Annotated in this window: 101 protein-coding genes, 1 other RNA gene and 1 pseudogene (1 of these 103 cut by a window edge); 47 read left to right on the plus strand and 56 right to left on the minus strand. The window is 72.2% G+C overall.

Annotation, left to right across the window (positions count from 1 at the left end; all coding sequences use genetic code 11):
- On the minus strand, window positions 1-725 hold the 5' portion of the coding sequence (locus tag BMW85_RS09850) for a helix-turn-helix transcriptional regulator (protein ID WP_091079646.1). Its footprint begins 247 nt before the window's first position; the window shows 725 of its 972 coding nt (coding positions 1-725); it begins with the start codon at window positions 723-725; the stop codon falls past the left edge of the window.
- A 154-nt stretch (window positions 726-879) separates the two neighbouring features.
- Here BMW85_RS09850 and BMW85_RS09855 point away from each other — a divergent pair, with 154 nt between their 5' ends.
- Both BMW85_RS09855 and BMW85_RS09860 read left to right on the plus strand, forming a co-directional pair.
- Window positions 880-1,788: a hypothetical protein gene (locus BMW85_RS09855; RefSeq protein ID WP_091079649.1), complete on the plus strand. Its 909-nt coding sequence runs from the start codon at window positions 880-882 to the stop codon at window positions 1,786-1,788.
- Window positions 1,789-1,830: 42 nt separating this feature from the next.
- The gene (locus tag BMW85_RS09860; protein ID WP_091079650.1) at window positions 1,831-2,799 is read left to right on the plus strand and encodes a threo-3-hydroxy-L-aspartate ammonia-lyase; all 969 of its coding nucleotides are present in this window, start codon (window positions 1,831-1,833) and stop codon (window positions 2,797-2,799) included.
- Here the strand turns inward: BMW85_RS09860 and BMW85_RS09865 are convergent.
- The 6 genes from BMW85_RS09865 to BMW85_RS09890 all read right to left on the minus strand — a co-directional run bounded on the left by BMW85_RS09865 (window position 2,796) and on the right by BMW85_RS09890 (window position 7,914).
- Window positions 2,796-3,551: a methyltransferase domain-containing protein gene (locus BMW85_RS09865; protein ID WP_091079653.1), complete on the minus strand. Its 756-nt coding sequence runs from the start codon at window positions 3,549-3,551 to the stop codon at window positions 2,796-2,798. The genes BMW85_RS09860 and BMW85_RS09865 overlap by 4 nt on opposite strands.
- A 34-nt stretch (window positions 3,552-3,585) precedes the next feature.
- A complete protein-coding gene (locus BMW85_RS52300) occupies window positions 3,586-4,938 on the minus strand; it encodes an FAD-binding oxidoreductase (protein ID WP_091079655.1) in 1,353 nt (450 codons plus the stop codon).
- A gap of 3 nt (window positions 4,939-4,941) precedes the next feature.
- Window positions 4,942-5,841, minus strand: a complete 900-nt coding sequence (locus BMW85_RS52305) for an LLM class flavin-dependent oxidoreductase (RefSeq protein WP_091079657.1) — start codon at window positions 5,839-5,841, stop codon at window positions 4,942-4,944.
- A 102-nt stretch (window positions 5,842-5,943) separates the two neighbouring features.
- On the minus strand, window positions 5,944-6,447 hold the full coding sequence (locus BMW85_RS09880; RefSeq protein WP_091079660.1) for a MarR family winged helix-turn-helix transcriptional regulator: 504 nt from the start codon (window positions 6,445-6,447) through the stop codon (window positions 5,944-5,946).
- A gap of 71 nt (window positions 6,448-6,518) precedes the next feature.
- Window positions 6,519-7,313 (minus strand): MerR family transcriptional regulator, encoded by a 795-nt coding sequence (locus BMW85_RS09885; protein ID WP_091079661.1) that lies wholly within the window; start codon window positions 7,311-7,313, stop codon window positions 6,519-6,521.
- A gap of 43 nt (window positions 7,314-7,356) precedes the next feature.
- Window positions 7,357-7,914, minus strand: a complete 558-nt coding sequence (locus tag BMW85_RS09890) for an NADPH-dependent FMN reductase (protein ID WP_091079663.1) — start codon at window positions 7,912-7,914, stop codon at window positions 7,357-7,359.
- Window positions 7,915-8,040: 126 nt separating this feature from the next.
- Between BMW85_RS09890 and BMW85_RS09895 the strand changes: the two genes are divergently transcribed.
- A complete protein-coding gene (locus BMW85_RS09895; RefSeq protein WP_091079665.1) occupies window positions 8,041-8,991 on the plus strand; it encodes an AraC family transcriptional regulator in 951 nt (316 codons plus the stop codon).
- A gap of 215 nt (window positions 8,992-9,206) precedes the next feature.
- Window positions 9,207-10,490, plus strand: coding sequence for a hypothetical protein (locus BMW85_RS48255; RefSeq protein ID WP_143082187.1), 1,284 nt, complete (start codon window positions 9,207-9,209; stop codon window positions 10,488-10,490).
- A 22-nt stretch (window positions 10,491-10,512) separates the two neighbouring features.
- On the opposite strand, the gene BMW85_RS51865 is transcribed toward BMW85_RS48255, so the two are convergent.
- Entirely contained in the window at window positions 10,513-13,278 is a 2,766-nt protein-coding gene (locus BMW85_RS51865; protein WP_091079669.1) for a LuxR family transcriptional regulator, read from the minus strand.
- 112 nt (window positions 13,279-13,390) lie between these two features.
- Here BMW85_RS51865 and BMW85_RS09910 point away from each other — a divergent pair, with 112 nt between their 5' ends.
- Together BMW85_RS09910 and BMW85_RS09915 are read left to right on the plus strand one after the other, a co-directional pair.
- On the plus strand, window positions 13,391-14,008 hold the full coding sequence (locus tag BMW85_RS09910; RefSeq protein ID WP_091079671.1) for a LysE family translocator: 618 nt from the start codon (window positions 13,391-13,393) through the stop codon (window positions 14,006-14,008).
- A gap of 5 nt (window positions 14,009-14,013) precedes the next feature.
- On the plus strand, window positions 14,014-14,553 hold the full coding sequence (locus BMW85_RS09915) for a TetR/AcrR family transcriptional regulator (protein WP_091079674.1): 540 nt from the start codon (window positions 14,014-14,016) through the stop codon (window positions 14,551-14,553).
- On the opposite strand, the gene BMW85_RS09920 is transcribed toward BMW85_RS09915, so the two are convergent.
- The 7 genes from BMW85_RS09920 to BMW85_RS09950 form a co-directional block, all read right to left on the minus strand.
- The gene (locus BMW85_RS09920) at window positions 14,550-15,533 is read right to left on the minus strand and encodes an MBL fold metallo-hydrolase (protein ID WP_091079676.1); all 984 of its coding nucleotides are present in this window, start codon (window positions 15,531-15,533) and stop codon (window positions 14,550-14,552) included. The two genes, BMW85_RS09915 and BMW85_RS09920, sit on opposite strands and share 4 nt — an antisense overlap.
- A gap of 191 nt (window positions 15,534-15,724) precedes the next feature.
- Window positions 15,725-16,921, minus strand: a complete 1,197-nt coding sequence (locus BMW85_RS09925; protein ID WP_091079679.1) for a hypothetical protein — start codon at window positions 16,919-16,921, stop codon at window positions 15,725-15,727.
- 9 nt (window positions 16,922-16,930) lie between these two features.
- The gene (locus tag BMW85_RS09930; RefSeq protein WP_091080659.1) at window positions 16,931-17,311 is read right to left on the minus strand and encodes a RidA family protein; all 381 of its coding nucleotides are present in this window, start codon (window positions 17,309-17,311) and stop codon (window positions 16,931-16,933) included.
- A gap of 14 nt (window positions 17,312-17,325) precedes the next feature.
- Window positions 17,326-18,393, minus strand: coding sequence for an alanine racemase (locus BMW85_RS09935; protein ID WP_245774708.1), 1,068 nt, complete (start codon window positions 18,391-18,393; stop codon window positions 17,326-17,328).
- A 99-nt stretch (window positions 18,394-18,492) separates the two neighbouring features.
- Window positions 18,493-20,049, minus strand: coding sequence for an N-acyl-D-amino-acid deacylase family protein (locus BMW85_RS09940; RefSeq protein ID WP_091079682.1), 1,557 nt, complete (start codon window positions 20,047-20,049; stop codon window positions 18,493-18,495).
- Window positions 20,050-20,057: 8 nt separating this feature from the next.
- Window positions 20,058-23,285 (minus strand): DUF4153 domain-containing protein, encoded by a 3,228-nt coding sequence (locus tag BMW85_RS09945; protein WP_091079684.1) that lies wholly within the window; start codon window positions 23,283-23,285, stop codon window positions 20,058-20,060.
- Entirely contained in the window at window positions 23,282-23,965 is a 684-nt protein-coding gene (locus tag BMW85_RS09950) for a response regulator transcription factor (RefSeq protein WP_281249565.1), read from the minus strand. Before BMW85_RS09950 ends, BMW85_RS09945 begins: the two co-directional genes overlap by 4 nt.
- 72 nt (window positions 23,966-24,037) lie before the next feature.
- On the opposite strand from BMW85_RS09950, the gene BMW85_RS09955 reads away from it, so the two are divergent.
- From BMW85_RS09955 to BMW85_RS09975, 5 genes are all read left to right on the plus strand, one after another.
- On the plus strand, window positions 24,038-24,922 hold the full coding sequence (locus BMW85_RS09955) for an arylamine N-acetyltransferase family protein (protein ID WP_091079686.1): 885 nt from the start codon (window positions 24,038-24,040) through the stop codon (window positions 24,920-24,922).
- Window positions 24,923-24,979: 57 nt separating this feature from the next.
- The gene (locus BMW85_RS09960; RefSeq protein ID WP_091079689.1) at window positions 24,980-26,104 is read left to right on the plus strand and encodes a protein kinase domain-containing protein; all 1,125 of its coding nucleotides are present in this window, start codon (window positions 24,980-24,982) and stop codon (window positions 26,102-26,104) included.
- Window positions 26,105-26,203: 99 nt separating this feature from the next.
- On the plus strand, window positions 26,204-26,740 hold the full coding sequence (locus tag BMW85_RS09965) for an RNA polymerase sigma factor (protein WP_091079692.1): 537 nt from the start codon (window positions 26,204-26,206) through the stop codon (window positions 26,738-26,740).
- On the plus strand, window positions 26,733-27,389 hold the full coding sequence (locus tag BMW85_RS09970; protein ID WP_091079694.1) for a hypothetical protein: 657 nt from the start codon (window positions 26,733-26,735) through the stop codon (window positions 27,387-27,389). The genes BMW85_RS09965 and BMW85_RS09970 overlap by 8 nt, the downstream gene beginning before the upstream one ends.
- Before the next feature lie 111 nt (window positions 27,390-27,500).
- Window positions 27,501-27,692 carry a tail-anchor membrane protein gene (locus BMW85_RS09975; RefSeq protein WP_091079697.1) on the plus strand — a complete coding sequence of 64 codons (192 nt, stop codon included), beginning with the start codon at window positions 27,501-27,503 and terminating at the stop codon, window positions 27,690-27,692.
- Between the two features lie 37 nt (window positions 27,693-27,729).
- Here BMW85_RS09975 and BMW85_RS09980 read toward each other — a convergent pair whose 3' ends face one another.
- Both BMW85_RS09980 and BMW85_RS09985 read right to left on the minus strand, forming a co-directional pair.
- A complete protein-coding gene (locus BMW85_RS09980; RefSeq protein WP_091079700.1) occupies window positions 27,730-28,044 on the minus strand; it encodes a DUF3817 domain-containing protein in 315 nt (104 codons plus the stop codon).
- A 3-nt stretch (window positions 28,045-28,047) separates the two neighbouring features.
- Window positions 28,048-28,830 (minus strand): SURF1 family protein, encoded by a 783-nt coding sequence (locus BMW85_RS09985; RefSeq protein ID WP_245774710.1) that lies wholly within the window; start codon window positions 28,828-28,830, stop codon window positions 28,048-28,050.
- A gap of 105 nt (window positions 28,831-28,935) precedes the next feature.
- On the opposite strand from BMW85_RS09985, the gene BMW85_RS49435 reads away from it, so the two are divergent.
- Together BMW85_RS49435 and BMW85_RS09990 are read left to right on the plus strand one after the other, a co-directional pair.
- Window positions 28,936-29,109 (plus strand): hypothetical protein, encoded by a 174-nt coding sequence (locus tag BMW85_RS49435; RefSeq protein WP_177240584.1) that lies wholly within the window; start codon window positions 28,936-28,938, stop codon window positions 29,107-29,109.
- A gap of 108 nt (window positions 29,110-29,217) precedes the next feature.
- On the plus strand, window positions 29,218-30,675 hold the full coding sequence (locus tag BMW85_RS09990) for a flavin-containing monooxygenase (protein ID WP_091079701.1): 1,458 nt from the start codon (window positions 29,218-29,220) through the stop codon (window positions 30,673-30,675).
- Here the strand turns inward: BMW85_RS09990 and BMW85_RS09995 are convergent.
- Window positions 30,665-32,401: a gamma-glutamyltransferase family protein gene (locus BMW85_RS09995; protein WP_177240585.1), complete on the minus strand. Its 1,737-nt coding sequence runs from the start codon at window positions 32,399-32,401 to the stop codon at window positions 30,665-30,667. The genes BMW85_RS09990 and BMW85_RS09995 overlap by 11 nt on opposite strands.
- A gap of 94 nt (window positions 32,402-32,495) precedes the next feature.
- Here BMW85_RS09995 and BMW85_RS10000 point away from each other — a divergent pair, with 94 nt between their 5' ends.
- From BMW85_RS10000 to BMW85_RS10020, 5 genes are all read left to right on the plus strand, one after another.
- Window positions 32,496-33,614 (plus strand): sensor histidine kinase, encoded by a 1,119-nt coding sequence (locus BMW85_RS10000; RefSeq protein ID WP_091079704.1) that lies wholly within the window; start codon window positions 32,496-32,498, stop codon window positions 33,612-33,614.
- A complete protein-coding gene (locus BMW85_RS10005) occupies window positions 33,611-34,258 on the plus strand; it encodes a response regulator (RefSeq protein WP_091079706.1) in 648 nt (215 codons plus the stop codon). The genes BMW85_RS10000 and BMW85_RS10005 overlap by 4 nt, the downstream gene beginning before the upstream one ends.
- 42 nt (window positions 34,259-34,300) lie before the next feature.
- Window positions 34,301-35,053 carry a class I SAM-dependent methyltransferase gene (locus BMW85_RS10010; RefSeq protein WP_091079708.1) on the plus strand — a complete coding sequence of 251 codons (753 nt, stop codon included), beginning with the start codon at window positions 34,301-34,303 and terminating at the stop codon, window positions 35,051-35,053.
- 125 nt (window positions 35,054-35,178) lie between these two features.
- The gene (locus BMW85_RS10015) at window positions 35,179-36,048 is read left to right on the plus strand and encodes an urease accessory protein UreH domain-containing protein (RefSeq protein ID WP_177240586.1); all 870 of its coding nucleotides are present in this window, start codon (window positions 35,179-35,181) and stop codon (window positions 36,046-36,048) included.
- A gap of 65 nt (window positions 36,049-36,113) precedes the next feature.
- A complete protein-coding gene (locus BMW85_RS10020; protein WP_143082188.1) occupies window positions 36,114-37,499 on the plus strand; it encodes a tetratricopeptide repeat protein in 1,386 nt (461 codons plus the stop codon).
- A gap of 20 nt (window positions 37,500-37,519) precedes the next feature.
- Here BMW85_RS10020 and ald read toward each other — a convergent pair whose 3' ends face one another.
- Window positions 37,520-38,629, minus strand: coding sequence for an alanine dehydrogenase (gene ald, locus BMW85_RS10025; protein ID WP_091079714.1), 1,110 nt, complete (start codon window positions 38,627-38,629; stop codon window positions 37,520-37,522).
- Window positions 38,630-38,685: 56 nt separating this feature from the next.
- Entirely contained in the window at window positions 38,686-40,068 is a 1,383-nt protein-coding gene (locus BMW85_RS10030) for an aspartate aminotransferase family protein (RefSeq protein WP_091079716.1), read from the minus strand.
- A 267-nt stretch (window positions 40,069-40,335) separates the two neighbouring features.
- Here BMW85_RS10030 and BMW85_RS10035 point away from each other — a divergent pair, with 267 nt between their 5' ends.
- Window positions 40,336-41,685, plus strand: coding sequence for a M20/M25/M40 family metallo-hydrolase (locus BMW85_RS10035; protein WP_091079718.1), 1,350 nt, complete (start codon window positions 40,336-40,338; stop codon window positions 41,683-41,685).
- A 7-nt stretch (window positions 41,686-41,692) separates the two neighbouring features.
- Here the strand turns inward: BMW85_RS10035 and BMW85_RS10040 are convergent, their stop codons facing one another.
- Window positions 41,693-42,157 (minus strand): NUDIX domain-containing protein, encoded by a 465-nt coding sequence (locus tag BMW85_RS10040; protein WP_091079719.1) that lies wholly within the window; start codon window positions 42,155-42,157, stop codon window positions 41,693-41,695.
- Window positions 42,158-42,212: 55 nt separating this feature from the next.
- Here BMW85_RS10040 and BMW85_RS10045 point away from each other — a divergent pair, with 55 nt between their 5' ends.
- Complete coding sequence (locus BMW85_RS10045; protein ID WP_091079722.1) at window positions 42,213-42,863, plus strand: class I SAM-dependent methyltransferase family protein; 651 nt, start codon at window positions 42,213-42,215, stop codon at window positions 42,861-42,863.
- Window positions 42,864-42,889: 26 nt separating this feature from the next.
- On the opposite strand, the gene BMW85_RS10050 is transcribed toward BMW85_RS10045, so the two are convergent.
- The 4 genes from BMW85_RS10050 to BMW85_RS10065 are packed head-to-tail and all read right to left on the minus strand — an operon-like array spanning window position 42,890 to window position 44,844.
- The gene (locus BMW85_RS10050; RefSeq protein ID WP_091079723.1) at window positions 42,890-43,075 is read right to left on the minus strand and encodes a hypothetical protein; all 186 of its coding nucleotides are present in this window, start codon (window positions 43,073-43,075) and stop codon (window positions 42,890-42,892) included.
- A gap of 21 nt (window positions 43,076-43,096) precedes the next feature.
- The gene (locus BMW85_RS10055) at window positions 43,097-43,696 is read right to left on the minus strand and encodes an ArsR/SmtB family transcription factor (protein ID WP_091079725.1); all 600 of its coding nucleotides are present in this window, start codon (window positions 43,694-43,696) and stop codon (window positions 43,097-43,099) included.
- Between the two features lie 56 nt (window positions 43,697-43,752).
- Window positions 43,753-44,253 carry a pyridoxamine 5'-phosphate oxidase family protein gene (locus BMW85_RS10060; RefSeq protein ID WP_218155720.1) on the minus strand — a complete coding sequence of 167 codons (501 nt, stop codon included), beginning with the start codon at window positions 44,251-44,253 and terminating at the stop codon, window positions 43,753-43,755.
- A 60-nt stretch (window positions 44,254-44,313) separates the two neighbouring features.
- Window positions 44,314-44,844: a cysteine dioxygenase family protein gene (locus BMW85_RS10065; RefSeq protein WP_091079729.1), complete on the minus strand. Its 531-nt coding sequence runs from the start codon at window positions 44,842-44,844 to the stop codon at window positions 44,314-44,316.
- 111 nt (window positions 44,845-44,955) lie between these two features.
- Here BMW85_RS10065 and BMW85_RS10070 point away from each other — a divergent pair, with 111 nt between their 5' ends.
- From BMW85_RS10070 to BMW85_RS10080, 3 genes are all read left to right on the plus strand, one after another.
- Window positions 44,956-45,819, plus strand: coding sequence for a LysR family transcriptional regulator (locus BMW85_RS10070; protein ID WP_091079731.1), 864 nt, complete (start codon window positions 44,956-44,958; stop codon window positions 45,817-45,819).
- Window positions 45,820-45,840: 21 nt separating this feature from the next.
- Window positions 45,841-46,470 carry a LysE family translocator gene (locus BMW85_RS10075; RefSeq protein ID WP_091079734.1) on the plus strand — a complete coding sequence of 210 codons (630 nt, stop codon included), beginning with the start codon at window positions 45,841-45,843 and terminating at the stop codon, window positions 46,468-46,470.
- A gap of 131 nt (window positions 46,471-46,601) precedes the next feature.
- The gene (locus BMW85_RS10080) at window positions 46,602-48,959 is read left to right on the plus strand and encodes a GDSL-type esterase/lipase family protein (protein WP_091079735.1); all 2,358 of its coding nucleotides are present in this window, start codon (window positions 46,602-46,604) and stop codon (window positions 48,957-48,959) included.
- Between the two features lie 22 nt (window positions 48,960-48,981).
- On the opposite strand, the gene BMW85_RS10085 is transcribed toward BMW85_RS10080, so the two are convergent.
- The 5 genes from BMW85_RS10085 to BMW85_RS10105 are packed head-to-tail and all read right to left on the minus strand — an operon-like array spanning window position 48,982 to window position 55,149.
- Window positions 48,982-50,568, minus strand: coding sequence for an acyl-CoA synthetase (locus BMW85_RS10085; RefSeq protein ID WP_091079738.1), 1,587 nt, complete (start codon window positions 50,566-50,568; stop codon window positions 48,982-48,984).
- Window positions 50,568-51,716 (minus strand): thiolase family protein, encoded by a 1,149-nt coding sequence (locus BMW85_RS10090; protein ID WP_091079740.1) that lies wholly within the window; start codon window positions 51,714-51,716, stop codon window positions 50,568-50,570. The genes BMW85_RS10085 and BMW85_RS10090 overlap by 1 nt, the downstream gene beginning before the upstream one ends.
- A gap of 1 nt (window position 51,717) precedes the next feature.
- Complete coding sequence (locus tag BMW85_RS10095) at window positions 51,718-52,713, minus strand: thiolase family protein (protein ID WP_091079743.1); 996 nt, start codon at window positions 52,711-52,713, stop codon at window positions 51,718-51,720.
- Window positions 52,710-53,609, minus strand: a complete 900-nt coding sequence (locus tag BMW85_RS10100) for a Zn-ribbon domain-containing OB-fold protein (protein WP_245774711.1) — start codon at window positions 53,607-53,609, stop codon at window positions 52,710-52,712. Before BMW85_RS10100 ends, BMW85_RS10095 begins: the two co-directional genes overlap by 4 nt.
- Entirely contained in the window at window positions 53,599-55,149 is a 1,551-nt protein-coding gene (locus BMW85_RS10105; RefSeq protein ID WP_091079745.1) for an acyl-CoA synthetase, read from the minus strand. The genes BMW85_RS10100 and BMW85_RS10105 overlap by 11 nt, the downstream gene beginning before the upstream one ends.
- A gap of 112 nt (window positions 55,150-55,261) precedes the next feature.
- Between BMW85_RS10105 and BMW85_RS10110 the strand changes: the two genes are divergently transcribed.
- Genes BMW85_RS10110 through BMW85_RS10120 form a run of 3 tightly spaced genes read left to right on the plus strand, consistent with a single transcriptional unit; the run spans window position 55,262 to window position 56,785 of the window.
- Window positions 55,262-56,071: a crotonase/enoyl-CoA hydratase family protein gene (locus BMW85_RS10110; RefSeq protein ID WP_091079747.1), complete on the plus strand. Its 810-nt coding sequence runs from the start codon at window positions 55,262-55,264 to the stop codon at window positions 56,069-56,071.
- Window positions 56,072-56,129: 58 nt separating this feature from the next.
- A complete protein-coding gene (locus tag BMW85_RS10115) occupies window positions 56,130-56,366 on the plus strand; it encodes a hypothetical protein (RefSeq protein WP_091079749.1) in 237 nt (78 codons plus the stop codon).
- Window positions 56,363-56,785, plus strand: a complete 423-nt coding sequence (locus BMW85_RS10120; RefSeq protein ID WP_091079751.1) for a type II toxin-antitoxin system VapC family toxin — start codon at window positions 56,363-56,365, stop codon at window positions 56,783-56,785. Before BMW85_RS10115 ends, BMW85_RS10120 begins: the two co-directional genes overlap by 4 nt.
- Window positions 56,786-56,853: 68 nt before the next feature.
- Here BMW85_RS10120 and BMW85_RS10125 read toward each other — a convergent pair whose 3' ends face one another.
- Together BMW85_RS10125 and pgfA are read right to left on the minus strand one after the other, a co-directional pair.
- Window positions 56,854-57,960 carry an NAD(P)H-dependent flavin oxidoreductase gene (locus BMW85_RS10125; protein WP_091079753.1) on the minus strand — a complete coding sequence of 369 codons (1,107 nt, stop codon included), beginning with the start codon at window positions 57,958-57,960 and terminating at the stop codon, window positions 56,854-56,856.
- Window positions 57,961-58,119: 159 nt separating this feature from the next.
- Entirely contained in the window at window positions 58,120-59,040 is a 921-nt protein-coding gene (gene pgfA, locus BMW85_RS10130; protein WP_091079755.1) for a cell envelope lipid trafficking protein PgfA, read from the minus strand.
- 168 nt (window positions 59,041-59,208) lie between these two features.
- Here pgfA and BMW85_RS10135 point away from each other — a divergent pair, with 168 nt between their 5' ends.
- Window positions 59,209-60,354, plus strand: coding sequence for an acyltransferase family protein (locus tag BMW85_RS10135; RefSeq protein ID WP_091079757.1), 1,146 nt, complete (start codon window positions 59,209-59,211; stop codon window positions 60,352-60,354).
- On the opposite strand, the gene BMW85_RS51870 is transcribed toward BMW85_RS10135, so the two are convergent.
- The 5 genes from BMW85_RS51870 to BMW85_RS10155 form a co-directional block, all read right to left on the minus strand.
- Window positions 60,275-64,402, minus strand: a complete 4,128-nt coding sequence (locus BMW85_RS51870) for an alpha-(1->3)-arabinofuranosyltransferase domain-containing protein (protein ID WP_091079759.1) — start codon at window positions 64,400-64,402, stop codon at window positions 60,275-60,277. The genes BMW85_RS10135 and BMW85_RS51870 overlap by 80 nt on opposite strands.
- A complete protein-coding gene (locus BMW85_RS10145) occupies window positions 64,399-65,526 on the minus strand; it encodes a glycosyltransferase family 4 protein (RefSeq protein ID WP_091079762.1) in 1,128 nt (375 codons plus the stop codon). Before BMW85_RS10145 ends, BMW85_RS51870 begins: the two co-directional genes overlap by 4 nt.
- Window positions 65,523-66,344, minus strand: coding sequence for a glycosyltransferase (locus BMW85_RS10150; protein ID WP_091079765.1), 822 nt, complete (start codon window positions 66,342-66,344; stop codon window positions 65,523-65,525). Before BMW85_RS10150 ends, BMW85_RS10145 begins: the two co-directional genes overlap by 4 nt.
- 12 nt (window positions 66,345-66,356) lie before the next feature.
- Window positions 66,357-66,491, minus strand: a complete 135-nt coding sequence (locus BMW85_RS51875) for a hypothetical protein (protein ID WP_020541447.1) — start codon at window positions 66,489-66,491, stop codon at window positions 66,357-66,359.
- A gap of 103 nt (window positions 66,492-66,594) precedes the next feature.
- Complete coding sequence (locus tag BMW85_RS10155; protein WP_091079766.1) at window positions 66,595-68,133, minus strand: MmpA family trehalose lipid delivery protein; 1,539 nt, start codon at window positions 68,131-68,133, stop codon at window positions 66,595-66,597.
- Window positions 68,134-68,205: 72 nt separating this feature from the next.
- Between BMW85_RS10155 and BMW85_RS10160 the strand changes: the two genes are divergently transcribed.
- Window positions 68,206-70,053: a hypothetical protein gene (locus tag BMW85_RS10160; RefSeq protein WP_091079769.1), complete on the plus strand. Its 1,848-nt coding sequence runs from the start codon at window positions 68,206-68,208 to the stop codon at window positions 70,051-70,053.
- A 28-nt stretch (window positions 70,054-70,081) separates the two neighbouring features.
- On the opposite strand, the gene BMW85_RS10165 is transcribed toward BMW85_RS10160, so the two are convergent.
- Both BMW85_RS10165 and BMW85_RS49440 read right to left on the minus strand, forming a co-directional pair.
- A complete protein-coding gene (locus BMW85_RS10165) occupies window positions 70,082-72,259 on the minus strand; it encodes an acyl-CoA dehydrogenase family protein (protein WP_091079772.1) in 2,178 nt (725 codons plus the stop codon).
- A gap of 78 nt (window positions 72,260-72,337) precedes the next feature.
- Window positions 72,338-73,549: a hypothetical protein gene (locus BMW85_RS49440; protein WP_177240587.1), complete on the minus strand. Its 1,212-nt coding sequence runs from the start codon at window positions 73,547-73,549 to the stop codon at window positions 72,338-72,340.
- A gap of 80 nt (window positions 73,550-73,629) precedes the next feature.
- Between BMW85_RS49440 and BMW85_RS10175 the strand changes: the two genes are divergently transcribed.
- Both BMW85_RS10175 and BMW85_RS10180 read left to right on the plus strand, forming a co-directional pair.
- Window positions 73,630-75,060, plus strand: coding sequence for an AMP-binding protein (locus tag BMW85_RS10175; protein WP_091079777.1), 1,431 nt, complete (start codon window positions 73,630-73,632; stop codon window positions 75,058-75,060).
- Window positions 75,061-75,105: 45 nt separating this feature from the next.
- A complete protein-coding gene (locus BMW85_RS10180; protein WP_245774712.1) occupies window positions 75,106-76,224 on the plus strand; it encodes a S1C family serine protease in 1,119 nt (372 codons plus the stop codon).
- 4 nt (window positions 76,225-76,228) lie between these two features.
- Here the strand turns inward: BMW85_RS10180 and BMW85_RS10185 are convergent, their stop codons facing one another.
- The 3 genes from BMW85_RS10185 to BMW85_RS10195 form a co-directional block, all read right to left on the minus strand.
- Window positions 76,229-76,786 carry an OmpA family protein gene (locus BMW85_RS10185; RefSeq protein ID WP_177240588.1) on the minus strand — a complete coding sequence of 186 codons (558 nt, stop codon included), beginning with the start codon at window positions 76,784-76,786 and terminating at the stop codon, window positions 76,229-76,231.
- A complete protein-coding gene (locus BMW85_RS10190) occupies window positions 76,770-77,372 on the minus strand; it encodes a hypothetical protein (protein WP_091080671.1) in 603 nt (200 codons plus the stop codon). Before BMW85_RS10190 ends, BMW85_RS10185 begins: the two co-directional genes overlap by 17 nt.
- 189 nt (window positions 77,373-77,561) lie before the next feature.
- Window positions 77,562-78,530, minus strand: coding sequence for a GlxA family transcriptional regulator (locus BMW85_RS10195; protein ID WP_177240589.1), 969 nt, complete (start codon window positions 78,528-78,530; stop codon window positions 77,562-77,564).
- Between the two features lie 100 nt (window positions 78,531-78,630).
- Between BMW85_RS10195 and BMW85_RS10200 the strand changes: the two genes are divergently transcribed.
- The 4 genes from BMW85_RS10200 to BMW85_RS10215 all read left to right on the plus strand — a co-directional run bounded on the left by BMW85_RS10200 (window position 78,631) and on the right by BMW85_RS10215 (window position 81,799).
- Complete coding sequence (locus BMW85_RS10200; protein ID WP_091079786.1) at window positions 78,631-79,062, plus strand: hypothetical protein; 432 nt, start codon at window positions 78,631-78,633, stop codon at window positions 79,060-79,062.
- Between the two features lie 90 nt (window positions 79,063-79,152).
- Entirely contained in the window at window positions 79,153-79,905 is a 753-nt protein-coding gene (locus BMW85_RS10205) for a trypsin-like serine protease (protein WP_177240590.1), read from the plus strand.
- Between the two features lie 286 nt (window positions 79,906-80,191).
- Entirely contained in the window at window positions 80,192-80,569 is a 378-nt protein-coding gene (locus BMW85_RS10210; protein ID WP_091079791.1) for a hypothetical protein, read from the plus strand.
- A 45-nt stretch (window positions 80,570-80,614) separates the two neighbouring features.
- Entirely contained in the window at window positions 80,615-81,799 is a 1,185-nt protein-coding gene (locus BMW85_RS10215; RefSeq protein ID WP_091079794.1) for a serine hydrolase domain-containing protein, read from the plus strand.
- A gap of 49 nt (window positions 81,800-81,848) precedes the next feature.
- Here the strand turns inward: BMW85_RS10215 and ssrA are convergent.
- The 5 genes from ssrA to ftsE form a co-directional block, all read right to left on the minus strand.
- Window positions 81,849-82,232, minus strand: a transfer-messenger RNA (tmRNA) gene (gene ssrA, locus BMW85_RS10220).
- Window positions 82,233-82,545: 313 nt separating this feature from the next.
- The gene (locus BMW85_RS10225; protein ID WP_091079796.1) at window positions 82,546-84,399 is read right to left on the minus strand and encodes a penicillin-binding transpeptidase domain-containing protein; all 1,854 of its coding nucleotides are present in this window, start codon (window positions 84,397-84,399) and stop codon (window positions 82,546-82,548) included.
- Between the two features lie 20 nt (window positions 84,400-84,419).
- Complete coding sequence (gene smpB, locus BMW85_RS10230; protein ID WP_091079798.1) at window positions 84,420-84,887, minus strand: SsrA-binding protein SmpB; 468 nt, start codon at window positions 84,885-84,887, stop codon at window positions 84,420-84,422.
- 23 nt (window positions 84,888-84,910) lie between these two features.
- Window positions 84,911-85,819, minus strand: coding sequence for a permease-like cell division protein FtsX (ftsX, locus tag BMW85_RS10235; protein WP_091079801.1), 909 nt, complete (start codon window positions 85,817-85,819; stop codon window positions 84,911-84,913).
- A gap of 20 nt (window positions 85,820-85,839) precedes the next feature.
- Window positions 85,840-86,529 carry a cell division ATP-binding protein FtsE gene (gene ftsE / locus BMW85_RS10240; protein ID WP_091079803.1) on the minus strand — a complete coding sequence of 230 codons (690 nt, stop codon included), beginning with the start codon at window positions 86,527-86,529 and terminating at the stop codon, window positions 85,840-85,842.
- Window positions 86,530-86,731: 202 nt separating this feature from the next.
- Here ftsE and BMW85_RS10245 point away from each other — a divergent pair, with 202 nt between their 5' ends.
- Window positions 86,732-86,923 carry a hypothetical protein gene (locus BMW85_RS10245; RefSeq protein ID WP_091079806.1) on the plus strand — a complete coding sequence of 64 codons (192 nt, stop codon included), beginning with the start codon at window positions 86,732-86,734 and terminating at the stop codon, window positions 86,921-86,923.
- Window positions 86,924-87,032: 109 nt separating this feature from the next.
- On the opposite strand, the gene prfB is transcribed toward BMW85_RS10245, so the two are convergent.
- A complete protein-coding gene (prfB, locus tag BMW85_RS10250) occupies window positions 87,033-88,151 on the minus strand; it encodes a peptide chain release factor 2 (RefSeq protein ID WP_091079808.1) in 1,119 nt (372 codons plus the stop codon).
- A 47-nt stretch (window positions 88,152-88,198) separates the two neighbouring features.
- On the opposite strand from prfB, the gene BMW85_RS10255 reads away from it, so the two are divergent.
- Window positions 88,199-89,218, plus strand: coding sequence for a DUF8094 domain-containing protein (locus BMW85_RS10255; RefSeq protein WP_091079811.1), 1,020 nt, complete (start codon window positions 88,199-88,201; stop codon window positions 89,216-89,218).
- 40 nt (window positions 89,219-89,258) lie between these two features.
- On the opposite strand, the gene BMW85_RS10260 is transcribed toward BMW85_RS10255, so the two are convergent.
- The 3 genes from BMW85_RS10260 to BMW85_RS10275 all read right to left on the minus strand — a co-directional run bounded on the left by BMW85_RS10260 (window position 89,259) and on the right by BMW85_RS10275 (window position 95,212).
- Entirely contained in the window at window positions 89,259-94,133 is a 4,875-nt protein-coding gene (locus BMW85_RS10260) for an NAD-glutamate dehydrogenase (protein ID WP_091079814.1), read from the minus strand.
- Between the two features lie 336 nt (window positions 94,134-94,469).
- Window positions 94,470-94,667, minus strand: coding sequence for a zf-HC2 domain-containing protein (locus tag BMW85_RS10270; protein ID WP_091079819.1), 198 nt, complete (start codon window positions 94,665-94,667; stop codon window positions 94,470-94,472).
- Complete coding sequence (locus BMW85_RS10275; RefSeq protein ID WP_020541421.1) at window positions 94,667-95,212, minus strand: sigma-70 family RNA polymerase sigma factor; 546 nt, start codon at window positions 95,210-95,212, stop codon at window positions 94,667-94,669. Before BMW85_RS10275 ends, BMW85_RS10270 begins: the two co-directional genes overlap by 1 nt.
- Before the next feature lie 117 nt (window positions 95,213-95,329).
- Here BMW85_RS10275 and BMW85_RS10280 point away from each other — a divergent pair, with 117 nt between their 5' ends.
- The 5 genes from BMW85_RS10280 to BMW85_RS10300 all read left to right on the plus strand — a co-directional run bounded on the left by BMW85_RS10280 (window position 95,330) and on the right by BMW85_RS10300 (window position 101,460).
- A complete protein-coding gene (locus BMW85_RS10280; protein ID WP_091079821.1) occupies window positions 95,330-95,971 on the plus strand; it encodes a DUF4142 domain-containing protein in 642 nt (213 codons plus the stop codon).
- Window positions 95,972-97,447 carry a DUF1996 domain-containing protein gene (locus BMW85_RS10285; protein ID WP_143082192.1) on the plus strand — a complete coding sequence of 492 codons (1,476 nt, stop codon included), beginning with the start codon at window positions 95,972-95,974 and terminating at the stop codon, window positions 97,445-97,447.
- Window positions 97,448-97,519: 72 nt separating this feature from the next.
- Window positions 97,520-98,353, plus strand: a complete 834-nt coding sequence (locus BMW85_RS10290) for a ferric reductase-like transmembrane domain-containing protein (protein WP_143082193.1) — start codon at window positions 97,520-97,522, stop codon at window positions 98,351-98,353.
- Between the two features lie 31 nt (window positions 98,354-98,384).
- Window positions 98,385-99,998, plus strand: coding sequence for an NADH-quinone oxidoreductase subunit NuoF family protein (locus BMW85_RS10295; RefSeq protein WP_342743389.1), 1,614 nt, complete (start codon window positions 98,385-98,387; stop codon window positions 99,996-99,998).
- A gap of 70 nt (window positions 99,999-100,068) precedes the next feature.
- Window positions 100,069-101,460 (plus strand): FAD-binding oxidoreductase, encoded by a 1,392-nt coding sequence (locus BMW85_RS10300; protein ID WP_143082194.1) that lies wholly within the window; start codon window positions 100,069-100,071, stop codon window positions 101,458-101,460.
- A 7-nt stretch (window positions 101,461-101,467) separates the two neighbouring features.
- On the opposite strand, the gene BMW85_RS10305 is transcribed toward BMW85_RS10300, so the two are convergent.
- Window positions 101,468-102,124, minus strand: coding sequence for a L,D-transpeptidase family protein (locus BMW85_RS10305; protein ID WP_177240591.1), 657 nt, complete (start codon window positions 102,122-102,124; stop codon window positions 101,468-101,470).
- Window positions 102,125-102,291: 167 nt separating this feature from the next.
- Here BMW85_RS10305 and BMW85_RS10310 point away from each other — a divergent pair, with 167 nt between their 5' ends.
- The 6 genes from BMW85_RS10310 to BMW85_RS10335 all read left to right on the plus strand — a co-directional run bounded on the left by BMW85_RS10310 (window position 102,292) and on the right by BMW85_RS10335 (window position 106,275).
- Window positions 102,292-102,930 carry a GNAT family N-acetyltransferase gene (locus BMW85_RS10310; protein ID WP_091079833.1) on the plus strand — a complete coding sequence of 213 codons (639 nt, stop codon included), beginning with the start codon at window positions 102,292-102,294 and terminating at the stop codon, window positions 102,928-102,930.
- 71 nt (window positions 102,931-103,001) lie between these two features.
- Window positions 103,002-103,655: an HAD family hydrolase gene (locus BMW85_RS10315; RefSeq protein ID WP_091079834.1), complete on the plus strand. Its 654-nt coding sequence runs from the start codon at window positions 103,002-103,004 to the stop codon at window positions 103,653-103,655.
- Window positions 103,656-103,710: 55 nt separating this feature from the next.
- Window positions 103,711-104,220, plus strand: coding sequence for a DUF6912 family protein (locus BMW85_RS10320; protein WP_091079837.1), 510 nt, complete (start codon window positions 103,711-103,713; stop codon window positions 104,218-104,220).
- Window positions 104,221-104,308: 88 nt separating this feature from the next.
- Window positions 104,309-104,758 carry a DUF2690 domain-containing protein gene (locus BMW85_RS10325; RefSeq protein ID WP_177240592.1) on the plus strand — a complete coding sequence of 150 codons (450 nt, stop codon included), beginning with the start codon at window positions 104,309-104,311 and terminating at the stop codon, window positions 104,756-104,758.
- Between the two features lie 85 nt (window positions 104,759-104,843).
- Window positions 104,844-105,470 (plus strand): HAD family hydrolase, encoded by a 627-nt coding sequence (locus tag BMW85_RS10330; RefSeq protein ID WP_091079843.1) that lies wholly within the window; start codon window positions 104,844-104,846, stop codon window positions 105,468-105,470.
- Between the two features lie 97 nt (window positions 105,471-105,567).
- A complete protein-coding gene (locus BMW85_RS10335; RefSeq protein ID WP_091079845.1) occupies window positions 105,568-106,275 on the plus strand; it encodes an HAD family hydrolase in 708 nt (235 codons plus the stop codon).
- Between the two features lie 2 nt (window positions 106,276-106,277).
- On the opposite strand, the gene BMW85_RS10340 is transcribed toward BMW85_RS10335, so the two are convergent.
- From BMW85_RS10340 to BMW85_RS50305, 4 genes and pseudogenes are all read right to left on the minus strand, one after another.
- Window positions 106,278-107,894, minus strand: a complete 1,617-nt coding sequence (locus BMW85_RS10340; protein ID WP_245774713.1) for a penicillin-binding transpeptidase domain-containing protein — start codon at window positions 107,892-107,894, stop codon at window positions 106,278-106,280.
- A gap of 99 nt (window positions 107,895-107,993) precedes the next feature.
- On the minus strand, window positions 107,994-109,217 hold the full coding sequence (locus BMW85_RS10345; RefSeq protein ID WP_091079850.1) for an MFS transporter: 1,224 nt from the start codon (window positions 109,215-109,217) through the stop codon (window positions 107,994-107,996).
- Between the two features lie 30 nt (window positions 109,218-109,247).
- Window positions 109,248-110,327: a 2-oxoacid:ferredoxin oxidoreductase subunit beta gene (locus BMW85_RS10350; protein ID WP_091079852.1), complete on the minus strand. Its 1,080-nt coding sequence runs from the start codon at window positions 110,325-110,327 to the stop codon at window positions 109,248-109,250.
- Window positions 110,320-110,884 (minus strand): annotated as a pseudogene (locus tag BMW85_RS50305) (2-oxoacid:acceptor oxidoreductase subunit alpha); the annotation flags it as partial. The pseudogene BMW85_RS50305 and the gene BMW85_RS10350, both read right to left, overlap by 8 nt.

The raw sequence follows: 110,884 nt of genomic DNA on the forward strand, positions 1-110,884 counted from the left end.
ACCTCGACCTCGTGGTCCCAGCCGACGGCCAGGTGCTCCTCCAGTACGGCGGCCGGGTCGAGCCCGGCGGGCGGCTCGAAGGGGACGTCGAGGACCCGCACGTCACCGACCCGGTCGACCCGGTAGGCGCGGCGGCCGGCGGAGGTGTGGGACCAGCACAGCAGATACCAGCGGCCGTGGCGGACGACGACCGCCCACGGGTCCACCTCGATCAGCCGCTCGTTGCCCGCCTCGGAACGGTAGCCGAGCCGCGCCCGGCGGCGGGCCGAGCACGCCTGGACGAGGGTGGCCGTGATGTCGGGGTCCGGCCGGGCCGCGGCGCGGTCGGGCACGGGCGCGGTGGTCCGCCGGACCGCCTCGGCCTGGGCGGCCACCTGCTCGGGCAGCGCCCGCATGATCTTGCCGAGCGCGCTGCCGACCGGGTCGGACGGATCGCCCGCGTCGTGGTGGCCGTCGAGCACGGCCATGACCAGGCCCAGGGCCTCGGCCGCGGTGAACGTCAGTGGCGGCAGCCGCAGCCCCCGCCCGAGCCGGTAGCCGCCGTACGGGCCGCGGACGGCCTCGACGGGGATGCCGGCCTCGCGCAGGATGCCGATGTAGCGGCGGGCGGCGCGCTCGGAGACACCGAGCCTGCCGGCCAGCCGGTCGGCCGTGATGCCGGGGTGGGCCTGAAGCAGGTCGAGCGTCATCAGGGCCCGGGCCGTGGGGCTCGCGCCGGGCTCCATGGGGCCTCCGCCGCTGATCCGGAAGTGGAACGTCCGGAAGGGAAATTAGCACGCCCTCTTCACATGGCTGAAAGTTCAATATTTCGGAACTTGTCGGCTGTAGCATCGGCGCGGCGTCACGGACGTCCGCACGATTCGCGAAAGGGACACCCCCATGCATTCCTCCTCCCCGAGCCTTCTCGACGCGCCCGCGGAGCAGCCTCCGCCCGACACCGCGCCGGAGCAGGAGGACGGCGGCGGTGTCCTCACCGTCCTGGAGCGCATCGGCGCCGTGGTGGTGCCGGTCGGCGTCGCGCTGTACGCCGTGCTCTACCTCGGCGTCGAGCAGGTCTACTGGGTCTTCGGCGTCAACCCGCAGCAGGCCGGCATCGACCAGTCCGTCCTGCTGGGCCGGCTCATGGGCACGCTCATCCTGCTCCTGCTGGCGCTCATCCCGGCCATCGGCGTCCTGGTCGGCCTCGGCTGGCTCATCGACAGGATCACGCGGGGCGCGGCCGGTCGGCTGCTCAGGCGGCTGCGCGAGCGCCCGTGGATCGTCGCCGCGCTGGCCGCGCTTTGGTCGGGGGCGACGTACTGGGGGCTGTTCAACCTGGTCGCCGACCTGACCCTGGGCATCATGGTCGCCGTCGCGGTGGGGCTCGGCGTGCTCGCCTTCCTGATCCCGTTCCGGCTGCTGCGCCGCAGGCGGGTGGGCCGCGCGGGCATGACGGTGCTGGTGGCCGCGCTGACCGGGCTCGGGCTGGGCTTCGTGCTGATCCTCAGCCTGGTCAAGGGCGCGGTCGAGGTGCAGGAGACCGGCCAGGCCAACGACCTGCTCGGCTACGTCGGCTTCCAGGACCAGTGGGCGGTGCTGCGTGACGCCGCCACCGACAAGCCGCTCTACGACGGCCGCTGGATGATGCTGCTCGGCGAGAAGGAGAACACCTACGTCTTCTACGACTGCGACAAGCAGGAGACCTTCCGCCGCTCCATGTCGACCACGAACCTCGGCAACCTGCAGCTCGACCCGGACCGCGAGCCAGGCTTCCGCTGCGGCACCCTCGCCGAGGACACCACCGGCTGACCTCCCGCTATCGTGGGATCCCCGCCTCGAGGAGCAGCAACCATGCCCGACGCACTCCCGGTCACCCTGGACGACGTCCACGACGCCGCGGCCCGCCTCAAAGGGGTCGCGCACCGCACGCCCGTGCTGCGCTCCCGCACGCTCGACGCGCTGGCCGGGGCCGAGGTCTTCGTCAAGTGCGAGAACCTGCAACGGGTGGGGGCGTTCAAGTTCCGCGGCGCCTACAACGCGATCTCGCGGCTGACGCCGGAGCAGCTCGCGCGGGGCATCGCCACCTACTCCTCGGGCAACCACGCCCAGGCCGTCGCCCTGGCCGCGCGCGAGCTGGGCAGCAGCGCGGTGATCGTCATGCCGGAGGACACCCCGCTGCTCAAGCGCGAGGCCACCGCCGGCTACGGCGCCGAGATCGTCACCTACGACCGCTACACCGGCGACCGGGTGGCGATCGGGGAGGCGCTGGCCGCCGAGCGCGGGCTGACGCTCATCCCCCCGTACGAGCACCCGCACGTCATCGCCGGTCAGGGCACCGCGACGCTGGAGCTGATCGAGGAGGCCGGCGAGCTGGACGCGCTGGTCGTCCCCATCGGCGGCGGCGGCCTGATCGCGGGCAGCGCGACGGCGGCCAAGGGGCTGCTGCCGGGGATCCGGGTGATCGGCGTGGAGCCCGAGGCGGGCGACGACACCAAGCGCTCGCTGGCCGCCGGCGAGCGCGTGTCGATCCCGATCCCGCGCACGATCGCCGACGGGATGGCGGCCGAGATCCCGGGCGAGCTGACGTTCTCGATCAACAGGCGCCTGGTGGACGAGGTCGTCCTGGTCTCCGACGACGAGATCCGGCAGGCGATGCGGACGGCGTTCGAGCGGATGAAGACGGTCGTCGAGCCGAGCGGCGCCACGCCGCTCGCCGCGCTGCTGGCCGGGCGGCTGGGTGAGCCGCCGCGGCGCGTCGGCGTGATCCTCTCCGGCGGCAACGTGGACGTCCGGCGCTTCGCGGAGCTGGTCTCCTACTAGCGGCTCACCCCCGAGGCGAGGAAGAACGGCAGGGCCAGGAACAGCCGGTCCGTCTCCGCGCGCCGGCGCTGCTCGGCCACCCACGCCGCCTCCTGATCGGCGTCGATCGCCCCGGCCGCGCGGGCCGCCGCGGCGAGCCCGGCCAGCACCGGCAGCATCGCCGCGTCCGTGAACACCTCCGTGCGCACCTCCGCGTGCACGTCCTCGAACCCGGCGTCGAGCAGCAGGTTGCGCTGCCGCCGGGCGGCCCGGGGCGCGGTCACCAGGTCGGCGCGGGCGTGCACGAGCCGCCGGGTGAGCGCCGGGTCGTCGGAGTCGATGACGAAGGTGTCCCAGTCCTGGCCGGCCAGCACGATCCGGCCGCCCGGCGCGAGCACCCGCCGCGCCTCCGCCAGCGCCCGCGCCGGCTCGGCCAGCTCGTGGAAGACCTTGTCGGCGCGGTAGCCCGCCACCGAGCCGTCCTCCAGCGGCAGCGCGCAGGCGTCGCCGAGCCGGAAGTCGCCCTCCGGCCACCGGTGGCGGGCCACCGCGAGCGTCTCCGCGCTGACGTCCACGCCGACCGGCCGCGCCCCGCGCCCGGCCAGCTCCGCCACCGCGCGCCCCGCTCCGCAGCCGACATCCACGACGCCCGCCCCGGCCGGCAGCTCCAGCAGCTCGTACGACCGGGCGCGCAGCGCGGCGGCCCCGGGCCGGCCGTCCACCGCGTCGAGGCGCCGGACGAGCGCCTCCACCTTTTCCTTCTTCTCCGACATGCCGACCAGCCTGCGACCTCAGGTCGACCTGAGGTCAAGGCGTGATCGCGAAGTTGTCGCGGAAAACGTTGCCTGGGTCGTAGCGGCGCTTGAGCTCCCGCAGGCGGCTCAGGGTGGGCTCGGGGAAGGCGTCGTGGAGGCGTTCCGGACGGGTGTCGGTCTCGAAGTTGAGATAGAGGCCGGAGAAGTGGGGGCGCATCGCGTCCCAGAGAGGGTCCAGGCCGGCCCGGCTGGAGCCGAAGGCGGCGAGGGAGAAGTTCGCCGAGCGGCCCGCGTACGCGGTGGCGTCCGCCGGCACGTCGGCGACCGCGCCGCCGGCCGCCCGGATGTGGAAGAAGTACGTCTCCCCGCTCGCGACCAGGCGGGCGGCGGCCTCGGCCAGCTCGGGGGTGAGGTGGTCGGCGAGCGCGGAGCGGCTGACCGGCTCGCCCTGGCCGTGGTGCGGCCCCGCCGGCACGTTCATGAGGGCCGCGTACGGGAGGATCTGGATGTTGTGGTCGAGCAGCGGCGCGACGGCGGCGAGCGGGCGCAGGCGGGCCAGCACCGTGTCCGCGTCGTCGGCGTCCACCACGGCCATGACCTGGGCGATCGACGGCCGTCCCGGCTGTGGGCGGCCGAGGATGAGCGAGCTGGTGAGGTCTCTCGGCGCGGCCTCGACCGCCGCTCCCCAGTCGCGCAGCAGCGCCGCCGGGTCCGCGGCGTCCAGGATTAACTGCGCGAAACCGACGTCGCCCACCTCGTCCACCTCGAACTCGAAGCTCGTCACGATGCCGAAGTTCGCCCCGGCACCGCGCACGCCCCAGAACAGCTCGGCGTTCTCGGTGTCGTCGGCCCTGACCAGGCTGCCGTCCGCGAGCACCAGCTCGACGGCCCGCAGGTGGTCGATGGTCAGGCCGTGCTCGCGGGCCAGCCAGCCGATGCCGCCCGCGGTCGCCAGGCCGCCGACGCCGACCCCGCCGTGGTCGCCGGAGGTGAGCCCCCAGCCGTACGGGGCCAGCGCCGCCGCCACGTCGCTCCACCGCGCGCCCGGGCCGAGGCGGACCCGGCGGGTGGCCTTGTCCAGCACCTCGATCGTGTTCAGGCGGGAGACGTCGAGCACGATGCCGCCGTGGTTGGTCGAGCGGCCGCTGATGCCGTGGCCGCCGCTGCGGACGGCCAGCTTCACCGGCTGCGTACGGGCGAAGGCCAGCGCGTCGGCGACCTCGGCGGGCGTGCCGGGGCGCAGGACCAGGCCGGGCGAGCCGCCGCGCAGGTAGGTGGAGCGGACGTGGGCGTATCCCGCGTCACCCGGCTCGACCCGTTCGAGGTGGGCGGGGACGGCGTCGTAGGCGATGCCGGGGTGGCGGCGGGACCGGGCGTCGGGGCGGGCGATCCTGGCGGAGTCCATCGCTCACCTGCCCGCGCGCTCGGCGGCCACGAGCCGGCGCGTCTCGGGCGCGACCTCCTGGCCGAACGTCCGCAACGTCACCGGGTCGTCGGCCATCACGATGTAGGTGCCGATCCCGTACCGCAGGGAGATGGCGGCGAGCTGCTCGGCCCACTGCCGTGGCGGCCCCGACAGCAGCCGGTCACCGGGCGGGCCGAACCGGCCGCCGATGTTGAGCAGGCGGCGCACCGCGCCGGGCTCCCGCCCGGCGGCCAGCGCCGCCTCGTCGATGATCGCGTTGCCCTCGTCGAGCTGGTCGAGGCTCTGCAGGTAGGACAGCGACGGCAGCCATCCGTCAGCCTTCGTCCCGACGAGGCGGAGCATGCGCGGTTTGTACGCCCCCAGCCAGATGCCGATGTCGTGCGCCGGAGCCGGCCCCCGCTTGGCCCCGTTGACCTGGTAATAAGTGCCGTCCACGCGGAACCGTCCGGTGTTGCCCGCGTCCCAGAAGCCGCGGATGACGTCGATCGCCTCGTCGAGCGCGTCCACGGCCTGGGCCGGGGTGAGCCGCCGCCCGCCCATGGCCTCGACCGCGTCCCAGAACGCCCCCGCGCCCAGCCCCAGCTCGAACCGGCCCCCGCTGAGCAGGTCGAGGCTCGCCGCCGCGCGGGCGAGCACGGCCGGCGGGCGCAGCGGCAGGTTCGTGACGTTGGCCGAGACGTGCACCCGCTGGGTGCGCGCGGCGACGTAGGTGAGCAGCGTCCAGGTGTCGAGGAAGCCCGGCTGGTAGGGGTGGTCCTGGAACGTCACGAGGTCCAGCCCCGCGTCCTCGGACTCCCGCGCCAGGTCGAGGACCTGCTCCGGCGCGGCGTTGGCGGGCGTGATGAACGACCCGAACGTCAGGTCGTGGCCGTAGTCAGGCATGTGATCCCCTCGGGAGATGTGCTGCTCCACAAACCGTATGTGGTGGAGATGTGTTGTCAAACCGCAGATCTCCGCGCAGTATTCCCCCGGGAAAGGGTCACGTCAGCGGCGGCGCTCGCCGCCCAGCAGCTCGTCCACGACGTCGCAGGGGTCGGTGCCCGCGTCCACGTCGGCCACGCCGCACGCCACCCGCCGCAACATCCCCCTGAACGACTCCCGCTCCTCCGGCGAGAGCGACCGCAGCACGTGGTCCTCGATGGCGCGCACCCGCCGCTCCAGGTCGCCCAGCACCGTGATGCCCCGCTCCGTGGGCACGATCTTGCGCTGCCGCCGGTCGGCGGGGTTGGGCCGCCGCTCCACGAGCCCCGCCTCGACCAGGTCGTCGATGAGGTACGTCATTACCGTCCTGTCGATGCCCAGGTGGGCGGCCAGGGCGAGCTGGCTCGGCTGGTCGCCGTGGACGACGGTGGACAGCGTCTGGTAGCCGCGCGGACCGTGCGGAAAGTCCTTCAGCACCCGGCCCATCGAGCCGTGCAGGGCGCGCAGCAGCACGCCGAGGGACCAGCCGAAGTCGCGCTCGTCTGCCTTCTCCTCCTCGACGGTCATACTTCGCAATATACCCACGACACGTGGCACGACCACCGATCCGCCCGGCCGACCATCTGCCGCACCACGCGTCACGCGTCCAGAGGGAGCATGAGGTGGGTGACGAGCCGGTCGGGCTCGGTGGTCGCCGGGTCGGAGACGTACACCTCGCGGACCGGCCCGCGCAGCGGATGCCCGCGCTCGGCGCACCACGCCAGCACGGCGTGCGTGGTGAGCATGATCTGGTCGTACGGCCCCACATGGGTCGCGCACGCGAACGTGCCCCCGGGCAGCGCCTCCAGGCCGACGCCCGCCCCCTCCCACGGCCGGGCGGGGTCGTCACGATCGACGACGAGCCCGGCCCGTACCTCGAAGGCGTCGTCCAGCTCGACCGGGAACAGCCCGACGAGCCGCGGCGGGCCGGTTCGGGGCAGCGCCCGCAGGAGGCGGGCGATCGCGGCCGAGGTGGCGCGGCCCACGTCGGCGGGCCCGGCCGCGCTCTCGCGCTCCACCGCCACCGTACGGTCCGGCTCGGTGACGACCCGCACCGGCGTGGCGGGCAGCCCGTCGGCCATCACCCGCTCCAGCGTCGCCAGCGTCCGCCGCCGCCGGGCCAGCTCGGCCTCCAGCGTCTCGCGCACGCCGCCCAGGGCGTCGGCCGCGCCCGCCAGCACCTCGGCGATGACCGGCAGCGGCACGTCCAGCGAACGCAGCAGCCCGATGGACAGCGCCTGCCTGGCCTGCGCCCGCCGGTAGTAGCGGTAGCCGGAGCCGGCGTCCACGTACGCCGGGGGCAGCAGCCCCAGCTCGTCGTAGTGCCGCAACTGCTTGACGCTCAACCGGCTGAGCCTGGCGAACTGCCCGATCGGCAGGAGATCTCCGTCCACGACTCAAGCATGGCCCCTCCCCCCGAGAGGGCCGGACGCGCGCTCAGGCGCGCAGCGGCAGGAGGGCGCCGCCCCAGGCGAGGACCTGGTCGAGGACCATGCCGAGGCGCTCCTCGTGCAGGGCGGCCGGGCTGAAGTCGACGCCGTTCTCGAAGTCGGTCCAGTACGACAACGTGACCTGCGCCGGCACGGTGGCGACGCCGAGCATGGCGAGGACGTGCCGCAGATGCTCCACCGCGCGCACCCCGCCGTCCACGCCGTAGCCGACGAAGCCGGCGGCCTTGTTGCCCCACTCGGCGTACAGGAAGTCCACGGCGGTCTTGAGCACGCCGGGGAAGGAGTGGTTGTACTCCGGCGTCACGAAGACGAACGCGTCGAAGGACGCGATCTTGTCCGCCCACCGCCGGGTGTGCTCGTGCCGGTAGTCGCCCGTGGCCGCCGCCTGCGGCTCGTCCAGGTGGGGCAGCTCGAAGTCGGCCAGGTCGACCACCTCGTACGCGGCGTCGCCGCGCTTGACGGCCAGATCGTGCACCCAGCGGGCCACCGCCTCGCCGTTGCGGCCGGGACGGGTGCTGCCGAGGATGATGCCTACCCTGATCATGACAAAGCGCCTTTCCTTCAGTGGTCATAGGGGGTGCGGAAACCACCGTAGGCGGGATCGCTGAGCGGATGAATGCTTGAAGAGCTCTACTTTTTGCGTCATCGTCTATGGGCTTAGACTTGGTGCATGGACATGCTGAGTGATGTCGTCGCACTCATGCGGATCGGGCGGCCGGTCTCGGCCCGCGTCACATGGCGGGCCCCGTGGGGAGTGGCGATCCCGCCACAGCCCGGATCCGCGGCGTTCCAGGTGGTTCTGCGCGGGTCGTGCTGGCTCCTCCCGCCGAGCGGCGAGCCGATGGCGCTGAGCGTCGGCGACGTGGTGTTCCTGCCGCACGGCCACGGCTACGGGCTCGCCGACAGCCTCGACACGCCGCTCACCGAGCCGGCCGGCGAGCCGTGCGAGGGCGGCGCGCTGTCCTCGCTGACGGCGTGCGGGGGCGCCGGCGCCGAGACCGTCACCGTCTACGGCTCCTACCGCACGATCCCGGCCCGCACCCACCCGATCTTCGGCGCGCTGCCCGAGGTGATCCACCTGCCGACGACGCTCGGCCGCCACCCCGAGCTCAGGGCGACCGTCGAGCTGCTCGGCAACGAGATCGCCATGCCCCGGCCGGGGGGCGACACCGTGGTCACGTCCCTGCTCGACATGCTCCAGCTCTACATCCTGCGCGCCTGGTTCGAGACGTCGCCCGGCGTGTGCGATCACAAGGGGTGGGCGCTGGCGCTGGCCGACCCGTCGATCAGCCGGGCGCTCGACGCCGTGCACAACGATCCCGCGCACCGCTGGACGGTCGCCGAGCTGGCCGCCCGCGCGGGGCTCTCGCGGGCCGGGTTCGCGCGGCGGTTCACGGAGCTGGTGGGGCAGCCGCCGCTGGCGTACCTGACGTGGTGGCGGCTGGGCGTGGCGGCCCAGCTGCTGCGGCAGGACCACGTGCCGGTGTCGGAGGTCGCGGCGCGGGTCGGCTACGGGTCGGAGTTCGCGTTCAACAACGCCTTCAAGCGGGAGTTCGGGATCGCGCCCGGCCGCTACCAGCGGCAGGCGTGCGCGGAGAACAAGGCAGCTTTGGAGTTGTAGCCGGGGCAAATGGTGATGAACTGCCCCACAATGGAGGGATGGCATACCCTCCTCAGCCTCCGCAGCCCCACCAGCAAGGACAGTGGGGCCCGCAGGCACAGGGACCTGGCCAACCGGGATACGGCCCGCCGTCTGGCCCGGGCCAAGAGCCGGAGCCCGGCCCCGCCCAGCCTCCCTACGGCGCCCAGCCGCCGGGGCCGGTCCAGCAGGGGTACGTGCCCACCGCCGAGGCGTACGGCCAGGAGTACGGCGGGCCGCCGGCCCCCCAGGCGTACGCCACCCCACCGGCCCAGCCCACGCCCTCCGGCCCGCCCTTCCCACCGCACCCGCAGAACGCCCCCGGCCACGGCTACCCACCCGGCCCCGCCTTCCCTCCAGCCCAGGGCCCTCCCACCCCCAATGCCGCTCCGACACCGGGCTACCCGCAGGCACAAGGAGCTCCGGCCCAAGGACCGGGACACGACCCGGCCCAGGCGCAGGGCTACCCGCCCGGACAGGGCTACCCGCTGGGCCAGGGAGGTCCCGTCCAAGGGCCGGGACCCGATGCGGCCCAGGGGCACGGCTACCCTCCCGCGCAGGGTTACCCGCAGGGACAGGGAGCTCCCGGCCCGGGTTTCCCTCCGGGGCAGGGCTACCCGCAGGGACAGGGTTTTCCGCAGGGGCAGGGCTACCCGCCCGGGCAGGGTTACGGCCCCGGACAGAGCTACGGCCCCGGGCAGGGTTACGGCCCCGGGCAGGGTTACGGTCCCGGGCAGCAGGGGCATCCCGGCCCGCCGCCCAAGCGGCGCAACAACGGCCTGATCATCACCCTCTGCATCGTCCTGGGCGTGCTGCTCCTCGGCGGCGGCACCGTCGGCGTGATCGCCTACCTCAACCGCTCGGACCCGGCCACCACGGCCGCCCTCACCACCACCGTCCCGACCCCGGCCCCTTCGGAGACCCAGCAGCCGGCGACCCCGTCGGACTCCCCCACGTCCGACCCGGACCCCAGCCCCACGGCCACGGCCGCCCCGCCCTCCTCGGCCGAGTCCCCGCTCCGCCACGACGAGTTCAAGGACTGGAACTTCCAGCTCGGCACCCTCAAGTTCGCCGCCCAGAAGGTCGCCGGCTGGACCTACGACAATTGCGACGCGGTGGACGGCGAGGGCGTGCTGGCCAAGTACAACTGCCAGAGCGCCGTCCAGCTCGCCTACACCGCGTACGGCGGCCACCTCAAGGCGGTGCAGCTCATCATGGCCTTCCCGTCCACGGCCGACGCCAAGAGCGCCTCCAACCGCCTGCAGAAGCTCACCTCCGACGCGGTGAAGTGGCGTACGGACAAGACCCACAAGAGCTACGCGTACGGCAAGATCCTGTCCGGCTCGGCCCTGAAGTACGTGCTGGTCACCATCGTCACCGCGGACAACTCGGCCAAGGCGAAGGCGTCGAAGTTCCAGGCGTACCTGCAGACCGACCACGCGAACTACTTCGTCCTGCGCGGCGAGGCCCTGACGAGCTGACGGCCCGGGAACGTCCGCCGGGCTACAGCAGCCCGGCCCGGCGGGCGGCTGCGGCGGCCTGGGTACGGGTGGCGACCTCCAGCTTGGCCAGGATGTTCGACACGTGCACGCTCACCGTCTTCTGCGCGATGAACAGCCGCTCGGCGACCTCCCGGTTGGTCAGCCCCTCGGCGACCAGGCGCAGCACCTCCAGCTCGCGCGCGGTGAGCGAGCCGGGACCACCCGGACCACCCGGACCACCTGGAGCCCCGCCGCCGAAGCGGGCCCGGCGGCCGAACTCGGTGAGCGCGTTCTCCAGGGGCGTCGCCCTCAGCTTGCCCGCCGTCTCCCTCGCCAGCTCCCACTCCGCCTGCGCCGCCTCGCGCTCGCCGTGGGCGAGCAGGGCCTCGGCCAGCCGCCAGCGGGAGCGGGCCACCTCGTACACGAAGCCGAAGTCGAAGGCCGCGACGACCCGGCGCCACAGCTCGACGTCGTGCCGCCCGTGGGCGCGCTGCCACTCGGCCTCGGCCCGCAGCCCCCAGGCCAGCCCTTCGGGCCCGAGATGCCCGGGCTGGCCCGCGGGGCCGTGCTCGACCGTGAAGCGGGCCCGTTCGAGCAGGTCGTCGGCCTCGGCCCGGTCGAAGTCGCCGAGCTCGGTCATGGCGGCGAGCCCGAGTGCGGACAGCCGCAGCGCCCCGGCCTCGCCGGGGGTGAGGGGCGCCATCGCCGCGCGTACGTGCTCCAGGGCCCCCGCGGGGTCGCCCTGCCAGAGGGCGTGCTCGGCGGCAAGCCCCCGGGACATGTAGGCGACCAGGTCATCGGACCAGAAGGGCCGCAGCCAGCTCAGCCGGCTCTCCACGCCGGGCAGCCCCCGCCCGACCTCGACGAAGAGCGAGAACGACGACAGCGTGGCCTCCGGCTGGGTGCCCACCCGTACGGGGAAGGTGGCCGCGACCGCCTCCGCCTGGTCCCACTCGCCGGCGACGTAGTGGATGAGGAAGCGCAGGAAGCGCAGGTCGGTGCCGTAGGTGCTCCACTTGAGCCCGGTGTCGAGCGCCATCTTGATGCCGTCGTCGGCGACCTCGGCGGCGTGGTCGAGCCGGCCCTGCTCGTAGTGGATGCGCGCGTGGTGGAAGCGGGCGCGCAGGTCCATGGCCAGGTCGCAGGTGGTGAGGGCGGAGGCGGTCTCGATCAGCTCGTGGGCGCGGGCGATGTCGCCGTGGTATTCGCGGTAGGTGGCCAGTGTGAGCAGCGCTCCGACCTCGGCGTCGGCGGCCCCGGCGGCGCGGGCGGTGTCGAGCGCGCGGCCGGCGAGGGTCTCGACCTCCTTGAGCCGGGGGCTCCAGAACAGGGTGCGGGCGTGGGTGGCGAGGGCGCGGGCGAGGTCGGCGTCGTTGTCGGCGCTCTCGACGGCGCGCTCGGCGGCGGCGACGGCCCCCGCCGGGTCGTCGGTCTCCCACAGGTAGTAGGCCAGGCGCTCGCTCACCTCGGACGTGGGCGGCAGCGCGCGGAGCTGGACCACGGCGCGGTGGTTGTCGCCGCTGTCGGCGGCCATGATCGCGCTGCGGAAGGCCAGCTCGGCGCGGCTCTCGCCGGTCAGCTCGGCGGCGTCCTCGACCCGGTCCCACAGGCTGAGCGCCTGGTCGTAGTGGCTGTGGGCCTCGGCGGGTGCGCCCAGCCGCTCGGCCAGCCGGCCCGCCTCGGCAGACGCCTTGAGCGCCCCGGCGAGGTCGTGGCCGGCGAGGTAGTGGTGGGCCAGCTCGGCGGGCGCGGTGAGCAGGCGGGCGAAGGCGGCGTGCAGCCGGGTGCGCTCGCCGGGCAGCAGGTCGGTGTAGACGGCCTCCTGCAGCAGCGCGTGGCGGAAGGTGTAGCCGAAGCCGTCGACCCGGAGCAGCCCGCGCGAGACGATCTCCCTGACCGCCTCCTCGAACTCGGCCAGCGGCAGCCCGGACACCTCGCGCAGCAGCTCGTCCTCCACCCGGCGGCCGGCCACGGCGGCGGCCCGCAGCACCTGCTGGCTCGCCTCGGACAGCACCTCGACGCGGGACATCAGCAGGCTGGCCAGCCCGTCGGGCAGGCTGTCGCCCTCGGCCAGCGCCGCGAACAGCTCCTCGGCGTAGAACGGGTTGCCGTCGGCCCGTGCGACGATCTCGCCCAGCTCCTGGGCGCCCACCCGGCCCATCGTGGCGACATAGTCCGACAGATCGCCCGTGCTGAGCGGGCCCAGCTCCACGCCCGTCACCGTGGGCAGCCGCTTGAGCTCGGCCAGCACCGACCGCAGCGGATGGCGGCGGTGCAGGTCGTCGGTGCGGTAGGTGCCCATGACGCAGACCTGCTCGCTCTGGAGCATGCGGCTGAGGAAGACCAGCAGGTCACGGGTGGAGCGGTCGGCCCAGTGCAGGTCCTCGATCACGAACAGCACCGGCTGCACGTCGGCCAGCAGCCCGAGCAGCGAGCCGAACAGCCGCTGCTGGGTGAGCCCGCTGGAGGGCGCGCTCTCGGTGCCGGGCAGGAGCTGGCCCAGCAGGGGGTGGGCGGCGGCGGACTCCCGCACCGCGGGCTCGGCGCCACGCAGCGCGTCGGCCAGCGGCAGGTAGGGCAGCGCGTCGCCCAGCTCGGCGCACTGGCCGACGAGGACGTGGAAGCCCCGCTCGCGGGCCCGCGACACCAGCTCGCCGACCAGCCGCGTCTTGCCGATGCCCGCGTCGCCGCCGATGAGCGCGACGCCGGCCGTGCCTTCCGTGGCGGACTCCAGCACCCGCACGAGTCTGTCCAGCTCAACCGAGCGCCCGACGAGAAGTCCGTTCACGCCACAACTATGCCACGCCGGGCCGACACCTTAATGATCCGGCATTGGTCCGGCAAAGCGGCGGTCAATTGGCCCAGACGCCCGGACCAAAGCCGACCTATGCTTCGGAGCCGTGATCTCCCCCACGACGTACGCCTTCTTCGTCACGGCCTCGCTCGCCCTCGTGCTGATCCCCGGCCCGAACCATCTCTACATCACCGCCCGCGGCCTGGCCCAGGGCCGGCCGGCGGCGCTGGCCAGCGCCTTCGGCGTGGAGACCGGCACGCTGGTGCACATCGCCGCCGCGGCGGCGGGGCTGTCGTACCTGATCTCGCGGTCGGCGGCGCTGTTCGCGGTCGTGAAGTGGGCGGGCGTGGCCTACCTCGGCTACCTGGCCTTCCGCGCGTTCACCGGCGGCGGGCAGGAGGAGGGCGCCGCGCCGCCCCCGCAGCCGCTGCGCCGGGTGTTCCTGGAAGGGATGCTGGTCAACGTGCTCAACCCCAAGGTGGCGCTGTTCTTCCTGGCGTTCCTGCCACAGTTCGTACGCCCCGAGGCGGGCTCGCCCGCGCTGCAGATAGTGCTGTTCGGCCTGACGCTGCTGCTGCTCGGCCTGCTGTCCGACCTCGTGTACGCCTGGACCGCCGGCGCGCTCGGCGGCCGGCTGCGCGGCCGGGAGAGGGTCATGCGTCGCCTCAGCGGCGTGGTCTACCTGGGCCTCGGCGTGGCCACGGCGTTCGCCGGGAGAAAATGAGGCGCATGGCCCCGAGGAAGCAGCAGGAGATCTTCGACGCGACGTTGCGGCTGGTCGCCGAGAAGGGCTACGACGGGCTGACCGTCGAGGGCGTCGCCGAACGGTCGGGCGTCAACAAGACGACGATCTACCGGTGGTGGCCGTCCAAGGCCGCGCTGCTCGGGGCGGCGCTGGTGGAGGCCGACGTGCTGGGGTTCGAGCCGCCCGACACGGGCAGCCTGCGCGGCGACCTCGTGGCGCTGGTGGAGAGCATGATCCGGCTGCTCACCGAGCCGCCGTCCGCGGACATCGCGGTGGCCGCGCTCGCCGCCGCCGCCCGCCATCCGGAGCTGGACACCCGCAATTTCTTCGCCGACCGCTTCGCGAAGGAGCGGGAGATCTTCGAGCGGGCCGCCCAGCGCGGCGAGCTGTCCGCCTCGGCCGATCCGATGCTGGTGCTCGACCTGCTCGCGGGGGCGGTGTGGTCGCGGGTGGTCCTGCGCGGGCTGCGGGCGCCGGACGGCTTCGCCGCCAAGGCCGTCTCGGCCCTGCTCGACGGCGTCTAGCTCCCACGCCGCGCCTGGCCGCTGCCCGCCTCCTGGTCCTGGGCGATGCGGCCGCGCAGCATGACCTCCATGACCTTCATGAAGCGCTGCGCCCTGGCACGACCGATGATGAACGGGTTCGCCGTCCTCGTGGGGTCGGCGCGCAGCTCCTCGATGCGCGCGAGGCCGTGGTCGGCGCCGCCGTGGTTGTTCAGCTCGACCTCCACCCCCGCCCGTCGCATCGTGGCGGCGAAGGCGAGGACGGAGGACAGGTTCGCGCGCTTGCCCTCGATCGCGGCGGGCGGATTGGTGCCGCCCCACAACATCGCGGTGTGCCGGCGCCCCTTCCAGCGCACCGGGAAGATCGGCGAGACGGTGCCCGGCGTGTGCCCGGGAGTGTGGTGGAACGTGACCGTGGTGTCCCCGAGGGTGATCTTCTGTCCGTCGGCGATCACCAGGTCCCGCTTGGGCGCGTTGGCGGGGCGTTCGGCGGCGACGAGGTCCCAGTCGGCCCGGCTCATCAGGACGCGGGCGCCGTACCGGTCCGCCAGGAGCTGCGCGCCGCCGAAATGATCGTGGTGGCCGTGGGCGACCACCACGTACTTGATCTGGGCGGGGTCCGCACCCACCGCGCGCAGCCCCGGAATGATGATGTTCTCGGCGTCGTCAGGCGAGCCCATCGCGTCGATGAGGATGACGCCCTGAGAGGTGAGCAGCGCCGTGGCCTGGACGAAGCTGGTGCCCAGCACCGCGACGTCGTCGAAGATCCGCATCGGCGCGAGGGGTTTCGCGGCCGGCATCGTCAGGTCCGGCCCGAGCGCTTTGACCAGGGCCCGCAGGACCGGGTCGTCACCGGCCAGCCTGGCCGCGCGGTCGTAGTAGCGCTGCGCGCTCTCCGGGGCGGCGGCGGCCGACGCCTCGGCCGGGCGGCCCGCCAGCGGCAGGAGGGCTCCCGCGGCCAGCAACGCGCGGCGGGACGGAACGGACTGTCCGAAGGACATGGGTGGGACACCTGCTTTCAGGGGCTGCGGATCTCGATGCGAGCGGCCCCGATGGACGTCGATGCCCGTCCAGCAGACCAGAGTTGATCAATGACGTCCAATAGTGGTATGGGAGGCCCAGCGATAAGGAAGCGAATATCGAAGCTGGTCAGGGCCGCACGGTCCGGTGCGTCAGGCCGGTTTCCCCCGGCCTAGAGGACTTCGGCGAGCGCGGCCGGGATGCGGTCGAGCACCGGGTGCGGGGCCAGCCCGTACGCGTAGAAGTCGACCGCGAGCGCCCCCGCCGCCTTGGCCGCCCGGACCTTGGCCACGAGCCGGTCGAGCGAGTCGCTGTCGGGATGGCCGGGCCGCAGCACCGCCCGCACCTCGCGGTCCTTGCCGACCGACCGCAGGTAGGCCCCCACGTCGTCGGCCACCCGCGCCGCGTCGCGGGCGTAGGCCAGCACGCCGAACGCCGGAACCAGATCGCCCAGCGCCACCAGGTCGACGCCGAGCTGCCAGGCGTCGTGCGCGGCCAGGCCGGGCGTGGGCAGGCCGTCGGCGTAGCCCTTGACGGCGCCCGTGGAGTCGATGAACACCAGCTTGGAGCCCTCCTCGGCGACCGCCGACGCCACCTCGGAGACCAGCGTCGTCACGGTCTCCGAACGGGCGCGGGCGTAGGCCACGACGTCGGGCCCCGCATACGCCGTGAGCGCCGCCCGGGTCACCTCGCCCTGCGCGGGCGGGTCGCCGTCGAGCACCCGTCCCACGATGCGCGCGCACTCCTCGCGCGCCATCTCGGCGTCCACGCCCAGGTCGGCGGCGCGGCGCAGGCAGTAGTCGCAGAAGCAGAGGCCGAACAGGTAGGCGTCCATCGGCCCGAGCGGCACGAACGACCGCTCGGCCGCGAGCGGCTGGAAGTGCAGCGCCTCGGCCGGCACGCTCTCGACGCCGAGCCGCGCGACGGCCCGGGCCAGCGCGACGGCGTACTCGCGCACGTCGGGGTGGGCGGGGCACAGGTCGGCAGGGGAGCCGCGGTCGCCGAAGCAGTCGCGTACGGTGACGTCGGGATGCTCGGCGCCGAGCGTCGCGTTGCGCAGGAAGACGGTCCAGCCGTGCAGCTTCATGGACCGCTTCGCGCACGCCTCGCGCAGGCCGTCGAGCACGGCGGCGTGACCGGGCACCGGCCACAGCCGCCGGCCGTCGAACAGCTCGGCCGGCGGGGTGAAGTGCGCCGCGTCATGGCGGACGGTCAGTCTGGACAGCCCGTGCGGGGTGACGTCGCGGGCGGCGTGGTGCGCGACGCCGACGGTGACGCCGGCGACGCCGTACCCGCTGATCCTGTCGAGCACCCGCTCGACGCCCTCACCGCGCAGATCCTCGGCGAAGACGTATACCGAACTGTCCACGAGCGAACTTTACGCGCTCTTGTGCGCGACGAAGTCGATCTCCACCAGGATGCCCAGGAGCTGGGACCCCACCGTGGTGCGAACGGGGTAGGGAGCGTTGAAGTACGACTTGTAGACCTCGTTGTAGGCGGCGAAGTCGCGCTCGACGTGCTGCAGGTGGACCGTGGACTTCACCACGTCGTCGAAGCCGAGCCCGTGCGCGGCGAGGATCGCGCCGAGGTTGCGCATGACCTGATGGGTCTGGGCGGCCACGTCGTCGCCGACGAGCTCACCGGTGTGCGGGTCGAGCGGCCCCATGCCCGAGGTGAAGACGAAGTCGCCCACCACGAGGCCCTGCGAGTAGGCGCCGATGGGGGCGGCGCCTTCGCTGGTGCGAAGCTCCTTTTTCACGAAACGCTCCAAAGTCAGTGGAAATCGGTACTGATCGTGCCTACGACACGGTAGTCCTCGTCCACCACGGGCAGCATCCGCCACTTGTCGAAGGCCGTGCAGGGGTGGGAGATGCCGAAGGACAGCAGGTCACCGGGCGCGAGCCCGTCGGCGCGCAGCAGCGTGTGCTGGTCCTGCATCCTCAGCACGGTCACGCCCTCGCGGCGTGGGACCGGCAGGCCCTCGTCGTATGGGGCGTCGCGCTTGCCCATGCCGACGATGGCGAGGCCGGGCTCCGGCACCGACAGCACGTACGCCCACACCTCCAGCGCCGACCGCAGCTCGCCGCCGATGCGGTTGAACGGGGTGCGCTCGCGGTAGTAGCCCTCGTCGTGGGTGACGTACGCGCCGCTGCGCAGCAGGATCCTGGCCTGGACGGCGGCCAGTTCGCGGCCGATCACGTCGAACCACTGGCTGCCGCCGACGGACAGGATCGGGTTGCGGACGCGCAGGTGCCCCAGGGCCTCGGTCAGTGTGTCCAGATATTTCCGTACGTGGTGGGCGTCCGGCAGGCCGCCTTCGTACCCGGCCACCCCGGCGACCTCGACCCCCGGCGTCTTCGCCGCGTGCGCCGCCACCCGCAGGAACTCCTCCAGCGTGCGGCACCCGGCCCGGCCACCCGCGTGCCCCATCTCCACCAGCACCCGGAACGGCCGCTCCCCGGCGTGCTCGGCGAGGATGTCGACGCCCTGCACGGAGTCGGCGAAGCTCAGGAACTCGAAGTCGGGATCCGCCGCCAGCTCCGCCGCCGCCCAGTCGAGCCCGGCCGGGCTCACCACCTGGTTGGCCACCACGATCCGCCGGGCGCCGAAGGCCCGGACCGCGCGGGCCTGCCGGGTGTCGGCCACGGTCAGCCCCCAGGCGCCCGCCGCGAGCTGCAGCTGCGCGATCTCCTTCGACAGGTGCGTCTTGGCGTGCGGCGCCAGCTCCATGCCGTGGTCGCGGGCGAAGGCCGCCATCGTCGCGATGTTGTGCTCCAGCGCGTCCCGGCGCACCACCATCAGCGGAAACTCGTAATCGCCCTCGAAGACCACTGCAGACACGGGACCCCCTCCATCCGTGTTCCGACCCTATTACAACGATCATGATGACCACGATCGACACCGGCGCCGGTCGGGGCGCGCGGGCCGGGACGGGGACGGTCAGGGACGCAGCGCGCGGCCGGTGAGCGCGCCGGTCAGCTCGCCGCCGGCCAGCACCGGGACGCCCGACACGAGCACGTCGGCGACGCCGGTCGCGAGCTCGCGCGGCTCGGCGTAGGTGGCCCGGTCGGCCACGGTGGCCGGATCGATCACCACCAGGTCGGCGGCGAACCCCGTGCGCACCAGCCCCCGGTCGCTCAGCCCGAAGCGGCGGGCGGGATGCCCGGCGAGGTGCACGGCGGCCTGCTCCCACGTCCAGTCGCCCAGCTCCCTGACATGCCGGCCGAGGAACCGGGCGAAGGCCCCGAACCCGCGCGGATGCGGATGACCGCCCACGTAGATGCCGTCGGAGCCGCCGGTCTGCGAGGGGTGGCGCAGCACGCGGCGTACGGACTGCTCCCCCTCGGGCCCCTCGTCCGGGCGGGCCGACACGACGCCCGCCTCCAGCCGCGTCTCGATGAGCAGGCGCCGGCACAGCTCGGCCGGGGACACCCCCACCCGCTCGGCCGCCGCCGCCACGGTCAGCCCCTCCGTCCACTCCATGCCGGGGGCGTGCGAGACGGTCAGCCGGGGCCAGCTCGCGTCGAGCCCGGGCCACCACTCGTCCAGGTCGGCGGCGGCGATCAGCTCCAGCGCCCGGCCGGTCTCGGCGGCGGGCACGGACGGCGGCAGCACGACCATCGCCAGGATCGTGTTGCCCCGCAGGTAGGGGTAGGTGTCGAAGGTCAGGTCGACGTCGCGGGCGAGCGCGTCGCCGACCAGCGGCAGCAGCACGTCGGCCGGGCCGTGCAGGTGGGAGACGTGCACGGCGGCGCCCGAGCGGGAGGCGATGTCCACGACCTCGGCCATGCCGACCCCGGCGCCGGGTCCGTAGGCGCGCATGTGGGTGACGTACGGGAGGCCGCCGAGCGGCCGGCACAGCGCGGCCAGTTCCTCGGCGTCGGCGTAGCGGCCCGGCAGGTATTCCAGGCCCGTGGACAGCCCGGCCGCGCCCTCCGCCAGGCCGCGCTCGACGCGCCTGAGCATCGCGGCCAGGTCGTCGGCGGAGGCAGGGGCGGACGAGGGGCCCATGACGTCGTAGCGGATCGTGCCGTGCGGCAGCAGGTAGGCCGTGTTGACCGCGACCGCACGGTCATAGGAGCCCAGCAGGTCAGCGACGCTCAGCGGCCCCTCGCGCGGCGGCCCCTCATGTGTCGGCCCCTCGCGCAGCGGGCCGTTGACGGCGGCGAAGTAGCGGGAGGCGTAGGCGACGGTCTCGGCCGAGCCCGGCGCGAACGACAGGCCGTCCTGGCCGAGCACGAACGTCGTCACCCCCTGCCGCAGCGCCGCTCGCTGCACCGCCGGGTCGAAGACCGCCGCGTCACCGTGGACATGGCAGTCGACGAACCCCGGCGCGACGAACCGGCCGCTCGCGTCGATCACCGTCGCCGCCTCGGCGTCCTCCAGACGGCCCACGGCCGCGACGCGGTCACCGCTCACCGCCACGTCCGCCCGGAACGGCGGGGCGCCCGTGCCGTCGAGCACCCTGCCACCCCGGATGATCAGGTCGAAGCTCACCCCAGGATTCAATCAGAGGAGCCCGACCGGCGCCGGTCGCAGTCCGCCGTCCTGTGGACAGGGTGCGCGGCCAGCAGGTCGCGGGCCTGCGCGCGGGCCAGGTTCCAGCCGTTCCAGGGGTCCGGCCGGTCCAGCTCGTTGGCCGCGATCACGTCGGCCAGCACACAGCTCCGCTGTGGCTCCGGCAGCCGGTCGAGCGCCGGCACCGCCTCCGCGCCGAGATCGCCCAGGTAGTCGGAGTCCAGGTTGGCGACGCCGCGCACCTCGACCTGCGTGGCCGCGACCCGCAGATCCGGGTTGACCAGCGCGAACGCGCCCAGCCCCAGCCCCGTCACCAGGACGATCGTCCGCGGCAGCCAGCCCGAGCCGCGCCCCGTCAGGCGGGCCGCCCCGGCCAGCAGCACCAGCGCGAACACCGCCCCCAGCCACCAGACCGTGGCCTGCACCGACAGCCGCAGCCGGGACAGGCCGTAGGCGTCGGTGTAGAGGCTCATCCGGTGCAGGGCAGAGGCAAGCACCACCATGGTCAGGCCGCAGAGCACGCCCAGCAGCCCGGCCAGCACCCAGCGCTCCCGCCGCCCGGTCCGCAGCAGCCCGGCCGCCACCGCCACGATGCCGAGCACGAACACGCTCACCACGACGAGCTGGAAGAAGCCCTGCCTGGCGTACTCGGCGTAGGTCAGCCCGGCCGTCCGCAGCACCAGCGTGTCGCCACCGAACAGCGCCGTGATCTGCACCGCCACGAACGCCGCGAACAGCAGGTTGACCGCCGTCAGCGGCACCAGCCACACGCTCCTGCTCACGGCGAACTTCCGCTCCGGGCCCACCGGGTCGTTCACCGGCCGCAACGCGACCAGCACCACGGCCGCCAGCAGCACGGCGAACAGCACGAACAGCACGATCCGCGCCGGTACGGACTCCGCCCACGCGGGGGCGGTCAGCAGGCGCTCGGCGTACGAGGCGAACACCGCGTCCGCCGAGGCGAACAGCAACCCGAACACCAGCAGCAGCACCACCGTGATCCCGAGCGCCGCCACCGTCGGCAGCACCCGCCGCCGGGCCGTGAGCTTCTTCAGCGGCCCGGCCAGGAACCACGGCACCGGGCCCAGCGCCAGCAGCACCGACAGGCCGCCCCTGAGCACGCCGAGCCAGGCGGCCCCGGCCCCCGACACCGCCAGCGCGCCCAGCCCGGCCCCCGCCACGAGCAGGATCGCAACCAGCCAGTCGGCGTCCCGGACCGCCGCCATCGAGATCAGCCCGTACGCGGTGAGCCCGAACGCCACCGTCCACGGCGTCATCCGCCTGACCACGGCCGGCAGCGCCGCCGCGCCGAGCACCATCGACACGAGCACGATCCCCAGCCCGACCTGCGCCTCCGGCAGCGCCACGGCCGCGAACACCCCGGCCCCGCCGGCCGCGGGCAGCAGCCAGCGCGGCGGGGTGGGCAACTCGGGCCGCGGGAACAGCGGCGGCGGCACGTACGTCGGCGGCCCATGACCCGCCGGTCCAGGACCCGCCGGCCCCCGCCCCTCAAGCACGCCCGGCGCCTGCCCCACGGCCACCCCACCCCACAACACCGGCGCCGGAGGGTGCCCGACGGGCGCCCCCACCGCCTGCCCACTGCCCTGTCCGACGGCCGGTCCCACGGGCATCGGAGGCATCGGGGGTGGCGCGGGCGTCGCGGCGGGGCCAGTTCCCGCCGTCTGCTCCGCAGGTCCAGTTTGCGCCGTCGGCCCCGTTGGTTGGCCTTCTGTGCTCATCGCAGCCCCGCTTTCTTGTCCTGTGGACGTGATCGGTCGTGGTGGGTGGGCGGTGAGCGGGCCCGGCCGCGCCACCTGCGCCATCTGGTACGCCACCGCCGCCGCGCGCCGCGCCGAGCCCGCGCCCAGGGCCACGCCGAACGCGCCCACCCCAGCCGTGCAGAGGACGAGCGTGACGAGTGCCAGCCCGTCCGAGACGACCACGCTGACGAACACGGCGGCGAACATCCCGAGCAGGAGACCGACCATGATCCCGACGACGCCCCCACCGATCATCCGTACGAGCCCCGAGCCCGCCGAAGGCACGGGCACCCCCGCCGCCGGCACCACCCCACCCGCCGCGACGCCGGCCCCCGCCGGAGTCGCCGCCGGAGCCCCCTCCGCTGCCGCACTGCCGGCCGCGGTCTCAGCCGCGGCCTCGGCTTCGGGCTCGGGAGGAAGGACGTCCACCCGTACGGGAGCGTCCTGACCCACCTCCACCGCCGGCATCGTCCGCCCTGGTAACTCGACGACCATCCGGCACCCCGCGCCCTCGCCGATCCGCACCGCTCCCCCGTGCAGCTCGACGATCTCCTTCACGATGGCCAGCCCGAGCCCGGCCCCGCCGGAGTCGGCGGCCCGCCCGGAGTCCAGGCGCGAGAACCGTTCGAACACCCGCCCCCGCTCCGCCTCCGGAATACCTGGCCCGTGGTCGGCGACGGCGACCCGCACGCCGGCCCCGTGCGCGGTCCCGCTGACGGTGACCACCCCGCCGGGCGGGCTGTGGCGTACGGCGTTGTCCAGGAGGTTCGCGAGGACCTGCGCGAGCAGGTCGGGGTCGGCCCGCACCACCAGCCCCGCCGGCACCTCGGCGCGGATCGCGACGTCCTCCCTGGCCAGCCCGGCCTCCCGTACGGCCTGGTCGACGAGCGGCGCCAGGGTGACGGCCTCGGCCTCGATGAGCCGCGCCCCGCTGTCCAGCCTGGACAGGTCGAGGAGCTGCGCGACGAGCCGGCCGAGCCGTTCGGTCTGGGCGAGCGCGGTGGCCATGGTGACGGGGTCGGGCGCGGAGACGCCGTCCACGACGTTCTCCAGCACGGCGCGCAGGCCGGTGATGGGCGTGCGCAGCTCGTGGCTGACGTTGGCGACCAGCTCGCGCCGCTGGCGGTCCACCTCGCCGAGGTCGGCCGCCATGGCGTTGAACGCCCTGGCCAGCTCGCCCACCTCGTCGCGTGAGGTGGCGCTGACCCGCAGCTTGTAGTGGCCCTTGGCGATGGTCTGGGCGGCGCGGGCCATCTGGCGCAGCGGCTTGGTCATCCCCATGGCGAGGAGCTGCACCATGATCAGCGCCAGCACGACGGCGACCGCGATGCGCACCTCGCGCGACAGCCCCGAGTTGATCCCGACCTCGTTGACGACGAAGGCGGTGCCGACGGCGAGCACGATGACGATGCCGAGTTTGACCTTGATCCGGCCCAGGAAGTCGAGCGGCCTCATCGCCGTACCAGGGCGTAGCCGACGCCGTGCACGGTCCGTACGACGTCGGGGCCGAGCTTGCGGCGCAGCGCCCGTACGTGGCTGTCGACCGTCCGGGTGGCGGCGGCCTCGGAGAAGCCCCACACGTCCGTCAGCAGCCGGTCGCGCTCGAAGACCTGTCCCGGCCGCTCGGCGAGCCGCCGCAGCAGGTCGAACTCGGTACGGGTGAGCTGCGCCTCGCTGCCGCGCACGAACACCCGGCGGGCGGCGGTGTCGATCTCGACCTCGCCCACCCTGATCACGGTGTCCTCGGCGGCAAGCTGGGCGGCCCGCTCCACCCGGCGCAGCAGCGCGTGGATGCGCGCGACGAGCTCGCGCATGCTGAACGGCTTGGCCAGGTAGTCGTCGGCCCCGACGCCCAGCCCGACCAGGACGTCGGTCTCGTCGCCGAGCGCGGTCAGCATGAGCACGGGCACCGGCCGGGCGGCCTGCATGCGCCGGCACACCTCCAGCCCGTCCAGGCCGGGCAGGAGCCGGTCGAGGATCACCAGGTCGGGCTCGGCCCTGGCGTACTGGACGAGGGCGTCCTGCCCGTCGCCCGCCACCCGGACGTCGAACCCCTCGGCGGCCAGGCGGTTCCGTACGGCCAGGGCGATCGTGCGGTCGTCCTCGACCACGAGGATGCGTCGCTGCTCTGCCACGTACGGAAGCGTAGAAGCGGGCTGTGCAGACCACACCTCCTTAAGCGTGCACATACAGTGCAGACTTGGCAGGTGACCATCGCCGCTTACCTCGGCCGCATCGGCCTGCCCCATCTGCTCGGCGCGCCCGCCACCGCCGACAACCTGCGCGTCCTGCACGCCGCGCACGTCGAGAAGGTCGCCTACGAGGCTCTGGAGATCTGGCTCGACCGTCCCACGTCCGTGGACCCCGCCGAGTCCGCCGCGCGGATCCTGCGCGGCCGGGGCGGCTACTGCTTCCATCTGAACGGCGCGTTCCACGCCCTCCTGACGGGGCTCGGCTACGACGTGACCCGGCACGTCGGCGGCGTGCAGTCGCGCGGCGACGAGCCGAACGTCGGCGCCAACCATCTGGTGCTCACGGCCCGCGGCCTGCCCTCGCCGGAGAACCCGGGCGGCGAGTGGCTGGTGGACGTGGGGCTCGGCGACGCCCTGCACGAGCCGCTGCCGCTGGTGGCGGGCGCCTACCGGCAGGGGCCGTTCACGTACGGGCTGCGCCCGTCGGAGGTCGCGCCCGGCGGCTGGCGGCTCGAACACGATCCGAGTGGTTCGTTCCTGGGCATGGATTTCGGTCCGGAGGCGGCGGAGATGTCCGCGTTCGACAAGCAGCACCACCATCTGACGACGTCGCCGGAGTCGGGGTTCGTCCGGGTGTGCTCGGTGGCGCGGCGCGACGGGTCGGGCGTGGACCAGTTGCGCGGGCTCACGCTGTCCAGGATCGGCGCGTCCAGGGCTGGCTCGTCCAGGACCGGCGCGGGCGCCGACGAGCTCACCCTCGACACCGCGCGCGACTACTTCGCGGCCCTCGCGGACGTCTTCTGCCTGCCGCTCGACGACGTCGGCCAGGAGGAGAAGGACCGGCTGTGGCGCAGGCTGCACAGCGCGCACGAGTCCTGGCTGGCCGGCCGGGCGACGTGACGGCGACGAGCGGAAGGGTGCGGGGCTGGATGGTTCCGGGCGGACGTGGAGGTTGTCGTGCACCTCGACATGGGAGGGCCCAGGAAGCTGGCCGGTCGTTACCGCCTGCTCGATCCCTCGGCGGCGGGCCCTGAGCGTCCTGCCTTCGACGAGTCCGACCGGCGCGAGGTGACGGTCAGGGAGCTGCGCCTGCCGGCCGAGCTGCGCGCGGCGGCGCTGCACCGGGCGCGCGCGGCGGCGGCGCTGCGGCATCCGTCGATCGTGCGGGTGCTCGACGTGGTGACGCAGGACGACGCGCCGTGGCTGGTCATGGAGCCGGTCGCCGGGACGACGCTGGAGTCTGCGGTGGGGTCGCGGCGGCCTCTTCCCGTGGTGCAGGCGGCCAGGGCGGGGGTGGGCGTGCTGGCGGCGCTGACGGCCGCGCACGCGGCGTCGTACGTACACGGCAACGTCGATCCCGGCCACGTGCTGCTGACGGCTGAGGGCCGGGCGATGCTGACCGGGTTCGGGCTGCCGAGCCGGAGCACCTGGCCGTCGGCCGACCTGTGGTCACTGGGGGCGACGCTGCACTTCGCGGTCGAGGGCCGGCCGCCCGGCGCGTCACCGGCGGCTGGCCCTGAGCCGTTCAGGTCGCTGGTCAGGGCGATGCTGAACCCGTCGGGCCCGCCGCCGGTGGAGGTGATCCGCGAGACGCTGGAGCGGCTGGCCGTGGACCGGCCGCTGGACCGGCTCATCGAGGCGCTCGGGCCGCTGCCGCCCGCCGAGGTGGCGGCGATCGGCCTGGCGGTGGCCGACCGGCTGCGCCAGGGGCAGGGGCCGCACGGCGGGGTGCACCCCGGGAACGTTCTAGTGGACGATCGGGGCCGGGCGACGCTGCTGCCGTCCGTGCGGTCGGGGACGCCGCCCGCGTACGCGGCGCCGGAGGGCGGGCTCGGCCCGGCGGCCGACCTGTGGTCGCTCGGGGCCACGTTGTACGCCGCCCTGGAGGGCCGCCCGCCCGCGCCGGGCGCGGCGATGACCAGGGCCGGCGTGCTGGGACCGCTGCTGTTCCGGCTGCTGTCGCCCGATCCGGCGGCGCGCCCGTCGCTGGAGGAGGTCGCCGCCGGGCTGAGCCCGACCGGCCGCCGCCGCGGCCCCGGCCAAGACAGCCCCGGTGAGGACGGCGCCGGGCGAGGCCGGTGAAAGCGATCCGGCACTTCGGGCAATCAGCGGTGACCGTCTTCGCGAACCGAACGGAGAGCCGCGCGTGACCCCAGCACGAACGCCGACGAGGCCGCCCGCATGAACGTCCCCACCCATCAAGCGCTGGACCTGGACCAGATCTTCGACACGTACTTCACGGAGATCCACCGCTACATCGCCCGGCGGCTCTCCAGGGACGACGCCGACGACCTGGCGGGCGAGGTCTTCCTGATCGCCGCCGAAGGCGGGTACGAGCCTTCGCGCGGCGACGTCAAACCGTGGTTGTACGGCATCGCCACCAAGCTCATCTCACGGCACCACCGCGGCGAGGTCCGCCGATGGAGGGCGCTCAGCCGGACGGCGGAGCGCGAGGCGCACAGCCACGAGGACACGACGCTCGCGCGGGTCACGGCCGGCGCGCTCACCGGCAGGCTCGCGGGGGCGCTTGCCGGGCTGAACAGGGGTGACCGGGACGTGGTGCTCCTGGTGGCGCTGGGCGGCTTCACCCACCAGGAGGTCGCGACCGCCCTGGAGATCCCCTACGGCACCGTCGCGTCCCGGCTCAGCCGGGCACGCAAGCGCCTCCGCCTGGCACTGGGCGACGTCAACCCGCTGAAGGAGGGCCACGATGGATGAGATCACCCTGCTCGCCCAGGCGATCCCTGACGAGCCGCCGCCTTCGGCCGAGACCGTGGCACGGGCCCGTGCGCGGCTGAGCGCCCGCCACCGCACGGCCCGTTCGGCGCGCCCGAGCCCCCGCCGGCGCTGGGGCTGGACGGTGGGCGCCGCCGCGGCCACCGCGGCGGTCGTCACGGCCGTCGCTGTGTCGGTGTCGAACCTGACCGGCGTCACCGGCCCCGCGCCCCTGGCCTCGCCCCCGCCCTCACCGGCCTTCGAGGAGCCGCCCCACGCCTACAAGGGGCTGAACCTCCTGTCGGCGACGACGGCGCCGCGCTCGGCGACGAAGAAGCGCCTCCGCTTCCACCCCACCAGCGAGGACGTCAAGCTCGTGATCTTCTGCCAGGAGCCAGGCTCGATCTTCTTCACCCATGAGGGAACGAGCGGCGCCACCGGCACCTGCGGCCCCGACGGCGGGCTCAGCATGCTCGCGGACAAGGCGTACGAGCCGGGCTGGCTCGGCCGCGACCACCAGGTCACGGTCTGGGTCTTCCCCCCTGACGCCCCGGTCGCGCGCGTGTCCGGCCCGAAGGCGGCCGACCGGCTGGCCGCCGAATTCGGTGAGCGGGCCGGGGCCTGGTCGGTCGCGGCGTACGACGCCGGCTGACGATTTCGCGATACATCGCGAAAGGGAACCTCCAGGGTGTCCCGATCGTTGGATCGGCGACGCAGAATATGGAAGAGGCGGGGCGTGCGCTCCCGCGTTCGGAGGAAGAGGATGTCGCCAATCCAGAAATACGCCATCGGCGCGGGCATAGCCGTCCTGATCTCGCTGATCTTCCTGCCGGGTTGGGTCACCCTGCTGGTGGTGCTGGGCGTGATCGGCGCTCCGGTGGTCGGCTACCTGATGCTCGACCCCTCGCAGCGCGAGCGGCTGAAGAGGGCGCGCCGGCGCGGGATCGGCCGCTGAGGCCGGCCGGCGGAGGCCGGTCCCGTACGTACGGGTCTCAGGCCTCCGCCGCGGCCGGCGCGGCCGACTGGACGCGCTCGGTCACCTTGCGTTCGATGAAGAACGACAGGAAGGGCACGGTGCCGCCGAGCATGACGCCCAGCATGTAGGGCCACGACCAGCGCGCCTTCATGCCGAGGTTCATGACCGCGACCAGATAGAGCATGTAGAGCCCGCCGTGGATCGGCGCGGTGATCTTCGACAGGGTGGGGTTGCCGAAGCCGTAGCGCAGCACCATGGCGGCGCACAGGATGAGCAGCATGCAGCCGACGACGTAGGCGAGCACCCGGAAGGGCTTCAGAGCCGATTCCACGTTTTAACCTTCCAGAGCCATCTCAGGGGATTTGCCACGATCTCGATCCGCCCGTACGGCATCCCGTACGAAGTGGAACCACATGAAAACGGCGAACCCTGCAAAGATCCACCAGTTAGCGGCATATGCCAGGTTACGCCAGGTAAACGCGCCCTCGGTCGCCGGCGGCGAGATCGCGACCTGCGTCAACGAGCCGGACGGCGGCTGCGCGACCACGAAGCCGGGCCGCACCTTCTGACCGACCCACAGGTTGACCAACTCGCCCGTGGAGACCGTCTGCACCTGCCCGGCGGGCAGGGCCGCGGCGCGCCGCTGCACGCTGTCGGTGCCCTGCTGCGGGCTCAGCCGGCCGGTCACCGTGACCCGGCCCTGCGGCACGTCGGCCACCGCCGGGTCGTCGCTCCTCGGCGCCCAGCCCCGCACCACCGGCATCAGCGTGCCGTCGTCGAGCCGGAGCGGCGTGAGCACCCAGTAGCCGTCGTCCTGCGAGACCTTGCCACCCGGCGCGTCCACGTCGGCGCGGCGGTCGGCCACGAGAAGCTGGCGGTCGGGGTCGTAGGAGCCCTCGGCGGTCACCCTGCGCCCGACGACGTCGCCGACGAGCTGGGCGGCCAGGGGGGCGAGCGTGGCGGCGGGCACCGGCGCGGGGTCGGCGGCGGCGCGCGGCCGGCCCGACTCCTCGAACACCCCGAGCTGCCAGCGCCCGAGGAAGATGAACGCGATCAGGACCCCGATCGTGAGCAGGTGCAACCCGACGATGCGGGGCGAGAAAAGGGTCCTGAGCATGCTTCCAAGCTATCCGCCGGGCGGGGCGGTCCCGTCATCAGCCCACCCCGAGGAATCGCGCAAAAAGCCGCAAACGTCACAGCCGTTGCCGCTAGGCTTGCGCCCATGTCTGACCAGCATATCGACCCCGCGGGCAACACCCAGGCTTTCCGCGCCTTCGCGAACGCGCGTGAGCAGGAGTCCGAGGCCACGCCCAAGAAGTCGCCCCTGCTGCCCATCATCGCGGTGGTCGCGGCGATCGTGATCATCGGCGTCGCCGCCTTCCTGCTTCTCCGGTAGGGCGACCTCCGGCAAGGCCGACCCGCCGCGACGCCGTGGCGGGTTTTCGCCGTTCCCTGAAGCTCCCATATGCCCTACATTGGACAATGCGTCCAATAGGAGGTTCGCGTGGGTGAGCAGCCAGGGATCGTCATCGTCGGCGCCGGCTTCGCCGGGATCTGCATGGCCGTGAAGCTGAAGGAAGCCGGTTACCACGACTTCGTCATCCTGGAGAAGGCCGGCGAACCGGGCGGGACCTGGCGCGACAACACCTATCCCGGCTGCGCCTGCGACGTCCCGTCCCACATGTACTCCTTCTCCTTCGAGCTCAATCCCGGCTGGTCCCGGATGTTCGCCCCGCAGGAGGAGATCCAGCGCTATCTGCGCGCATGCGCCGACAAGTACGGCGTCACCCCGCACATCCGCCACGGCCGGACCGTCACGGCCCTGGAGTACGACGACGAGCGCCGCTCCTGGTCGGTGACCACCGGCGACGGGCAGACGTTGCGGGCCAACGCCGTGGTGTCCGCGATCGGCGCCCTCCACATCCCGAAATATCCGGATATACCGGGGCGGGAGGCGTTCACCGGCCCCGCCTTCCACTCCGCCACCTGGGACCACTCCATCGACCTGACCGGCAAGCGCGTCGCCGTCATCGGCACCGGCGCCTCCGCCGTCCAGTTCGTCCCCCAGATCGCGCAGCGCGCCGCCCACCTGACGGTCTTCCAGCGCACTCCCCCGTGGCTGCAGCCCAAGCCCGACTTCGCCTTCTCCCCGCGCGCCCGGCGGCTGCTCCGCCTGCCCGGCGCGGCCAGGGCTCTCCGGTACGGCATCTACTGGGCGCTGGAGACCAGGGCGCTCGGCTTCGCCGTCCACCCGCGCCTCATGAAAGGCCACGAACGGATGGCACTGCGCCACCTGGAGAGGCAGGTCCCCGACCCGGAGCTGCGCCGCGCCCTCACCCCCGACTACACGATCGGCTGCAAGCGCGTCCTCGTCTCCAGCGACTACTATCCGGCCCTGACCAGGGACAACGTCTCCCTGGTCACCGACGCGGTCACCGAGATCCGCGAGCGCTCCCTGGTGGACGCCACCGGCCGCGAGCACCCGGCCGACGTCATCGTGCACGGCACCGGCTTCAAGGTCGTGGACTCCTTCACCGAGCAGCACATCCTCGGCCGCGGCGGCCTCGGCATCCAGGACGCCTGGAAGGACGGCGTCGAGGCGTACCACGGCATCGCCGCCTCCGGCTTCCCCAACCTGTTCTTCCTGCTCGGCCCCAACACCGGCCTCGGGCACAACTCGGTCGTCTTCATGATCGAGTCACAGGCGAAGTACGTCGTCGAGTGCCTGCGCCTGCTGTCGAGGACCCGCGCCAGGGCCCTCGACGTGCGCCAGGAGGCGCAGGCGGCCTTCAACCGCCGCCTGCGCGCCCGCCTCGACCCCCTGGTGTGGAACGCCGGCGGCTGCCGCTCCTGGTATCTCGACGAGCACGGCGTCAACCGGACGATCTGGCCGGGCTTCACCTTCGAGTACTGGGCGCGTACGAGAAGGGTGAAGCCCGAGGACTACGAGCTCATCTACTAGACCTGACCACCATCGCGCTGCCGCCGCCGCGCCGGGTCGGCTCGGCCACGGCCTGGACCTTGTCCCGCCCGAGGAACTCCAGCGCCGTAGCCGCGCCGATCTCCGCGATGGGCACGAGACGGTGCTTGCGGGCCTCCAGTTCGGGGCCGTAGGTGCCGATGAATCCCGGTTCGGCCTGCGTATCCGCGGTGTTGCGCTGGGTGGCGCGGGGCGCGGCGAGCGCCTCCTTCAGGTTCATGCCGAAGTCGTACCGGTTGAGCAGGATCTGCAGCACGGTCGTGATGATCGTCGAGCCGCCGGGCGAGCCGACCGCCAGCACCGGCTTGCCGCCCTTGAGCACCACCGTGGGCGCCATCGACGAGCGGGGCCGCTTGCCCGGGCCGGGCAGGTTGGGGTCGCCGGGGGCGGGGCCGAAGGTGAAGTCGGTCAGCTCGTTGTTGAGCAGCACGCCGCGGCCGGGCACGACGATGCCGTTGCCGCCGGTGGACTCGATGGTGAGGTTGTAGGCGACGACGTTGCCCCAGCGGTCGGCCACGACCAGGTGCGTGGTCTCGGGGCCTTCCTTCGCGGTCGGGGCGGCGGTGCCGGTGGGCTGGGCGCAGGGGCCGTACGAGCCGTCAGGGACGCCGGGCGCGACGGGGCTGGTGAGGGCCTGGTCGCCGATCAGGCAGGCGCGTTCCTTGGCGAAGCCGTCGGACAGCAGCTCCTTCAGCGGCACGCCGGGGATGTCGCCGACGTAGGCGTTGCGGTCGGCGAACGCCAGCCTGGACGCCTCCAGGTACTCGTGCACGCCCACGTGGGGCAGGGCCTGGAGGATGTTGAGCGCCTCGCCGACGGTGGAGCCGCCGGAGGACGGGGGCGCCATGCCGTACACGTCGAGGCCCTTGTAGGAGACCTTGGTGGGCTCGCGGAGCAGGGCCCGGTAGGCGGTCAGGTCCGACAGCTCCATCAGGCCGGGCCGGACGTTGCGGGTGCTGCCGGGGGTGACCGGCGGGCGCTTGACGGTGGCCACGATCTCGGCGCCGAACTTGCCGCCGTACAACCAGCCGGGGCCGCGCCGGCCCAGCTCACGGTAGGTCTCGGCGAGCTCGGGGTTGCGGAAGACCGAGCCGACGGGCGGCGGCGCGCCGTTCGGCAGGTAGAGCTTGGCGGTGGAGGTGAAGTCCTTGAAGCGGGCGGCGTTGGCGGCGGTCTGGTCGTAGAAGGTCTGGTCCACGACGAAGCCCTTGGACGCCACCTCGATCGCGGGCTGGAGCGCCTGCCGGAACGAGAGCGTGCCGAAGCGGCGCAGGGCCAGGTCCCAGGTGGCGACGGTGCCGGGCACGCCCGCCGACAGGCCGCTGGTGACGCCCTCCTCGAACGGGATGCCCTCGAACGTGCTCGCGGTCATCGCCCTGGGCGCCGTCTCCCGGCCGTCCACGGTGTGGACCTTGCGGCTGGCGGCGTCGTAGTAGACCAGGAAGCCGCCGCCGGTCGGCCCGGCCGAGTACGGCTCCGTGACGCCCAGGACCGCCCCGGCCGCCACGGCCGCGTCCACGGCGTTGCCGCCCCTCCGCAGCACGGAGATGGCGGCCTTGGTCGCGTCGAGGTCGACGGTGGCGACGGCGCCGCCGTACCCGACGGCTTCCGGGACCTTCTGCTGGGGCTCGGCGGGCGCGGCCACGGCGGGGGCGGCCGGTACGAACGCGATGAGTACTGCTGCTGCGGGAAGGAGCACTGAACGCATGTTCCCCACGTAACACCAGCTACGCCCGTCGCGGTAGGGCCCCCTGCGACTGGGGGGTGATGCGCAGGTCAGAGCGCTCGTCTAGCGTTGGGGCGTGCGCTCCAAGTCCGGTTTCGCCCCTTACCTCGCCCTCATCACGGCCGTCTTCCAGGTCGTGCTGTCGCAGGTGGCGGCCTACGGGCAGCAGCGCGCGTTCAGGGCCCCGCTCGACGAGTGGGCGTACGCGCTGCTGCTGGTCGGACCGCTGATGATCGCGTTGCACCGCAGATATCCGATCCCCACGGCCGTGGGCGCCTTCGTGGCGACCTTCCTCTACATCGGCGGCGGCTACCCCTACGGCGGGGTGTTCATCACGCCGATCGTCATGGTGTTCCAGCTCGTCGGGCGGGGGCGCCGACCGGCCGCGTGGATCCTCGCCGGGGTGTCGCTGGCGGCCTTCATCGCCTACGCGTGGACGACCAACCAGCCGCAGCGTGGCCTCTTCCACGACCTCGCGGTCTCCTCGTTCATCCTGCTCACGATGATCGCGGCCGAGCTGGTCAGGATCGCCCGCGAGCGCCGCGCCCAGCAGCAGCGGGCGGTCGAGGAGGAGAGCCGGCGCCAGGCCAGCGAGGAGCGGCTGGTCATGGCGCAGGAGCTGCACGACGTGCTGGCGCACAACATCTCGCTCATCCACGTGCAGGCCGCGACCGCGCTGCACCTCATCGACGACCATCCGGAGCAGGCGAGGACGGCGCTCGCCACCATCAAGGCCGCCTCCAAGGAGGTGCTGGGCGAGATGCGCTCGGTGCTCGACGTGCTGCGTGAGGGCGCGCCTCGCTCCCCCACGGCGGGGCTCGACCGGCTGGAGGAGCTGATCGAGCGCTGCGGGCTGGAGGTGGAGCTGGAGCGGGTCGGCTCGCGCCCGCTGCCGCCGGCGGTGGAACGGGCCGCGTACCGGATCGTGCAGGAGTCGCTGACGAACGCGGCCCGCCACGCCCCCGGCTCGGCGGTCACCGTGCGGCTGGAGTACGGCGGGCGCGAGCTGGCCATCCAGGTGAGCGACACCGGCGCGACCGGGCCGACCGTCCTGTCCGGCGAGGGCAGCGGCAACGGCATCCCCGGCATGCGCGAGCGGGCCGCCGCGCTCGGCGGCTCGCTCGTCGCCGCCCCCGCAGGGCCGGGTTTCCAGGTGGAGGCCCGGCTGCCCCTACCCGAGGAGACGACCGCATGATCAAGGTGTTGCTGGCCGACGACCAGGCGCTGGTCCGCGCGGGCTTCAAGGCGCTGCTGGACGCCCAGCCGGACATGACCGTGGTGGCCGAGGCCGGCGACGGGGCCGAGGCGGTGCGGCTGTCGGAGCGGCACGGCCCTGACGTGGTCCTCATGGACATCCGGATGCCCGGCACCGACGGCCTGACCGCCACCAGGCTGATGCCGGAGGGGCCGCGGATCATCATCCTGACCACGTTCGAGCTGGACGAGTACGTCTTCGAGGCCCTGCGCAGCGGCGCCAGCGGCTTCCTGGTGAAGGACACCGAGCCCGCCGAGCTGATCCAGGCCGTCCGGGTGGTCGCGGCCGGGGAGGCGCTGCTGTCGCCCAGCGTGACCCGCCGCCTGATCGCCGAGTACGCCAGCCGCGCCAAGGAGCCGGTCGCCGCGGGCGGCCTCGACCAGCTCACCGAGCGCGAGCGGGAGGTGCTGGCCCTGGTCGGCACCGGCATGACGAACGACGAGATCGCCGCCAAGCTCTTCATGTCGCCGGCCACGGCGAAGACCCACGTCAGCCGGACGATGATGAAGCTGCACGCCCGCGACCGGGCGCAGCTCGTCGTCATCGCCTACGAGTCGGGCCTGGTGCGGCCGGGCTGGCTCTAAATTCTGTTGATCCAAAAGCCCGCCCCGGGCCATCGTCGGAGGATGCGGCGCTCCTATGACGATCTCGTCCACGAGGCGAGCACGGTCTCCGTGGACGGCTGGGACTTCTCCTGGCTCGACGGCCGGGCCACCGAGGAACGGCCCTCCTGGGGCTACTCCCGGCTGCTCGCCGGGCGGATGGCGGCCGCGCGGGCCGCGCTCGACCTCCAGACCGGCGGCGGCGAGGTGCTGGCCGGGGTGCCCGCGCTGCCGCCGCTGGCCGTGGCCACCGAGTCGTGGCCGCCCAACCTGCGGCTGGCCGCCTCCCGGCTGCGCCCGCGCGGGGCCAGGGTGGTGGCCGCCGCCGACGACGGCCCGCGCCTGCCGTTCGCCGACGGCCGTTTCGACCTGGTGACCAGCCGGCATCCGGTGCACACGCAGTGGGCGGAGATCGCCCGGGTGCTGCGCCCCGGCGGGTCCTTCTTCTCGCAGCAGGTCGGGCCGCGCACCGCCGGGGAGCTGGCCGAGTGGTTCCTCGGCCCGTACGACGGCTGGACGCGCGAGCCGGCGCGGGCCAGGGAGGAGGCCGAGGCCGCCGGCCTGGAGGTCGTCGATCTGCGCAGCGAACGCCCGCGCATGGAGTTCGGCGACATCGGCGCGGTGGTCTACTTCCTGCGCAAGGTGATCTGGATCGTGCCGGGCTTCTCGCCCGAGAGGTACGCGGACAGGCTGCGCGCCCTGCACGACCGCATCGAGGCCGAAGGCCCGTTCGTCGCCCATTCCGCCCGGTTCCTCATCGAGGCGCGTAACCCTTAAACGTCACGAACCGTACGACATCTGTCACTGGCCGCGTCCGCCGGGCCGGATTACCGTACGGGTATGCCATCCGGCGCGGAGCGCGCCCTCTGAGCGCCCAGGCCGCCGCCCTGCTCGCCGGCGGGGTGGCCGCGGGCCTGGTGGCGGGCACCGCGACGTGCGCCGCCACCCAGGGTGGCCTGCTCGTGGGCCTGGTCGGCCGGGGCGGCGACCGGGCCGCGGTCGGGTGGTTCCTGGGCGGGCGGCTGGTCTCGTACACCGTGGCCGGGGCGCTGCTCGGGCTGCTCGGCTCGGCCGTCAGTCTGCCGCCGCCGGCGCGCGCGGCGCTGCTCGTCGCGGCCGGCGTCGTGGTGGTCGGGTTCGCGGTCCGGATGCTGCGGCGCGGGCACTGCGCCGCCCCGGGCGACGGCGGCGAGGTCCCCCGGCTCAAGGCGCCGCTGCTCGGCGCGGCCACGATCCTCGTGCCGTGCGGGATGACGCTCGGCGTGGAGATGATCGCCGTCTCCAGCGGCTCGCCGCTCGCCGGGGCGGCGGCCATGGCGGGGTTCGTGCTCGGCACCGCGCCCGCGTTCGCGCTGCTCGGCTACGTCCTGCGCCGCGTCTCCCGCACCCGCCTGTCCAGGGTCGCCGGGGTGATCGCGATCGCCGCCGGGGTGTGGACCGCCGGGACCGGGCTCAACCTGGCGGGCTGGCTGCCCGCCGCCGCGCCGGCGACCGGCCCCGCGGTCGGACCCGCCGTACCCGCCGCCGGCCCCGCGGTCGTGACCGTGTGGGCCACGCGCACCGGCTACCGCCCGTTCCTGGTGACGGTCCCCGCGGGCGTGCCGGTCGAGATCGACTTCAGGGTGGCCGAGCCGGGCTGCACCGGCACCGTCGTCATCGCCGGGCGCGACGTCGCGCTCCCCGCCACCGTCCGCCTGCCGCCGCAGCCGCCGGGCAGGCTCCGCTACGCCTGCGGCATGGGCATGTTCACCGGTTTTCTCGACTTCCGGTGACACCAGCCGCGCGTTGTCGGCGATTACGGTTCGCGATCGGGCGATCACATGCCACCCTGTGGCCTATGGCCTGGCAAGGAGAGGTGGCGGCGCCCGCCGTACCGGCGCCGCGGATGGGCGAGGAGCCCGAGCTGCTGACCGCCGCGTGCACGGGCGACCCGGAGGCCGCGCACCGGCTCGGCAAGCTCTACGCCCAGCACGGCGACCGCGTGTCCGCCAAGCACTGGTGGGAGCTGGCCGCCGCGGGCGGCAACGTCGACAGCGCCTTCAACCTCGGCGTCTGGCACGAGAAGCACGGCAGCCTGGTGGACGCCCTCACCTGGTACGAGTCCGCGGCTCTCGCCGGCGACGCCGAGGCCGCCGCCAACCTGGCGACGCTGCTGCTGGAGCAGCGCGGCGACGTCGAGACGGCCCGGCGCTGGTTCGAAAGCGCCGCCAGGGGCGGCTCCCGCGTGGCCGCCCGCCGGCTGGCGCTGGTCTGCGAGGACGCCGGCGAGCGGGCCGCGGCGCGCGAGTGGCACCGCAGGGCGGCGGCGGCCGGCGACACGGCCTCCGCCCACGACCTCGGCTTCCTGGCGTACGCGGCGGGCGAGGACGAGGAGACCGTGCACTGGTGGGAGTCGGCCGCGCGGGGCGGGCACGTCGAGTCGGCCTACTGCATGGGCCTCTACCTCGACGCGGGGCGTGATCCCGAGGGCGCCGAGGTCTACTACCGGCTGGCCGCGCGGAGCGAGCATCCGGGCGCGGCCTCCTGGCTCGGCGGCATCGCGCTGTCCCGTGGCGACCTGCGCACCGCGCGGGCCTGGTACGAACGGGCCGCCAACGCCGGCCGGGCCGAGGACCAGCGCATGGCCGGGTTCGTCTGCGTGGAGCTGGGCGACACCGCCTCGGCCGGCCACTGGTTCGGCCGGGCGGCGGCAGGTGGCGACGCCGAGGCGGCCTTCACCTACGGCCTGCTGCTCATCGCCGAGTTCGGCGACCTGGCCGGCGGCCGGCACTGGTTCAGGCAGGCGGCGCAGGCCGGCCACCGCGAGGCGGCGGTCGAGCTGGGCGGGCTGCTGACGGCCTCAGGCGAGCTGGGCGAGGCGCACCAGTGGCTGTCCGACCCGCCGCCGCCCGTCTGGGCCCGTCCCGCGGAGCCTGAGCTGGCCGCGAGGGCGGAGCTGGCCGCACTCGCGACCGGGCGGCGGGGCGGCGAGGCGCTCGACGCGGCCGAGCTGACCGAGATCCTCGCCACCTGGGACCTGATGACCCGGCCGCTGCACGACCATTCGGACGTGGTGAGCTGGCTGCTGCGGCGCACCGGGGCGCACCGCAGCGCGATCGAACACCTGGCGTCGGTGCGGGGCACGCTGCTGCGGCCGGGCGCCGCGCCGTGGCCGAGCCCCGCTGAGGTCCAGCACGTCCTCGCCACCGCCCGCGACCTGCGCGGGCGGCTCGGGCTGGAGTGACGGGGCGCGGTCGTGGCTGGCTAGAGCACCTCGGAGAGCGGCGTGTAGGGCAGGTCGAGCGCCTCGGCGACCGGCCGGTTGGTCAGCCGGCCGGCGTGCGTGTTGAGGCCGGCGGCGAGCGCCTGGTCGGCCGTCAGCGCCTCGCACCAGCCGAGGTTGGCCAGCTTGACGGCGTACGGAAGGGTCGCGTTGGTCAGGGCGTGGGTGGAGGTGTGGGCCACCGAGCCCGGCATGTTGGCCACGCAGTAGAAGACCGACCCGTGCACCTGGTAGGTCGGCTCGGCGTGCGTGGTCGGCCGCGAGTCCTCGAAGCAGCCGCCCTGGTCGATGGCGATGTCCACCAGCACAGAGCCCGGCTTCATGCGGCTGACCAGCTCGTTGGAGACCAGCGTCGGGGCCTTGGCGCCGGGGATCAGTACCGCGCCGATCACCAGGTCGGCCTGGAGGACCTCCTGCTCGATGGCGTACCGGGTGGAGATGAGGGTCTTCATCCGGCCCTGGTAGATCGCGTCGATCTGGCGGAGCCGGTCGATGTTGGTGTCGAGTACGGTGACCTCGGCGCCCATGCCGACCGCGATCTGGGCCGCGTTCAGCCCCGACACGCCGCCGCCGATGACGACGACCTTGGCCGGGGCCACGCCGGGCACGCCGCCGGGCAGGATGCCGCGCCCGCCGTTGAAGCGCATGAGGTTGTAGGCCCCCACCTGCGGGGCGAGCCGCCCGGCGACCTCCGACATCGGGGCGAGCAGCGGCAGGGCGTTGCCGACCTGGACGGTCTCGTACGCGATGCCGGTCGTCCCGGCCGACAGCAGGGCGTCGGTGCACGGCCGGGAGGCCGCGAGGTGCAGGTAGGTGAACAGCACCAGCCCTTCGCGGAGCCGGTGGTACTCCTCCGCGATCGGCTCCTTGACCTTGAGCACCATGTCCGCCTCGGCCCAGACGGCGTCGGCGCCGTCGAGGATCTTCGCGCCGGCGGACAGGTACTCCTCGTCGGTGATGTGTGAGCCGAGGCCAGCACCACTCTGGACCATGACGTCGTGGCCGTTGCGCACCAGCTCGTGGACGCCGGCGGGTGTGACGGCCACGCGGTACTCGTGGTTCTTGACCTCGGCAGGGACGCCGATTTTCATGGCGGTGCATCCTTTCGGGTACCGGCACGCCGTCGTGCCGGGGGCTGAGGGGTGTGTCAGAGGCGGGCCCACGCCTCGGTGAGGACGCCACGAAGGATGGAGCCGATCTCCTCGAACTCCTGCGGACCCGCGATCAGAGGGGGCGCGAGCTGGATGACGGGGTCGCCGCGGTCGTCGGCGCGGCAGTAGAGCCCGGCGTCGAACAGCGCCTTGGACAGGAAGCCGCGCAGCAGCCGCTCGGACTCGGCGGCGTCGAAGGTCTCCTTGGTGGCCTTGTCCTTGACGAGCTCGATGCCCCAGAAGTAGCCGGAGCCGCGCACGTCGCCGACGATGGGCAGCTCGCGCAGGTCGTCGAGGGTCTGCCGGAACAGCGGCTCGTTCCTGGTGACGTGGCCGAGCAGGTCCTCGCGCTCGAAGATGTCGAGGTTGGCGAGGGCGACGGCGGCCGAGACCGGGTGGCCGCCGAAGGTGTAGCCGTGGGCGAACATGGTGTCGCCGTCCTTGAACGGCTCGAACAGCCGCTCGTGCGCGATCATCGCGCCGATGGGCGAGTAGCCGCTGGTCAGGCCCTTGGCGCAGGTGATGATGTCGGGCACGTAGTCGAACTTCTGGCCGCCGAACATGGTGCCGAGGCGGCCGAAGGCGCAGATGACCTCGTCGGAGACGAGCAGGACGTCGTACTCGTCGCAGATCTCGCGCAGCCGCTGGAAGTAGCCGGGGGGCGGCGGGAAGCAGCCGCCGGCGTTCTGGACGGGCTCGGCGAAGACGGCGGCCACGGTGTCGGGGCCCTCCATCTCGATGGCGCGGGCCACGCGGTCGGCCGCCCAGATGCCGTACTCCTCGGGGGTCATGCCCGGGACGCCGGTGATCTCGTCGGCGCGGTAGTGGTTGGTGTTGGGCACGCGGACCGAGCCGGGCACCAGCGGCTCGAACATCTGCTTGAACGCGGGGATGCCGGTGATCGACAGGGCGCCCTGCGGGGTGCCGTGGTAGGCGATCTGGCGGCTGATGACCTTGTGCTTGAGCGGCTTGCCGACAAGCTTGTAGTACTGCTTGGCGAGCTTCCACGCGGTCTCGACGGCCTCGCCGCCGCCGGTGGTGAAGAAGACGCGGTTGAGCTCGCCGGGGGTCTGCGCGGCCAGGCGCTCGGCCAGCTCGGCGGCCTTGGGGTGGGCGTAGGACCACAGAGGGAAGAAGGCCAGCTCCTGGGCCTGCTTGGCGGCGGCGTCGGCCAGCTCCTGGCGGCCGTGGCCGACCTGGACGACGAAGAGCCCGGCCAGGCCGTCGAGGTAACGCTTGCCGTGGATGTCGTAGACGTAGGACCCCTCACCGCGCACGATGGTCGGGATCTCGGACTGTTCGTAGGCGCTGTGCCTGGTGAAGTGCAACCAAAGATGGTCTTGCGCGGCCTTCAGGACGTCGTGTTCCGGCTGCGTCATGGTTATCTTCCCTCGTCTCTCAGCTAGCCCAAGTTTGCCTGCTCACCGATCGTTTGCCAAGCGAATCGGTCGTAGCACTGTGCGGGGAAATCGAGATCCGCAGCAGCACCATGTAACGGCAACGAAATCCGCATGTAGATTAACGCGAGGAAGCATGTCCGTTTCGCCCCATTTACGAGGATGCGTCCCAGCTAGGCGGGCGGATGTGATCCAATGAGTGGCAAACTGTCCAGCTTCGACGAGAACCACCCCCGGGGGAGCGTCCCAGTGACTCCAGACCAGATAGAGAGCGCCGTAGCCGCCTCGATGCCCCAGACGGTCGAGGACCTCAAGCGGCTGGCCGCCATCCCCTCCGTCGCGTTCCCGGGGCACCCGGAGGAGCCCGTGCTCGCCGCCGCCGCGGTGACCGAGGACCTGCTCCGCTCGGCCGGCCTGCCGCGCGTGCAGCAGGTCGCCGTCGAGGGCAGCTACCCCGCGGTCTACGCCGAGGCCCCCGCCCCGCCCGGCGCCCCCACCGTGCTGCTGTACGCGCACTACGACGTGCAGCCCGCCGGCGACCCGGCCGCCTGGCGCACGCCCCCGTTCGAGCCGACCCTCATCGACGGCCGCCTCTACGGCCGCGGCACCGCCGACGACAAGTCCGGCGTGATGTCGCACGTCGCCGCCCTGCGCGCGTTCCGCGGCCGGTTCCCGGTGGGGATCAAGGTCATCGTCGAGGGCCAGGAGGAGTACGCGGGCGAGCGCCTGGAGGCGTTCGTCGAGCGCAACCCCGAGCTGCTGCGCGCCGACGCCATCGTGGTCGCCGACACCGGCAACCCGCGCGTCGGCGACCCGGCGGTCACGACCTCGCTGCGCGGCATGGCCGCCTTCACCGTCGAGGTCCGCACGCTGCGCGAGCCCGTGCACAGCGGCTCGGCCGGCGGCGCCGCCCCCGACGCGCTGGCCGCGCTCATGCGCATGCTGACCGCGCTGCACGACGACAACGGCGACATCCGCGTCCCCGGGCTGCCGCGCGGCTCGTTCTTCGGCCAGGGGCCGTCGGAGGAGGAGTTCAGGAAGACGGCCGGGGTGCTGGACGGGGTGTCACTGGTGGGCTCCGGCTCGCTCGCCGACCGCCTGTGGTCGTCGTACGCCATCACCGTCACCGGCCTCGACGTGCCGACGGTGGCGCAGGCGATCAACGCGGTGCAGCCCGTGGCGCGGGCCCGCGTGACGGTCCGCGTCCCGCCGGCCGGCGACCCGAAGACGACCGTGAACGCCGTCGTCGACTTCCTGCGCCAGGTGGCCCCGTGGGGGGTGCAGGTGGGCTTCGGCGACTTCACCGTGGGCTCCGGCTTCCAGGCCGACTCCGGCGGCGCCGCCCGCGCCGCGCTCAACCGGGCCATGGAGCGCGCCTTCGGCCGCCCGCCGCGCGACGTCGGCGCCGGCGGCTCCATCCCGCTGGTCAACACGCTGCTCAAGCAGTTCCCCGCGGCGGAGATCCTGCTGTTCGGCGCCGAGGACGAGGACGCCGGCTGCCACGCCCCCAACGAGCGGGTGGACCTGGAGGAGCTGCGCAAGGTCGCCACCGCCGAGGCCCTGTTCCTCCTGGAGCTCGGCTCCCCCGGCGCGGCCTGACCCTGCTTCAGCCGCCTGACCCGGAGGGGTTCTCCGCCAGCAGCTCCCTGTGGGCGGGCTGGAGGCCCTCCGGGAGGTCGCCGGGGTCGCACCAGCGGGCCTCCAGGATCTCCAGGGGGTCCAGCTTCAGGGTGCCGCCGGTCAGTACGGCCTCGTAGGCGACCTCGGCGCGCAGGGCGTAGCCGCTGCGGACCCTGAGCAGCCGGCCCACGCGCACGTCCAGGCCGGTCTCCTCGCGTACCTCACGGCGGACGGTCTCCTCGAACGTCTCCCCCCGCTTGGCGTAGCCCGTGGGGAAGCCCCACGGGCGGCGCTCCGGCCACAGCCGGTGGCACAGCACGAGCAGCCGGCCCTCGTCGTCGCGCACCAGGCCGGTGACGCCGATCATGAACGTGGCGTGCGTGAGCCACACCAGCCGCCACCGCAGCCGGCCGCCCAGCATCCTCCACACGCGGGCGAGAAGCCGTGTCACCGCGCTCCTTCTCTCTCTAGATCGTTCGTGGTCCCGTGGGACATAGTGTCGCGTGATGGACTGGAACGAGTGGCACGACGAGTACGACCGGCCGGGCTCACGGCTGGCGCGGCGGTTGGTGGCGGTCCAGGAGCGCGTCAGGGCGGCGCTGGACGCCGCGCCCGCCGGGCCGTTGCGGGTGATCAGCATGTGCGCGGGCCAGGGGCGGGACCTCATCCCCGTGCTGGCGGAGCACCCTCGGCGCGACGACGTACGGGCGCGGCTGGTGGAGCTGGACCCCGCCAACTGCGATCTCGCGCGCGCCGCCGCCGCGGCGGCCGGGCTCGGCCGGGTCGAGGTGGTCGAAGGGGACGCCTCCCTCGCCGGCGGGTACGCGGACCTGGCGCCGGCGGACCTCGTCCTCGCCTGCGGCATCTTCGGCAACATCAGCGACGACGACGTGCGGCGGACCGTCGGCTTCTTCCCTCAGCTGTGCGCGGAGGGCGGCACGGTCGTCTGGACCCGGCATCGCGAGGAGCCGGACCTGGTGCCGCGGATCCGCACGTGGTTCGAGGAGAACGGCTTCGCCCTGGAGTGGGTGTCGCCGCCGCAGGCCGGGTACGGGGTCGGCGCCCACCGCTTCACCGGGCGCCCGCGGCCGCTCGCGGCCGGGGAGAGCATGTTCAGCTTCCTCGGTTACGACCAGCCGCGCCCGGCCGGTTCCTAGGGTGGCCTGAGGTCAGTGCCCAGAGGTCAGTGCTCGGCCGCGTGGCGGGGCGGCGTGCCGGTGTGGACGAGGCGCAGGCCGGTCTCCACCAGGGCCCAGCCGAGCCGGGCGCGCCACCGGTGCGGGGCCGCTGTCGTCCGAGGGCGGGCGGCCTCGGCTCGCAGTTCGCGGGCCCGGACTCGCTCGACGTACAGGTAAAGATCGGGATCCATGGGGGTTCCTCCTGGTCGGTGTCATGGCCGCCACGAGCGGAACGGGAAACCGTACATGTGGACGGCGACGCTCTCGCGCCCCTCCGTGTCGCCCGCGTCGCGGGCCGCCCGGCCGCGTGCCCGCCACCGGTCGGACAGCTCGCGCAGCTCGTCGCCCAGGTCGCGCAGCTCGTCGGACGTGAGCCACATCAGGTATTCGGAGGAGAAGGCCGCGTCGCGCCAGGCGGGCTCCCAGCCCATCTGGGCGTCGAGGAAGCTTTCGTACATCTCGTGCTGCTGGCGGGTGTGGGCGCGGCTCACGGCGGCGTGGACGGCGACCTCCTCGGGGTTGTCACGGAAGTCCGCGTCCCTGGTGGAGATGCTCTCGGCGGCCGGGCGCCACCAGCGCTCGCGGGCGTCGCCGCCGCCGGCCCCCGGCGCCTCCTCGATGAGGCCGTGCGCGGCCAGCTTGCGCAGGTGGTAGCTGACCAGGCTCACGGCCTCGTCGACCTGGTCGGCGAGGTGCGAGGCGGTGGCCGAGCCCGCGACGTAGAGCGCGCGGTAGAGCTTCATGCGCAGCGGGTGCCCGAGCGCCTTGAGCGTGTCGAGGTCGCGGACCTGGCGCGTCTTCTCGGTGGCCATGACACCACGATAGATGGGAAAACTTATTTGCGCAAATAAAATTGCGCATCTGCCGCTCAGAAGCTCCAGCGGGTCTGCGCGTACGAGCCCTTGGCGAAGCCCAGCACCTTGCCGGGAACGAGCGCGAACACCAGCGCCTCCCCGCCCGCCTCGTGCGTGAAGACGCCGTCGCCGACACCGAAACGCCAGCCGGGGCCGTACTTCGCCTCCCACGCGGCGGCAAGGTCCTTGAGCCTGCCGGGGTCGGTGACCCGCTCGGCGCGGCCCTCGACCACCAGGTCCAGGCCCTCGTGCAGGGCGTTCGTGCCGGTGGTGAGCGCGCAGCGGCGCTCGTGCTCCAGGTTGCGCGCCTTCTGCTCCTCAGGGCCGGTGCAGAAGTGCAGCGCCGCGTCCCGCCAGACGGCCAGCAGCGGCGTGACGTGCGGGCGGCCGTCGGCCCTCACGGTGGTCAGCCAGTACGTCTCCGCCCGTTCGAGCAGCTCCCTGGCCTCGGACCAGGGCGTCGGCACGGCGCCGGGGTCGCTGTAGCGGATGTCGAGCGTGGTGGTCGGCTCCATGATCGGTCCTTCCCGGGTCGGGGCGTCCTTCATGGAGGAGACCGGCGGGGCGTCAGGAACTCATCGCACCGGGAGGTCGTAGGCGCGGCGCACGCTGCCGCCGAGCCGCCTCAGGTCGGCCCCGTACACGTGCACGGAGACCCCGACCTCGGCGCTGGTGTTGACCACCTTGTGGATGTCGCCGGGCGGCGCGAAGCCGCTGACCTCGCCAGGCCGGTTGTCGGTCCGGCCGAGCTCGCGCAGGTGGTCGCCCATGTCCCGGTAGAGGGTCTCGTGCTCGACGCCGCTCAGGATGCCGAACGCGCACCAGGAGACGTGGTCGTGGATCACGGTGACCTGGCCGGGCCGCCACACGACGCCGACGACCGAGAAGCCCTCCTCGGCGTGGAGCAGGTGGGAGGCGTACGTGTCGGGCCTGCCCGCCCGCTCCTCCGGCGTGAGCAGGCCGGGGCCGGGCAGGCGCTCGCGCAGCACGCCGGCGGCGGCGTACGCGGTGTGCTCGGGGTCCAGGCCCCGGGCCACGACGGCGGAGATGCCGCTGACGAGCGGCTCCAGGCCCGGCCTGGCGAGTGCGGTGACGGCGACTTCCATGGTTGCCCTTCGGGGAGAGCAGACGGTGGTCCTTGCCTCTCCACAGTGCTACCGCCGGTATCGATAGGTCCAACAGAAGTGTTCTGGCTCACCCATAGATATGGTTGATGGATGCTGGACGTCGTGCGCCTCCGGGTCCTCCTCGCGGTCGCCCGCAAGGGCTCGGTCACCGCCGCCGCCAAGGAGCTGCACTACTCGCAGCCGTCCGTGAGCCACCACCTGGCCCGGCTGGAGGCCGAGACCGGGGCCCGGCTGGTGCAGCGCGTGGGCCGGGGCATCCGGCTCACCGAGGCCGGGTGGCTGCTCGCCGAGCGCGCCGCCGAGATCATCGGCCGGCTCGACGACGCCGCCGAGGAGCTGGCCGCCCACGTGGGCCTGCGCACCGGCCGGGTGCGCCTGGCCGCCTTCCCCTCCTCGCTCGGGACGTTCGTCCCGCGGGCGGTCATGGCGCTCAAGGCCGGCCATCCCGGTCTCCGGCTCGACCTCACCGAGGCGGAGCCGCCACAGGCGCTGCGGCTGCTGCGCGCCGGCCGCGCCGACGTGGCCGTGATCTTCCGCTATGACGACACCGCCCCCGAGGAACGCGGCATCACCATGATCCCCCTCCTGGACGACCCCAGCTACCTGGTCGCCGACCGCCCGGTGGACGGCGACCTGGCGGCGCACGCCGACGCCTCCTGGATCGCCGGCTGCGAACGCTGCCGCAGCCACCTCCTGGACGTGTGCGCCAGGGCGGGCTTCGTCCCGCGCGTCTCGTTCACCAGCGACGACATCGTGGCCGTGCAGGCGCTGGTGGCGTCCGGTCTCGGCCTCACCATGCTGCCAGGACTCGCCCTGCGCGCCCACCGCCACCCGGGCGTCGAGGTCGCCGAGATCGCCGGCTCGACCCGGCACGTGTACGCCGCCGTCCACGGCGAGCCGCCCCACCCGCCGCCCACCGAGGCGCTGCTCCACGCGCTGAGGAAAAGCCTTTGACGCTCTTCTTACGATGCTCGTATGCCTGATGTCGCGACTCTCGCGCTGTTCTGCGCGTTCACGCTCGGCCTGCTCGTGGTGCCGGGACCCGCGGTCCTCTACATCGTCACCCGCAGCGTCGCCCAGGGCCGCGGCGCGGGGCTGGTCAGCGTGCTGGGCGTGCACGCCGGATCGGTCGTGCACGTGGCCGCGGCGGCGCTCGGCCTCAGCGCGCTGCTGGCTGCCTCCGCCACGGCCTACGCCGTGGTCAAGTGGGGCGGCATCGCCTACCTCGTCTGGCTCGGCGTACGCAACCTCGTCCGGCGCGGGGGCGGCGGCGAGGAGGCCGTGGAGCCGCCGGCGCAGTCGAAGCGGCGGCTGTTCTGGGAGGGGGCCGTGGTCAACGTGCTCAACCCGAAGACGGCGATCTTCTTCCTGGCGTTACTGCCGCAGTTCACCGTTCCGGCCGCGGGGCCCGTCGGGCCGCAGATCCTGCTGCTCGGGCTGCTGTGGATCGTGCTCGGCATGGCCTCCGACGGCACGTACGCGATGCTCGCCTCGGCCCTCGCCGGGCGGCTGCGGGCCTCCCGGCGGGCGCGGCGGCGGCTGGAGGTGGGCAGCGGGGTCGTCTACCTCGGGCTGGCGGCCTGGCTCACGGCCGAGAAGGCCTGACGGGCCAGGGGACACACAGGGTTCACCTCCCGGCCATCCGCCTCTTGATCGCCATCACATGACCGGCGATACCTTCTCCGAGCGGTCATCGTTCCCCTGGAGCAAGGTGGCAGATGTTACAAGCGCGCGCTTTGTCGGCATTCTCCCGTCAGTTCCTGATCCCCCTGCTGTCCGTCGTGATGGTGGTATGCCTCGCCCCCGCCCTGCCGGCGCGGGCGGCCGACCAGGACGTCACCATCACCCTCAACGCCTCCGACCTCGGCCTGAGCCCTGCCGTCCTGCGGGACGTCGTCCCTGAAGTGCAGGCGGAGATCAGGGAGCACGGCGGCCTGGGCGGCGCGCTCAAGCAGGCCGTCGCGGACGGCTCGGCCCCGGTGCACGAACGGGTCGACCCCTCGGTGTGGCCCAACTTCGCCGGCACGGTCAACCTGACTCCCAACGGCAGCGGGCTGGTCCTCACCATCCCGGCCGGCGAGATCACCACCTCCAGCTTCTGGCAGGACATCGCCGCCACGGCCATCGGCTGGATCATCGGATACGGCCTCAGGATGCTGTGCATCGGCTTCCTGACGTCCAGCGGCGTGGGCGCCGCGATCATCCCGCTGGTCTGCACCCCGCTCCAGACCACCGTGACCGGCATCATGACGGCGATCATGACGCACACGTTCGCCGGAACCCTGGGCACCATCGAGGCGACCAGGGACATCATCATCGCCGGGATCCTCGGGCTGGCGGGCGGCGTCCTGTGGGAGAAGTACCTCGCCCCCTGGGCGAAGGCCCAGCTCGCCACGTCCATCAAGAAGGCCGGCGGCTGGCTCAGGAACCAGGTGCCCTGGCTCGACCGCTGGTTCGGCGGCGTGGTCGCCCAGCGGGTGGAGAACCTCGGCGGGCGGTTCGAGGAGCTGGAGCGGCTCATCGCCGAGGAGACGGCGGCCTGGGCCGGGGTCGAGTCGAACCTCCAGCGGGAGCTGCGGATCATGCCGCTGGGCGACTCGATCACCTACGGCGCGGGCAGCTCCAACGGCGGCGGTTACCGGCCGGCGCTCCACAACCTGCTGAAGGACGACAGGGCCGCCGTCACGTTCGTCGGCTCACAACGCTCGGGCCCGGCGCCCGACGCCCACGAGGGGCACTCCGGCTGGACGATCTCCCAGCTCGCCGGCATCACCGACGCGGCGCTGGCGACGTACCGGCCCAACGTGGTGCTGCTGCACATCGGCACCAACGACCTGAACAACAACGACAACCCGGGCGGCGCGCCGGCCAGGCTCGGGGCCCTCATCGACCAGATCTTCCGGGCCGCCCCCGACGTGACCCTCCTGGTCTCGACGATCGTCCCGTCCGGCTGGGGGCCGACCCAGGAGCGGATCCTGCGCTTCAACGAGGCGATCCGGCTGGAGGCGGGGGCGCGGTGGGCCTCCGGCAAGCACGTCTACCTCGTCAACCTGACCACGGTGACGCTCACCGACCTGGCCGACGTCCTGCATCCGAACGACTCCGGCTACCTGAAGATGGCGGGAGCGTTCTACCAGGGCCTGGTGCAGGTGGGGCGGGCCGGCTGGATCGACGCGCCCGGCGGCGGGAACCCGGCGCCCGCCCCCGTCAGAGGCTGGGTCCCGCAGGGCACGATCGCGTCCGGGACCTACGGCGGAGACACCAGCAAGGTCATCTACGCCGACCTCGACGGCGACCGCAGAGCCGACTACCTCCAGGTCAACGGCAACAGCTCGGTCCAGGCCTGGATCAACGGCGGCCCCAACCCCAAGGAGCCCGTCGGCGGCGGCGACTGGCTCTGGTTCCCCCAGGGCACCATCGCGAGCGGCGTCGGGGCGCCCGGGGCGAACATCCGCTTCGCGGACCTCAACGGCGACGGCAGAGCCGACTACGTGAAGGTCAACGACGACAGCTCGGTCCAAGCGTGGATCAATGGCGGCCCCAACCCCAAGGAGCCCGTCGGCGGCGGTGACTGGCTCTGGTTTCCCCAAGGCACCATCGCGGGCGGCGTCGGCGCGCCGGGCAGCCACATCCGCCTCGCCGACCTCAACGGCGACGGCAGAGCCGACTACGTGAAGGTCAACGACGACAGCTCCGTCCAGGCCTGGCTCAACGGCGGGCCCAAGCCCGGAGGCGGCGACTACTACTGGTTCCCCCAGGGCACCATCGCGAGCGGCGTCGGCCAGCCCGGCCACCGGATCCGCTTCGCCCCGCTCCACGGGAGCCGGTCCGCCGACTACATCCTCATGGGCCGTTTCGACGACAACCACACCGGCACCCAGCCCTACGACAGCTCGGTGCAGGTCTGGCGGAACGGCGGGCCCAAGCCCGAAGGCGGCGACTGGTACTGGGTGCCGGGCGGCGAGGTCGCCAGCGGCGTCCTCGTCGAGGGCTCCAGGATCCAGTTCGCCGACCTCGACGCCGACGGCCGGGCCGACTACCTGGACGTCGCCCCGGGAACGGGCATGACCCGGGCCTGGATCAACTTCGGCTGACCGCGAGCCCGTCGGGGCCGGCTCAGGATTCGCCGGCCTCGACGGTCTCCCGCGCCCACCGGTAGTCCGCCTTCCCCGCCGGGGAGCGGACCATCTGGTCCACGAACGCGTACGAGCGCGGCACCTTGTAGCCCGACAGCAGCCTGCGGCAGTGCGCGTCCAGCTCCGCCGCCGTGAGCTCCGCCCCAGGCCGCGGCTCGACGACCGCCGCCACCCGGTTGCCCCAGCGCTCGTCCGGCACCCCGGTCACCACCGCGTCGAACACGCCGGGATGGCCCTTGAGCACCGCCTCGACCTCCTCGGGGAACACCTTCTCGCCGCCCGTGTTGATGCACTGCGAGCCGCGCCCGAACACGTTGACCGTGCCGTCCGGGTCGACGGTGGCGAGGTCGCCGGTGAGCAGCCAGCGGGTGCCCTGCTCGTCGGTGACGAACGTGCGGGCGGTCTTGCCGGGGTCGTTGTAGTAGCCGAACGCGACCCGTCCCGTCCTCGCGACGGTGCCGAGCGCGCCGGAGCCCGGCTCGACCGGCCGGCCCGCCTCGTCCAGCACGGCCAGCCGGACCACCGCGTTCGGCTGGTAGCGCAGGCCCTTCTCGGGCGAGGACCCGGCGACGGCGGAGGCCGTGTAGCCGGACTCGGTGGAGCCGAAGTTGTCGAGGATCATGACGTTCGGCAGGAGCTCCTGGAGGCGGTCGCGGACCGCGCCCGACAGGATGGCGCCCGTCGAGCTGACCACGAACAACGACGACACGTCGTAGGAGCCCGCGGCCAGCGCCTCGGCGAGCGGCCTGGCCATGGCGTCGCCGGTGATGTTGACGGTGAGCACGCGCTCGCGCTCGACGGTCCGCCACACCTCGTCGGGGTCGAACTTGCGGACGTAGACCATGGTCCCGCCCATGCACCAGGTGATGAACGTGGCCATCTGCGCCGCCCCGTGCATGAGCGGCGGCACCGCCATCATCGTCATCGGCCCGGCCTTCACCGCCTCGTCGATGACCTCCTGCGGGGTGGACCGCGGCTCGCCGCCCGGGTTGCCGCCGCCGAAGCCGAAGAACAGGTCCTCGACCCGCCACATGGCGCCCTTCGGCATGCCGGTGGTGCCGCCGGTGTAGATGATGTAGACGTCCTGGCCGGAGCGCGGCGAGAAGCCCCGTTCCGGCTTGCCGCTCTCCAGCGCGGCCTCGTACGTCACCGCCGAGCCGATCGACGGCGGCCCGCCGGCCGCGACCAGGTGTTCGAGCAGGGGCGCCTCGCCCACGACGGCGGCGACGCGCGGCTCGAACTCGACGTCGTAGATCAGCGCGCGGATGTCGGAGTCCCGGTAGAGGTAGAGGAGCTCGGACTCCACGTAGCGGTAGTTGACGTTGATCGGCACGGCACGGAGCTTCAGCGAGGCCAGCATCCCTGCGACGTACGGCAGCCCGTTGTAGAGCTGGAGCCCGACGTGGTCACCGGGGCCGACGCCCAGGCCGTCGAGGTAGTGGGCGAGCCGGTTGGCCTCGGCGTCCAGCTCGGCGTAGGTGCGGCGGTCGGCGCCGCAGATCACCGCGACGCGCTCGGGGATCGCGTCCGCCAGCCCTTCGAACAGGTCCGCGTGGTTGAACTCCATCAGAGCTTCTCCCGCCCGACGATCCACATGGCGAAGAACTGGGCGCCGCCGCCGTAGGCGTGGCCGAGCGCGGTGCGGGCGCCGTCCACCTGGTGCTCGCGGGCCTGGCCGCGCACCTGCTGGGCGGCCTCGGCGAACCTGATGAGCCCGGACGCGCCGATCGGGTTGCTGGACAGCACGCCGCCGGAGGCGTTCCAGGGGGTGTCGCCGTCGAGGGCGGTGGCGCCGGACTCGGTGAGCTTCCAGCCCTCGCCCTCGGCGCAGAAGCCGAGGTTCTCCAGCCACATGGGCTCGTACCAGGAGAAGGGCACGTAGACCTCGGCCACGTCGATCTGCCGGCGCGGGTCGGTGATGCCGGCCTGCCGGTAGACGTCGGCGGCGCAGTCCTTGCCCGCCTGCGGGCTGACCGTGTCGCGGTCGGCGCGGAAGATCGGCTCGGAGCGCATGGCGGTGCCGTGCACCCAGGCGGGCGTGCCGGTGACGGCCGACTCGGCGGCGAGCACCATGGCGCAGGCGCCGTCGCTGGACGGGCAGGTCTCCAGGTAGCGGATCGGCTCCCAGAGCATCGGCGTGGACTCGACCATCTTCTGGTCGATGCCGGGGATCTTGAGGTGCGCGTACGGGTTCTTCAGCGCGTTGAGCCGGTCCTTCACGGCGACGAGCGTGCCGATGTGGCCGGGCGCGCCGGTCCTGCGCATGTACTCGCGGATGTGCGGCGCGAAGTAGCCGCCCGCCCCGACCACGAGCGAGGCGCTGAACGGCAGGTGCGTGGACAGCGCCCAGGTGGCGTTCGACTCCGACTGCTTCTCGAAGGCCACGACCAGCACCCGCTCGTGCACCCCGCCCTGGATGAGCGAGGCGCCGACCAGCGCGGTGGAGCCGCCGACGCTGCCCGCGGTGTGGACCCGCATGACCGGCTTGCCGGCCGCGCCGAGCGCGTCGGCCAGGTACGCCTCCGGCATCATCACGCCCTCGAACAGGTCCGGCGCCTTGCCGATGACGACGGCGTCGATGTCCTTGAACGTCAGCCCGGCGTCCTCCAGGGCCCGCACCGCGGCCTCGCGCACCAGCCCGGCGATCGAGACGTCCTGGCGGCGGGTCGTGTAGTGCGTCTGCCCGACGCCGATGACCGCACAGCGGTTGCCCATCTCAGCCCTCCAGGACGGTGACGAGGTTGTGCTGCAGGCAGGGGCCGCCGGCGGCGTGCGCGACGGTCCGGTGGTTGCGGCCGTCGAGGATGCGCCGCGCGGCCTCGCCGACGCGGATGAGGCCCGTGGCCATGACGGGGTTGGCGGCGAGCGGGCCGCCTGACGGGTTGATGAGAGTGTCGCCGGTCAGCTCCAGCGCCTCGCGCAGGATGATCTCCTCGTGCGCGAACTGGGCGTGCAGCTCGGCCACCTCGACGGGCCCCTTGCCGACGCCCGCGGCGCGGGCGGCGTCGGCCGCGGAGGCCGACCGGGCGAGGTCGCGCATGCCCAGGTAGTGGGGTTCGATCCGGTGGGCGAGGCCCCTGATGTAGGCGGGGGTGGAGGTGAGGCGGGTGGCGAGGTCGCCGGCGGCCAGCACGACCGCCGCCGCGCCGTCGGTGATGGGCGGCGCCACGAGGCCGTCCCCTTCGGGGTCGGGCAGGTCCAGCGCGTACGGGTTCGCCCGCCCGTCCGCCCGGCTGCGGCGCACGATCTCGTCCAGCTCCGCGCGCTCCGCGCCGAGGGCGGCTGCCTGGAGCCCGGCGTAGGAGAGCTGGTCGAGGCCGAGCGGCGCCAGATAGTACGGATCGAGCTGCAACGTCATGATCGTGCGCAGGTCGCCGAGCGAGGTCTTGCCGAACCCGTACACGAGGGCCGAGTCGATGTCGCCGTGCTGGAGGCGTACCCATGCCTCGTACAGCGCCCAGGCGGCGTCCATCTCGACGTGGCTCTCGGAGATCGGCGGCCAGGCGGCCAGCGCGTCGAGCGCCGAGACGAACGAGAACGGCGCGCCCGCCAGGTAGTCGCAGCTCCCCGAGCAGGTGAAGCCGAACCTGGTGAGCCCGGTGCGCTCCTTGACCTCGTTGATGACGGGCAGGATCAGCTCGGGCTCGCTGAGCCCGGTGTCGTGGTCGGTGTGCCGCGTCTGCGCGAACGCGACGATCGCTACCTCTCTCATGACAGCTCCACGTCGGGCTCGCCGGTGGGGGCGAACCAGCGGATGTTCGCCATGGACGCCGTACGCTCGCTCTCGGGCACCCACACGGCCCGCACCCGCATGCCCTGCCGCACCTCGTGCGCGGGCACGCCCGCGACCAGTGCGATCATCGGGAGATCGGCGCCGTCGAGCAGGATGTACGCCGACACGAAGGGCACTTCGGGCGCTCGCGGGTCGGGCAGGTTGTTGATGGCGAACGTGGTGATCGTCCCGGTGTCGGGCAGTTCGAGGGTGTCCGGGATGGGGCCTCCGCACTCGGGGCAGAAGGTGCGGTAGGGGACGTACACCTTCGCGCACCGCTCGCAGCGCCCGCCGAGCAGCACCCCGCGCTCCACGCCCGCCAGGAACACCGCCAGCGAGCCGCCCGCCCGCAGCCGGTACTCCGCCCGCACCGGGGAGACGATCTTCGTGACCTCGGGGGCGAAGTGCCGGATGTCGGTGATGTGGCCCGTGGGCTGCTCGCGCCACACCGGCCGGACCCGCATCCCGGTCCGCATCGCCTTGGGGTGCTCGGGGACGACGGCGTGCACGAGCGCCGTGTCCGCGCCGTCGAGCGCGATCAGCGCCCAGGCGAAGGGGACGTCCACCGGGTGGGTGTCGAGGGGTTCCTCCACCCACGTCCAGGTGGTCACCGTGCCGGCCGGGCCGACCTCGACGTACTCGCCGGTCACGGGCTCGCCGGTGGCGGGGTCGTACTCCAGGGGCGGCACCAGCACGCCGCCCTCGCTCGTGCGTACGCCGACGATGCGGCGCTCGCGCAGCTCGGTGAGGAAGCGGCCGACCACCGGGCCGGTCGAGCGGGTGTAACCGCCGGGGAACTCCAGGACGTGCTGAGCGACCAGCGGATCAGATGGCACGGTCGTGTCCCTCCCAGTACGGGTCGCGGAGCTTGCGTTTGTGCAGCTTGCCGTTCGGTTCGCGGGGCATCTCGGCGATGAAGTCGATCGTTCGCGGCCACTTCATGCGGGCCAGCCGGCCCTCCAGGGAGGCCAGCAGCTCGGCGGCGAGCGCGGGGCCTGGCTCGGCGCCCGGGGCGGGCTCGACGACGGCCTTGATCTGCTCGCCCCACTCCTCGTCCGGGATGCCGAACACGGCGACGTCCGCGACCTTGGGGTGGATCATGAGCTCGTTCTCGATCTCGGCGGGGTAGATGTTCGCCCCGCCCGAGATGATCAGGTCGGCCTTGCGGTCGCACAGGTAGAGGAAGCCGTCCTCGTCGAGGTAGCCGATGTCGCCGACGGTGAAGTGGTCCTTGAGTCGGTTGGCGGCGGTCTTGTCCGGGTCGCCCTTGTACTCGAACGAGGCCCCGAGCATCTTCATGTAGATCGTGCCGGGGGTGCGGGTGGGGACGGGCTCGCCCTGCTCGTCCACGATGAGCAGCTCGCTGATGGGCCAGGCCGTGCCGACCGTGCCCGGGTGCGTCTTCCAGCCCTCGGGGGTGGCGAGGGTGCCGCCGCCCTCGGTGGCCGCGTAGTACTCGTACACGCAGTCGCCCCACCACTCCAACATCGCCCATTTCACCGGGACGGGACAGGGGGCGGCGGCGTGGATCATCCACCTGAGCGAGGAGAGGTCGTACGCGCGCCGGGTCTCCTCCGGCAGCGCGAGCAGCCGCTTGAAGTGCGTCGGCACCATGTGGGAGCTGGTGACGCGGTGCCGCTCGCACAGGCGCAGCAGTTCCTCGGCGTCGAAGCGGTCCATGTAGACGAGCGTGTGCCCCATGTGCAGCGCGGTGCCGCCGAACTGGGTGACGGCGGTGTGGTAGCTCGGCGAGGTGACCAGGTGCGCGTTGGGGCGTCCCGGGGTGACGCCGAACAACCCCAGCAGGAACGTCATCAGCTCGGCCGAGTCGTCCGGGTCCAGGCCGCTGAGCGGGCGGCGCACGCCCTTCGGCTTGCCGGTGGTGCCGGAGGTGTAGTGCATGGTCAGGCCGGCGGTCCGGTCGGGAGGCGCGGTGTCGGGACGACCGTCGGTCAGCTCCCGCATCGGCCGGAACCCGTCCGTCCCCTCCCCCATGAGGAAGCGGCGCTCGGGCGCGATGGCCTCGGCCGCCCGCGTGCCCTCCTCGATGAAGCGCGGGTGCACGAAGAACGCCTTGGCCTCGCTGTCGGAGACGATGTAGGCGATCTCCGGTCCGGTGAGATGCCAGTTGACGGGCGTGTAGTACCAGCCGGCCTGGAGCGCGGCCAGGTACAGCACCAGGCCGTCGGCGCCGTTCGGGACCAGGCCGCAGACGCCGTCGCCCGGCTGGAGCCCTAGGTCGTCGCGCAGGCCGTGGACGAGGCGGTTGGCCCGGGCCAGAAGGTCGCCCGCGCGGTGTTCGACCCCGTCGGGGTCCACGGCGGCGATCCAATCGGGATCCGCCTGCGCGAGCCTCCAGAAACCGAGCGTGCCCATGTGCGCTCCTCGCGGCCGACGAAAAAACAGGAACCTGTTCTCGTTTGCTGCTGGGAGCGTATCCTGGGGCGAAGTGCGTAGCAAGCGCTTGATACGAGACTTCGGAGGCATCGTGGAGCTCCTGCCGATCAGCACCCCCCACTGCCGGATCGAACGCGACGGACACGTCCTCGTCGTCACCATGAACCGGCCGGAGGCCCGCAACGCGCTCTCCTCGGAAATGCTGATCGGCCTCGCCTCGGCCTGGGCGTACGCGAGCGCCGAGCCGGACATCCGGGTCGCGATCCTGACCGGCGCCGAGGGCACCTTCTGCGCCGGCGCCGACCTCAAGGCCATGGGCCAGTCCTCCACCGACCCCGAGGTGCAGGCGCGCGCCGCCCGGATGCCGAACTTCCACTGGAAGGGCCTGCTGCGCGAGGACCTGCCCACCAAGCCGATCATCTGCGCCGTCGAGGGCTACGCGGTCGCCGGCGGCACCGAGCTGCTGGTGGGCACGGACCTGCGGGTGGTGGCCGAGTCGGCCACACTGGGGCTGTTCGAGGCCAAGCGGGCGCTCTTCCCCATGGGCGGCAGCGCGGTCCGGCTCCCCCGCCAGATCCCGTACTGCCACGCGATGGACCTCCTCCTGACCGGCCGCGCCGTCACGGCCGCCGAGGCCCTGTCGATGGGCCTGGTCAACCGCGTCGTCCCGGACGGGCAGGCCCTGGCCGTGGCCCGCGAGCTGGCCGACGACGTCGCCGCCTCCGGCCCGCTCGCCGTCCAGGCGATCCTCCGCACCTACCGCGACACCCTCGGCCTGCCCGAACCCGAGGCACTGAAGGTCTCCGACGACCTCGGCTGGCCGGTCATCGGCTCCGAGGACGCCAAGGAAGGCACCCGCGCCTTCCGCGAGAAGCGCCCCGCCCACTACCAGGGCCACTGAACAAGACGCCGGCTGACCGCCCTCTTGTTTCATGAGAACGCGCCGTAGAATCGACAGCATGACGGCACTGCAGGAAGAGTACGAAGATCTTCACCGCCTGGTCGACCAGCTCCGGCCCGACCAGGTGCGTGAAGGGCGTGCGCGACTCCTCCGGCTCGTCCACCCGGGCTCCGAGGAGCTCGAGCTCGGCCGCGACGGCATGCCCGCCCTCTTCGGCGCTTACGAAGCCGGCCGGAGCGACGCCTCAGAACAGGTGGAAGAGATCCTTGGGGAGGGCTACGGTCACGAAGCGTGATCGTAGTCGACACCGGCCCGATCGTGGCCGCGACCTTCCGGGACGACAAGAACCACGAGCGCTGCCTGCAGGAGTTCGGGCGCCTCCGCAACGCCGATCGGCCGTTGCTCGTCCCCAGCTTCGTCGCCGGCGAGAGCTGCTACATGATCGGCAGGCTTGGCGGCGCGAAGGCGGAGGCGGCGTTCCTGCGGTTGATCGAGTCCGGCTGGTTCCGGCTCGTCAACCTCACGGAGTCCGATCTTTCGAGAATCGCGGTCCTCGTCGAGCGGTACCACGACCTTCCCTTGGGCGCGGCCGATGCCTCAGTCGTGGCCGTGGCAGAGCGCATGCGGGTCACTGAAGTGATGACGATCGACGTCCGTGACTTCTCCGTCGTCCGTCCGGTCCACACCCCCGCCCTCACCCTGTTGCCCAGGTAGAGACCAGTTGCGAGATGCTCTCGCGGGCGGGGCGGCGACCCGGCGAGTGACCGCCGCCCGATCCGGGCTCAGTCCTCTGTGATGCGGTCCAGTCGTTCCAGGGCCTCGCCGTACTCCGTCATCAGGTTGAAGATCACGTCCTTGGTGGAGCGGACCTGGTTCATGAGGCCGATGATCTGGCCGGCCGGGAAGGTGGCCAGTTCCGAGGCGTCGGAGCGGCCGATGCGGCGCAGCGCGTCCGAGACCAGCATGAACTGCAGGGGCATGGGCAGCGTGCCCGGCGAGTCCGTGGACTCCCACGCCTCGGTCCACTCGTTCCTGAGCAGGCGGGCGGGCTTGCCGGTCCAGCTCCGGGAGCGGACGGTGTCACGGGAGGTGGCCTCCAGGATGCGGCGCTTGGCCATCTCCGGCGTGTCGGCCTCCTCGACCGTGAGCCACAGGGAGCCGGTCCACACGCCCTCCGCGCCGAGCGCCAGGCCGGCGGCCATCTGGCGGCCGTTGCCGATGCCGCCGGCGGCCAGCACCGGCACGTCCACGGCGTCCACCACCTGCGGGATGAGGACCATGGTGGAGATCTCGCCGGTGTGCCCGCCCGCCTCGGTGCCCTGGGCGACGACGACGTCCACGCCGACCTCGACCTGCTTGAGCGCGTGCCGGGGCGTGGAGGCGAGGGCCGCGACCTTGACGCCGTGGGAGTGGGCCAGCTCGACGACGTCGGCCGGGGGCGGGCCGAGGGCGTTGGCGAGCAGCGCGATGGGGTGGCGGAGGGCGACCTCGACCTGCGGGCGGGCCGTGGCGTCCGTCCAGCCGAGCAGCACGCGTCCCGCGTCGGCGTCCGCCGAGAGCGGGGGCACACCGTGCTCGGCCAGCAGGTTCTCCACGAACGAGCGATGCCCTTCGGGGATCATCGCCTGGAGGCGGCCGACCAGCTCGTCGGTGGCGAAGTCGGCCCCCTCGTACGAGGCCGGCATGACGACGTCCACGCCGTACGGCCGGCCGTCCACGTGGTCGTCGATCCACTTGAGCTCCGTCTCGAGCTCTTCCGGGGTGAAGTAGAGGGCTCCGAGCACGCCCATGCCGCCCGCGCGGCTGACGGCGGCGACGACGTCCCTGCAGTGGCTGAACGCGAAGATCGGGAGCTCGATTCCGAACATGTCCGTGACACGTGTCCGCATGGCCCGACAATACGTCCGGCGCAACGCGAACTGCAACGTGTTCTACACTAGAACCTTTCGTCGGTACCGGTGAGTAACCTCCGCCTATAACAGGTTCTAGCCGAAATCCCGAAAAAGAAAAAGGCCCGCCTTTCGGCGGGCCTCAAAAAACGCGTTGTTTCACGCGGTGGCCGGGCGGCGGCGGCCCAGCACCACGCCGGCGAGCACCAGCGCCACGCCCACGATGAGCACCACCAGCGGGATGATGTTCCGCAGCAGGTTGATCTGGCTCTTGCCCTCCTGCGCGTTCTTGACCAGGCCGGAGACGGTCTCGTCGGTCATCACGGCGGTGCCGATGAAGGCCGCCGAGCGCTCCACGCCGTCCTGGGTCTTCAGCACCTCGTGGCGCTGCACCTCCTGCTTGACCGGCGAGCCGGTGACGGGCTCGATCCAGAAGGTGGTCTTGCCGTCGTACCAGCGGTCCACCTGCACGTCACCGGTGGTGTCCGTCATGCCGAGCACGTTGGCGGGGGCGGTGCGGGTCTCGGTCTTGGTCGGCGGGACGGCCTGCTCGAAGACGTACACCGGCAGGCCGTTGACCTTGTCCTCACGGACGAAGGTGGCGTCGAAGGCCTTCTGCGCCTGCGCGTTGAACACCTTGTACGTCTTCTTCTCCACGTCGAACGGCCACTTGTAGATCTGGCCCTCCAGCTGCACCGGAGCCTTGTCCACGCTGGAGCCGCAGCAGTTGACGGCGACACCGGTGTAGCGGTTGAAGGCGCTGCGCCGCTCGGACAGGTCGATCTGCGGGCGGCTGTTGGTGACGTCGTTGACGACCGTGGCCTCGTCCCAGACGACCCGGTCGGAGTTGGCCTCCTTCACGTCGCCGCGCGTGGTGACGATGATGTCGAGGTCGCCGGTGAGGACCTTCAGGTCCTGGAGGGAGAAGTACTGCGCCTGCTTGGCCTCCAGGTGGGAGATCCCGAACTGGTTCGCCGGCGCGGAGATGATCTTCTCGGCCGCCCAGAATTTCACCAACGGGGCCAGTGCGATGAAGAAAGCTCCGAACCCGATGAGGACGAGCGTGGAGATACGACCCATCGAGGCCTCCGCATTTGTAGAACGTGTTGTCATCAGGTCTGATCGTCGAGCAACAAAGTATGACAGGGGGTGGTGCGCGTCACCGCCGCGCCTCCCTCCGTCACCAAATCGATAGAAACAAGTTCTATCGTGGTTTCCGCGCACCGATCCGCGGAGGTGAGGACAGGGATGAAGAACAGGGACGCGGCCCTCGACGGCGTCCGCGCCTGCGCCGCGCTCGGCGTCTGGCTGCTGCACGTCGGGAGCAACACCGGCGTGATGTACCGCGAGGGCATGTACGCCTGGCTGATGGCGCGGCTCGGCATCGCCGTCCCCATCTTCTTCCTGCTGTCCGGCCTGCTTCTCTACCGCCCGTGGGCGCGCGCGGCGATCGAGGGCACCGAACGCCCCCGGCCCGTCACGTACCTGTGGCGGCGGGTGCTGCGCGTCATGCCGGTCTACTGGCTGGTGACCGCGCTGACGCTCTGGGCGTGGGGCGGCCTCGACTGGGCCGGCTGGGTCAAGTGGCTGCTCCTGCTGCAGAACTACTTCCCCGGCGAACCCACCCCCGACGGCCTCTACCAGATGTGGACGCTGCCCATCGAGATGGCCTTCTACGTCGCGCTGCCGCTGCTCGCCTGGGCGCTCGACCGGTGGGCTCGGGGCGGTAACCGGCCGGTGCGGCTGCTGACCGGCATCGGCCTGCTGCCGCTGGTCTCGGTGGCCTCCATCGTCGTGGCCCGGCTGACCGACCGGCCGGAGTTCGGGCTCTGGCTGCCGTACCATCTGGTCTTCTTCGCCTGCGGCATGGCGATGGCGGTGCTGTCGGTGTGGCTCAAGGAGAGCCGGGCGATCGACGCGCTCGCGCCGCAGCTCCTCGTGCTGGCCTTCCTGCTGTACGCGGTGCTGAGCACCGGCCTCGCCGGCCCGCGCACGCTCACGCTGCCCACCCTCGGCGAGTCGCTGGTCAGGGTGAGCCTGGAGGCGGCGGTCGCGGTGCTGCTCGTGGCGCCGTTCGCGCTGGCGCCGCGCGCGGACTCGCTGCGCCACCGGGTGCTCGGCAACCCGGTCGTCGCCTACTTCGGCCGCATCTCCTACAGCTTCTTCCTCTGGCACGCACCGGTGATCACGTTGCAGCTCAAGCTCACCGGGGCGCAGCCGTTCCAGGGCGACTTCCCGACCGTGGCCGTGCTGTCGTTCATCGTGACGCTGCTGCTCAGCGTGGGGAGCTACCATCTCGTCGAGGTCACCGCCCTCAGGCTGAGCCGGCGCCGGCCAGCACCTGCTCCTCGGCCGGCTGCCCGGGAGGCGGCGCCGGCCGCGCCGGCCGGGTGACGTGCTGGCCGAACAGCGCCCCGACGGCCGCCGACGACAGCAGTTGAGGCACGTGGTCCATCAGCACCGCGAGGTCGATCCCCTGCTCGCGCAGCACCAGGTGGACCGCCAGCGACGCGGTCGCCACGCCGAACAGCCCGGCTGACAGCCAGTGCGCCGGCAGCTTCCTGGCCCGCAGCGCGAACGTCACCAGCATCGCCGCCAGCACCGCCAGCGCGCCCTGCCAGCTCGCCACCCAGCCGCCGAACGCCAGGCCCAGCACGACCGCGTACGGCGCCCGCAGCCGCGACATCCGCGCCCTCCCGGCCGGGGCGGTCTCGAGCACGTGCTCGGGACGCGGCCCACGCAGCACCAGCGCGCCCAGGGCGAGCAGCGCGATCCCCGCCATCCCGTACGCCAGCGCGAGCCCGTAGGCGCGGTCCGGCACGTACTCCAGCCGCACGGTCCCCGACGTCCCGGCGGGCAGCTCCCACGCCTGCTTCCAACCGTCGACACGCACCGGCCGCAGCGTCTGCCCGTCCACCCGGGCCCGCCAGCCGGCGTTGAAGTTCTCGTTGACGACGAGGAAGGCGTCCTTGGGGGCGCTCACCTTGACCTCGCGCTCGGAGGCCGTCCAGATCCCGCGCACCGCCGCGCCCTCGACGCCGCGCGGCTCGTCCGGCAGCCGGCCGACCACGAGGTCGTCGATCGCGAAGGAGTCCCATCCGGCCACCCGCACCCGGTTGTCCCCGGCCTTCAGCTCGGCCCGCGCACAGCCCTGGATCCGTACGGGCCGCTTCTCCAGCAGGTCGGCGTGGGTGCCCGCGACCTTGGTCGCGATGGACGTGCCGTTCACCTCGACGGTCGGGCCGAAGCCGCAGGGCAGCCGCAGCGGGATGTCGGCGGGCCTGGTCACCGGGTCGAGGCCCGGCACGACCAGCTCGGTGAGCTGCAGCCGCTTGGAGTAGGGCGTGAAGCGCAGCTTGAGCTCGGTCGTGCGCAGCGGCCGGAAGGTGAGGTTCCCCTCCTGGTCCACGCGGCCGGCGCGGGCGATGCCGTTGTCGCCGGTGACGACCACGTCGAGCGGCTGCATGCGGTCGCCGGCCGGGCGGCCCAGCTTGATCCGCGAGATCGTCTTCTCGCCCTTCCAGGTGAGCGTGAGCGTCGGCTGGGTGTCCTCGGCGGCCGGCATCCAGGTGGTGCTCGCGTCGCCGTCGAACGCCGAGCGCGGCGAGACCACCGGATCGTCGGTGAGCTGGGACGAGCCGGTCACCTGCGTGAGCCCGGTGCTGACGCGGGTGAAGCGGTCGGCCAGCGCGGAGTCCTTGAGCACGGCCGTGCCGCGCACGTTCACGGTGTCGGCGGCCGGGGCCGTGAACGTGCGGTCGAAGCCGGTCTCCTCGCTCCGCTTGGTCAGCACCGCGTCGTTGCACACCCACCGCACCTGGTTGCGCATGCAGGCGGAGCGGGCGTCGAGCCCCTGGTCCATGACGTACGCGTCGCCGCCCGTGCCGGGCAGCCTGATCGTGCGCTCGGCCACGACGCCGGGGATCGACAGCTCGATGACGCCGACCCGCTGGCCGTAGCTCCACCGCTCCGAGCCGGTCGCCACGATCTTGATCCGCAGCCAGGTCGCCGGGCCCTCCGGCACCCGCAGCCACTGCGGGTCGGTGGTGTCGCGGACGTCCTGCGTCAGGCTGCCCGAGTCGGTCTCGACGGCCACCCGCGTGACGGACTGCCCGAGCAGGAAACCGGAGCCGAACATGACCTGGACCTGCTCGATCCGCCGCTGCGCCGGCAGGTCCACGCGCAGCCACTGCCCCTCGGGGCGGCTGGTGCCGCTGGTCTCCCAGCCGGTGGCGACGTTGCCGTCCATGGCCGCCCACGGGCCCCGGCTCGGGTCGCCGCTGCCCGCGACCGCGTCGGGGTCGGCGATCGAGGAGGAGGCCGTGACGCCGGAGATCCCGTGGTACTCGGCGGTCGCGGTGTCGTCCAGCCAGCCGTTCTCCAGCAGGTCCAGCGCGCGTACGCCGGCGAAGTCGGCCTTGTGGTCGGCGGTGAGCGTGGGCGACTGGTTGGAGCGCAGCTCGCCGAACGAGCGCTCGCGCAGCCGCAGCGCGTCGCTGACGACGGTGGGCAGCTCGCGCTTGCCCGCGTCGCCGCCGACCAGCACCGGGGCGTCGCCGAGCAGCCCGAGATCGCCCATCGCGAGCAGCGAGTCCGGCCCGCCGCGCACGGCCAGCGCGTCGGCCGCCGACTGCACGGACACCAGGTCGGCCGCGTCGGACACCTCGTACAGGTCGAGCGCGGGGAAGGCCGGGTCGAGCGAGTGCTGGGCGTCGTCGCTCTCCCGGTCGCCGACGGGCTCGCCGAAGGAGCGTACGAGCTTGACGCCGGGCGTCTCGCGCAGCGCCTCGTAGATCCGCGACGGCCAGGCGCCCTGGAGGTTCTGCCGCATGAGATCGTTGCGTACCAGCAGGTAGCGCACGCCGAGGCGGCGCAGCACCGCCGTCACGCCGGCCGAGCCGTGCCCGGCGGCCAGGCGCTGGTCGACGACGTCGAGCAGCCGGGTCAGGCCGACCGAGCCCGGCGGCTCGATCCGCCTGGTGGTCCAGCGGGCCGTGGTCAGCGCCTGCAGGGGCTCGTCCATGGGGCGGCCCCAGACGTACTCGGCGAACTTGGCGCCCGGCACGAGCAGCACGCCGTCGTCGCCGGCGTTCTCGTCCAGCCAGGACGCAGCCTCCCGCCAGTACGGCGGCACGTCCTCGAAGTCGCCGGGCGCGGCGAGTCCCTGGTTGAAGACGGGCAGCACGAGCGCGGCCGAGGCCACGACGGCCAGCGTGCGGAGCGGCAGCCGGGCCCGCGCCAGCAGGTGCGCCAGGCCGAAGGCGAGCGCCAGCCGGACCAGCGGGTCGAACTTGCGCAGGTTGCGCAGCGGCGCGAGCGGCCCGTCCAGCAGCCAGCGGACCGGCTCGGCGGTGATCGGCTCCAGCGCGCTGATGTGCCCGGCCACCAGCGCGGCCACGCCCACCACGAACAGCGCCAGCACGAACCCCTTCGCGGGCAGGTCGCGGCGGGCCAGCCCGGCCAGGCCGAGCGCGGCCAGCACGCCGGTGACCACGACCATCGTGGCCGAGGTGGCGATCGCGAAGCCGGGCGGCTGCTCGAAGACGCCGTTCACGGGAAGGTAACGCACCCAGTCGGAGGCGCCGCGCAGGACGTTCGTGAGCGAGGTGACCTGGGTGGTGGTGCCCGCGGTCTCGGTGTACGGCAGGAACGAGAAGGCGTACCTGCCGACCAGCAGCAGCGGCAGCCACCAGAAGAGGGTGGCGACCGCGACGGCGGCGCTCCACCAGCCGAGCAGCCGCCAGCGCGGCACCGGGCGCGGCCGGGTCAGGATGTAGAGGATGGGGGCCACGAGCACGGCCAGCACCGCCACCGCGTTCACGCCGCCGCACAGCGCCACCGCGAGCGCCGACCTTATCGCGCCGCGCGCCCGCTGGCCCGTCTCGGAGGCCGTGAGCAGCGGGATGAGGATCCACGGCAGCATCGCGGCGGGCAGCCACTCGATGCTGATCTCGCCGAGGATGGACAGCGTGCGCGGGGCCAGCGCGTACGCCAGCGCCCCGGCGATCCTGGTGCCCGGCGTGCCGAGGCCGAGCTGCCGGGACAGCCGCTCCACGCCGAGGAAGGCCACGCACATGAGCAGCGTGAGCCAGAGCCGCTGCGTCACCCACGGGGCCAGCCCGGCGAGGTCGCCGAGGGCGAAGAACGGGCCCATGGGGAAGATGTAGCCCGCCACCTGGTTCTGGAGCTGGCCGAAGTGCTGCAGGTCCCACAGGTGGGCGGCGCGCTCCAGCCAGCCGATCGGGTTGAGCGCGAGGTCCATCTTGGTGTCGGAGATCAGGTGGCCGGGCTTGGTGGTGAACGCCAGCAGGCCGAAGCCGAGGCAGCAGATCACCAGCCACCACCGCCGCCACGCCGGCTCGCCGAGGGCACGCGTACTCGTCCTGCGGCCGGTGCCGGGGCGGCCCCAGACCAGCTTGTCGGTGGCCGGCGGCCGGCTCATCGTTCCTCCCCGGCCCACTCACCGAGGTCGGAGGAACGCTCGCCCGGGGCGCGGCCCTCCAGGACGGCGAGGAGCCGTTCGGCGCTGCGGTCCCAGGAGAATCGGTCAGCCCATTCCCGACATTTCACGGAATAAGTGTCGTCCACCTCGTCGAGTGCTCCGGCAATGCCCTTGGCCAGCCCGGTGCCCTCGGCCCCCTCGGGCAGCAGCCATCCGGTCTCGCCGGGCCGTACCGCGTCGCGGAGCCCGTCCACGTCGAAGGCCACGGTCGGCACCCCGAGCGCCGCCGCCTCCAGCACGCTGAGCCCCCACCCCTCGCCCTGGGAGGCGCTGACGTGCAGCCAGGCCCGTGCGACCAGCCGGCTCTTGTCCCGCTCGGACAGGTAGCCGTGCAGGGTGACGCCCTCGGGCAGCCGCGCCCGCAGCCGCTCCTCCTCGGGCCCCCGGCCGATGACGTCCACCTGGAGGTCCGGCCGGTGCCGCCGCAGCTCGGCGACGGCGTCGAGGAGCAGGTGCACCCGCTTGTGCGCGACCAGCCGCCCCAGGCAGACCAGCCGGGGCTCGGCGCTCCGCGCGACCTCGCCGGGGTCGGCGACGCTGACGCCGTTCGGGACGATGTGAATGGGCCCCTTCCAGGCCAGCCGCTCGCGCATGGCGAGCTCCGTGGACGGCGACACGGCCACGCTCGGGTGCCGCCGGTAGCTCCACCGCGACACCGGCCCCTCCAGGAACCGCCCGACGGCGGCCAGCCATCCCGGCAGGTGCACGCCGAACTGCCGGTCGTGCACGTGGTGCACCACGCAGACCACCTTCGTCCGCCGCCGCACCACCCACGGGGTGAAGAACGGGATGCCGTTCTGGCAGTCCAGCACCGCGTCGAAGCGCCCGCGCCGGACCAGCAGCCAGGCCAGCACCAGCGGGTAGACGGTGAACGTCGCGCCCATGCGGGCGAAGCGCACGCCCTCGACGGTCTCCTTCCCGCGCTGGCCGGGCGCCCGCGCGGTGACGAACCACACCTGGTGGCCCGCGCCCGCGAGGCGGCGGGCCAGCTCCCAGGCGAACGTCTCGGCGCCGCCCGCCTGGGGATGCCAGGGGTCACGCCAGTTGACGAAGGCGATCTTCACGGAGATCCGACGGGGTCAGGCGCGGCCGGCGGCTCCCAGGCCGGGTGGACGGCGGGGCGCGGCCTGGCTCGCGGCCTCGGGCGCAGCCGCAGCCAGATGCGTCCCATCTCCAGTACGATGCCGAAGGTGTGCCGGGCCGGCGAGAACCGCGACCCCGGCACGTCCAGCCAGCGCACGGGGATCTCGTGCACCTCCGAGCCGTCCGCCGCGCACCGCGCGAGCAATTCGACGTCGAAGGCGAAGCCGGGCGTGCGGAGCAGCGCGGCGACCTCGCGGGCGAGCACGCCGTCGAAGAACTTGAAGCCGCACTGGGTGTCGCTCACCCCCGGCACGAGCACGCCGGCCAGCGCCCGGAACCAGGCGGCGCCCAGCTCGCGGACCCTGCTGTGGCGGTTCTCCACGACGGAGCCCTCGTGGGCACGGGAGCCGACGACCACGCGCTCACCGGACAGCAGCAGGCCGAGCGCCGCGTCGATGGCGTCCAGGTCGGTCGCCATGTCGGCATCGCAGAAGCCGACGAACGGGGCGCCGGTCTCCAGCAGCCCGGCCCGCACGGCGGCGCCCTTGCCCGGGACGGGGCAAGGGATGAGCCGGACCGGTACGGGCCCGGCCGGCCAGTTCTCGACGATCTCCGCGGTGCGATCCGTGCTGTTGTTGTCGACGACTATGACGGCAGCCGGGAACGGCATGCGGGCAAGCTTCGCGCACAGCTGCAGGAGCCCCCCGGGAAGTCGCCGTTCCTCGTTGTACGCCGGAACGACGATCTCAAGCAGTGGTGGTCGGCTCTGCCCGCCGTCCCCTTGCGGAGAGGGCGGCATGCTGATCCGGCCTTACCGGTCGCCGTAGTTGTAGAGAGGTTGGTTGACCGGCGTGGCCGTGGAGCCTGTGAAGGAGACCGTGGTGACCGTCGCCACGAGGGCCGCCACGGCGACGCCGATGATCGCTGCTAAGAGGGCCTTGATCACGGGACTTCCTCCTCGGCGGGCAGTTAGGAGCGGCAGGCACCCAACTTAGAACCAATTCTTGCTACTCGGAAGTAGCTAGACGAAATCTTAACAAAATACCTGCTCAGTGGCTTACCGGGCCCTCTACCCGGTACAACCGCAGGTCACGGTCGTGGACCAGAACGTGTGCTCTGCGTAGCCATACGTCAAAGCGCGCCCGCTCTTCAACTGTCCCCGCGTTGACTATCACATAGCGGATCCCGGCTCCCGGCAGGTCGGGCGAAGGCCCTCCTAGTACGTGTTCTAGTTCACGGGCGCGCGGGTCCTCGCTCCCCACGACGAGATCGCCGACCCGTACGGCGTCGTTCGTCACCACCCGCCGGCCCCCCACCGCGAAGAAGCGCTGCGCCGGGTCGAGCACCGGGCGGTCGCCGTTCCAGGGGAAGCGCCGGTAGGACTCGAAGGGCAGCACCAGCACGTCGCCTGGCTCAGGGTCACGCTCGATGACCGCACGGGCGGCGCTCCAGCTCGACGGGTACGCCACCGCGCCCAGCGTCCCCAGCGCGCCCCAGGCCAGTGTGGGCAGGACGGCCACCGGCACGAGGGCCATCGCCCCCACCCACGCCCTGCGCCCCGCCACGCGCTCCGTGAGCGCCCCGAGGCCGAGGGCCGCCACCAGCGTCAGCGGCGCGATGAACTGCTGCGCGTCCCTGAACACCGCGAACCCGCCCCACCAGCCCACCACCTGCTCGTACGCCACCCGCCCGGGCTCGCTCACCCCGACGGACGCCACGGCGAGCCCCACGAGCGCCGCCCCGGCGAGCCCGCGACGGAACGGCAGCTCGGAGCGCAGGAACGCCACCACCCCGGCGACCACCAGCAGCAGCCGGGCCACCGCGCCCACCCAGGTCTCGTAGCCGGGCGGCACGGCGCGGGCGTTCCAGATCCCGCCGAGCGACAGCAGGCTCCCCACCGCCCCGAACGGGGTGTCGGCCCGCGCCGCGAACGCCTCGATCCCCACCGGGTCCGCCGCCAGCCCCTCGGGCCGCAGCGCGGTCGCCGCCAGCCACGGCAGGCTGAACGCGACCAGCACCCCGGCGGTCACGATCACCTCCCGCCACCCGCGGCGGGCAAGGGCGAGCGGGAGGGCCGTGAGCGCGGTGACCGTCATCGCGGCGAAGCCGCCCACGGCGGCCGGGAGGACCGCGACCGCGCGCCGCCGCCCCGACCACACGGCCCGGACCACCCACGGCAGCCCCGCGTACCCGAGCAGCAGCGCCCACTGCCCGATGAGCAGCCGCTCGGCCACGTACGGGTTCCACACGTAGAACGCGCCGGCCACCAGCCGCGGCCCGAGCGAGGCCGACGGCGACAGCAGCGCCGCCCCCGTGCACCCCAGGACGAAGATCCCGAGCAGGATCAGCTTCTGCACCAGCTCGGCGGGCAGCACCTGGGCCAGCGCGGTCACCACGGCGTCGCTCGGCACCACCCGCGCCGCGCCTCCCGCCAGCCCGAACGTCCAGGCGGAGAACTCCGGGTCCGGCACGAACACCATGTCGTGCAGCAGCACGAACCCCCATCCCAGCCCGGGGCCGAGGGCCAGGCAGCCGAGCGCCAGCCCGAGGAGGGCGGCGGCGAGCCCGGCTCGGGTCGTCTGCGACATGCGGCTATGACATCACAGCACTTCCACCACTATGTCCCTCCATGGTTGAGTTGCGCCCGAGAGGACGGGGTGATGGAGAGCGTGGCGACCGCCGGGGGGCGCCCGTGGCTGCGCGGTGGCGACGCCGTGCTCGCCGCCGGGCTGGTCATGGTGGCCGTGCAACTGGTGTGGAAGGCCGGACTGGTCAACCGGACGTACTTCCGCCAGGACGACTTCATGTTCCTCGCGCGGGGCCTGGAGAACGGGTTCACCTGGGACTACCTCATGCGGGTGGACTACGGCCACCTGATGCCGGGCGCGTTCGCGATCCACTGGGCGCTCGGGCGGCTCGGCGGCCACAACGACGTGCTCGCGCACGTGCTCACGCTCGGCCTCCAGGCGGCGGCCGGGCTGGCGCTGCTGCGGCTGCTCCGGGTGCTGTTCGGGCCGCGTCCGGCGATCCTGGTGCCGCTCGGGTTCGCCCTCGTCACCCCGATGACGATCTCCGGGCTGTCGTGGTGGGCGGTGGTGGCCGAGACGCTGCCGTTCCAGATCGCGCTGCCGATGGCGCTCGCCTCGCACGTGCTCTGCGTGCGCACCGGGCGCCTGCGGCACGCGGTCGCGGCGGCGGCCTGGACGGCGTCAGGGATGGTGTTCTTCGTCAAGGCGCCGTTCATCCCGATCCTCGCCTTCGTGCTGACCGTCGGCTGGCTCGGCGGATGGCACGGCGCGCGGCGGCTGCTCCGGGTGTGGGCGCTCTACCTGGCCGTGCTGGTGCCGTACGCGGTGCTCTTCCTGCACCAGCTCCTCACGACCGTGCAGCTCACCCGGCAGACCTCGCCCATCTCGCTGCCGAGCGCCGAGGTGGCCGCGAAGTCGGTCTGGACGCTGCTGACCGGCTCGCTCATCCCCACCTCGCTCGGCGGGCCCTGGCGCTGGCAGCCGATCGGCGAGGACTACGCGCTGGCCGCCACCCCCGCCCCACTGATGTGGGCGAGCCTCGCCGTGGCCGTCGCCGCCGTGGCCGTGTCGGTGCGCCTGCGGCGGCGGGCCTGGCTGGCGTGGGCGAGCCTGCTCGGCTACTTCCTGCTGGCGGACGTCGCGCCGATCATGCTCGGCCGGATCGAGCTGCTCGGTCCCGACCTGAGCGGGTACGAGCTGCGCTACCTCTCCTCGACCGCCGTGGTCGTGGCGATCGTCATCGGGCTGGCGTTCATCCCCGTGGCGGGCGAGCAACGGCCGTGGCTGCGGCCGGCAGGCCCGCTGCGCCTGGCCTGGGCGCCGCTCGCCGCCGTGGTGGCGGTGAGCTCGGTCTGGTCCGTCGCCGCCTACGCCGACCGGCCGCTCGGCCGCAACGTCAAGAGCTACGTGGAGACCGCCGAGGCGGCGCTGGCGCTGGTGCCCGCGGGCACGGTCGTGCTGGACACGTACGTGCCGGAGAAGGTGGCGTTCCCGCTGTTCTTCTACGACTACGCCCGCCACTCGAAGGTCGTCGACCCGGCCGCCCGCCACCACGTCACGTGGACGCGCCGGCTCGCCGGGCCGACGACCGTCCCCCGGATGTTCGACGCCCGGGGACGACTGCGCCCGCTGCGCCTCACGGGCACGACGATCCCCGCAGGAGCCGCGTGCCGGCCGGTCGGCGCGACGGAGGTGCGCTTCCCGATCCCTGACCCGCCGGCGGGCGGCGAGCAGGTCGTCCAGATCTCCTACCTGAACGGCGAGGCCACCACCCTGGAGGTGCGGATGGGCCTCGCCAGGACCTCGGTGCCCGCCGGCGCGAACCTGGGCATCACGTACGCCACGCTCGACGGCGGCGCCCCCGAGCTCGCCCTCCGCACGGTCGGCGGCGGCACCACGTGCGTGGGCGAGATCAGGGTCGGCGTGCCGGCCGCGGACGAGACGGCCGCCGCCGTCCCGCCGCAGCCGGTCGAGCGCTAGCCGCGCCCGGCCATCACTTGCCGGGCCGTCACTTGCCCGGCTCGGGGTCCCTGGGCAGGCCGAGCATGCGCTCACCGATGATGTTGAGCTGCACCTCGGTGGTGCCGCCGTAGATCGTCATGGCGCGGGTGGCGAGGACGGCCCGGTTCCAGTAGCCCGCGTCGCCCAGCTTCATGTCCGCCGCGGCGGTCGCGGCGGCGCCGAGCAGCTCGACGGCGGTCTCCGAGACGTGCTGGGCGTGCGAGGTGGACAGCAGCTTGCGCACGGAGGCGTCCGCGCCCGGCTCGTTGCCGGCGAGCTGCTTGAGCGTGACCCGCAGCGACAGCGCGTTGATCGAGTGGCCCTCGCAGACGACCTCGGCCACCCGCTGCGCCTCGACCGGCGTCAGCTCGCGACCGAGCCGGCCGGCCAGGCCGAGCAGGTCGGGCACCGACGAGCCGGTGCCGCCCGAGCCGGACGACAGCGACACCCGCTCGTTGGACAGCGTGTTGCGCGCCACCTTCCAGCCCTCGCCGACCTCGCCCACGACCAGGTCGTCCGGGACGAACACGTCGTCGAGGAAGACCTCGTTGAACAGGTTCTCGCCGGTCATCTCGGTCAGCGGGCGCACGGTGACGCCGGGGCCCTTCATGTCGACCAGGAAGTACGTGATGCCCTCGTGCTTGGAGCCCTCGCTGGAGTTGCGGGCGATGCAGATGCCCCATTCGGCGACGTGGGCGACCGACGTCCAGATCTTCTGGCCGTTGAGCTTCCAGCCGCCCTCGACCTTCTCGGCCTTCATCTGCAGCGAGGCGAGGTCGGAGCCGGCGCCGGGCTCGGAGAAGAGCTGGCACCAGATCATCTCGCCGCTGAGCGTCTTCGGCAGGAAACGCTCCTGCTGCTCCTGGGTGCCGTACACGGCGATGGACGGCACGACCCAGGCGCCGATGATGAGGGCGGGCAGGCGTACCTTGGCGGCCTTGAGCTCCTGCGCGATGAGCACCTGCTCCAGCGGCTTGGCGTCGCGGCCCCAGGGGCGGGGCAGGTGGGGCATGACGAAGCCGCGCTCGGCGAGCGCCCGCTTCTGCTCCTTGCCCTCGAGCCGGGCGATCTCCGCGATCTCGGCGCGGATCGACTCGCGCAGCGCCTCGGCGTCCTCGGGCAGGTCGAGCTCCATCTCGCGGCTGACACCCTGGAGCGCCAGCGCGGTGACCTCGGCGGCCCAGTCGGCGGACGAGCCGAGCAGGGCGCGCAGGGTGAGCGCGCGGCGGTAGTAGAGGTGCGCGTCGTGCTCGAAGGTGTAGCCGATGCCGCCGAAGGTCTGGATGGCGTCCTTCGCGCACTGCACGGCGGCGTCGGGGGCCATGACGCCGGCCACGGCGGCGGCGTAGGCGAGCTCCTTGCCGTCGGCGCGGGTGGCGTCCCAGACGGTGGCGCGGGCCTGCTCCAGCGCGACCAGCATGCGCGACAGCTTGTGCTTGATGCCCTGGAACTGGCCGATCGGGCGGCCGAACTGCACGCGGACCTTGGCGTAGTCGGCGGCGGCGGTGACGCACCAGGAGGCGAGGCCGGCGGCCTCCGCGCCGAGCAGGATGGCCGCGAGGTGGCGTACCTCGGCGCTCTCGACGCCCTCCAGCACCCGGTCGGCGGGCACGACGGTCTCGGCCACCTCGACCTTGGCCACCGCGCGGGTCAGGTCGAGCGACTTCTGCTCGGTGACGGTCGCGGCGGCGGCGTCCAGCGCGATCCACCGCTCGCCGTCGGGCGTGGACACCGGCAGCACGAGCACGTCGGCGAGCGCGCCGGCGAGCACCGGCTCGACCGCGCCGGAGACGGTCAGCGAGCCGTCCTCGGCGCTGCTGCCGGTGAGCGCGCCGGTCAGGGCGACGGCGCCGGTGAGGGTGCCGTCGGCGAGCCGCTCCAGCAGCTCGTGGCGCTTGCTCGCGTGGATGACCGCGCTCGCCAGCACGGTCGGCACGTACGGTCCCGGCGCCATGCGCTCGGCCAGCGCCTCGACGGCCACGGCGGCCTCCAGCAGGCCGTAGCCGGAGCCGCCGCTCTCCTCGGGCAGGTGGAGGCCGAGCAGGCCCTGCTCGGCCAGGCCGGACCAGAACGGCGGGCGTCCCTCGGCGCCGGCGCGCAGGAGGTCGCTGGTGATGTTCCGCTTGGCCCAGCCGCTCACCGACTCGTGGAGCGCCTCGTGCTCCTCGCTCAATCCGATCGCCATCGCTCATCCTCCAGCAGGTCCAGGTGGTGCCGGTGCAATACCGGAACCATATTCTAGAGGATGCTTCTGACCAACGCCTTACAGCGGACGAACCTGCCGGGCGATCGTGCTCAGGTCCGGCCAGCGGGCCTTGTTCGTCTCAGGGATCGAGGCCAGGAGCATGGCCGGCTTCGTCTTGCCCACCTCGACCACCGTCACCAGGGCCTGGGCGACCTGCTGCTCGCCACCCTCGGTGTAGGTGACCTTGTAGCCGAGCGTCCAGCCCTTGCCCACCGGGACCTTCTGGGAGGCGGTCCACTCGACCGCCGCGCCCTTCGGGTACTGGCTGCGCATCGCCCAGCGGACGGCGTCGGTGGCGATCTCCCGGTAGTCGGCGTCCGAGCTGGGCTTCTTCGCCGGGGACTCGCCCGGGTACATCGCCGAGGCGATCAGGGTGTACGGCATCTCCACCTTGCCGATGCGCTGCGCGATCGAGTATGGCGGATAGGACCTGGCCTGCCACGGCGCGGCGAGCCGCGGATAGGAGATGCCGACCGTCTTGTCGGAGATCGTACCGATGACCACCGCCGGGGTGCCGGGGAACGCCTTCAACGCCCTGTTCGCCGGGACCGGGGGCAGCACGACCGCGCTCGCCGACGGGGTCGCCGAGGCGGAGGCCGACGCGCTGGGCGTGGCGGAGGCGGACGGCAGCGGGGCGACGCGGACGACGTCCTCGTCCCCGGAGGGCTGCTGGTTGGCCGGGACGTCGCCGGAGAAGACCACGAAGACCAGCAGGACGGCGGCGACCGTGGCGACGATCGCGCCGATCAGGTAGACGACCTTGATCGGGATGTCGCCGAGGCCGCGCCGGGGCGGCACCGGGGGCACGGGCGGCAGCGTCGGCGCCGTCGGCCCGCCTCCCACCCGCAGCTCCTCAGGCCGGCCGCCCGGGAACGGCGGCACCCCCTGCTGCCGCATCGCCTGCCCGGGCGCCGCCTGCGCCGGCTGCGGAGATTTGGTCTGCGGCGGCGTCGTCTGTGGCGGCGTCGTCTGCGGGGGCATGGGCTGCCGCGGCATCGACTGCGGCGGCATGGGCTGCGCGGCCCGCTGCTGCGGGCCGGACTGCGGCTGGGGCCGGGCCTGCGGGCCGGATGGCGGTTGGGGCTGGGGGCCGGAGGGCGGCTGGGGGCGGGGTGGGGCGGCCGGGGGTCGCTGGACCTGCGCCGTCTCCTCGGCCGGCGGCAGGACGACCTTGCGGAACGGAGTGGTGGGTGAGTTCGAGGAGGGTATCTGGTCTCCGACGTCCGCCATGGCCATGAGGTTACGTCACCGCAGAGCGGGTTATTTCCTCTATAGCCCCAGCAGAATCTAATTCTGTAAGGTCTGGCTACATGAGGGGTTTCTACGAGATCGCCGCGGAAGACCCGGATCGCCCCGCCCTCCTCGGCGACGAGGGCCTCACCTACGGAGCCTTACTGTCCCGGGTGAACCAGACGTCGAACGGCCTCGCCTCGCGCGGAGTCCGCCGGGGCGACTGCGTGGTGACCGTGCTGAAGAACGGCCAGGACGCGCTCACCATGATGCTGGCGACGTACCAGATCGGCGCCTACCTGGTGCCCGTCAACTGGCACTTCACCGCCGAGGAGATCGACTACGTCATCGCCGACTGCGGCGCCAAGGTGGTGGTCTCCCCCGACGCGCTCTCGGTCGCCGAGCTGGCCGCGGGGCAGCCCGACACCGCCCCCGCCGAGCGCTGGGCCGGCTCCATGATGCTCTACACCTCGGGCACCACCGGCCGCCCCAAGGGCGTACGGCGGCGGCTGCTAGAGCTGACACCCGAGGAGCTGCACCCGATCCTCATGCGCAAGAGCTGGCGGCACTTCGGGCTGCCGACGGGCGGGGTGCACCTGGTGTGCTCGCAGCTCTACCACTCGGCGCCGTACGGGCAGGCGATGATGGCGCTGCAGTTCGGGCACGCGATCGTGGCGCCCGAGCGGTTCGACGCGGCCGAGACGCTGCGGCTCGTCGAGCGGCACCGGGTGACGAACGCGTTCATGGTGCCCACGATGTTCCACCGGCTGCTGGCCGTGCCGGACCGGGAGTCGTACGACCTGTCGTCCCTCACCCACCTCTACCACGGGGCCGCCTTCTGCCCGCCCGCCATCAAGCAGGCGATGATCGACTGGCTCGGCCCGGTGCTGTGGGAGTACTACGGCTCCACCGAGGCGGCCGTGGCCACGATGGTGTCGTCCCAGGAGTGGCTGGAGCGGCCGGGCACGGTCGGCAGGGCGCTGGACGGCATGCGCTTCACGATCGTCGGCGAGGACGGCGAGGAGCAGCCGCCCGGCCGGCCCGGCCTGGTCTACATCGGCGGCATCAACCGCTTCGAGTACCACGGCGACCCGGACAAGACGGCCGCCGCCATGCGCGGGCGCGACTACACCCCCGGCGACATCGGCTACCTGGACGAGGACGGCTACCTGTTCCTGCTCGACCGCCGTACCGATCTGATCATCTCGGGCGGCGTGAACATCTATCCCGCCGAGATCGAGGCGGCGCTGCTGGAGCATCCGGCGGTCGCGGACGTGGCCGTGATCGGCGTCCCCGACCCGGAGTGGGGCCACAAGGTCGTGGCGCTGGTCCAGCCGGCGCCCGGGGTGACGGGCGGCGAGGAGCTGACCGCCGAGCTGCTGCGGCACTGCGCGCCCCGGCTGGCCCGGCTGAAGCATCCGCGGGTGATCGAGTACCGCGAGTCGCTGCCGCGTACCCCCACTGGCAAGCTCAGCAGGCGAAATGTCCGGGAGGAGTATCTTTCGCACTGATTCGGGCACACATCTGCCATGAGGCAGCCCACGAGGGAAACGCCCATGAGGAGGACCGCGGCGGCGTTCGCCGCCGCCGCCGTGCTGCTCGCGGGCTGCGGAACGCTTCCCGCCACCGGCACGCGGCCCCCGGCCGCCGCGCCCACCGCGACGTCACCGGGCGCGACCTCACCGGGGGCCACGTCACCGCAGGAGGGCGCGGGCACCCCGGGCCCGGCGGGCGGCGGACCCGCCCAGGGCCTGGAGGCCGCCTACGAGCAGGTCATCGCGAACGTCCTGCCGTCCATCGTGCAGATCAACACCAAGGTCGGCCTCGGCTCCGGCATCGTCTTCGACCACGCCGGCCACATCATCACCAACGCGCACGTGGTCGGCGAGGCCACCGAGATGAGCGTCGCCTTCGCCACGGGCGGCCCGGACCGGAAGGCGCGGCTGGTGCGCTCCTTCGCCACCGGCGACCTGGCCGTGATCAAGGTGGACAACCCCGACGGGCTGCGGCCGGCCACGTTCGCGGACTCCTCGAAGGTCCGGGTCGGGCAGATCGTGCTCGCCATGGGCAACCCGCTCGGCCTGTCGGGCAGCGTCACCGACGGCATCGTCTCGGCGGTCGGGCGTACCATCTCCGAGCCGCAGGAGGCCGGCTCCCCCGGCGCCACGATCGCCAACTCCATCCAGACCTCGGCCGCCATCAACCCCGGCAACAGCGGCGGCGCGCTGGTCAACCTGTCCGGCCAGGTGATCGGCATCCCGACGCTCGCGGCCACCAACCCCGAGCTCGGCGGCGGAGCGGCCCCCGGCATCGGCTTCGCCATCCCCGGCAACACCGCCGTCGACATCGCCAACCAGATCATCAAGCACGGCAAGGTCACCAACAGCCGCCGGGCCGCGCTCGGCATCCGCGGCGGCACGGTGCTCGGCGCGAACGGCCAGCCCGCCGGCGTCGGCGTGGCCCGCGTGGAGCCGGGCGGCGGCGCGGCCAAGGCCGGCATCGAGGCCGGCGACGTGATCGTCTCGGTCAACGACCAGGAGACGCCCACCATCGCCACCCTGACCGAGACCATCGCCACCCTGCAGCCGGGCACCGAGGTCAAGGTGGGACTCATCCGCGAGGACGGCTCCCGGGCGACCGTGACGGTGACCCTGGGGCAGCTTCCCGGGGACTGACCCGCTACCGCTTCGAGGTGAAGACGATCTCGACCCGCCGGTTCTTCGCCCGGTTGCCCGCGATCGGCTTGCCCTCCACGATGTTGGGCAGTTTGGGGCGGCTCTCGCCGTACCCGGTGGCCTGGAGGGTGACGCCCTGGACGGTGATCAGGCCCCGTACGGCCTGCTGGACGGCCTGCGCGCGGCGGCGCGACAGCGCCAGGTTGTAGGCGTCCGTGCCCTGGTCGTCGGTGTGACCCTCGATCCTGACGACGCCGCCCGCGCTCTCCTCATTGACCTTGGCGGCCACCCGCTCCAGCCGCTGCCTAGCCTTGGCGGTGAGCCGCCACTTGTCCAGCGCGAACAGCACGTCGCTGGTCACCGCGAGGGTCACCTGGCGTCCCTGCTTGGTCTCGCTCTCGGTGCCGTCCATGGACTCGACCTCGCCGATGATGTCCTCGACCGGCAGCACCAGGTCCTCGACGACGCCGGCGGCGTCGGCCGGCACCTCGGGCACCGGGGTGGGGGCCGGCGTCGGGGACGACAGGGCGAGGACCAGGGCCGCGCTAAGAGATCGGAACATCGGTGAACACCCCGATCCCCGGCATCTCGACATTGATCGTGCTCACGTCGGCCGGCGGGGCGGCGAAGACCGCGTACAGCGTGGACGCCTCGTCCTTCTCCAGGAACTGGCCCTGGGTGCGGGAGCACACGCAGGCGGCGTCCGCGCCGGTGCCGTTGCGGGCGACGCGGTAACGCTTGGCGTTGACCGGGTCGATGAGGGCGACGCCCGAGACCGTGTAGTCCAGCGTGCCGGTGCTGAGGCCGTTGTGCACGTTGACCTTGCCGTCCAGCGCGGTGATGACCCAGGTCAGGGTGGCGGTCCTGCCCTGCCGCTTGAGGCCGGTGAGATCGACGCGGGCCTCGCCGTGCATGTCGCCGGTGCCGACCTTGGTCTCCTTGGTTGCGATCACCGCGCTCTGCTGCGGAGGAGCGCTCTCCTGCGCGGGCTCCTGGGTGGGGTCCGGGGCGGACGCGGTCGTGCTCTCCGAGACGGGCCGCGACTGCCGCTCCTCGCCGCCGCTGCCGCTGCCCTGCGGGACGCCCGGCAGCACGCCGCAGCCCGCGAGCGCGACCGCCGCCATGGCCAGCACGATCGTCTTTCGCATCGTCGTGATCACCTTCATCGTTCGGGGATGTGGCCCTGACCCTGGGGACGCGGCGTTCCGGCGAGCCGCGCGGCCTCGGCCGCACCCGTACGGGCCTCCCGGCCGCTCTCGCCAAGACCGTCAAACTCTCCCATAGCGCGCACAACCGCTCAACCGCATCACCAGCACCACCCGCGAGAGGCAGCCGGTTCAGCCGAGGGCCGAGCGCTGCGTCAGGCGGTAGCGGGAGGGCGAGATCCCGTACCGGTCGAGGAACGCCTGCCGCAGCGTCTCGGCCGTCCCGAACCCGCAGCGCGCCGCGATCGAGGACATCGGCAGCGACGTGGAGGTCAGCAGGTGGGCGGCGGCCTCGGCGCGGGCCTGGCGGACGTACCGGCCGGGCGTCCTGCCCAGGTGGCGCAGGAACAGCCGGGTGAGGTGCCGCTCGCTGACCCCGGCGGCGCCGGCGAGCGCGGCGGTGGACAGGTCGTCGGCGAGGTGGCCGCCGATGTGCTCGACGGTCCGCTTGACCAGGGTGTCCGCGGGCGAGGGCGCGGCGACGAACATGCTCATCTGCGCCTGGTTGCCGGGCCGCTGCAGGTAGGTGACGAGGTGGCGGGCCACGGTGCGGGACAGTTCGGGGCCGTTGTCCTCCTCGACGAGGGCGAGGGTGAGGTCGAGGGCGGCCGTGACGCCCGCGGAGGTGGCCACGTCGCCGTCCCGCAGGAAGATCGGGCCGGGGTCGACGGCGACCTCGGGGTGGCGGGCGGCCAGCTCGCCGGCGAGCCGCCAGTGCGTGGTGGCCCGCCGCCCGTCGAGCAGCCCGGCCGCGGCCAGCACGAACGCCCCCGTGCACACGGACGCGACCCGCCGGCTCTCCCTGGACAGCCGGCGTACGTGGCCCACGACGGCCGGGCTCGCCGCCGCGTCCTCGAAGCCGATGCCGCCGCACACGACAAGGGTGTCGAGCGGCCCGGTGACGCGCTCCAGCGGGAGCTGGGCCTGGACGGTGAGCCCGGTGCCGCAGGTGACCGAGCTGCCGCCCGGCGCGGCGACGCGTACCTCGTAGCAGGGCGCCGCGCCGTGCCAGTTGGCCTCCTCCAGCGTGGAGGTGACGCAGGCGAGGTCGAGCAGGGAGGCCGCCTCGTACGCCACCACGACCACCCGCCGGACGTCCATGCCCACGACTCTAGGGTTAAAGGACCAGGACCCCAAGTTTCCGGACTTGTCCGGCCGCCCGCCTTGGCCCGCGCCCGCCCGCCCGGGGACAGTCGGACCCATGACCACGACGAACACGAACGCAGGCACGGGCACAGGTGGCGCGACCGGCCGCCGTTGGGGCAGATTCTTCCTCCACTACCTTGAGATGATCATCGCGATGTTCGCCGGGATGTTCGCCCTCGGCGCGCTGCTCGACGTGCTCGGCCTCGGCGTCTCCCACGACGCGCAGCCGGAGCTGGGCTACCTGGTGATGGCGCTGAACATGTCGATCGGCATGGCCGCGTGGATGCGCTTCCGCCGGCACGGCTGGGCCTCGACGCTGGAGATGTGCGCGGCGATGTTCGTCCCGGTCGTGCCGCTCTTCCCGATGATGTGGCTCGGCTGGATCGACGCGGGCACGATGATGACGCTCGCGCACGTGGCCATGTTCCCGCTCATGCTGGCCGCGATGCTGCGCCGCCTCGACGAGTACGCGGGCTGCGCGCACTGACAAGCCCGCCGCGGCGGCCGGTGATGACGCCGTTACCACTTTGGGCACCTTGTCGCCTACCCTTTGTGGATGCGTTATGTCCCTTTTGTCATGATTGCTGCCACTTTGCTGACAGGGGCCACTGCCCTGCCGGCGGCCGCCATCACGAACGGCTCGGCCGACGGTGACGCCCACCCCGAGGTCGGCGCCATGGTCGCCGACCGGCCGCACGCCGACGGCACCTGGACGTACTGCACCGGCACCCTCGTCTCCCCGACGGTCTTCCTCACCGCCGCCCACTGCGGCGAGAAGGGACAGAAGACCGCCAAGGTGACGTTCTCCTCCCAGTACAAGCCCGGCAGCGCACTCCACAGCGGCCGGTTCATCCCGGACCCTCGGTTCAATGACAAATCGGACCTGCATGACATGGCGGTGGTCGTCTTCGACCAGCCCGTCACCGGCATCCGCCCGGCCCAGCTCCCCGCCCCCGGCCTGCTCGACCGCCTCAAGGCCGAGGGCAAGCTGACCCAGTTCACCCCGGTCGGGTACGGCTCCCTCGCGCCGGCCAAGAAGGCGCGCGAGGAGGTCTACCACTACACCGACACCCGCAACCAGGCGACCATCTCCTACAAGGGGATGTCGAAGCGCTGGCTGAACCTGTCGATGTCCGTCAAGAGCGACGGCAGCACCTGCTTCGGCGACTCCGGCGGCCCCAACTTCCTCGGCGGCCCCGACTCGCACCTGCTGGTGGCCACCTCCATCAGCGGCGCCGACGACGCCTGCAAGGGCACCAACTACGACTACCGCCTCGACAGCCAGTCGGCCCGCACCTTCCTCGGCAAGTACGTCACCCTCCCCCGCTGACCCCGGGGCGGCCGAGGACCCGACCCGCGACGGCGCCTGGGGCTTCCTGGACGGCCACATCAGGGCCCGCGTGCACCACTTCCACTTCGCCGACCACATGCGCCCGCCTTCGTCGAGGCGTCCACCGGCGTCGCCTTCGGGCCCGGGCATCATCTCCGGCATGCCTTGAAAACATCGTCTCGATAGGAGACCATGTTTTCGGCGCCCGGCCGTCGGAGGCGGGGCACCGGTAGTGGTACTACTGGAGATCCACGAAGGAGGCCCGGACCGACAAGCAGGTGCACCCATGCCCATCCCCTACCTGGGCGTCGTCGGCATCGCCGAGGCACTGGGGGTGACCAGGCACGCGGTGCACAAGTGGCGCACCCGCTACCCGTCCGGGTCCGACCATCCCTTCCCCGAGCCGGACGTGGAGGTCGACGGCGCCCCGGGCTGGCGTCCCGAGCGGGTCGCCGACATCGTGCGCTGGCGCGACGGGCTGCCCGGCCGAGGCTCCGGCGGGGGCCGGCCGACGCTGGCCCGCCAGGAATACCTCAAGGAGGCGGCGGCCCGCGGTCTCACCCGTGACGAGGCGGTCCGCGCGCTCGCCACGTTCGCCGCGGAGTTTCCCGAGATGACCGAGCAGGAGCTGTGCGCCTGGCTGGTCGGGAAGTGGCGCCGCTAGCGCCTCCTTCGTCCCATCACGTGAAGCGACGGAAGGCGATGACGCATGCCCGAGATCAGCGGAGACACCGCGCCGGGGTTCGAGCCCGTACGTGAGGCGTTCGCCGCCAACCTGGCCGGCGGCCACGAGGCGGGGGCGGCGGTCGCCGTCTACCTGCACGGCCGCCCGGTCGTCGACCTGTGGGGCGGCCTCGCCGACCCGGCGACCGGCCGGCCCTGGGAACGCGACACCCTCCAGGTCGTCTTCTCCACGACCAAGGCGGTGACGGCGGCCTGCGCCCTCCTGCTGGCCCAGCGCGGCGAGCTGGACCTGGACGCGCCCGTGGCCCGCTACTGGCCCGAGTTCGCCGCGCACGGCAAGGACCGCGTCCCGGTGCGGTGGCTGCTCACCCACCAGGCGGGGCTGCCCGCCGTGGACCGCCCGCTCACCAGGGCCGACGCGATCGCCGGCACGCCCGTGGTGGAGGCGCTTGCCGCGCAGCGGCCGTACTGGGAGCCGGGCACCGCCCACGGCTACCACGCGCACACCTACGGCTGGCTGGTCGGCGAGGTCGTCCGCCGGGTGAGCGGGCGCAGCCTCGGCACGTTCCTGGCCGAGGAGATCGCCGCGCCGCTCGGCCTGGACCTGTGGATCGGCCTGCCGAGGTCGCAGGCGCACCGGGTGAGCCGGCTCGTCACCACGCCGATCGACTTCGACGCCCTGGCCGCCGTCGACCTCGACGCGATCCCGGAGCCGATGCGCGAGGTCATGGCCGCCTTCGCCGACCCCACCTCGCTGACCACGCGCGCCGTGACCCTCTTCTCGCCCCCGCTGAACCACGACGACCCGGAGGAGCTGCACGCCGAGATGCCCGCCACGAACGACGTCTGCACCGCCCGCGCCCTCGCCCGCCTCTACGCGGCCCTCATCGGCAAGGTCGACGGCCACCGCGTCCTGACCCCCGCCACGCTGACGGCCGCCACGAAGGAGCAGGCCGGCGGCGTGGACCGGATCCTGCGCGTCCCGGTGCGGATCGCCACCGGCTTCGGCCTGCCGACGCCGGACGCCTTCTGGCACTCCCCCACCGCGTTCGGCTTCTCCGGCCACGGCGGCTCGATCGGCTACGCCGACCCGGCGAGCGGCCTCGCCTTCGCCTACGTCATGAACCGCATCCAGGACAGCCCGCCGGACCCGCGAGCGGCGAGCCTGGTGGCCGCCGTACGCGCGTCCCTCGCGGAGATCCGGCCGTGAAACGCGAAAACGGCGGTGCCCATGGGACACCGCCGTCGCGGATACAGATGAGTGGAGGTGGCGGGAATCGAACCCGCGTCCTTCAACCCCAAGTCAGGGCTTCTCCGGGCGCAGCCTGCTGTGTTTTTCTCAGCCCCGGCGATCACGCAGGCGAGTCGCCGACGGGCTCAGCCACTGTTAGATTTCCCGATCGCCCCCGTGGCCGGGTTGATCGGTTGAGCCTTCTGACGATGCCAGATCCCGGGCCGAAGGCACTCCCGGGCTGACAGTGGTTTCGCTACTTAGGCAGCGAGGGCCAGGGAGTCCTGGCCGACCACAGTGCGCTTAGAGTTGGCACTTGTTGTTTGCGGTCACAGGATTAACGAGGTTATGTCCGCAGTCCTCGGCCCGCTTCACCTGGCTTGCAAAGTCGAAGTCGAAGCCAGTCACCCCCTGTGCAGTTGTCAACACGCCCCGCGCGAGCGAGGTGAGCAACTTGAATCTACACGGGAGAACGCCCCCGGCGCCAACTTAATTCCCCGTGGCGCGACCACCCCGGAGATGCCGAAACCCCCGGGAGCGCGGCGCACAAGCACGCGCTCCCGGGGGCCGACCGGCAGGGTCGAGCCGGTCCGGACGGCAGGGCTTCCCCCGAGATGAAGCCCTGATCTCATCACGGCGACTGGGACCGCAACCCCCCGAGCGGGCCCAGTCACTAAGGAAGACGCCCGGAAGGCATCCGATGGTTGCTCGCCGTCACGACCTTTTCACGGAGAGGTGCGGAGGGCCGAGAAGAAGCTCCCCGCGACGGCCGAGGCGTTGTAGTTCTTCGACAGCACCGCGATCGCCAGATCGCCCTGCCAGCCGACGAACCAGGTCAGCTGGTTGCCCGCCGTGGCCGTCACGCCGTAGACCTTGGCCTGCTGCGCCAGCGCCGGCGTGCTGAGCGCGCCGGCCCGCATCATCGTGGTCAGCGCCGTGCGTACCTTCGCGTCAAGCTGCACGGGGTCGGGCTGGACGAGCGGCGCCTTCTCGGTGGAGGGGTCGGGCGAGCCGGGCTCGGTGACGAGCACGGGCGGGTGCCAGGTGCCGGACGCCACCGCGGCCCCGACCAGCGCCATGCCGAGCGGGCTGACCTGGACGCTCTGGCCCGCGATCGCCTTGGCCTTGTCGGCGTCGCCGGCCAGCGAAGGGAACGAGCCGTTGAACGACCTCAGCGGCAGCCGCCACGGCTGCCCCACCCCGAACGCCTCCGCGCTCTTGCGCAGGTCGTCGGCCTTGACCCGGCGGGCCAGCGAGGCGAGCGCGGTGACGCAGCCCTTCGCGAAGTTCTCCTGGAAGGTGCCCGACGTGTTGGCGCCGAGCTGCCCGGCGTGCACGAACCTGGCCCCGCCGACCGTGCGCTCGGCCGGGCAGCTCAGCCGCTGCTTGGGGCTCACCCCGGCCTTGAGCAGCGCGTCGGCCGCCACGATCGAGAACGCCGTGCCGGCGGGGAACTTGCCGGCCAGCGCGTCCTTCTCCTGGTGCATGCCCTTGGTGGCGACCGCGCGGATCTCGCCGGAGTTCTTGTCCACCACGACGAGGGAGCTGGTGGCGGAGTCGGCCACGGCCTGCTCGGCGGCGGCCTGCACGCTCCGGTCGAGGGTGGTCTTGACCGAGACGTTCTGCCGGCCCAGCCACTCCTTGAGCTTGGCGACCTCCTTGCCGGTCTTGAGGTCGAGCGTGATGACCTTGGTCTCGGTGGAGCCGGTCAGGTAGTCCTGGTATGCCTGCTGCAGGCCGCTCTTGCCGACGGAGTCGCCGGCCCGCTGCGGGCCGCCGAGCTTCTGCTCGGTCTCCGGGGTCAGCGCGCTGACGCTGCCGACGATCTGCCGGGGCGCGTCGGGGTTGACCGGCTGGTCCTGCGGATCGATCTTGATGCCGGGGATGGCGTTGAGCTTGCTCTGCAGCGCCTGGTAGCGCGCGCGGCCGAAGGTCACCAGGGGCACGAACTTGTCAGGCGGGGACGACCTGATGCGGCTCAGCAGCCGGTCCTGGGCGTAGTTGGTGATCTCCGACAGCTTGACGACGACATCCTCGGCCCGGTCGCCGAGCTGGGCGGGGTAGACGCCGGCGACGTAGAGCACGGTGTCGGTCTGCAGGGGGTCGCCGGTGCGGTCGACGACCGGCTGGCGCGGGTTGGGCCCGATGTCGACCGCGAAGCGCTGGCCCTCCTTGAGCTGGGGGTGCAGCACGGACGGCGACCAGCGCACCTTCCACGAGCCGTCCACCAGGTGCAGCGGCAGCACGCCGTCGTACTCCCAGAGCGGGTTGTTCTCGCCCAGGTCGACCTCGGCGCGGAAGTCGGCCTTGGACTCCTCGCCGTCCACGGTGACGCTCTTGATCTTGAATCGGAACGAGGCCGCGTCGAGCTCCAGCTTGGCGTCCGACAGGGCCTTGCGTACCGTCGCCTGGTCGCCGTCCGTGCGGCCGGCGGCCAGGTCGTAGTCCTCGCTCTGCCAGCCCACGAGGAAGTCGCGCACCGCGTCGTGCGGTGACGGCTCCTCGAAGCAGCCGGTCAGCGTGGTGCAGGCGATCGCCAGGGTGACGGTCGCGGAAAGGGTGCGGCGGGCGCGTCTCATCGCTGGCGGTGTCGCGCCTCTCATCGGTGGCGGTAGCGCAGGGCGCGGGCCATCTCCCGCTTGGCCTGCTGCTCCGCCAGCGTCTGCCGCTTGTCCCAGTCCTTCTTGCCGCGGGCCAGGCCGATCTCGACCTTGGCCCGGCCGTCCTTGAAGTACAGCGACAGCGGAATGATCGTCAGCCCGCCCTCCTTGGTCTTGACGGCGAGCTTGTCGATCTCCTTGCGGTGCAGCAGCAGCTTGCGCTTGCGGCGGGCGGCGTGGTTGGTCCACGTCCCCTGCGCGTATTCGGGGATGTGCACGTTGAGCAGCCACGCTTCGTCACCGTCGATGCTGGCGTAGCCGTCGACGAGCGAGGCGCGGCCCTCGCGGAGCGACTTGACCTCGGTGCCCTGCAGCACGAGCCCCGCCTCGAAGGTGTCCTCGATGTGGTAATCGTGCCGAGCGCGTTTGTTCTGGGCGATGACCTTCCGCCCGGTCTCACGTGGCATGTTTCGACTTTACCGGCGTTCCGTCACACTCTGAGGTATCGGCGGAGGGTGACGAACGACGCGAGCACACAGATCACCACGCCGATGATCATGGTGAAGGTGATCGTCTGCGCCACCGTGTCCCAGCCGAGCTGCGCCTGCGGGCCGCCGACGAAGGCGCCGAGCCCCTCGAACAGCAGGACCTTCGTGACGATCAGCATGACCGCCGCGAAGACGCCGCCGATGAGGCCCGCGATCACGCCCTCCATGATGAAGGGGAGCTGGATGTAGAGGTTGGAGGCGCCGACCAGCCGCATGATGCCGGTCTCCCGCCGCCGGTTGAACGCCGACAGCCGGACGGTGTTGCCGATGAGCAGCGCCGCCGCCAGCACCAGGATGATCGCGACCGCCAGCGCGTAGTAGGCGAGCTTGTCGAGCATCTGGAAGAACGGCCCGACGAGCTGCTTCTGGTCGGTCACCTGGGAGACGCCGGGCTGGCCCTGGATCGCCTGGATGACCGACTGGTAGTTGCTGGGGTCGGCCACCTTGATCCGGAACGAGGTCGGCATGTCCTCGACCTTGGTGGCGCTCAGCAGGGGCTTGTTGGAGGCGAAGGCCTGCTTGAAGTTCTCGTAGGCGGCCGCCTGGTCCTCGTAGAAGACCTCCTTGACGCCAGGGGTGCCCTTGAGGTGCTCCTGGAGCTTGGTGGTCTGGGCCTGCGTGATCGCCTTGCCGTTGCAGGCCTGGACCGCCGAGCCCTTGGTGCACAGGAAGACCGAGACCTCGACTTTGTCGTCCCAATAACCGCGGATCAGACCGACCTGGGCGTTGATCATCAGGCCGACGCCCAGCATCGCCATTCCGACCGCCACGGTGATGACCACCGCGATCGTCATGGTCAGGTTGCGGCGGAGGCCGATCCAGACCTCGGAGAAGATGAAGTTCGCCCGCATGTTCTGTCTACAGCTCCCTGTCAGTACGCCTGGCCGTAAACGCCACGCGACTGGTCACGGACGATCTTGCCGTCCTCCAGCTCCACGACACGCTTGCGCATGGAGTCGACGATGGCCGCGTCGTGCGTGGCCATGACGACCGTGGTGCCAGTCCTGTTGATGCGGTCGAGCACCTTCATGATGCCGATGCTCGTCGCGGGGTCGATGTTGCCCGTGGGCTCGTCGGCCAGCAGGATCATCGGCCTGTTGACGAACGCGCGGGCCATGGCGACGCGCTGCTGCTCGCCGCCGGACAGCTCGTCGGGCATGCGGTGGGCCTTGCCCTCCAGGCCGACCAGCTCGATGACCTCGGGCACGACCTTGCGGATGAACCGCCGGGGCTTGCCGATGACCTCGAGCGCGAACGCCACGTTCTCGTAGACGTTCTTGTTCGGCAGCAGCCGGAAGTCCTGGAAGACGCAGCCGATGCGGCGGCGCAGGTGCGGCACCTTGAAGTTGGAGAGGCGGGCCAGATCCTTGCCGGCGACGTGGATCGCCCCGGAGTTGGGCCGCTCCTCCTTGAGGATCAGACGCAGGAACGTGGACTTGCCTGACCCCGAAGGGCCGACGAGGAACACGAACTCGCCCTTGTCCACGTCTACGGACACGTGGTCGAGGGCGGGCCGGTTCTGGTTGGCGTAGACCTTGGTGACATTATCGAAATGGATCACGAGAGCATCACGGCATGCCAGTCTAGGGGTCAGGACGGAAGCGAGGGTGGCACATGCCCACTTCCCGCCACCGGCCACTCGGCGGCCGTCGCTTTACCAATGATCGACGTTCCGATTGGCCAGACGACAGTCTAGGGGGAAGACTGGCATGGAACGTCCATAACGGAAACAAAACGATTGTGCGGCTAGACTTGGGGCTGACATGAGTTGCGAACACCTCGTATGCGCGCAGTGCGCCCACCCCGTCATCGAGGGCCGCTGCCCGCTCTGCCGCGCCAATCGCGAGCGGCTGCACCAGCACGGCTTCGCCGGGCTCTCGCCCGCCCTGATCGCCCTGCTGCTGGTCGTCCTGCTCTTCGCGACGCTCGCGGCCGAGCACCTGGCCTTCCGGTAAGCGAACCGCTCACAACGGGCCGCTCAGGACCGGCGCTCAGGACGGGCCGCCCCAGGACGGCGCTGACGACGGGCGCTAAGCCCGCCCGCTCATCCCGGGCGGCCGGGCGTCACCCCGCCGCGCCCGTCTCCTGCCGCCGCATCCACCGGATCTCCGACTCGATGAACTCGTCGAGGTCGCCGTCGAGCACCGCCGTCGGGTTGCCCGCCTCGGTGCCCGTGCGCAGGTCCTTGACGATCTGGTAGGGGTGCAGCACGTAGTTGCGGATCTGCGTGCCCCACGACGTGGTCGTGGCCCCGCGCAGCTCCGACATCTTCTCGGCCTCCTCCTGCCGCTTGCGCTCCAGCAGCTTGGCCTGCAGGACCGCCATGGCGGTCGCGCGGTTTTGCAGCTGCGAGCGCTCGTTCTGGCAGGAGACGACGATGTTGGTCGGCAGGTGGGTGATGCGCACCGCGGAGTCGGTGGTGTTGACGCCCTGGCCGCCGGGGCCGCTGGAGCGGTAGACGTCGACGCGGATCTCGTCCTCGTTGATGTCGATGTGGTCGGTCTGCTCCACGACGGGGACGATGTCGACCCCGGCGAACGAGGTCTGCCGCCGCCCCTGGTTGTCGAACGGGCTGATGCGGACCAGGCGGTGGGTGCCATGCTCGCCGCGCAGCGTGCCGTAGGCGTAGGGGGCCTTGATCGTGAAGGTGGCCGACTTGATGCCGGCCTCCTCGGCGTAGGAGGTGTCGTAGACCTCGGTGGAGTAGCCCTTGCGCTCGGCCCACCGGAGGTACATGCGCAGCAGCATCTCGGCCCAGTCGGCCGCGTCGACGCCGCCGGCCTGCGCGTTGATGCTGACCAGGGCCTCGCGGGCGTCATATTCGCCCGACAGCAGGGTGCGGACCTCCAGCGCCCCGATGTCGGACCTCAGGGACTCCAGCTCCTTGTCGGCCTCGGCGCGCGTGTCGGCGTCGCCCTCCTCGGCCGCGAGCTCGTAGAGGACGCCCAGGTCGTCGAGCCGGCGGGACACGCCCTCGACACGGTTGAGCTCGCCCTGGAGATGGGAGAGCCGGCTCGTGACCTTTTGGGCCTGCTCGGGGTCGTCCCAGAGGTCGGGCGCGGCGACCTGCTGCTCCAGCTCCTCGATCTGCTTGCGCATCGCGTCGAGGTCGAGCACGTCCTGGATGCTGCGGAGCGTGCCCGCGAGCTCGTTGATCTCTTCTGCCGGATCGATGCCTGCCACGTCTCCCAAGGGTACGCGACCGTCGCGGGCCCGAATAACATGGCGAGGTGCGTGCATACGGGCGGCGGTGGCTCCTGGCGCTCGCCGCCGGCGTCCTGGCCGGGGCGACCGCCTGCTCGGGTGATGCCGCGCCGCCCCCTCCCACCAGGTCCGCCGCGGCCGTGCCGGCCACGCCCACGCCCTCGCCGAGCCTGGTCGCGATCACCAAGGCCGAGGCGGCCGAGGTGTTCACCGAGATCACCGCCACCGACGACACGCTGCGCGTCAAGAGCGACCTCGACGGCCGGCTGCGCATGGCGGTGGACCTCACGACCGGCGGGCAGACCCCGCTGAGCCTCGCCGCCTACCTGTCCACCGACTACGCGCCGCCCCGCTACCGATGGGGCACGCCCGCGCTCTTCGTGCCGAAGTTCGGCCCCGCCGAGCAGGCGCCCTGGTTCACCGCCCTCGCGACCCGCGACGGCCGGCCGACGCTGCTGACCTTCGCGAGGTCCGACCGGTGGCGGCTGAGCTCGGTGGCCGAGCTCCTGCCGGGCCAGAAACTGCCGGAGATCGCCGAGGACGCCGAGGGCTACGCGACGGCGCTGCCGCCCGACGACAAGAGCGTCACCATCAGCCCTCAGTACATGCAGCCGGTGCACGCCAGCGTGGCCGAGACCGGCTCGTCGGGCGTGACGGCGGGGCTCGTGGCGGCCGGCCCCTACACCACCGAGGTGGCCGAGCAGATCGCCTCGCTGCGGGAGAAGGCGAAGGCCGACGGCTTCAGCTACGACTCCATCTTCAGCGCCGACAGCTTCCCCGTCTACGCGCTGCGCACGGCCGACGGCGGGGCGCTGATCCAATACTCGCTGTCGCGCACGACGACCACGACCACCAAGACGGCCGAGGACGACTACATCCCGGTGCCCGACGCGGCCCGCTGGGCGATCAACTCGACGGTGCTGCGGCGTACGCTGCGGCTGGTCGAGACGCACCAGTTCGCCACCGCCGTCCCGCCCATCACCAAGGCGGGGGCGGCGGCCGTGATCGCCCACGACGGGGGCCTCACGCGCGCCACCGGCACGTGAGCCCCCGGGCGCGGCGCCGCCGCGCCCGGGGCGCCGGTGACTACGCCTCCGTGTAGGGGAGGTTGCTGGCGGCCACCAGGGTGCGGACGGCCCGCAGCGCGACCGACAGCGTGGCCAGGTCGAAGTTGTCGCTCTCCCAGATCTCCGACAGCGTCTGCCTGGCCCGGGAGACGGCCGCCGAGTTGGCCTCCGACCAGCGGGCCAGCCGCTCCTCGGGCGCCAGGCCCGGCTCGCTGTGGGCCAGCACGTCCTGGGTGAGCGAGGCGTGCGCGGCGTACAGGTCGTCGCGCAGCGCCGAGCGGGCGATGGAGTTCCAGCGGTTGTCCCTGGGCAGCGCGATCACGCGCTCCCGCAGGCGGGCGAGCTGGAGCCGGTCGGCCAGGTCGAAGTAGACCTCGGCCACCTCGCTGACCGGCCGCTCGCTGCGCGAGGCGATCTCCACCAGGTCGAGCGTGGAGTACGCGGGCACCATCGCGGCCACCCGCTCGGCCAGCTCCTGGGGCACGCCGCGGGCGAGGAAGGCGTCCCTGCGGTCCTCGTAGGCGGCCTGGTCGGGCCCGGTGAGCAGCTTGGGGATGTGGGCGAGCAGCCCGTTGACGCCCTTGATGAAGAAGCCGGCCGACCCGGCGAGGTCGAGCGGCGGCCGGCGGTTGACCAGCAGCCAGCGGGTGCCCCGCTCGATCAGCTTGCGCGCCTCCAGCAGCATGGCGATCTGGGTGGCGGTGTCCACCTGGTTGTCGAGGGCCTCGACCGCCCGGTAGAAGCTCGGCAGGTCGAACAGCTCGCGGGCGACCAGCCAGGCCCGCACGATGTCGGGCGCGGAGGCGCCGGTCTCCTCCCCGAAGCGGTGCATGAACGTGGTGCCCATGGAGTTGACCAGCTCGTTCACCACGCAGGTGGTGATGATCTCGCGGCGCAGCGGGTGCGCGTCCATGTAAGGACGGAACCGCTCCCGCAGGGCCGACGGGAAGTACGAGACCAGCCACGGCTCCAGGTAGGGCTCGTCGGGCAGGTCGGAGCCCAGCACCTCGGCGTCCAGCACCAGCTTGGTGTAGGCGAGCAGCACGGAGAACTCGGGCGAGGTCAGCCCGAGCCGCGCCTGGCGGCGCTCGGCCAGCGTCTTGTCCGAGGGCAGGAACTCCAGCTCCCGGTTGACCAGCCCGTCGCGCTCCAGCCGCCGCAGGTAGCGGGAGTGGATGTGCAGCATCTCGACGGCCTGGGCGCGGGCGGCGTCGAGGACCACGTTCTGGGCGTGGTTGTCGCGCAGCACGAGCTGGGCGACCTCGTCGGTCATCGAGGTGAAGACCTGGTTGCGCTGCTTGTCGGTCAGCTCGCCGTCGCGGACGACCTGGTCGAGCAGGATCTTGATGTTCACCTCGTGGTCGGAGGTGTCGACGCCGGCCGAGTTGTCGATGAAGTCGGTGTTGACCAGGCCGCCCCCGCGCGCGAACTCGATCCGGGCGAGCTGGGTCAGGCCCAGGTTGCCGCCCTCACCGATGACCTTGCAGCGCAGATCGGCGGCGTCGACGCGCACCGCGTCGTTGGCCTTGTCGCCGACGTCGGCGTGCGACTCGGACGACGCCTTGACGTAGGTGCCGATGCCGCCGTTCCACAGCAGGTCGACCGGGGCCTTGAGGATGGCGCTGATCAGGTCGCTGGGCGCCATCGAGGTGACGCCGGCCGGGATGCCGAGCGCCTCGCGCATCTGCGGCGTGATCTGGACGGACTTGGCGGTGCGGGAGAAGACGCCGCCGCCCGCCGAGATCAGCCCGGAGTCGTAGTCCTCCCAGGAGCTGCGCGGCAGCTCGAACAGGCGCCGCCGCTCGGCGTAGGAGCGGGAGGCGTCGGGGTCGGGGTCGACGAAGATGTGCCGGTGGTCGAAGGCGGCCACGAGGCGGATGTGCTCGGACAGCAGCATGCCGTTGCCGAACACGTCGCCCGACATGTCGCCGATGCCGGCCACGGTGAAGTCGGTGGTCTGGGTGTCCACGCCCGTGGTGCGGAAGTGGTACTTGACCGACTCCCAGGCGCCGCGGGCGGTGATGCCCATGGCCTTGTGGTCGTAGCCGATGGAGCCGCCGGAGGCGAAGGCGTCGCCGAGCCAGAAGCCGTACTCCTTGGCCACCGCGTTGGCGATGTCGGAGAAGGTGGCGGTGCCCTTGTCGGCCGCGACGACGAGGTAGGTGTCGTCGCCGTCGTGCCTGACCACGTCGCGCGGGGGCACGACCTTGCCGTCCACGAGGTTGTCGGTGACGTCCAGCAGCCCGGAGATGAAGGTGCGGTAGCAGGCGATGCCCTCGGCCATCAGCTCCTCGCGGGTGCCGCCGACCGGAGGACGCTTGACGACAAATCCACCTTTAGACCCAGTCGGGACAATAACGGTGTTTTTCACCATTTGCGCCTTGACCAGGCCCAGGATCTCCGTCCGGAAATCCTCCATCCGGTCCGACCACCGCAGACCACCGCGCGCCACCTTCCCGAACCGCAGGTGCACGCCTTCGACGCGCGGCGAGTAGACGAATATCTCGAACTTCGGCCGCGGCAACGGCAGCACGCTGATGGCCTGCGGGTCGAATTTGAGAGAAATGTACGTTTTGCGGTGTCCATCCACCGTCTGGAAGTAATTGGTGCGCAATGTCGCCTGGATCATCTCCAGGTACGCCCGCAGGATGCGGTCCTCGTCCAGCGAGGCCACCTCGTCCAGCGCGCCCAGGATCTCCTCGTTCAGCGCGTCCACCAGGTCGCACCGCACGTCCTCGTCGCGCCGCGGGTCGAGCCTGGCCTCGAACAGGTTGACCAGCAGCCGCGCCAGCCGCACGTTGCCGTTGAGCACCTTCTCCATGTAAGGCTGCGAGAACGTGCTGCCCGCCTGCCGCAGATATTTGGCGTACACCCGCAGGATCTCGACCTGCTCCCAGGTCAGCCCGGCCCGCAGGATCAGCGCGTTGAGGTCGTCGGCCTGCACCCGCCCCGTCCACAGGGCCCGCAGGCCGTCCTGGAACAGGCGCTTGAAGTCGTTCCTGTCCACCTCGGCCGACGGCGTGTAGCGCAGGCCGAAGTCGTAGATCCAGGCGTTCTTGGTGGCCGGGTCGTTGTCCCTGTCGACCTCGTAGGGCCGCTCGTCCACGACCTCGACGCCGAGCCGCTGGATGAGGGGCAGCGCGTGGGACAGCGAGATCGGCGAACCGATCTTGTAGATCTTGAGCCGCCGCTCCCCCTCGGTCGCGTCGTACGGCTCGTACAGGTTGATCCCGACCTCGCCGCCGTCACCGCCCGCGACCAGCTCCTCCAGGCGGCGCAGGTCCACCACGGCCACTTTGGGCGGGAAGTCGGCCTTGTAGCCCTCGGGGAAGGCGGCGGCGTAACGGCGGGTGAGCGCCGGCGCCTCCTCCTCGGAGGTCATCTCGGCCAGCGCCACGGCCAGGTCGTCCTCCCAGGAGCGGGTGATGGCGGCCAGGCGCGCCTCCAGCTCCTCCACGTCCACGCGCGGCGGCGGGAGCTGCTTGCCCCGCTCGCCCCGCACCACGACGTGCAGGCGGGCCAGCGACGACTCGCCGATCATCGCGCTGTAGTCGAGCGACCGGCCGCCCAGCGCCTTGAGCAGCACCTCCTGCATCTTCAGCCGGATCTTGGTGGTGTAGCGGTCGCGCGGCAGGTAGATGAGGCAGGAGATGTAGCGGCCGTAGTCGTCGCGGCGCAGGAACAGCTTGACCTGCTTGCGCTCGCGCAGCCGCAGCACGCCGAGCGCGATCGGCAGCAACTGCTCCACGGAGGTCTGGAACAGCTCGTCGCGCGGGAACGACTCCAGGATCTCGATGAGGTCCTTGCCGTCGTGGCTGTCGGGGGCGAGCCCGGCCCGCTCCAGCACGTCGGCCAGCTTGCGGCGCAGCACCGGGATACGGGAGATCGACTCGTTGTAGGCCACGTGGGTGAACAGGCCGAGGAAGCGGCGCTCGCCGATGACCTCGCCGTCCGGCGAGAACATCTTGACCCCGATGTAGTCGAGGTAGGCCGCGCGGTGGACGGTGGCCCGCGAGTTGGCCTTGGTGATGATCATGAGCTGCTTCTCGCGCGCCTTGGCCCGCACCTCGGGCGGCAGCACGGAGAAGCTCTCGGAGCCGATCCGGTCGTCGCGCAGGATGCCGAGCGCCGCGCCCGGCAGCGCCCGCAGCGCCTCGCCACGGTCGGTGTCCTCCAGGCGGTACTCCCGGTAGCCGAGGAAGGTGAAGTGCCCGTCGGCGAGCCAGCGCAGCAGGTCGATGCTGTCCTCGACCTCGGCCGGCTCCAGCGGCGGCGGGCTCATGCTGAGGTCCTCGGCGACCTGGACGGCGACCGCCCGCATCTTCCTGAAGTCCTCGACCGCGTGGCGCACGTCGGTGAGCACCCGCTGCAGGTCGTTCTCCAGCGCCTTCAGCGCCGCCGGGTCGGCCTGCCTGTCGATCTCGATGTGGATCCAGGACTCGACCAGCATCTGGCCGGTGACGTCCTCCTGGCCACGGCCCAGCATCCGGCCCGTCATGTCCCTGCGCACCCGCATCTGCGGGTGGACCAGCAGGTGGATGCCGAAGTCGTGCCGGTCCAGCTCCATCGTCACCGAGTCGACCAGGAACGGCATGTCGTCGGTGACCACCTCGACCACCGAGTGGCCGGGGTCCCACCCGTTCGCCTCGATGGTGGGGGTGAAGGCGCGGATCACGGCCCGGCCCTGGGGACGCTGCTCGGCGAGCCGGCGCTGTGACATCGCGGGGCCGTACACGTCGACGGCGTCGCGGTCCAGCAGGTCCTCGGGGGCCACGTGGCGGTAGTAGAGCCTCAGGAAGGACAGCGCCTCGTCGGTGATGTCGTGTTCGCTGCTCGCCACGCAGTGCTCGGCCGCTCGCTGGAGCAGCTCGTCCTTGGCCTCGTCGAGGGGCATGTCAGGTCTCACTCCTTTGTGAGGGTTGGCCGGGCCGGTCAGGGCCAGGCTCTTGTTCCCGGAACAGCGGGAAGTAGTGGTGCGGGCGCGTGCGAACGCGCGGCGGCCCCTGCCAGGAGAGGGCGGCCGGGAAAGCATCCCACAGCGCGGGCGCCGCGGCGGGGCTCGGGAACGACGCGAGAAGGCCCCGGGGCGTCATCGCCTCCAGGACCTCGGCCTGCTCGCCGCCGGGGGGCCGGAGATGCCGGGGTACGAGCGCATCACCATCGATGCTCACCGAACACCTCCCCCTGAACGCCTTGCCGTTACCGATACCACCCGAAAAGGGGATGGACGTCAACGCGACATAGACATAGGGGGATCGTCGTCGGAAGCGGAGGGGGTGTGCTTCAGCTCGTCGAGCTGCTCGGGCAACTCGACGAGCTCGACGAGCTCACGCCGGCACTGCTCGCACTCGTCGAGGTGGCGCTCGAACGCCTCGTGCTCCTCTTCATCGAGGACGCCGAGGACGTAGGCGGCCACCTCGTCATGCATCAGCCGGCTACCCCCTTGTCCCGCAGCAGCTCGCGGAGAGCCCGGATGCCGTAGTAGAGCCGGGACTTCACCGTGCCCGGCGGAATCCCCAGAATCTCCGCCGCCTCACTTATCGTACGGTCTCGGAGGTAGGTCTGCTCAATGACTTCGCGGTGTTCGTCGGACAGACTGCGGAGCGCGTCGGCGACGACGATCGCCGACAGGGCTCGCTCAGAGCCGTCCGGCACCGCCATCATGTCGACTTCGGGCGGCTCGACCTCGTGAGGCCGCACGCTCTTGCGTCGACGTCCGTCGATGACGATCCTGCGGGCTACCGTCAGTAGCCACGCCCATAAGAGGCTTGGTTCCCATTGCAGTCTTGCCGAGTTACGCCAGGCTCGGACGAGCGTCTCCTGCACGACGTCTTCGGCCCATTGGAGGTCGTTACCAGTACTTTTGCGCACGTGGCGCAGCAGAGGGCCGCCGAACTCCTGGTAAAGCACCGCGATGCGGTGCTCCGCCTCGGCATCAGCACTCTCGAACCTGCCGTCGAGGTGACCTAGCACGGGGCACATCTTTACACCTTTGTTATCGGTCCGGTAGCCACTCCGATAACTCCAGTCATTTCTAACTATTCCCGGCCATAGCTGAACCTGACCCGCTGCCGCCGCGTACCTCCGACCATGCACAGGCTTTTGCGAGGCGAGCTGTTCATGCTCGGTGGCTTCGTCCTGGCCGCCGCCGTGACGATCGTGCTGGTCATGCCCCCGTCGATCGATCCGGCGGCCGCCCAGTTCACGCAGACGTCCGCGGGACCGCTCACCGCCGCGGACCGCGACCTGCTGGTCAAGGTCCGGCAGGCCGGTCTCTGGGAGATGCCCGCGGGCGACATGGCCCAGACCCGAGCCGAGTCGCAGCGGGTCAAGGAGGTGGGCCGGCTGATCATGGAAGATCACAAGAAGCTGGACGCCCTGACCGTCCAGGCCGCCAAGAAGCTCGGCGTGGTCATCCCCGACGAGCCCAACGCCGACCAGCAACGCTGGCTCGCCCAGCTCGCGGCGGAGAGCGGCCCCGCCTTCGACAAGGACTACGCGAACCTGTTGCGTGCCGCGCACGGCAAGGTCTTCACCGTCGTGGCGGGCGTACGGTCCGGCACCCGCAACACCGAGATCAGGAAGTTCGCCGCAGAAGGCATCAACTTCGTGATGCGCCACATGGCTCTTCTGGAGTCCACGGGCCTGGTCGACTTCCAGCAGCTCCCGGAGCCCCCGACGCCCTCACCTGCACCACCCGTCGCTCTGGCGGTCGACACGAGGAGACACTAAATGACGAGTTCCAGACGCATGGCCGCGGCCATGTCCGCCTTGGCCGTGGTGGCTAGCGGGCTGGTGTCCGCGGCCGTCATCGGCGTCACCCCCGCACGGGCCGATCACTGCGACCCGGCCGAGCAGGCATCCCAGGGTCAGCAGCAGAACAACAACCGGCAGCGGCGCAACGGCGACCAACAGGGCCAGGACGACCAGCAGGACCAGAACCAGAACCAGGGTCAGGACCAAGGCCAGAACCAGGACCAAGGCCAGAACCAGGACCAGGGTCAGGGCCAGAACGACCAGCAGAACGGCGACCAGCAGCAGAACGACCAGCAGCAGGGAGGCGACCAGCAGCAGGGAGGCGACCAGCAGCAGGGCCAGGACCAGCAGCAGAACGGCGACCAGCAGGCCCCACAGGGCGGCGCCAAGCTGCTCGACCCGGCCGCGTCCCCCGAGGCCGCTCCCGAGGATGAGCAGACCGCCTCGACGTTCTCCCGCCGCCGCAACAACCCCACCAGGACCGCCACGCCGGTCCCCACCAGGAACAACCCCGGCGGCGGCAACGCCTCGCCGACCGCCTCGCCCAGCGGCTCGGCCACGAACGACCCCGACGAGGCCGCCTGCGCCGACCTGGGCCCGTTCCCCGAGGACTTCGTCGACATCCGCCAGGTCGCCCCGCAGCGGGTGAACGCACGCTTCAACCGCAACGGCTCCCGCGGCACCTTCGTCTCCCAGTGCGGCAGGAACGAGAACAAGCACAACAACCCGGACAACTTCATCGTGGCCCCCGGCGTGAGCAACGGGGCGCACCACCTGCACGACTACGTGGGCAACCTGTCGACGGACGCCTTCTCCACCGACGAGAGCCTGGCCGGGGCGGGCACCACCTGCCGGCTCGGCGACAAGTCCACCTACTTCTGGCCGGTGCTGCGCAACCGCAAGGTCGACGCGAACGACAACGACCCGGACGGCAACGTCGGCCAGCAGCTGACCGCCCGCGCGGTGCAGCTCCAGTTCCGCGGCAACGCCAGCTCCCGGGTGGTCGCCATGCCGAGGTTCCTGCGGATCATCACCGGTGACGCCAAGGCCGCGACCAACGGCCCGGCCAACGCCAAGGCCGCCTGGTCCTGCACGGGATTCCAAAATCGCATAACTACCGACAAATATCCGCTTTGCCCGCGCGGCAGCCTCGTCCTTCGTATTCTGGACTTCCCGAGCTGCTGGGACGGACAGAACACCGACAGCGCCAACCATCGCACGCACGTGGTCTTCCCCGACCAGAACGGTGCCTGTCCGCAGGGCACGCGAGCCGTCCCGCAGCTCCGCATGACGCTCGCCTACTCGGTGCCGCAGGGTCCCTCGTACGCGCTGGACGCCTTCCCCGAGCAGAAGCACAACCCGGTGACGGACCACGCAGACTTCGCCAACGTCATGCCTGACCGGCTGATGCAGACCGTCGTCTCCTGCATCAACCGGGGCCGCCGTTGCTGACCTGAGAACCGCGCCCGCGAAGGGTCATCCGCCTTCCGAGTCGCACCCTCACCCGACCTTGGAGGGAAATAGATGCTCCACAGACGACACCCCCGGCACCACGCGACCCAGCTGGACACCCGAAGCGTCCGGCTGGGGGCCAGCGCCATGGTCATGGCGGTCCTGCTGTCGGCGTTCGCGCTGACCAGGACCGAGCGTGGCATCGAACTGCTCGGCCGCGGGGTCGGCTTCCTCGAGTTCTACGCGGGCGTGTTCGCCCTGGTGCTGCTGACCGCGACGGTCGCGCTCGGCATCATCACCACCGAACGCGTCTTCCTGTCGCCGCCGAACCGGGTCCGGGCGCAGCTCGCGCACCGGGCCACCGCCCTCATCGGGCTGGCCTACCTGATCACGCACGTCTCCCTCATGATCAGTCTCGGCCACATCCCGCTGGGGGCGGCGTTCGTGCCGGTGGCCGGGATCTACGTGGCCCTCGGGACGGTGGCACTCGACCTGATGGTCCTGGCCGTGGTCACGGGGATGATCCGGGGACGCTTCGCGACGCGGAACAGGCCGTGGATGTGGCGGGTCATGCACTCCGCCGCGTACCTGGCCTGGCCCGTCGCGATCATGCACGGACTCACGGCCGGCCGCCCGCCGGCCGGCTGGGTGGCCTGGTCGTACGTGGCCAGCCTGGCGGCGGTCGGCGGGGCGCTGATCGTACGCGTGCTGGCCTCGCTCCGCAGGCCGCCCGTGGTGGCCGAAAGGGTCGAAGGACCCGCGGTGACCGCTCCGGCGGCCGTGGGCGTGCCCGCCGAGCGGCCGCAGCGGATCGCCGCAAGCAACACGGCCGCCGCCACGGCGGCGGCGAGGAACGCGCCGGTGAGCCTCGCGGAGGCTCGCCGCAGATACCGGGAGGCCGGTTGAGTAACTCGATTGCCATCGCGAAGGAGCGACCGTGATCCCGGCCAGAGTGCCCAGGGTGCTGCGTATGGGTCCGGCCCGGCTGACCGCCGGGCTGGACCACTGCCGTCGGCTGGACCTGCCCGCCCACCGCACGCTCCACGGCCTCGTGGAGCCGCGCGAGCTGGGCGAGCTCATCTCGTACGCCAACGAGGTGGACATGCGCGGGCGCGGCGGCGCGGCCTTCCCGTTCGCGCGCAAACTGCGGGCCGTGGCCGACGCGGCCGGCTCGAACGGCGAGAGCGTCGTGCTGGTCAACGGCGCCGAGGGCGAGCCGGCCAGCTCGAAGGACGCCATGCTGCTGACCCGCAACCCGCATCTCGTCCTCGACGGCGCGGTGCTGGCCGCCGAGGCCCTGGGAGCCAGGGAGGTGGTGGTCGCGACGGCCGGGGGCGAGGTGGCCGAGGCGTCCGTCGCCGCCGCGGTGGCCGAGCGCCGGGCGGCCAACGTCTCCGGCGGGGCCGAGAGCCGGGTGCCGATCCGGGTGGTCGGCATCAAGGAGCGCTTCATCTCCGGCGAGGGCGGCGCGCTGGTCAAGGCGGTCAACGGCGAGGAGGGCATCCCGCCCGGCCGCAAGAAGCGGGCCGCGACGAGCGGCGTGGACGGGCTGCCGACGCTGCTGTCCAATACCGAGACGTACGCGCAGCTCGCGCTGCTGGCCGAGTACGGCCCCCAGAAGTACGCCGCCGTCGGCACCGCCAAGGAGCCCGGCACCATCCTGCTCACCGTGAGCGGCGGCGCCGCCGACGGCGCCGTCATCGAGACCCCGACCGGCACCCTGCTGGCCGACGTGCTCGCCATGTGCGAGGCCGACATCGGCGACGGGGTGCTGATCGGCGGCTACCACGGCGCGTGGCTGTCGGCCGACGCCGTCGAGACGGCCGTGATCTCCCGCGAGGGCATGAAGGCCGCCGGCGCCACCCTCGGGGCCGGCATCATCGTGCCGCTGGGCGAGGCCACGTGCGCGCTCGGCGAGGCCGCCCGGGTCGCCTCCTACCTGGCGGGCGAGTCGGCCGGCCAGTGCGGCCCCTGCCGGCTCGGCCTGCCGGACATCGCCAAGCTGATGAACGCGCTGGTCGAGGGGACCGGCTCGGTGGACGCCGTACGCCGGGCCGTCCGGCTGGTCGAGCGGCGGGGCGCGTGCTTCCACCCCGACGGCACCGCCAAGTTCGTGCTGTCGGCGCTGGACGCCTTCGAGGCGGAGATCGCGCTCCACCTGGAGCACGGCTCGTGCGGGCGGCCGGTGCGCGGCGTCATGCCGATGCCCGAGCGCGCGGCCGAGCTGGAGTACCGCCTGGAGGTGGACTGGTCGCGCTGCCAGGGCCACGGGCTGTGCGCGCACCTGCTGCCGGAGTTCGTGGAGCTGGACGACTACGGCTTCCCGTCGTTCCGCAACGTGCCCGCGTGGATGGCCAAGGAGGCGCGGCGGGCCGTGGACATGTGCCCGGCGCTGGCCCTGCGGCTGGCCGGCACGGGCGGGGACGGGCACGGGCCCGGCCCGTCGAAGCCGACCGGCTCGCCGCTCCGGCTGGTCAAGGACGGCGTGATGAAGGCGGCGAGCGTGCCCAGGCTGGCCCGGGCCGGCGCCGGAGGAGGAGCGGCCGGGTGACGGACTCGTGACGAACCCGGTGCTCCATGCCGGCGTCTCACCGTTGGGCACCACGACGGAGAGGACCCTCATGGATCGCCGGGATCTGCTGCGCGCGGCGGCGGTGGCCCCGCTCGCCGCCTTCGCCTCCGCCCCCGACTGGCGGGCGCTGCGCCGGCGGCTGGACGGGACGCTGGTGCTGCCCGCGGACGCCGGGTACGCCGCAGCCCGCCGCCTGTTCAACCCGGCCTACGACCGGATCAGGCCGGCCGGGCTCGCCTACTGCGCGAGCGCGGCCGACGTGGCGGCGTGCCTGGCCTTCGCCCGGGCGGGCGGCATCCCCGTCACCGCCCGCTCGGGCGGCCACTCGTACGCGGGCTGGTCCACGGGCACCGGGCTGGTGATCGACCTGTCCAGGATGTCGTCGGTCCGCTACGCGGGCGGCCGGGCCACGGTCGGCGCCGGGGCGAGACTCATCGACGTCTACGACCGCCTCGCCTCGCACGGCGTGAGCGTGCCCGCCGGCTCCTGCCCGACGGTGGGGGTCGGCGGTCTCGCGCTCGGCGGCGGCCTCGGCGTCGTGTCCAGGAAGCACGGCCTGACCTGCGACGCGCTGGAGGCGGTCCGGGTGGTGACGGCCGACGGGCGGGTGCTCGACTGCGACGCCTCCCGGCATCCCGACCTCTTCTGGGCCTGCAGGGGCGGGGGCGGCGGCAACTTCGGCGTGGCCGTGTCCTTCACCTTCCGTACGTTCGCGACCGGCAGGGCGACGGTGTTCTTCCTGCACTGGCCGTGGGCGAAGGCGGGGGCGGCGGTGCGCGAGTGGCAGACGTGGGCCCCGTCCGCGCCGGACGAGCTGTGGTCGTCGCTGCACCTGACGCGTTCGGCGGGCGGGCTGGACGTGGAGGTCGTGGGCACCTTCCTCGGCGGCGCGGCGGCGCTGGACCGGGCGCTGGCCCCGCTGGTCGCGCGGCTCGGGCGGCCCGCCCGGCGGTGGGCGCGCACGGTGTCGCACCTGGAGGCCATGAAGGCCATGGGCGGCTGCGGGTCGCGGACGACGGCCGAGTGCAGGCGGATCCCGCGCACGGCGTTCGCCGCCAGGTCGCATCTGGCCTACCGGCGGCTGCCGGCGGACGGGATCCGGGCACTGGTGGAGGGGGTGGCCCGCGGCGGGCGGCACTCGGTGCTGCTCGACGCCATGGGCGGCGCGATCGGACGGGTGGCGCCGGCGGCGACGGCTTTTCCGCACCGGGCGGCCCTTTACAGCGTACAGTATTACCAAGAAGGAATGGATCGGACATGGTTGCGGGCAATACACGCCGACATGTCCGAATATTTCGGGGATCATGCGTATGTGAATTACATCGACCCCGATTTAGCGAACTGGCGGAGCGCGTATTACGGGCCCAACGCGGCGCGGCTGGCGGCGGTCAAGGCCGCCTACGACCCCGGCCGGCTCTTCCGGCTCCCGCAGGGCGTGTGACCTGTCTCTAGGACTTGTCCTGGCGCTTGGCCCGGTGGATCTTGCCGCGCACGTACACCGGGTCGCCTACCTTGACGATCTCGAACAGCCGCTTGGAGACCGCCATCGGCACCCGTACGCAGCCGTGCGAGGCCGGCCGCAGCGGCACCTGCGTCGAGCCGTGCAGGGCGATCCCGCCGACGAAGTAGAGCGAGTTGTACATCGAGCCCAGCCGCCCGGTCGTCCAGCCCGGCGCGCGGCTGGTGACCCGGAAGTCGCCCACCGGCGTGATCGCGTTCCCGCAGCGCCCGCCCTCGCAGTAGCGCACCTCGGCGCCCGAGGAGATGTGCGAGGTGAGCACCGGGCGGCGGTTGCGGTAGACGGTGAGGAGCTGGTAGGTCAGGTCCACCTCGACCCGGTTCGCGGCGCCCTTGGGCACCAGGGGCCCCCGGCGCTTGCGCCGGTCGAACGCCTTCAGCATCTCGGGGCCGACCGCGGCAGTCGGCATGATCCTGCGGCTCTTCTGGAAGGCCCAGACGGCGAACTTGGTCTGCTCGTCGTAGACGCCGTTGGACCGGCCGAAGTAGAAGCCGCGGTCGTGGAGGCGCCGCTGCAGCGCCTTGACCTCCTCGCCGCGGTCGCCCGGCCGCAGCACGACCTCGGGAGTCGTTTCCTCGTCGGCCACGGCCGGCGCACTCATCAGCATTGAAAAGCCGCATCCCAGGATGAGTGCGGCTATTCCTCGTACCTTAGTCCTCATATAGCGCGCGTACCCGAATCATCGAATAAGCACCTTCTCGCTTCGGAAAACAAGTCGCGATCCTCCCATCTGTTCCGGGAAGATGTGGCGGTATGCGTAACTGGCCGCTTTTCAACCTGTCCATCACGACGCCGCGTCTCGTGCTGCGTATCCCGTCCCTGGAGGACCTCGACGAGCTGGGCGACCGCGCCGCCGAGGGCATCCACGAGGACGGCTTCATGCCGTTCCTGTTCCCCTGGACGGAGGGCGAGCCCGCCGAGCGGGCCCGCAGGACCGCGCAGTACCACTTCCGCGCCTGGGGCGCGCTGACCGCCGACGACTGGGCGCTGGAGTTCGCCGTCCTGTACGAGGGCCAGGTCGTCGGCACCCAGGGGCTCCAGGCCAAGAACTTCGCCGTCACCCGTGAGGCGGGCTCCGGCTCCTGGCTCGGCCGGCGCTTCCAGGGGCAGGGCATCGGCACCGAGATGCGGGCGGCCGTCCTGCACCTGGCCTTCGCCGGGCTCGGCGCACGCTACGCGGTGACGGAGGCGTTCGAGGACAACCACGCCTCGATGGCGGTCACGCGCAAGCTCGGCTACCGAGAGGACGGTTTCTGGACGCACGCCCGCAAGGGCGAGCCGGTCGTCTCCCAGCGCTTCCGGCTGGCCGCCGAGGACTGGAGCGAGACCCCGGGCATCGAGATCCACAACCTCGGCCCGTGCCTGCCACTGCTGGGCCTCGACGGCTCCTGACCTGCCAATTTAGCCCGATTTATCGCCATTTCCGAGGACGTCTTACCCTAGAACGGAGTTCGAGCCTGGAGGTGGCCGTGGTCACGGGTGTGTTGATCGACTGGGGCGGGGTGCTCACGACCAGTCTCGCCGACTCCATCGCCAAGTGGATCGAGGCGGACCGGATCGACGGCGAGCACTACCGCTCCGTCATGCGCGAGATGATCGACCACGCCTACGGCGAGGGCGCGGGCGAGAGCGCCGTGCACGCCCTGGAGCGCGGCGAGCTCGACGGGCCCGCGTTCGAGCGCGACCTCGCCGCCCGCCTGCTGACCCTCGACGGGGTGCCGCCGGTCGCCGACGGGCTGCTGGAGCGCATGTTCGCCGGGTTCGAACGGGTCGAGGCGATGCACGACATGCTGCGCGACGTACGCGCCCAGGGCGTCAGGACCTGCCTGGTCTCCAACTCCTGGTCCCACACCTACCAGCGCGACGGCTGGGACGACATCTTCGACGCCGTGGTCATCTCGGGCGAGGTCGGCATGCGCAAGCCCGAGCCGCGCATCTTCCACCACGCCCTCGCCCTGGTCGGGCTGCCCGGCGCGGAATGCGTGTTCATCGACGACATCGAGGCCAACATCACGGCCGCGCGCGCCCTCGGCATGGCCGGGATCCACCACCGCGACGCGGACACGACCATCACGGAACTCGAGTCTCTCCTACGCCTCACGCTCCGGCGGGCATGATAGGTGCCCTGCACGCCGGGCCGGTCCCGGCGGCCTGAAGCACGAAAGGTTCGTGATGCGCGTCTATCTGCCGTGCACCCTCCCGGCCCTGGCCACCGCGGTCAAGCTGGGAGAGCTGGGCCCGGCCCCGCTGACCGGCTACGCGGTGACCCCCGCGCTGACCGAGTGGTACGCCTCGGGCGACACCGAGGAGCTCGAGTACGTGGCGCTGACCGAGGCCGCCCGCGCCTCGCTGCGCATGCTGGCGGCCGACCGCGCCGACGGCGTCCAGGCGCCGGCGCGCCGGGTGGTGATCGCCGCCGAGGTGCCGGAGTCCGCCGCCAGAGCCGGCGCCGACCTGGAGGAACGCGCCCGCGTACGGCTCGCGCAGGCGGTGCCGCTGACCAAGGTGGCCGCCGTGCACATCGACGACGTGGAGGCGACCGCCGACGTCGAGGCCGCGCTCGCCGCGCTGCCCGCCGCCGACGAGGGCGACGACGACGCCCGCTTCACGGTGGACGGGGCGGAGGCCCACGAGCTCATGTGGTACGCCACCCAGGAGATCCCCGACCTGTTGCGATCATGAAAAAGATCACAAAACCTTGACCAATCCGCGCCGATCATCGCTAATGTCCCGACGCAGCACTGTTTCTTACACGAGGAGTCGATTCCAAGTGAAGCTTCGCGTAGCGGCGACCGCGATCGGGGCAGCGGCGGTCACCCTCCTGGCGGGCTCCCCAGCCCACGCACAGGCCGCGCTGAAGCCCTATGACCACCAGGATCCCTACCGCAGCGGTTGCGGCAACTCGGCGCGCGTCGTGCGCACCGCCGCGATCAAGACCCGGTTCAACGACAAGGTGGGCACGGTCAAGCTCATGTGGTCGGGCAAGTGCAAGACCAACTGGACCGAGATCACCACGATGTCCTCCGCGTCCGGCACCATCCGGGTCTACCGCAATGGCGCGTACGACACCTTCCAGTTCAAGAAGGGCAACGGCGGCCGGCACTGGGGCAACATGCTCTACGCCAACAACGTCTGCGCGTGGGGCAGCGCCTCCGTCCAGTGGAACGGCGGCCGGGGCGGCCAGACCGGCACCGGCACCACCTCCAAGGCCTGCGGCTGAGCACGTCCCCGGGCCGCGGCCGGTCGGTCGTGTCCCGGGGCCTTCGCGGGGAAATGTCGGCCCCGGCTAATAAGCTGACCCCCAAATGACGAAACACATCATTTGGGACTGGAACGGCACACTGTTCCACGACATCGACGCCGTGGTCGGGGCCACCAACGAGGTCTTCAAGGCGTACGCGCTGCCCGCCCTGACCGCCGACGGCTTCCGCGCCGTCTACACCCGGCCCATCTGGGTCGCCTACGAGCGCCTGCTCGGCCGCCCGCTCGCCGAGGGCGAGTGGGAACTGCTCGACGACGGCTTCCACGAGCACTACTTCCGGCTCAGCGAGGTCTGCGGGCTCGCCGCCGACGCCGAGACGGTGCTCACCGGCTGGACCGGCACCCAGTCGCTCTGCTCGATGGCGCCGCACACGCACCTGGTGCCGAAGGTGGACGCGTTCGGCATCACCCGGCACTTCACCCGCGTCGACGGGCTGCACGGCACCACCGGCGGCGAGAAGGCCGCCCACATGGCCGCACACATCCAGGCGCTCGACGTGGACCCCTCCGAGGTGCTGGTGATCGGCGACAGCGTGGACGACGGGATGGCCGCCCGCCACGTGGGCGCGCGGGCCGTGCTCTACACCGGCGGCATGTCCACCAGGGCCGAGCTGGAGGACACCGGGCTGCCGGTGGTCGACACGCTGGCCGCCGCCCTCGACTTCGCCTGACGCGGGTCATACGAAATCCCCCGGACGGCGGGCCCGCGCGGGCGCGCCGCCCTTACTCTTGCAGTGTTCCTTCCAGGAGGCTGCCATCAACCGCCTTGTGCTGTGGAACGTCGACCTGACGCTGGTCGACGTCGCCATCGTGACCAGAGACGCCTACGCCGAGGCGTTCCGGGCCGTGACCGGCCGCCCACTGGTCAAGCTCGTCCCGCCCATGGGCCGGCCCGACTCCGAGGTCGTCTTCGAGACGCTCGCCGTCAACGGGGTGCAGGCCGAGGACGACCATCTGCCGGGGTTCCTGGCCGCGCTGGCCACGGCCTTCGCCGCGCGCAAGGGGCGGCTGGCCAAGGAGGGGCGGGCGATGGCCGGGGCCAAGGACGCGCTGCGGGCGGTGGCCCGGCTGGACGGCGTGGCGCAGACCGTGCTCACCGGGACGATCAAGAGCAACGCGGTGCTCAAGCTGAAGGCGTTCGGGCTGGACAAGTTCGTCGACTTCGAGCTCGGCGGCTACGGCGAGGAGCCCTACCCCAAGGCGACGCTGCTCCAGGTCGCCCAGGGGCGGGCCAAGGCGCGGCTCGGCACGACCTTCACGGCGGCCAACACCGTGCTGATCGGCGACTCCGTCCGGGACGTCCAGGCGGCCAGGATCGGCGGGGCGGCGATGATCGGCGTCGCCTCCGGGCGCTCGATGGCCGCCGAGCTCCGGGAGGCCGGCGCCGACCTGGTGCTCCCCGACCTCTCCAACGCCTCCGAGGTCGTCCAGGCCGTCGCCGCCCTCACCACCCCCGCCACCCGCAAGGCCGGCTGACCTCAGCCGAGAGCCCGCAGGAAGCGGGCGGCGGCCGGGGCCGCCACGGCGGAGCCCGCGCCGCCGCCCTCGGCGATCACGGCGAAGGCCACGTCCCCCTTGTAGCCGATGAACCACGAGTGCGCCGGCGGCTCCTCGCCGGAGCCGTACTCCGCGGTGCCGGTCTTGCCCGCGGTGCCGGCCGGGAAGTGCACGGCCTGCGCGGTCCCGTCCGTGACGACGGCGGGCATGAGGCTGCGCAGGGCGGCCACCACGGCGGGCTCCAGCGGCCGGGGGGCGCGGTCCAGGCTGCTGGGGTGCTCCTCAAGGACGAGCCGGGGCGGGATCCACGCCCCCGACGCGATGGCGGCGGCGACGGAGGCCATGTTGAGCGGGCTCGCCAGCACCCGCCCCTGGCCGATGGAGGCGGAGGCGAGGTCGGTGTCGTCCTTGGGGTCGGGGAACTCCGCCCGTACGGCGGGCACGCCGGGCGTGATCGGCGTGCCGAAGCCGAAGCTCCGCGCGACCTCCGCCAGCCGCCCTCCGCCGAGCGAGGCCACGCTCATCTCGCCGAACGTCGTGTTGCACGAGTGCGCGAACGCCTCGCGGAAGGTCAGCGTCCCGAAGTCCTCGAACCCGGCGTTGTGGAACGGGAAGCCGCCGATGTTCTTCTCGGCCGGGCAGGTGACCCGCTGCCCCGGCTTGACGCCGTCCGCGACCAGCGCCGAGGCCGTCACGACCTTGAACGTCGAGCCCGGCGGGTACGCTCCGAGCAGCGCCCGGTTGAACCCGCCCGGCTTGTTGACCACGGCCAGGATCTCCCCCGTCGAGGCCCGCAGCGCCACGAGCGAGGCGGGCTGGGTGACGTCCTCCAGCGCCGCCGCGCCCGCCCGGTGGACGGCGAGGTCGAGGGTGGTCTTGACGGGCCGCACCCCGCCGGCTGGTACGACATTCCGCACCAGCTGGTTCCCCTGGTAAAGGTCGATCCGGGCGCGGTCGAGGGGCTTGAAGCGGTCGGGGTAGGTCTGCTTGACGCCTTCGACGAGCTGCTGCACCGAGCCTGGCGCGTCCGGGGTGCTGATGGACGTGCCGTCCGCGGCCAGCACCTGCGGCGGGTCGATCTTCTCCGTCTTCACGCGCAGGGAGTGGTCCGGGGAGGTGAGCAGCGGGTGCAGGGCGGCCGGCGTCCAGGCGACCTTCCACGCGCCGCCGCGCTCGACCATGCGCAGCCTTCCGTCGTAATCCCAGTCGCGGCCACCGGACAGCTTCGCGTTGAAGGACAGGTAGCCCTCGTCGTCCGGCCCGTTGTAGGCGAAGGGCCCGGTGGAGACCGACCGGCGGAACGTCGCCTGAGTGATCTTGAGATCGGTACGGAACCGCTGGAGCCGGGTCTCGAAGTCGGCGGGCGGGTCGGCGACGAGCTCCCGCATGGCGGCGTGGTCCTGGTCGCTCCAGGCCGCGAGGTAGCGGTCGGCGGTCTCCTCGGCCGACCCTTCGGTGCGCAGCGCCCAGATCACGCCGCCCGCGGCCACGACCGGGATCAGGAGCACGGCGAGCAGCCAGGGCCAGCGGCGTCGTCGCCGCCGGATGGGCTGCTCCGGCTGAAGATAGGCATACTTTGCCCCCGTTTGTGGTGCCATGCGAGGAAGCAGACCAGAGCGGCCACCGGGATGTCCAATAGTGATATAGGACTTCCATCCTTATAAAAATGGATATGGTCCCTGGTCCGGCAGCCTTTCTCAGCGGAGGCGAGGGAGAAGGCAGGCGGCCACGAGCACCAGAGCCGAGCACACGGCCAACGCGGCCTCAAGCGAGAACGTGTCGACGATCAGGCCGTTCATCGTTCCTGCGAGGGCGCGAGAGCCTGTCAGCGCGACCGTCCAGAGCGCCATGACCCGGCCGCGGAACTCCTCGGCCACCCGTTCGTACAGCATGGTGCTGAAGCTCGTCACGGCCAAGGTCATACCGACGCCGGCGAGCCCCAGCAGCACACACGCGAGCCACGGCAGGTCCGCGACGGCGAGGACCAAGGTGCTGACGGCGAGCAGCGCCGCTCCACCCGCACCGGTACGGACCCGGCCGAGGAGCCTCCTGCTCACGGACAGAACCGGGTAAGCCGCCATGGCTCCCACGCCGAAGGACGCGGCCAGGACACCCACCAACGCCTGGTCGTCCCCCAGCTTCTCGGACAGGGACGGCACCAGGGTGATCGCGGGGTCCGCCCCGATGGACACCGCCGCCGTCCCGAAGAGCAGGACGAGCAGCCCGGTGTCCGAGCGCAGGTAGCGAAAACCTCCCAGAAGCGACGTTCCCACGTTCGAGGCGAGGCGCTTCGTCCGCTCCAGGGGCAGCGTACGGATCACCAGCGCGAACACGACATGCGCTGCCGCCGCCATGGCGAACGCCTGAGCGGGCCCGGCGAACACCATGATGGCGACACCGAGCACCGGCCCGGCCACCCGGGCCAGCGTCCCCGGCAGGTTGTAGAGCGCGACGGCCTGCGGCAACTCGGACGGACGGACCAGCAAGGGAAGCATCGCGTTCAGGGCAGGACCGCCGATGGCGAACCCGATCCCGAGCACGAGGCCCGCTCCCACCAGGGCCGGCACCGGAAGCGCCGCCGCCCCCACGACGGCGATCCAGACCGCCAGGCCACCCGATCCCAGGATGGCCAGGCTCCGGCCCAGGAGGATCTGACGCCGCAGGTTCCCCCGATCGGCCATCGCACCGCTCAACGGCGCCAGAACGATCTGAGGTGACCACTGGGCCGCCATGACGAGGCCGACGACGAGCGTCGACCTGGTCAACTGGTAGGCGAGGCTGACGGAGACGATGCTGTGGATCCACACCGCCCACGTCGCCAGGTTCAGGCCCCAGAAGTAGGAGCCGAAGACCCGGTCGAGTACGAGCTTGAGTGAGTTCCTCGCGGCTGCCGAGCCCTCCCCCGCCCTGACCTCCGTCACGACCCGGCATCCGTCAGCGGTTGTCGAGCTTCATCCACGAGCAGGGTCTCCCGAGCCGATGGTCCAGGTGTCCTCGCCGTGGAGCAGGCCGGCGAGGCTGCCCGCGCCCTTGTCGGCCGTGGCCGCCCGGACCTGCTCGTTGAGCAGCTGGTCGTACGACGGCCGGTCGATGGAGCGGAAGACGCCGATCGGCACGTGCTCGAACGCCGGCTCGTCCAGCCGCGACAGCGCGAACGCCGCCGACGGGTCGGGGTTGTGGGCGTCGTGCACGAGGATCTCGCCGTCGGCGACCTCGGCGCGGCGCACGACCTCGACGCCGCCCGTGGGCGACAGCCGTACGGCGCGCTCGTTGTCGCCGGTGCCGAACACGATCGGCTGCCCGTGCTCCAGCCGGACGGTGATCTCGTCGCGGGTGCCCGAGTCCTTCAGCGTGTCGAAGGCGCCGTCGTTGAAGATGTTGCAGTTCTGGTAGATCTCCACCAGCGAGGCGCCGCGGTGCTCGACGGCCTGGCGCAGCACGCCCTGCAGGTGCTTGCGGTCGCTGTCGATGGTCCGGGCGACGAACCCGGCCTCGGCCCCGAGCGCCAGCGAGATCGGGTTGAACGGCTTGTCCAGCGAGCCCATCGGCGTCGACTTGGTGATCTTGCCGATCTCGCTCGTGGGAGAGTACTGCCCCTTGGTCAGGCCGTAGATCCTGTTGTTGAACAGCAGGATGTTCAGGTTGACGTTGCGGCGCAGCGCATGGATCAGGTGGTTGCCGCCGATCGACAGCGCGTCGCCGTCACCGGTGATCACCCACACCGACAGGTCCGGCCGGGAGGCGGCCAGCCCGGTGGCGATGGCCGGAGCCCGCCCGTGGATCGAGTGGAACCCGTAGGTGTCGAGGTAGTAAGGGAACCGCGAGGAGCAGCCGATGCCGGAGACGAACACGATGTTCTCGCGCCTCAGCCCCAGCTCGGGCAGGAAGCTCTGCACCGCCGCCAGGATCGCGTAGTCACCGCAGCCCGGGCACCAGCGCACCTCCTGGTCGGACTTGAAGTCCTTCAGGCTCTGCTTGCCGTCGGCGCGGGGGACGAGGGCCAGTCCCTTGCCGTTGAGGGTGTCAGTCACTTTCGATCACTTCCTGGATGACGGCGGCGAGCTCGGCGGCCTTGAACGGGAGCCCGCGCACCCGGTTGTAGCTGATCACGTCGACCAGATGGCGGGCCCGCAGCAGCATCGCGAGCTGGCCGAGGTTGATCTCGGGCAGCAGCACCTTGTCGTAGGAGCGCAGCACCTCGCCGGTGTTGGCGGGCAGCGGGTTGAGGTGCCGCAGGTGCGCCTGGGCCACCTTGTGCCCGGCCGCGCGCACCCGGCGGGCCGCGGCCGCGATCGGCCCGTAAGTCGAGCCCCAGCCGAGCACGAGCACCCGGGCGTCGCCGTCGGGGTCGTCCACGGTCAGGTCGGGCACGTCGATGCCGTCGATCTTGGCCTGGCGCAGCCGGACCATCCGGTCGTGGTTGTCGGGGTCGTAGGAGATGTTGCCGGTGCCGTCGGCCTTCTCGATGCCGCCGATCCGGTGCTCCAGCCCCGCCGTGCCGGGCACCGCCCACGGGCGGGCCAGCGTCTCGGGGTCGCGACTGTACGGCAGGTAAGTCGTGCCGTCCTCGCCGTTGGGCTCGGTGGTG

Source organism: Nonomuraea wenchangensis, assembly GCF_900111685.1.
GTDB classification, from domain to species: domain Bacteria; phylum Actinomycetota; class Actinomycetes; order Streptosporangiales; family Streptosporangiaceae; genus Nonomuraea; species Nonomuraea wenchangensis.

Coding starts and splice junctions, on each gene's coding strand:
- smpB (WP_091079798.1), bottom strand. CDS start 84,887: ATGCCACGTGAGACCGGGCGGAAGGTCATCGCCCAGAACAAACGCGCT.
- BMW85_RS10095 (WP_091079743.1), bottom strand. CDS start 52,713: ATGAGAGAGGTAGCGATCGTCGCGTTCGCGCAGACGCGGCACACCGAC.
- BMW85_RS52300 (WP_091079655.1), bottom strand. CDS start 4,938: ATGGACTCCGCCAGGATCGCCCGCCCCGACGCCCGGTCCCGCCGCCAC.
- BMW85_RS09995 (WP_177240585.1), bottom strand. CDS start 32,401: ATGCGTTCAGTGCTCCTTCCCGCAGCAGCAGTACTCATCGCGTTCGTA.
- BMW85_RS10030 (WP_091079716.1), bottom strand. CDS start 40,068: ATGACGCAGCCGGAACACGACGTCCTGAAGGCCGCGCAAGACCATCTT.
- BMW85_RS10165 (WP_091079772.1), bottom strand. CDS start 72,259: ATGGCGATCGGATTGAGCGAGGAGCACGAGGCGCTCCACGAGTCGGTG.
- BMW85_RS09860 (WP_091079650.1), top strand. CDS start 1,831: ATGCCCGACGCACTCCCGGTCACCCTGGACGACGTCCACGACGCCGCG.
- BMW85_RS10300 (WP_143082194.1), top strand. CDS start 100,069: ATGGATCGCCGGGATCTGCTGCGCGCGGCGGCGGTGGCCCCGCTCGCC.
- BMW85_RS49440 (WP_177240587.1), bottom strand. CDS start 73,549: ATGGCGGACGTCGGAGACCAGATACCCTCCTCGAACTCACCCACCACT.
- BMW85_RS10050 (WP_091079723.1), bottom strand. CDS start 43,075: ATGGATCCCGATCTTTACCTGTACGTCGAGCGAGTCCGGGCCCGCGAA.
- BMW85_RS10090 (WP_091079740.1), bottom strand. CDS start 51,716: ATGGGCAACCGCTGTGCGGTCATCGGCGTCGGGCAGACGCACTACACG.
- BMW85_RS09865 (WP_091079653.1), bottom strand. CDS start 3,551: ATGTCGGAGAAGAAGGAAAAGGTGGAGGCGCTCGTCCGGCGCCTCGAC.
- BMW85_RS10070 (WP_091079731.1), top strand. CDS start 44,956: ATGCTGGACGTCGTGCGCCTCCGGGTCCTCCTCGCGGTCGCCCGCAAG.
- BMW85_RS10125 (WP_091079753.1), bottom strand. CDS start 57,960: ATGCGGACACGTGTCACGGACATGTTCGGAATCGAGCTCCCGATCTTC.
- BMW85_RS10060 (WP_218155720.1), bottom strand. CDS start 44,253: ATGGAGCCGACCACCACGCTCGACATCCGCTACAGCGACCCCGGCGCC.
- BMW85_RS10225 (WP_091079796.1), bottom strand. CDS start 84,399: ATGAGACGCGCCCGCCGCACCCTTTCCGCGACCGTCACCCTGGCGATC.
- BMW85_RS10205 (WP_177240590.1), top strand. CDS start 79,153: ATGATTGCTGCCACTTTGCTGACAGGGGCCACTGCCCTGCCGGCGGCC.
- BMW85_RS10340 (WP_245774713.1), bottom strand. CDS start 107,894: ATGGCACCACAAACGGGGGCAAAGTATGCCTATCTTCAGCCGGAGCAG.
- BMW85_RS10180 (WP_245774712.1), top strand. CDS start 75,106: ATGAGGAGGACCGCGGCGGCGTTCGCCGCCGCCGCCGTGCTGCTCGCG.
- BMW85_RS10045 (WP_091079722.1), top strand. CDS start 42,213: ATGGACTGGAACGAGTGGCACGACGAGTACGACCGGCCGGGCTCACGG.
- BMW85_RS09975 (WP_091079697.1), top strand. CDS start 27,501: ATGTCGCCAATCCAGAAATACGCCATCGGCGCGGGCATAGCCGTCCTG.
- BMW85_RS09970 (WP_091079694.1), top strand. CDS start 26,733: ATGGATGAGATCACCCTGCTCGCCCAGGCGATCCCTGACGAGCCGCCG.
- BMW85_RS10175 (WP_091079777.1), top strand. CDS start 73,630: ATGAGGGGTTTCTACGAGATCGCCGCGGAAGACCCGGATCGCCCCGCC.
- ftsX (WP_091079801.1), bottom strand. CDS start 85,819: ATGCGGGCGAACTTCATCTTCTCCGAGGTCTGGATCGGCCTCCGCCGC.
- BMW85_RS09890 (WP_091079663.1), bottom strand. CDS start 7,914: ATGATCAGGGTAGGCATCATCCTCGGCAGCACCCGTCCCGGCCGCAAC.
- BMW85_RS10005 (WP_091079706.1), top strand. CDS start 33,611: ATGATCAAGGTGTTGCTGGCCGACGACCAGGCGCTGGTCCGCGCGGGC.
- BMW85_RS10105 (WP_091079745.1), bottom strand. CDS start 55,149: ATGGGCACGCTCGGTTTCTGGAGGCTCGCGCAGGCGGATCCCGATTGG.
- BMW85_RS09985 (WP_245774710.1), bottom strand. CDS start 28,830: ATGCTCAGGACCCTTTTCTCGCCCCGCATCGTCGGGTTGCACCTGCTC.
- BMW85_RS10200 (WP_091079786.1), top strand. CDS start 78,631: ATGACCACGACGAACACGAACGCAGGCACGGGCACAGGTGGCGCGACC.
- BMW85_RS09855 (WP_091079649.1), top strand. CDS start 880: ATGCATTCCTCCTCCCCGAGCCTTCTCGACGCGCCCGCGGAGCAGCCT.
- BMW85_RS10215 (WP_091079794.1), top strand. CDS start 80,615: ATGCCCGAGATCAGCGGAGACACCGCGCCGGGGTTCGAGCCCGTACGT.
- BMW85_RS10320 (WP_091079837.1), top strand. CDS start 103,711: ATGCGCGTCTATCTGCCGTGCACCCTCCCGGCCCTGGCCACCGCGGTC.
- BMW85_RS10155 (WP_091079766.1), bottom strand. CDS start 68,133: ATGTCGCAGACGACCCGAGCCGGGCTCGCCGCCGCCCTCCTCGGGCTG.
- BMW85_RS49435 (WP_177240584.1), top strand. CDS start 28,936: ATGTCTGACCAGCATATCGACCCCGCGGGCAACACCCAGGCTTTCCGC.
- BMW85_RS10245 (WP_091079806.1), top strand. CDS start 86,732: ATGAGTTGCGAACACCTCGTATGCGCGCAGTGCGCCCACCCCGTCATC.
- BMW85_RS09965 (WP_091079692.1), top strand. CDS start 26,204: ATGAACGTCCCCACCCATCAAGCGCTGGACCTGGACCAGATCTTCGAC.
- BMW85_RS51870 (WP_091079759.1), bottom strand. CDS start 64,402: ATGAGCCGGCCGCCGGCCACCGACAAGCTGGTCTGGGGCCGCCCCGGC.
- BMW85_RS10160 (WP_091079769.1), top strand. CDS start 68,206: ATGGAGAGCGTGGCGACCGCCGGGGGGCGCCCGTGGCTGCGCGGTGGC.
- BMW85_RS10065 (WP_091079729.1), bottom strand. CDS start 44,844: ATGGAAGTCGCCGTCACCGCACTCGCCAGGCCGGGCCTGGAGCCGCTC.
- BMW85_RS10210 (WP_091079791.1), top strand. CDS start 80,192: ATGCCCATCCCCTACCTGGGCGTCGTCGGCATCGCCGAGGCACTGGGG.
- BMW85_RS10270 (WP_091079819.1), bottom strand. CDS start 94,667: ATGCATGACGAGGTGGCCGCCTACGTCCTCGGCGTCCTCGATGAAGAG.
- BMW85_RS09895 (WP_091079665.1), top strand. CDS start 8,041: ATGGACATGCTGAGTGATGTCGTCGCACTCATGCGGATCGGGCGGCCG.
- BMW85_RS10055 (WP_091079725.1), bottom strand. CDS start 43,696: ATGGCCACCGAGAAGACGCGCCAGGTCCGCGACCTCGACACGCTCAAG.
- BMW85_RS10115 (WP_091079749.1), top strand. CDS start 56,130: ATGACGGCACTGCAGGAAGAGTACGAAGATCTTCACCGCCTGGTCGAC.
- BMW85_RS10135 (WP_091079757.1), top strand. CDS start 59,209: ATGAAGAACAGGGACGCGGCCCTCGACGGCGTCCGCGCCTGCGCCGCG.
- pgfA (WP_091079755.1), bottom strand. CDS start 59,040: ATGGGTCGTATCTCCACGCTCGTCCTCATCGGGTTCGGAGCTTTCTTC.
- BMW85_RS10190 (WP_091080671.1), bottom strand. CDS start 77,372: ATGCGAAAGACGATCGTGCTGGCCATGGCGGCGGTCGCGCTCGCGGGC.
- BMW85_RS10290 (WP_143082193.1), top strand. CDS start 97,520: ATGCTCCACAGACGACACCCCCGGCACCACGCGACCCAGCTGGACACC.
- BMW85_RS09920 (WP_091079676.1), bottom strand. CDS start 15,533: ATGTCCTTCGGACAGTCCGTTCCGTCCCGCCGCGCGTTGCTGGCCGCG.
- BMW85_RS09880 (WP_091079660.1), bottom strand. CDS start 6,447: ATGACCGTCGAGGAGGAGAAGGCAGACGAGCGCGACTTCGGCTGGTCC.
- BMW85_RS10010 (WP_091079708.1), top strand. CDS start 34,301: ATGCGGCGCTCCTATGACGATCTCGTCCACGAGGCGAGCACGGTCTCC.
- BMW85_RS10150 (WP_091079765.1), bottom strand. CDS start 66,344: ATGCCGCCCTCTCCGCAAGGGGACGGCGGGCAGAGCCGACCACCACTG.
- BMW85_RS10020 (WP_143082188.1), top strand. CDS start 36,114: ATGGCCTGGCAAGGAGAGGTGGCGGCGCCCGCCGTACCGGCGCCGCGG.
- BMW85_RS09945 (WP_091079684.1), bottom strand. CDS start 23,285: ATGAGGCCGCTCGACTTCCTGGGCCGGATCAAGGTCAAACTCGGCATC.
- ald (WP_091079714.1), bottom strand. CDS start 38,629: ATGAAAATCGGCGTCCCTGCCGAGGTCAAGAACCACGAGTACCGCGTG.
- BMW85_RS10085 (WP_091079738.1), bottom strand. CDS start 50,568: ATGGAGTTCAACCACGCGGACCTGTTCGAAGGGCTGGCGGACGCGATC.
- BMW85_RS10260 (WP_091079814.1), bottom strand. CDS start 94,133: ATGCCCCTCGACGAGGCCAAGGACGAGCTGCTCCAGCGAGCGGCCGAG.
- BMW85_RS10280 (WP_091079821.1), top strand. CDS start 95,330: ATGCACAGGCTTTTGCGAGGCGAGCTGTTCATGCTCGGTGGCTTCGTC.
- BMW85_RS10185 (WP_177240588.1), bottom strand. CDS start 76,786: ATGTTCCGATCTCTTAGCGCGGCCCTGGTCCTCGCCCTGTCGTCCCCG.
- BMW85_RS52305 (WP_091079657.1), bottom strand. CDS start 5,841: ATGCCTGACTACGGCCACGACCTGACGTTCGGGTCGTTCATCACGCCC.
- BMW85_RS10310 (WP_091079833.1), top strand. CDS start 102,292: ATGCGTAACTGGCCGCTTTTCAACCTGTCCATCACGACGCCGCGTCTC.
- BMW85_RS09915 (WP_091079674.1), top strand. CDS start 14,014: ATGGCCCCGAGGAAGCAGCAGGAGATCTTCGACGCGACGTTGCGGCTG.
- BMW85_RS10285 (WP_143082192.1), top strand. CDS start 95,972: ATGACGAGTTCCAGACGCATGGCCGCGGCCATGTCCGCCTTGGCCGTG.
- BMW85_RS10075 (WP_091079734.1), top strand. CDS start 45,841: ATGCCTGATGTCGCGACTCTCGCGCTGTTCTGCGCGTTCACGCTCGGC.
- BMW85_RS10195 (WP_177240589.1), bottom strand. CDS start 78,530: ATGGACGTCCGGCGGGTGGTCGTGGTGGCGTACGAGGCGGCCTCCCTG.
- BMW85_RS10330 (WP_091079843.1), top strand. CDS start 104,844: ATGACGAAACACATCATTTGGGACTGGAACGGCACACTGTTCCACGAC.